This window comes from Tunturibacter gelidoferens (assembly GCF_040358255.1).
Classification (GTDB): domain Bacteria; phylum Acidobacteriota; class Terriglobia; order Terriglobales; family Acidobacteriaceae; genus Edaphobacter; species Edaphobacter gelidiferens.
This window is the reverse complement of the sequence record NZ_CP132938.1, coordinates 3,516,892-3,632,234: the sequence shown is the minus strand read 5'-3', so window position 1 is coordinate 3,632,234 and position 115,343 is coordinate 3,516,892. Positions and strand designations below refer to the sequence as shown.

The following is a 115,343-nucleotide window of genomic DNA, read 5'->3' as shown; positions in this document are numbered from 1 at the left end:
GCGACGGCACTCGGCCGACTACCGTGATCCCGAGAGCCTGACGCCGTTTGGTGATCACGTGCAATCGGTTACGGTCAATGCCGGCGATAAATCCACGTTGAACCTTGATGTCGTGCCGGCGACTGAGTGATTCCATGAGATGGAGTCTTGTTGGGCCTCTGTCGCTGCTCTTTGCCGGAGCTTTGTGCGGAGAGATGGGACGGGCACAAACTCGAGCGCAGACGAAACCGGAGATGAAGCACAGTACAGTCGTTACACATTATGCGATCACCGGTATCGTTGTCAGCAGTATTGATGAGAGCCCAGTTCCTCACTGTAGGCTGACACCGAAGCTCGAGGTGCATGGAAGCTTCGGGAATCGCCGCTTCCCTGCCTCGACTGACAGTTTTGCGGCCGATGACCATGGTCGCTTCTCGATTCCGGTACCTTCGGCGGGAGCGTGGAACCTGATGGCGAGTGCTCGCGGCTACGTTACGCAGTCTTATGAAGAACACGGTGCTTTTTCATCGTCGGTTGTACTGACAGCCGATTCGCCGACGATCGATATACGCTTCACGCTCAGTCCCGAGGCCAGCATCAAAGGCCTCGTTCTGGATGAAGCCGGGGAGGCAGTGAGAGATGCACAGATTTCTCTTTCACTGGTGCCACCGCCAATTCCAGGAGGTCCGCCAGCTAACGGAAGCGCGGGAGCGAACGCTAAAACCGATGATCGTGGCATGTATGAGTTGGCGAATCTGTCGCCGGGAAGCTATCGCCTGATGGTTCGGGCTCATCCTTGGTACGCTGAGGCCACGCAGCAAAGTGGATCATCGCTTGATGACGAGCCGCCGCTCGATCCGTCTTTCGACGTCGCATATCCGCCAACCTGGTTTCCAGGAAGCAGCGACGTTTCGACCTCTGAGACGATTGTTCTCCATGCCGGTGATACACGTCAGGCAGACTTTCATCTGGTTCCGATCCCCTCGATCCATCTGAAGATCATCCCACCGACAGGAACTGTTGGGTCGGGGGCGGTCAACGGTCGCCAAGGACAAGCATTTCCGATGGTGGAAGAGATTACTCCGGGTTCAAACGGCCCACGCGCAATTTCGGTTACGACTCGTCGCGACCCACAAGGAGAATTTGATGTTAGCGGATTAACGCCGGGGCTATACCAGGTGCGGCTTTTGATGCCAGGCGAGGAGGCGCGCTCCACGATGGTCGACGTGAAGGCCAACTCTGTTCGAACACTCGATCTGGGTGCTCCGGCGAGCGATATCGCTAGAATTACGATGCACATCGATGGGTTTACTGGTGGGACTGCCGAAGAGTCAGGCAACCGACGCGGCGGTGGGCTTCGCGTCAACCTGATCGATACTGATACGCAGCGTGGGACGTTCTCTTCCATGGGCAATGAAGGCCGGTTTGCAGGCCGACGCGTCTCGAAAGAACCAACCACAGACCGCACCCTTGAGGTTCCTCCAGGGCGCTACGAAGTTGTTTTGCAGGGAGGACCGAACGTCTACCTGATTGGATTAACCACCAAGGGAGCCGACGTCTCGGGACGGTATGTGACGGTGCCTGCGGGTGAGACGACACTTACGGTGCATGTTGCGAATGGCCGTACTAACCTGAGCGGAATCGCGACGCTTGAAGGAAAACCTGTGATGGGGGCAATGGTCCTGCTGGTTCCTATCACGATTGAAGAGCCTGACTCCATTGGTTTTTTGCGTCAGGACCAGACGAATACAGATGGGAGTTTCGACATCGATAACGTAATCCCGGGCAAATACATTTTGTTAGCCATCGATCGTGGGTGGCAGATCAACTGGGGAGACCGATCTACGCTGCGCCGCTATCTGACGCAAGGCATGCCGATGGAGCTGAAGCCGTCTGCAACCGTAAAACAGAACGTAATTGCCCAGACTCCATAAGGGTAAGTGGAAGTGCCGGGCATCGGAAGCCTTCAAGTTGTGTTAGATTCAAAAAGGCCCGCAATACTGCGGAGAGATGGCCGAGTGGCTGAAGGCGCACGCTTGGAAAGCGTGTATACCGCAAGGTATCCAGGGTTCGAATCCCTGTCTCTCCGCCATAGACTGATCTCATCCAGTCCAAGATGGCCTTGAAGGCTCTCAAAACCCAACACAATCAACGCGATGTAGTCCAGGATAGTCTCGCTAGGTATCATGGAATCTCAGACTCGCTGATGGCGCTCTGATGATTCCTAGAACGAAAGTGATGGCACTCGAGTGGTACAACGGAAAATCACCGTAAGGAAGCATGGACACGGGCATTTCTCGTGCAGGAAGTGTTTGCGCCTTTTGGCGCAAACGCAAAGGCCGCCGAACAGGCCTATGATGCTTCGCACTCAAAAGGATGTTCGCACATAGGGTTCGGTGGTTTCGTCCGATACCATGATGTTCGCGTGTAGCAGGTCTAGAGGTCGGGCTTGCGCGGGCGATTGTCGGCTCATCGCGGTGAGGCTTCCGAGAGTGTGGCAGTCCCCGCGGTGGCGTCCTGGCGGAGTGAGGGAATGGCGCGGAGGCTGAAGCTCGCGATGGCGGCGGGGCCGGAGTTCGGACTCACCTGGAGGGTGCCGAGGGCCTCGATCGCCGAAGGGGTCTGATCGCGGAGTCGGAAGACAAGGACGCCGGGCTGGACCTCCTTGGCAGAGAGGAGGTTGAAGCCGCCGGTTCGCTGCCGGAGCTCGATCTGTGCAGTGGTCGCGGAGACGAGCGCGACATTGGGCAGAGCGTCGCCAAGCGCGGGGTAGCTAGCCTGGTTGAAGGCGGCGAGCCAGCCGTAGAGGAGGCGGCCAGCGGGGGTGTCGGGGATGAGACCCACCTGGTCGCCAAAGCGGGGTAGGTGAACGAGGATGGTGGGGTGAACGTTGCTGACGTGGTCTCCCCGGCGGGCTGGCACAGGAGCATCGGCAGGATCACCGAGGACGATGGTGTCGATCTGGGATGGATCGTCTTTCTCGTCGGCAGCCGAGGCGGCTCCGGATGTGGTGGCGGCGGAACGGGCAGCGCTGGAGCTGCCGGAGATGAAATGTTCATGTTCGGTGTGACCCAGAGCATAGAGGACCGAAGAGAGCGTCGCGACGGCGGCTACGGTAGCGAGCAGAATGGCTCCGGGACGGAGCGGCTGGCGGCCGGTGATATAGAAGTGGGGAGCGGTAAGAGTGGAAACGCCGGTGGGTAGGGGCTGCGGCATGGGTGGGTGGTCCTTGGGTGTTCCGGGGCGGGCCGGGCCGGAGGATGTCCGGCGGGGTTGGCCGCCACTGGTAGTGTAGACGGGTTGACAAAGGAGCCGTGAGCTGACGGTGGGATCGGCAACGGGCGGGAGACAGGTTTTGCTCCCAGGAGGGACAACGATTCGCCTTGTGTGATATGTCCCGACAAACGCGCTTCGCGTCATTAATCGATCACTGACGAGAAGCTGACATATCGGTACTAATCGGTTCTCGCTGAGGGACTCGGCGATGGATCGTTAGTTGAGATTTGCTGCGTCACATACGGTCACAGTCTATCCGGTCTAAGGGGTGCATTGTCCACGTCCGCGTCGACGGTTCCAGCTTCTTCGAACCGCCAATGAAATACCCCCTCCGTCTGATAGTTAAGTTGGAAGACCCGAAAGGAAACGTTGGTTTGGTTGCATGTTCCATCTTAGCCGTGTCTGAAACTGATAGGGAGTTTCAACTGACGCTTAGAGATTCAGTCGATGGAACGGCTTCTCCGCCGGTAATTTTCTGGAGTCTCCCCCGTTGGAGACGGTGCAGAAAGAGATAGATCACTGGTGTCACATATAGGGTTACGGTCTGTGAAAGCAGAAGACCACCGCATACTGCAATTCCAAGCGGGCGGCGGGCTTCACCCCCGATGCCTTGGCCCAATGCGATTGGAGCCGCGCCCAGTAGCGCTGCCATGGTCGTCATCATGATGGGGCGGAAGCGCTGGAGACAACCTCGGTAGACGGCCTGCTCAGGCGTCATACCTAGATTGCGCTCGGCGTCGATGGCGAAATCGACAATCATGATTGCGTTCTTTTTGACAATGCCTATCAGGAGGATGATGCCGAGGAATGAGTAGAGGTTGAGATCCTGGCCGACGAGCAGCAACGTGAGAAGCGCACCAATAGCGGCGGCGGGAAGACCAGAGAGGATCGTGATGGGGTGAATGAAACTCTCATAGAGAACACCGAGGACGAGATAGATGACCATCACCGCGATTATGAGCAGGAGTCCAAGACCTTTCAGGGAGCCCTGGAACTGTGCCGCGGTCCCCTGAAAGGTGAAGTTCATACTGGCGGGAATGCCAAGTTCGGTTGCAGCTCGACGCACCTCGAATGTGGCCTTATCGAGCGAGATGCCGGGCTTGAGATCGAAGTGAAACGTGACGGCTGGAAACTGCCCGAGATGATTGACTGTCAGCGGAGCGACGGTCTGGCTGAGTGTAGTGACGGCCGAGAGAGGAACGAGGCTGCCCGTATTGGATGCGAGATAGATACTACCAATCGTCTCAGGGTCTCGCTGATACTGCTGGGCGACCTCGAGGATGACATCGTACTGCTGCGATGCGACAGTGATGGTGTTGGCGCGGCGGTTTCCGAAGGCATCGTAGAGGGTGTTGGCAATCTTCTCAGGGTCGACGTTGAGAGACATTGCAAGATCTCGGCGGATGTCGACGTTGACGCGCGGCGCGCTCATCTGCAGGTCCGTCGAAACATTAGCAAGTTCGGGAAGAGAGTCCAGCTTGCTCTTGAGGCGAGGGGCCCAGCGGTAAAGCTCGTCAGCGTCGGGGCTCCGAAGTGCAGCCGAGTACTGGGACCGGGATTCAGTCTGTCCGAGGTCGACGAAGTCGGGCTGGCGGAGATAAACCTTGAGCCCGGGTATGCGGTCGAGCTGTTTCTGGAGGTCGGCGATGATGACCTTGACGTTTGGACGTCGGCGGTCCTGACGGAGATTGACCCAGAGCCAGCCTCCATTCTGTGAGAAAACACCCGATAAGTTGCTTTCCATCCATGGAACCGCAGCGAGTGCTTTGTTGACCTGTTCGCCGTAGGAGATCATCTGGGCGAAGGAGCTGTCTTGCGAGGCTTCCATGCTTCCGGAGAATCCACCGGTATCGACAGCAGGCATAAAGCTTTTGGGCACGATTGCGAACAACGCGACGGTGGTTGCTGTCATCACGATGCTGGCGACGATCGTCGCTCGTGGATGGCGCAGAACAAAATCGAGTGAACGCTGATAGCCCCTCTTGAGTGCGGCATGGATACCCTCCGTCCGGCGAAGGAACCAGTTGTCACCATGAACGCGCTCGCTGAGAAACCTGCTGCAGAGCATTGGGGTGAGGGTAAGCGCTGAGAAGCCAGAGAGCAGGATGGAGACCGAGATGGTGACGGCGAACTCACGAAGAAGCCGTCCGAGTACGCCGTTGAGGAAGAGAATCGGAAGAAAGACTGCGACAAGCGAAAGAGTCATCGAGAGGATCGTGAAGCCTACCTCAGCGGCGCCGTTGACCGCGGCATCCAGACGAGACTTACCCATCTCACGATGACGGACGATATTCTCGAGCATCACGATGGCGTCGTCGACGACAAAGCCCACCGAAAGCGTGATGGCCATCATGGAGAACATGTCCACGGTATAGCCAAGTAGATGCATGGCGATGAAGGAGCCGAAGATCGAGACCGGAATGGTGGCGCTGGCGATGAGCGTCGAAGAGAGCGTCCCAAGGAAGGCAAAGATGACCAGCACGACGAGCACGATGGTGAGGACGAGCGTATGGTTGACCTCTGCGATGGAGCCGCGGACGATGTCGGCGTTGTCGGCGACTTTGCCGAACGCTACACCGGGAGGTAAAACGTCGCGCAGAGTCTGGACCGCGGCCTTCACCCGATCCGCGACTTCGATTGTGTTCGCACCGGGTTGTTTGCGTACAGCGAGGATCACACTGCGCTGTCCGTTGATCCAGAAGGTGCGCTTGTCATTGCTGGAGCTGTTCAGGACGTGGGCAATCTGGCTGAGACGCAGCGGAAGCTCATTACGATAAGCGACCACCAGATCCGAGAATTGATCGGCCGTGGTGAGTTGGCTGTTCGCCTGCAGAGAGTAGTCCCTAGCTTTACCGTAGAGCGTGCCTGTGGGAAGACTTGCACTGTTGTTGGTAAGCGCGGTGCGGATTTGCTCGAGATCAAGGCTGTAGGCCGCGAGACGTGCAGGATCGACCTGGACGCGGATCGCTGGGCGCTCGGGTCCGTACACTTCGACCTGCGAAACTCCGTTCACCATGGAGATCTGCTTAGAAACGATCTGTGTGGCATAGCGCGAAAAATCCTCAAACGACATCGTCTGTGAGTGCATTTCGAGCCAGATGATGGGATCATCCGCGGGGTTGACCTTGGAGTAGGAGGGCGGTTCCGGCATGCCCGCAGGGAGGCTGCCCGCGGCGCGGGAGATGGCGGCCTGAACGTCTTGCGCGGCCGCATCGGCACTGCGGCTAAGGGTGAACTGAAGCGTAATGTTCGTTTCGCCGACCAAGCTGCTGGAGGTCATATTCTCAATGCCGGGAATGCGCGAGAACTCGCTCTCGAGCGGCGTCGCGACGGTAGCGGCCATGGAATCCGGGTTGGCGCCGGGCAGTGCCGCTGATACCTGGATCGTCGGGTACTCGACCTCGGGCAGGTTACTGACCGGAAGCGAGAGATAGCTGAGCAAGCCGAAACCTGCGATGGCAGAGATCAGGAGAGTGGTGGTGGTAGCGCGATGGATGAAGAAATCTGAAAAGCGCAAGAGGAACACCTCGCATGTAGATGTGGCGTACGCCCTTCTTGACGGATGAACCTGAAATTACGGGCCAGACGGCGTATCGATAGGAGAAACCCGTGAACCAGGAGTGAGGCGCAGTTGGCCTTCGGTTACGATGACGTCTCCGGGACTAAGACCGCTGCCAAGAACTGCAACTTCGCTGCCCGGCTGCGATGAGGTTGTGGGCCTATAGGTACGGAGCACGGTGACCGGCACCATCGTTGCAAAGCCTGATTGGATCCGCCACGCGTACTTTCCCTCGAGTCCCTGTTGAATGGCGGATTGTGGAACAACGACCTGGCGGGGATCCACCCGTAAACGGAGGCGGACGTTGACGAACTGGCCCGGCCAGAGCGCCTGATCGCTATTGGAAAACGTTGCTTTCATGCGAACGGTGCCGGTAGTGGGATCGACAGTATTGTCAATGAAATCGAGATGGCCCTCGACAAGGCGGTTGTCACCTGTACCAGCCTCCACTTCTAGGGAGCCCGCGGCGCTGAGACGCTGTATTTCCGCGAGCGATTGTTCAGGAACCCCGAACACGACGCGAATAGGAGCGAGCTGAAGAAGCGTGACGAGGGTTGTATCGTTCTCAAGAACCACATTGCCGGCCTTGACCATAGCGGCGCCAGCGCGCCCGGCGATGGGAGCGACAACATCAGCGAAGTTGAGTTGTAACTTTATCTGCGACAGGCGCGCATGGTCGGCCCGAACCGCCCCGGCTGCGGCGGCGATGGCGGCCTGATCGGCCTGAAGGCTGGAACGCGTGGTGTCGCTCGCCGTGATCGCCTGCTTCACCGACTGACCCGAGAGCACGCCGAGGTCGCCCAACTTGACCGCAACATCGGCCTCGGACTGGCTCTGCTTCTGGGAAGCTGCATCTCGCGCCGCAACCGCGACGGCCTGTTGCTCCATAGCGATATCGCGTTCGAGTTCGGCCTGCTGTTGCGCCTGCTGGCGACTCATCGTGTCGCGATCGATGGAGAAAAGAAGCTGGCCTTTGGTAATGTTTTGCCCTTCGGCGAACTCAACGTTTCTGATCTGCCCTGCGATGCGCGGCTTGACGTCAACCCGTTCGCCGGCCTCAACGTTTCCTGCCGCCGCGATCTCAAGTGGAACATCCTGCGACAAGACGCGGGCGACATGAATGGGGACTCCCTCCGGGGCGGCTGTATTGGCGTGGGCCACGACACGCGAACACGACGCAAGAGGGATGCAGAAAAAAATGCACAGAAGCGAGAGCGTTCCATTTGCCTGCATGGCTGTCGTACCTCAGTCTCCAGAATCTCCCCTTCCCCTGCACAGGAAAACTGATATGCAGCCGAAAGCGCAAAAGCTGCAGGGAGAAATGCTGAATCTGCCGCGGAAGAGATCTCTCCATGGTCAACTTTGCCACGGTTAGATCGGTTCGAGGGAGTTCCCTGCCTGGACTAGCGATGCCGGAGAGTGGAATGGATCACGTTTGCCTGCAGAAAAATGGGGGTTGGCTGCAAACATCTTGGTGGTATCGGGCGGATGGTGGATCCTGATTCTTGAATGTTCTGGTGAATGAATGACGGAACGAGGTAGATTGTTCCTAGAAAGAAGCAGCCGTCGCAGGGAGAAAGAAAGGACGCCATGAACGCTTTCACTACCTCCTTGGAATACCAACATGCGCCAGCGATCTCTCAAGAGAAAACAGCGGGCGAAGCTGCTACGCCCGTGAGCAGGCATCTCAACGGTTACGTGATGATCCTATCGCTCGCCGCGATACTGGCGCTCGCTACGGCAGGAGAGTGCGGGTCCATAATGCGTCCGGCCTCACTGATATACGGCACAGTCCTGTGGGGATGGTGGGGCACGATTGCCTGTGTTCTTTGGAAGCTGGCTCCGCGTCTGCCGATTGTGTCTAGCCTTTCAGTGAAGACAATTCTTCTGCACGCGGTTGCTGGATCAGTGCTCGCGCTCGTTCATCTGCTGATGCTGTGGAGTGTCGGCTTTCCGCTTGGGTGGGGTCCGGTGGGGGAACACGAGATGTGGGCGATTCTGTTCAACATAAATCGATTTGGCATCGAGCTTCTGATCTATGGATTCATTATTGGGATCGCTGGAACCGTTCAGTACAAGCTGCGCGCGCAGGAGGATGCTATGCGATCGCTGGAGCTCCAGAAACAGCTCTCGTCCGCCCACCTGCGAGCGCTCCAGATGCAACTGGAGCCTCACTTTCTTTTCAACACTCTCAACGCAATTACGACGCTGGTGGAATTGGGACGACAGAGCGAGGCTGTCGAGATGCTGTCCCATTTAAACCTGATCCTGAAGAGCACGTTGAAGCGGACAACACCTGAGAAGGTCCCCCTCTCGCAGGAATTGGAGATGATCGATAACTACCTCGCAATCGAGCAGATCCGATTTGCAGACCGGCTGCAGGTGCAAATCAAGGTCGACCCCGGAGCACTGGATGGCATGGTGCCGTGTTTTCTCTTACAGCCCATCGTCGAGAATGCGATACGCCATGGGATAGCGCATTGTGTGAGCGAAGGAAAGGTCGAGGCTTCTGCAAGGCTTGATGGAGCAAGTCTGCACCTGAAGGTACGGGATACAGGAGCGGAAGCCGCCGTACCGGCGCAGGACGGACACGGGATCGGGTTAAAAAATACGCGAGAGCGACTTATGCACTTCTACAACGATGAGTTCGCGATGAGGGCGCAGCCGCTTGACGAGGGCGGCTTTGAGGTTGCGATCACCATACCGTACGAGCCCCAGCGAAGATGACACTCAGAGCACTCATTGCCGACGACGAACCACTAGCCCGCGAACGGCTGCGCTTTCTTCTCGCCGGAGACGACGAGATAGAAGTGGTTGGCGAGTGCAGAAACGGCAGCGAGGTGTTGGCTTCGCTGAAGGCACAACAGGTCGATGTTCTGTTTCTCGATATTCAGATGCCAGGCAGGGGAGGCTTCGAAGTGATCGAGCAGATGCGTCCAACCCAAATGCCGGTGACAGTCTTTGTGACAGCCCACAACCAACATGCGCTTCAAGCGTTTGAGGTGCATGCGCTCGACTACCTGACCAAACCTGTAGAGCCTGAACGGCTGAAAGCCACCTTGGCCCGCGCCAAGGAGCGGGTCGCTTCGAACACCGCATTACTGAACCAAGAGCGTCTGAAACAGGTGCTCACCGAAGTGGGAATGCACGGAGTCGGCGGGAAGGAGTATCCGAAGCGCCTGCTCGTACCGAACGGCACAAAAGACATGGTGGTCAATATTCAAGAGATCGAGTGGATCGAGGCCGCAGACTACTACTCTTGCCTGCATGTTGGGACAAAGAGCTTCATGTTGCGGGAGACAGTCAAGCAGTTGGCCAACACACTTGATCCCAATCGGTTCGTGCGGATTCATCGCTCGACGATTGTGAACATGGACTATGTCCGTGAGGTGGCGCGAGAAGGTCGTAGCGAGGGATCGGTGACCCTAACACGTGGACAAAGACTAAAGATGAGCAAGAGCGGATGGCTGAATTTAGTAGCAGCCAACAGGTCATCTTGAATTAGATGCGAGTGAGTCCACACCTGCCGATTGAATGGCGAACCTTTCCCGCTCACAACATAAAGTGCACAGAAAAGCGCATTTACCTGCTAACGTGAATTCCCCGTCTCCCGTCAGATCCATAATCAACAACGTGCAACTCAGACCACCCACACGCCTACAGGTGAATAAAGCATTATCACGTTTTGATCGGTATTTCCTCTTAGAATCTCGAGTGAAGTCTTGCTGTCCGTCTCAAGCTGAGAGTCAGCTCACGCCTTTGCTCGATCCCACCTCTCCCGTCTATAACGGCAGCCGTTGCCGGCTTCGAGCATTCAGTTTGGTTCTCTGTTACTTGCTGCTATGGCGTCTTCGCTCGCGGCCGCGTTTTAGAGCGTGGACGCAATCCAGAAACAGAAGGTGGCTGTTCGCTGGTTACCAATCACTCAATGTTCCGATAGAAGACAGCCCGCAGTGTCTACGAAACGTACACCTTTGCTTCCCAGGCAAAGATTGGCTCGCGACCGGCAAAATTAGCAGGAACGTTTCTCTCCTGTGTGATCTCGCGCCACGACTGCCCGCTTGGCCAATTGGGCACAACATATTCTGCTGAGGAGCCAATGGAAGTATCAGTGTTGAAGTCGGAGAAATTGGCAAGCACAATGACGAGGGAGCCGTCTGAGCCGGGGCCCCGCTGCCACACCACGACGCGCTTGCCGTCGTTGAAGTCTACATGGAGAAAAGATGTGTCGTTGACGCTGAGCGCCAGACTGCTAGTGCGCAAATGCACCAAGCGAGAGACATAAGCCAGAAGGTCCTGACGCAATAACACGACTGCCTGCTGAATTGGGTCGTTGACGTTGTCCAGCAACTCGAAGTGCACTGGAGCCACCTGTTTGCCTCCATCCTGTGAGACATTGCCGTTCACGTCAAAGCGAGTGTGCAGGTCGGCGAATTCTTCGCCTGCCAGAATCATTGGAACGCCCACCGCTGTGAGCAGGCAGGTAAAGGCGAGTTTGATGCGACGGACCGCATCAGCAGGCGCGAAGCCGGCAAATTTGGCGAATGAGGTAAAGAGGCGTTCCCGTCCCGGGCCCTCAACGTCGTGCGAGGTGATGTAATTTACAGCCTGCGTGCCGTCGGTGAACCCGAGGTTTCTGCAATCGATAGCTTTGCGCACCGTCCACTCGAAGGTCGGCTCGCCCTCTGCGGCGGCATTCACGCCACGAACTGCGGCCCGCACCAATACACGGAAGTGATCGTTCCAGAGGCCATCGAGGCGATTCTGCGTTAGCAGGGCGAGAGGCACGGAGAGCTCTTCGCCGACCACGAGGAAGTGAGAGTCTGCACCCGCGCCGAGACGCTGCGTAGCCCAGCGCTGGGCGAAGAGTGCGCGGGCTCGGTCTTTGAAGCCCTGAACGAAGTCCCAGTTAGCTACGTTCTCCACGCTGTCGATGCGAATGCCGTCGACGTGAAAGTCAGTCATCCAGCGGGTGAGTTGGGTGTACATGTGCTGGCGGGCAGGAACCAATGCTGGCTGGTCCACACCAGATTCGGGGTCGTAGAAGGAAGCGGTGAGTGGGCGAGTGTAGCGGAAGAGTGTGCTCCCAAAGCCGTCTCTGATCTGTGGATTTCCGGACGTCGAGCGGGATGTGAGCGCGTCGGGATCGCTTTGATTGTGTGCGGGGTCGTCGATACAAAATTGATCGAACGCGATGTGCTGGTAGGCCTCGTTGCGTGAGAAGGCCATCACCATATCGACGAAGAATCGGATTTGCTGTTGATGACATGCCTTGACGAGGTCAGAAAGGTCTCTGTTTGTGGTCGGCCAGCTGTTGCCATCGGGCTGACCAAGCTCGGAGTCCGCCGCCAGATAATGTGCCGTATCGTAGCCCCACTCTCGCTTGAAGAAACTGTCGGCGGGAGGAAGGAGTTCGAGCGCGTTAATGCCCAGATCGGTGAGATAAGTGTTACCGGCCGCGGTGACGGCGAGATCGCTGAGGTTCTTGCCCGTTGCACCCGCTTCAATGAGCGCACGGACGTCCTGAAAGCTCCCCGTGCCTATGCCAACGCTCCCTGTCGCGGTGCGAGCCCATGCCGTGGGCAACTCGTAGATAACGAGTTGATTGTTCTGCGGGAGGGTGTTCGCGAGCGGATCATCGGAGAGGGTCAACTGCTCACCGCCCGGATCGCTCGGCTGCAGGAGGCCGTCGCGGAATAGCACGACCGCCGCAGGCTGCCGGTCTTCGTCGATGAAGGGGGAAGCGAGCGGCGGCGGAAGGAGCCGCCAGTCAACGGTCCAAGCCGTGGGGTCAGTGCAGGGGATGGGACCGCCGGGACGGTTGGGGTTGGTGCTCTGCACCGCAAACCAGTAGTGGTAGATAGAGCCATCCACGAGCCCGCAAGAAGTGGCGGCGATCTCCCACAGACCGGTGACCCCTGCTGCGGGTGTCATAGGAAAGCGGTTTGCGACCGCCAAGGTAGGGGGATTGCCTTGCTGAAATTGGCCGATGATCAGGACGGGAGCGTTCGCCACTGTCCCGGGACTCCACAGGACAAAATGAGTAGACTTGCGTGAAATCAGATCGAAAGGCATGGCGCTCTCCAAGGTAACTTGAGAATTTCTGGCCCTGTCTTGATAAACGTTAGAGTAGCAGAAGCTCATTACTTTCATATGGAGACCGCACAAAGCAATTTGGCGCAAACGTGCTAGCCTCTCTGCATCTGTCTGGACGCATTTGCGATTGTTACGACTGGTGCCGTTCAGTTTGTTATTTCTAAGCGTTTATATTTTTGTGTTGCTGTGGGCGGCTTGATTCAGACACCGATCAACAGAATTTCGAGAGGTCTTCATGGTCAGGTTGGAAGTCTGTCTTTCCCTAAGCGTCGCCGGTCTGCTTCTTTGTGGAGTAGCGCAAACCCAAACTCCCACATTGCCCGACGATGTGGATCGCGCAGATGCCTTACTGAAACAGATGACAACCGCAGAAAAGATAGGGCAGCTTAATCAGCCCTTCTACATAAAACTTCCAATCCCTGGTGTTAAGACCGATCCAGTGAGCTATGAAGACCGCGTTAGACATGGCGAGGTGGGATCGTTTCTGTTCCTAACCGACCCGAAAGAGATTAATCGTCTGCAGAAGATCTGCGATGACTGAGCAGCGCCTGCACATACCCATCTTGTTTGGCTTCGATGTTATCCACGGATTTGATACGGAGTTCCCAGTACCCCTGGGCATGGCTTCCTCGTGAGACCCTGCCGTGGCTGAGCATGCACAGTCCATTGCCGCGGAGGAGACCACTCGGATAGTGCAACATGAAATCCCCAAAGAAGTTCTTTCAACGGGATCTTCAGCACGTCTAGTTTTGTGACGTGAAACTGCACGCGTCCGTCTGAAGTAGGGTAAGGGTGCCAACCAGTTCTATAGGCATGGAAAGGACCTTGTGTATGGTGCAGTGCAGTTTCAGTCGGTCGCCTTCGAGTTGAATCGAGATGTTCTTGAGGGGAGCGTCGGGCGGAGAGACAAAAGACTCTGGATCATCGAAGGACGGATTAACCTGCCGGCGCGTGCGAACCATCTGTCCAAGAATCCACCGGATGTAAATACGAAAGCCTGGGCCTTTTCCGTAGAAGTAGATTGTGCGCGTAGACCGGACGCTCCTCAGTATGCTCTTATACCTCAGCCAGCTTAAAAACTAATAGTGGAGGTCGTGACTTGGCTTATAGTCCTGACCAAACTTGTTTTCATGACGTGCTAGCGCATCGGCCGTAGTTTGCAGCGTGATATTCCCGAGATTCACCGGTTCGGATAAAACTTGGATGACTTGCTCACCCGCGGTTTGATCCACGGGCTCCCCGTTTTCGCTCCATACGCTTAGACGATAGCCTCCGGGTGGGACGTTGCGGATCGAGACGACTCCGTTTTTTGCCGAGACCCCATAGTAGGGAGTACTTATCGCAAGGATAACTGCTCCCATCTCGGGATGAATATTGCAGAAGATATACGAGACCCCTTCTCGGTCGAAGCGTACAGAACGGGTTGTACCCGATTCATACAAACCAAGGTCGAAACGTTTTCCGTTAAAAAGCGAAAATACATTGTGAAAGAAGGGATCTTCATTAGGAAATTGTACGGAGGTGCCAGTAGGGACAACGAGCAGATGTGGAGCGAACATTTTATCTTTTTGGACCAAACGATATAGAGGTTGACGCGCCGGTGACGGAGGCACCGTTGTTCCAGGCTTCAAGGGTGAAAGCCATAAGACTACGTTCTCAACGCTGGGGGAGTTATGGTTTTTTCTATCATTCGAAGGTGATGACGCACGCAGAAGCACCTTCGCGGAGACCTCGACACCCTGGGCACATAGCTGCGGCGCCGCAATTCCCATCAGAAGGAACCAGCATCGTAGGGTCATCGACCTCGGCAGCCTCAGCACTATCTAATTCTCCTAAAACTGATATCCCGCTGAAAGCGTAAAAATGTCCGCTGTGGAGCCAGAACCATAGATGGGCCAGGTCCAAATTCTTCGGTACTCCGGCGAGAGGATGATATAGGTCTTTGGTCTATAAATCAGGTTGGCAACAAACATCTCGTTGCGAGCGCGAAGTTGCACTGCAGTTGCTGCCGCCGGAAACTGGAGAGCGTGAAAATCGCCCGCAAAGCCATCATCGAGACCCAGACTCGTGTTTACCTCGATCGATCGGTTATAGCGCGTTTTGAATTGGGCCCAGCCGCCGATCGCGTTCAAGCCGCGGTAGGAATCTTGGCCGGTAACAGGATTGATGCCGACGACAATGTCCTTATAGACTCCGCCGCCCAACCCGCCTAACCCGCGGCCGCGATATCCTTCACCGCTGACTTCAAAGTGATTACTTAAGGGCACGCGCCAGTCCGCCGTGACCGCCCAGGTATCCAAGCTCTCTCCGTAGGGATAACTCTGCCTGCTGTAGTATCCACCTAGACCGATCTGAAGAGGATGCTCGCTGGCAGAATTACCGTAGAAGTCCTTCGCAGTCCCATAGGATATCCGCGACTCATAGGCTGGCTGTTTGGAATATTCGCCTGGGCTGGGAGAGCGAAAGAGAAGATTTGTACTGTAACCCGCAGTCTGCGGATCCCATAGTCCAAATTCAAACTGCAGCTGCCTACCAGACTGAAGGGGAGTTTGGTGTGCATAGCGTAGCTGTGGCGACCATGTCCACAAGTTTCCTGCGCCGGACAGACTGGGTTCGGCGACCGTCGCATAAGATGTAGGCGATAGAGGTGAGATCAACGGCCCAACCATTCCCGCCTGAATTGAATCATGCTCCCAATCCAGATTGATACTAGCAGTCCGCATGCGGACGATACCAGCCGAAGTCGCAGAACTGCCATAAGCGAGCCCGCCGAAGAAGTCCAAATTGACGTCAGCGGAGGTTTTTGCCCCGGCGATTCTGGGGCCGAACCCCTGTAAGCCGAGAATGGTCTGACGAAAACCTGCGCCGCCACTGCCATCGCCTGAATCGTTACTCGCGCTCAGAGCAACTTCCGGAAGGTCAATATTGTCAACGATACCCTTGTTGATGAAAGAGTTGAAGAGGATCAGACCAGTGATGCGAACCGGGTACTTCGAATCACTCTCAATTTTGGTCTGCTCATGGAGCTTGACCTGTTCCTCCAGAGTCTGTTGCCTTTCCTGCAGATCTTCGATCGCTGAAGCAGTCGTCTTTGCCACGTCGACATTACTATTATCGGCGCTGGATTGTTCGGAATGGACAGGCTGAGTGGCTGCCAGCTGTTCCTTAATGAGTAAGAGCTCTCGCTGTAGTTGCAGAATCTCCTTCCGAGACTGCTCGAGTTGCTGATGGGCCTCATCAAGGGATGACGATATCGTCTCGATTCTCTGTTCCAGTTTGGCGGAGCGCGCATCAGCAGGCGAAGACAACGACGATGCTGCAGCCGAAACAGGAACGGTCGATTGCGCGTACAACGAGGCGCGCAATCCGGTTAGTATCAGACAAGCGAGAAAGCAGAAACCGGTCTCTCTCATTCCTCAACCTTTTTCATGGACGGGGATATATGTGGGGGAAGTCTTCTTTTCGACCGCGGCACCGAGTGCGAGTAACGACGCTCTTAGTAGATTGATCGTGAACACGGTATCGCCTTCGGCGGTTTCTTCGAGCTCAATCCCGCCGCCGTGCTCTTGCGCAATTTGTTGAGCAAGAGTCAGGCCAAGCCCCGTCCCGCTTTCCCTGCTCTCGCTTACGAATGGTAAGAATATTTTTTGGCGAACAGCGGCCGGCACACCCGGTCCACTATCAACAATTCTGATCTGAATCGACCGCTCGTTTTCGATGAGAGTCAGAGTAACGGTAGGAGGACCTTGGCCACGCTTTGCAGCTTGACAGGCATTCAGGAGCAGATTGTAAACGGCGCGGCCCAGTTTTTTGGCGTCGATCCATGCTTCGAGTGAAGATAGACCGATGAGAGTTATTTTGACGTCTCGACCCGCAGGATGGGAACGGACCATGCTCACCGCTCGCTGGATCATAAGTGCGATTGATTCAAACTCGGGATGGAGTGCTCGGCCGGTTTGAGTGAAGAGGAGCAGCGAGTCAAGAAGATCGGTCATCCCTTGAACGGCCGCTTGCACTTCGAGCATTAACTCTTCACGCTCCGGCTGAGATATATTTACGCCACTCATAAATTCGGCATTGGCATACATCGCCGAAAGATAATGCCTTAGATCATGGGAAATGGAACTCGCCATTCGCCCGATTGTTGCAAGTCTCTCTGCGTCGAGCAGGTCATGTTGGGTGCGACGCAGCTGAATCCGCATACGCTCAAAGGCTCTGCTTAGCTCCCTTATCTCCGCTGCTCCGTCCTCATTGAGTTGATAGTCAAAGTTACCTTGAGCTAGCGCCCGAGTACCCTCTACAAGGGTTTCTATAGGGCGGGTGAGGGTACGTGAGATGGAAACCAACATTCCCGATCCGACAACTAGAGCCACAAGAGCAAGCGCAAGGACCCAGCGGTTCACTCTATTCACCAACTGCGTGGCTTCTTCGAATGACTTCAAGACAACAAGCTGAGGTATCTCCATTGCGCTCTCCTGTCTGGCAGAGGTGGTGAGTCGCTCAGATGCCGCGAGATAGTCCATCTTCCCAAGTTGAATTTTCTTGTTCTGCGTCGGCATCTCCAACAGGTCCCCGCCCCGAGCGACGAGCTCCTGCTGTAACACTGGACTCAATGTGCTGACCACAACTCTACCGTGAACGGAGAAGGCAACCTGCGCCGCAGCTGCTTCGCTAACCTCGCGGGCGACATGTTCATCGATGGGGTATCCCACAGCGACAAATCCGAGGAGAGTTCCGTGCTCCTTTAGCCCAAAGTAGAGTGGCTGTGTCGAGATTTCGTATATGCGGTCGTCTAGGGAAAGCAAGATTGGCTCTCCAGGTTTGTAGCGTTCCATCTCGAGCCCGTGTGCTACCCCTGAATGGTCGAGCGCCGCGCCGCGATTGTAGGAAACGATGAGTCTTCCGTTTTGATCAAGTAGCGCGAAGAAGTCGCATCCACTCACCTGCCAGAACTCAATTCCGCCATCCTCGATGGTTATGGGATCGTAGGTGGTCATTAGAGACTTCAGACTTGGCAGGTCAGCTAGAAGTGCAGACTCTCGCGCTAAGAGTTCACGCTGCTGACGTTGTAGGTTCTGGTAGGTCTTGACTGAGTGTTGGAGGTCAGATGCGAGATCCGTCCGAGTCTGCTGTTGAACGATGGTGCGGATCACCAGAAGACTCAGCAGTGTGCAACCGAACGAGAGAATGAGCAAAGGGATCAGCAGCGTCGTCCTCATCCGCAGCCTGTCCATCAGTTTCGGTCTCCCATGATCGGTGGGGATATCAGCTTCCGCGTACAAATTTGTAGCCAATGCCATGGATAGTGCGGAAGTATACAGGCTTTGCCGGATCCATTTCTAACTTCTGCCGTAACTTCATGATGTGGTTGTCCACCGTGCGCGTCGTCGGGTATGACGTGTAGTTCCAGACATCGTTCAGCAACTCTTCTCGAGTAATTACACGTTCCGCGTGTTCGACAAAATACTGGAGAAGCTTAATCTCGTGTGCGGTGAGAACTACAGTCGCACCATCTTTAAAAACTTCCATGCCAGAGAAATCTGCAGTCACGTTTCCAAAGCTAACGCGAGTGTTCGCTACCGGCTTGCGGGTTCGTCGAATTGCAGCCTGCACCCGCGCCATCAACTCGCGCGGACTAAACGGTTTTGTGACATAATCGTCTGCGCCCAACTCCAATAGCAAAACTTTATCTGCGACCTCAGAAACTGCGCTGAGAACCACAACTGGAGTACTAGCTGACCAGTTCTTGATCCCCTTGCACACCTCCAGGCCTGACATGCTTGGCAGCATCAGATCGAGTACAACACCGGCAGGCCTTAAGCTTTTACAGGTCGCCAAACCCTGCGCGCCGTCGCCGGTCACATGTACGTCGTAACCCTCGGTGGTGAACTGCCGATGAAGCGCCTTTTGAATTCTAGGATCGTCTTCGATTACCAAGATCAAGCTCACTGTTTTCGCTCCTCGAGGAATCTCGGTCGCCCACCGATTCCTGATTCTTATATTCTATCGAGAGACGTCAAGTTTCTCTGACGATCACACACCTAGGTGTTTGATTCGTATAATCAAATGACAAAGCTCTGACAACTTGGAGACATTCAGAGCTCCCAGATTCACTTCCAAACGAGGAACGCATAAATATTGCCTTCTCCGGCAGATTATTTTATGTGGCATAGGACGCCGGGAGCCCGAAAATAACACGCGTGACCAAACTGTCTGTTGCAGACGTTCTGCATGATGTTGACGATCACCATCACCAGAACTCTCGCCGCAGAACAACAAAACGCGGCAAGCGAGAATCCTGTAAAACCGACACATCTAGATTGGCGGCTAACCATAAATGAGAGCCGAAACTGAGAGTTGAATCAAGAACCAGCGGGATGCAGCGCTACGGTTTCACCTCTATTCGTCTCCTCAATCGAGTTTTCTTGGAGTCCAAAATAAACAGTCATAAGGTTTCGAGCGATTTCTTCTAAGGAAAACCTCTCAAGATCTTCTGCTTTACGCTTCGGCTTCGTCAATGCATCACAGATTGCCGTTGCCAACCCAGACGATCCTTTGTCGGAATAAAGATCGAAATAATAGCACGCCTTACCGCCTACCTCACGGAACGTAGGAATATCGGAGCACACGACACGACTTCCGCACAGCAGTCCCTCGACGATCGGTAGACCAAACCCCTCCATAAAAGAAGGAGCTAATAATATGTCACAGCTCTTGTAAAGCCATATCAACTCCTCATCACTTACGCCATCTATTAATTTTACGCTGTCTCCCAGAGCTTCTCGCTCAATGACGGACTTGATCGTAGTAGTCTCAGGGCCATGATTACCTAACAAAAGCAACAGCGTTCGCCTGTCAATTCTTTCTCTTTTCAAGAGTTCCCCAAAAACCCGGAGTGCCATTGTAATATTCTTGTTTGCGCGATGCTGGGCGACCATCAGAAAAAACGGTCGGTCTGTGATGACGGAATAGCTGTGTCTGCTGGATTTAATGTTTACACAGTTGTAAACGACTACTCCTTTTTTCTTCGCAACCGCAGGGAACCTTGTATTCAGTCGCGACAGGGTAGTTTCAGAAACGCAGGTGACTAAGTCAACCTCCCCCAGACATTGTTGAAGAAATACTCTATTAAAATAAACCTTCGGGAATCCAAAATTGTCTGGTTCATCATATGGGTAAAGATCATGTAACGAAACCACCACGGGTCGATTTAGGGTGGCACGTCGGATGGGAACGGGAAACGAAAGATGAATGATATCTGCAGCCACGGCATTTGCAAGTCTTGGCAGCTCACATAGGTACCAAAGATTTCGTGCAAAAGCGTCATTGTGTATATCGACAACTACGACGCTCAGTTTCATGTCTTCCATTTGAAAAGAGTGTTTAAAGTACGATTCTTGCCACTTTCCAACAACCAAGGTGACCTGAGAGATCTCTTTACGGCTAGCCGCACAGCACGCGAGACTGTATGCGTGTCTACAAATACCTGATGGGCCAGTAGATGACGAAACCGCAGTAATCAATATATTCATAGCTTCGCTTTACATTTCTGAATTGGCATTAACGTAGGTCGACCACAACTGTCTCAGATAGGAACCGCGGAGTAGTTTTTCTGCGTATCGTCTTACAGCAGCTAATGGTCGAAATAACAAAAGAACGCAGATCTTAACACACTTTGGTTCAATACTTCGAAGCAATGGCACAGATGTGAAGATTACCTGCTCGTGCTCCCGACGTTGTTTATCTGGATTGCGGCACGTCTTGCTGGCAGGCTGCAACCTGAAATCTGCAAGTATCTCTGAAAGATGTCTAAAACGATATCCATTCGAGGTTAAGCGTATAAAAAACTCGAGGTCCATGACATATTGAAGATTCTCATCAAGCCAGTTATCATCATCAAAAATTCGTCTTCGAAAGAACGTAGCTGTTGTCGGGATATATAACACCCGATGGTAAAAAAGCACAAACTTACTGAACTTGATCTCCGGACGAACTTGAATAAGCCGCCCCGACTCATCTACTACGCGGTAGTCTCCATACAAAACATCAACGTCTGGGTTCTCTTCAAACACCTTCACTACATGCTCAAAGCATCCGAGTCGATAACGGTCATCGGAGTTTAGCCAACCAATGATGTCGCCCTGAGCCCAGCGGAACCCCTTGTTTAGAGCTTCACTCTGTCCGCTATCTTGCTCGGCAACCCAAGTAATGTTGGTGCAATTCTTGTCGCTCGGGAGACTCCGCAATAAGTCGATTGTGCCGTCAGTCGACATTCCATCGATTATTAGATGTTCGCAGACCGGATAATTTTGAAGACGTACGCTTTCCAAAGCTTCTTGAATGAAGCTAACTTGATTAAATGATGGTGTGACAACCGAGATTGACAGGGAACTTTTCATTGATTTGTCACTATGAAAGATATGGTTTCCGATGGTGGCGGATTATCCTTTACTTGACGTCATTAATGTTAGTTGTGTAATTTGTGCTCGGAGATAGAGCTGATTGGCAGCGACCAGATAGTCTCCGCCCGTGAACCAGCGGTCGCCCTGCGTCTCGCACCGATCGCAAATACGACATTCGGAGACGCAGAATTATGCGCCTGTGCTGTCGATACGTTCCCATACCAATCCTCAAGCCCATCCGTTGTGCATCGTCATTCTGATTCGAGCGACCAGCACTCGGCGTGGATCACACTCCTCCAGTTCGAGCCAAAATCGCGTCACCAAGAGGTATATTGCTGTCATGGCAATTGAGAGTGCAGTAGAGCTTAAGACTATGAGGAAGCGATGCGGGCTAGACTTTCGCTCGGGAAGACCGGGAAAATCAATGATTCCGACTGTCGGAATGGATTTGGCTTCGTCGATACGAGCCGTCTCATATTCTTCTGAAAGTAGGTCAAAGACGGTTTCATGAATGCGAACAGTCCTATAAAGATTGGCCCACTGAACACCCAATCGAGGGAGTTCTCGTAGAGCTGGATATGGATGAGTTGAATCAAGATTATCTTCTTCCACTCCCTGAATGCTCCGTCCATTGGTGCGCTGTAGTTCGTGTTGCAGGATTGCATTTCTTGCCTCCGCCGCGCGTACCCGGACATTTTGATCGCCATAAATCTGGCGCAGAGCGCTCAGTTCCGTTTCGCCAGCTATAAGTTGCCCTTCGAGCTTGGCTCCAGCGTCTACGGTGGCTCTGGTCTGTTCTTTCAGATCAATTGTGGTGTTTTTCCTGGAGAAGTCACTCAGTTCCAGCTGTGCGCGCTCTAGTTCAGTTTGGACAGTATTCAGGCGCTGCTCAATAAATTCGCGTTCGCGACGAGCGGCGGAAGTATTAACTCGAGCGACTAATCTATTCAGTTCATCTAGATAAGCGTTAGCCAGGTCTCGCGCACGCTCGCGGTCACCATCTGTTACAACGATTGTGATCACGCCACTTTTCGAATCTTCAGTAATCTTGGTCAGATGTGCTAATCGCTTTGCAGTACTATCTCGATAACGTCTGTGATAGACCCGTTGCAGGTCAAACTTATCGATAAGATGCCCGGATACTGTTCCGCTATGCAACAACGCAACGAACAGGGCGCTGTTGTTTTTTACTCCAATGAGACTGCCAGCTAAACCTGAGAGACTGCTAGCTGAGCTCTTACCCACTAAAGCAGCAAGCATGGCAGCACCATTGCCGCCCTGTTCTGGCGGCATGATTCGTGCTCCGGACTCGTATTGCTTAGGCAGTGAGAACGCGACTAAAATACTAATTGCGAAGGTGGCTCCAGCTGTGCGGAGAAAAATACGCCGGTTATCCCAGAACAGTGACGCGTTTGTCACCCAGGTTTTCTCGACACCATCCGATTGCTGCTTGTTGCGGCTCGGAGAGGGCGCTTGAGACGTGGGCGTTGATAAGCTTGCCTGCATTGCTACCTCGACAGTGATGAGTCTGGACTCCGTGAACCACCAACTGCTTGTCTTAGATAAAGAGTCATATTAAAATACTAGGTGTCGCTCGATAAAATAAAATTTAGTCTATACAAAGACCTGAAACTAGCACTTTTGGACTCACGTCATAATTCCTAGTGAAGCGCCAACGCTGCTGCGAATCCCACCGAAGAGAATACCTGCGCTGAAGCGAACAGATTTCTCCACAAGGCCGACCCACCGAAGACCTTCTGGGGAACAACAACGACGTCGCCCGGATCAAGCTTTGTATCAAGAACCCCTGGCTCATGCCAGTTATTCGAACGTCTCCCTACCACGAGGCCGTTAGCCCGGATGACAAGAATTTCTTTTCGGTTACCGCCTTCGGTGCTACCCCCCGCTCGCTGGAGATACCAGCCCGTGGTCTTCCCCGGAACGAACGTGATTGCAGACGCGTTATAGACCTGACCAGTGACCAAAACGAAACCTGGCCTTTTAGGTATAGTGAGGACGTCTCCATTACGCAGTTCGACATCTGCGGATGTGCCTTCCCAGCTTGAAATATCTCTGTTAATTTTGATTACCAAACGTCCAATTGCTGGTTGGTTGCGCAATCGAGAAACCACTTCTTTTTGTTGCTGGACGAGTAACTGCAATGTCGCCGCATCGTCCTGTGCGGAGAGGCTCGGAGCCAGCCTCGCACCAGCGGATGTTGTCTCAATCTGATGGATCAACTCATTTCGGCTCTTGTCTTCAAGCTCTTTTACCTGAAGTCTGATCAATACTGCCCCTGAGGGGTAAGCCGAAGATCGAAACCCACCTGCGCGTTTCAAAACTGAACTCAATCTTTCCCCCTCTTGCAGACCGTAGGAACCGGGATAAGCAACTTCACCGGACACACTTACTGAAGATCCAATATCGTTCCAGCCTGATATTTGATGGATTGTCAGCACGTCCCCGGCTTTGAGTATTACGTCTGAGGCCGAATCGTAATTGTTGACTGCCGCTCCGATTCGGATTGCCCCTCTACGGCTTATAACCTGTCGTCCATCTTTCACGTCATAACTAGCAAGATCGGCGGCATCAAGTAGTGCACTCCGCTTGAAGCCGCCTGCCATCCGAACGAGTTGTGCGGCGGTCATTCCCTGAGAAAGCGCATACTCTCCGGGGTGGATTACCTCTCCGTGTACCTGAACTTTGGGAGCGTCTGCTTCATAGCGACCTGCGATCCGGATTGTGTCGAAAGGTCTTAAGTCAAGTTCTTCGTTCCCGACAAAAACGTCGGGCACGCTAAATGAAATAGCTTCAACACGCAAATCAGGTGGCATCAGACGAACAATTTCCCCGCGATCCGCGGGTTCTGGAAGGAGGTCTTGGTACGACCGAAGAACATCATTCAACTTCATTCCATCGTGGTAGGGAAACTTTCCAGGTCTGACAACATGTCCCTCAACGTAGATCGCCTTTTCGCTATAAGGCAGTATCGGGTTGATGTTAACGCGATCGCCGTCTAGAACGGCAAACTGCTCGATCCTTATCTGCGACGCCTCTCTCGTACTTCCTTCCGGTATATCCAGGTTCAGCGTCGCCCGGTGCCCTTGCTCGTCAATTCTTTCGATTGTTATGCGGCTCATCGCAGCAGCCACCAGCAAACCACCGGCTTCGTCCAACACTTCAGATAGTTCTCTCTCGCCTCTTAGTTCATAGATCGCGGGGCGCTTAACCATCCCTGCTACTGCAACCTGTCGTCCGACGGGCGGTATCAAAATCGTGTCGCCCGCTTCCAGTCTTTCCCCGTCCGGCCGAACACCGTGAAGTAAAAAGTCATAGAGATCTACCTCGCGCACCAATTCTTTTCCGCGATATTGGCGAGCTATACGTAATGAGCCAAGGTTGGTTGGTCCACCGGCTGCATATAGCGCGTTGAGCGGAGTCGCTAGCGAGCTAAGGTCGTATGCTCCAGGACGTTGAACATCACCAACTATGTACACTCGTATGGTTCTTAAACGCGAAAGAGTTACCGAAACCTTCGCGTCTCTGAATTGCTTCCCCAATTCCTGCTGAATTAACTCCTGAGCGCGGCCGAGAGGCAGTCCCGCGACTAGGACGGCCCCGACGTCGGGCAGTACAATTGTCCCCTCACGATCAATGTTCCTTGGAAAGGTCTGTGACACTCCTCCCCAAAGACTAATGATCAGTCCATCGCCTGCCCCCAGAATATATTCCGGGCCGACCGGCACATCAATTGACATCTGTTTGGCAGTCAATCCCCTCTCAAGAAACATATCCGACCCGAAGCGTCTGAGCTTCGAAGTCTGCTCCGGAATTTGGGAGTATAAATCGCGAAGCGACTGAAGGTTGTAAGGAGTTGTCTGATGAATTACCTCAGTCGAATTACCACTGTTGCGATCAGACTTGATCGGTGGCGAGAGATCTCCCCGTTCCGAAGAACCTGATCCACCTTTTTTCCGGACAACATCGGAACTAACATTATCCGGCCGGTCGAAACCAGGAGAATTTGCATCTTTTACACCGCCCCTCAAAGAATCAGGACCTCCAGAACCGAGTGAGGTCGTTGGGTTGAGAGACTCGTCGAACTCTTGCATATCTGAACTCTGTCTATCTAAATCTGAACCGGACAAGTAGCCACGCGCCCTCAGCCATACTGTAATTACGGCGCGTAGTCCCGTATCTGTGGATATGCCCTTGTACAGCATGTCATCTGTAATAGCATCTGACTGCGTTGTAGTTCCCTGCTGTTGCAGATAGTCGGCCATTACCTCTTTGATGTCCACTATCAATTCTGGTCGAGACTGCAAGACTTTGAGGACTTGATCTGTGGTCAGGACGCCGTTTGTTCCCTGACTTGTATTATCCCCTTCGGCACTCAATCTTGTGCGGCCTGCACTGTCATCATCGGTTGGGTTGGAATTGGGAGTCCTTGGAGATGGTGACAACGAAGGCGAACCAGATGGCAGGCCGGCCGGCAAAGTCGGGGCCTGTAATTGCTGTGACCAGACGGACGTTGATGAAAGCAAACAGCAAAAGAAGATAGCGAACCACCGTCTCCTACCCAGCTCAAAAAAGCTCATATAAAAGACTTGTAGCCTTCCTTCCTGCACTCGAATACGTCGCCGATCAGTTCCGGCTACGTGCTTCACAGGTTTTCTACAAAATTTGGAGTCAAAGCCACCATCTTCTACATTCATTTTCATAATGGCCCCGACAGACAGAACGATTAGTGGCCACGACACAAACTACGTAAACACTATCCAGATAAAAATGCGACCAAGGTCTACAACTCCCTACCTGAATCGCTCTATCACGATTGTTCTAAATAGATTAGCAGTGGGTATATCGCCAAGCGGCGATGACGGCGAGCTGAAGCCTATCTTTCCGAAGACGTGTTGCTCTTCCTCCAACGAGCTGCTTCGATTAAGTAACAGCAACCCTGTTCCAGGTGAAAGCGCAACCGAAAAAAAAATATCCAATTTCATCTAGTGCTCCACGCAACCGAAGCGATAATCTTGTCTCCCTGTTGGTGACCGTAATCTTAGCGGGTCGACGCAGAGGAAACAGTTTATCGCTAACTTCGCAGAGCTCCCCACGCCCCGCGTGTGACAAAGCTCTGCAGAGCAAAAGATAGAGCTTCGTTCCTGGAAATTTTGCTAACACTATTCTTTTTCCGTACCGTTCGATCCATAGACTGACGGGCCGAGGTAATTGACTGATTGCCCACGTTAACACCTCCGGCAGGCAGGGCATGGCAAAATTCTCGCGCGAAACGAGTGTCGCAACTCCCACTGCAAGGGCAATCTCTTCGCTCTTCGATACATGTCTTTGTACTTCAATCCATAAGGTATGGTTTTCCTGATTAAACTTAACAAAATTCACGAATTCGAGAATCCACGCAGCTCGTGTCCATTCTCCCTTCAGATGCTTAAAAAGATGGACTGCCTGCGCGATAAATTTGTCAGAATCAGAAAGAATTGGTAATTCCAGATCTCGCCAACGCCGAGAGCTCAGCCTGAATAGTCGGTCATCCTGAAAATGGATACAGTCCCAACCACGGTCGTCGGCAAAATGTATTTCTACACAACGCTGCGGTTTCACCTTATAGAGATTTCTCAAACATGGCATACCTTCACCGCCTGCTTTGAACTCCCTTACATTACTCCCGATACCAGTTAATAAATACCCGTGTCGTCGCATTATCTGCTCGCAACGAGAGATGTCGTGATTAGCTATCAAAAAATCGAGATCAAGCTGACAACGCAGCGCAGCCTCCGAAAACGCATCGGGAGCCAAAGTGAAACCTTTAAGGTTGGCGTAGGATATCCCTGCATTTTTGAAATCCCTATTAATCTTCAGAAACTCCTCGAACAAGCGATTCGTCTTTTCCTGGTTATCCGCAGCATTTTTTTTGAGACGGAGCAACACGCGCGGAGGGATCGCATCGTTCATGTGCAGGACATGGAGCCGGTCTAAAAAATAAATTGCCAGACCACTAGCATCCAACCAGGGATAAGTTCCCTTCCAAGCCCGATAACTAAATTTGGAAATGCGCTCGCCAAGCATCCGCGAATCCTCGGTTTGGAACGTCGCAATCACGGCCTGTGCCAATCGGTAATTCATTCGCGGCATAACCTTCCTATTTGCGTTTATTCTGTGATTACAGCTAGAGAGGCTAACACTTTTACTAGGGCTGTCTTTTGCATCGTCATTCTGTCACATGAAGAGTTAAGGTCATCGAGCCGTGCCCGGACCCGCAAAACACTGAACAGTGGCCTACAAAATCTCCGGTCTGGGTTGGCGTGAAAGCGAGCTCCGCAGTTTTCCCTTTGTCAATCCTGGTGGTAAGGTTCAATTCTTTGAATTTGACACCATGAGCGACGTCCTGAGTTTTTAGTTCGATGATGACCGGCTCGCCCTTTCTCAAGGTGATCTCTGACGGCTCATACGCATACCGCTTTACTGAAACAATAACTGTCTTTGGTGCATCCGAGGCTGCGGTGAATCCAGACAGTGCTAAAGCGCCAAGAGTGAATATGCCAACCATGAACACTTTTGCCGAGACCGGTAGTTCCATTTACACCACGACCTTTCGAGGCTGGAGGCAAGGGTTAACAATCCGCTTACACAAAGCTCGCGCCGACTCGCAGACGACCGCGTTATCCATAGGTTAGTAGAGCTATGTGAATCAGTTGTCATTGTGCAATGTGTTGTTTGTCACTTGTTTGTAAAAGCCCGAAAGATATTCTTCTGGCTCTCTCTAGGGCTCCAACAGCAAGGGAATTAGTGATGAAGTTAGTTGCTGGACCGTGATGTTTGCACAGATGAACCCAAAAAACTCTGCCCTTTCGAGGTCAAAAAGCAGAATTGTTCCTGTACCTATCATCAATGTCCGCAGTTTCTTATCGTGGAGAATGGATATCTCTGCGAGGCTATCGGGGGGCACTATGTCTCGAAGAATCTTCCAGGAGACGACGGCCGGTCTATTTCCATGGGTTTCATTAATCCAGAGACGTCGAATGGCTATGGCGATCTCTAAGTCATTCGATTGGACAGAAAGTCGATCGGGACCGGTGCCATTTGTGAACAGATATGGCGTGGCGACGAAACGTCGTAGAAGATCAGGAGGGCGGCTTTGATTTCTCATCAAACGAGCACTTTCTCCCTGCGATTGGCTACAAACGCCCGGAGATGCCTCGCGGCGAACCTGGGAGTTCCTCCATATCGAAATAGCCAGCACGGCAACCGTGAGACGGCTTCGACAGTAAGGTCACGCATCGCCGAGGCTTCGAACAGCTGAACAGGCAATCTTTCCATGCTCGAATCAAGGTAGCTATGGGCTTTGCACGATGTCACCGTGGTGAACTTCGCTCCAGACTGTCGCGTTCTTTCTAAAAAGATCAGCCACCGCGGCTCACAAGCTCTCTCGATCCGCGTACCAAATGTCTCGGCGATGTTTATTTCGTAAGCTAACTCGCCATTCATTGATGTCTGCAGCTTATATCTTGTCAGGCCTGGAAAATGACTGACAGCATCGGGCAATAGCTTTACTGGAGCTGATGTGCCGTGTGCAACCAGCGAACTGCGGAACTGTGAGATATAAGTCCAATCATCAGAGACATAACTGAAGCCTTCTTGTGAGAGTGCGACAGATAACGTGGACTTCCCAGCCCCTGAGAGGCCGGCGATTAGTAACCCGTCACCATCGGACTCCAGACATGCGCAGTGCATGGGAACCATTCCCATGGCGGCACCTAGAACGCCAAGAGAAATTGGGACCAGCTTCTCCTTCCAGAATCGGGAGTTTCTAGCCGCTACCGTCGAGATACTGGCGTTAACCGTTCGACGTAAGATATCGAAGACAAAAATGTTGTCACTGCCGAACGAAGCTGTTACCACATGATGTAAACCCCGGAAGTGCGGCTCTCCCATTGGTTTTGGTGAAGACTCGTTGACCAAAACTCGCATGCTGAATCGGCTCGTGAGGATGGGATTGGTGGGAATCGAAATATTACTCAACAAACTCAGTAGTTCACATGAGTTTGTGTGCAGATCGCAACTCGCACCTGCGAAATTAAGCTCCTTGCTATGGGGTAAAACTGTTTCATCTGTTGAAAATGAAGTCATCGGAACACCTGTCGGATCTCACTTTATCTCAATGGACGGAAGAATTCCGGCCTCTCTTAGAAACTTTACAAATTGCTGACAGGGATGTGACAACTGCATCGATCGCAAGTCATATCGTCCAAAATAAGCGAGGAGATTGCATTGCCTAAGGCCCGCAAAATTGTCTTCTTTTTCCCATCTTTCGCTAGTTCTGACGCGACCGCACCTCTAGGCATCCTCGCCGTAGCCACTCCATTGATCCGAGCCGGCTATCAGGTCGTTCTGATCGACTCTACTATCACCCCAAATTATAAGCAGCGCGTGTTGGAAGAGGTGCGTGACTCTATCTGTCTCGGAATCTCTTTAGTGACCGGGCCGATGATCCGTGAGACCGTTGAAATTGCCAAAGCTATTAAGGCTCGAGACCCCGAGTTCCCGATTGTCCTTGGGGGGTGGCACCCTTCTCTTTTGCCAAAACAGACGCTGCAATCGTGGTACATCGACTACGTAGTGTGTGGACAGGGAGAAGAATCCTTCCTCGAATTGGTTGGCCACATTGAGAACCAGTCCTCTCCAGACTTTGTCTCCGGCATCGGTTTCAAGCGAGATAATAAACTTATATTTACCCCCGAGCGCGCGCTAAGGCCTATTGTGGAACAACCTCCAAAGTCTTATCAGATTGCGGACTTTGATGCCTATGAGCGAATGTGTGGAAGGCGCTGGGCAATGTACACCTCCAGCCTTGCCTGCCCCTTCGATTGCGCCTATTGCACCAACGGTGCGGTTTATAAGCGTAAATGGAACGCTCTTCCGGCGGAGCAATTCGTTGAAGAAACTGTTGACCTAAGCCGTAGGTACAACCTCAGTATGCTTTGGATTGTGGACGATAACTTTTTAGTTGACTTGGATCGTGCGCGAGCCATCAGCGAGGGCCTAGTGCAGGCCGAGGCAGAGTTTCAGTGGAGTATCCAAGCAACTACAAATCTGACCTCTAGGCTTTCGCTGGAGGATTTGAAATTGCTGCGTCGCAGCGGCTTGCATCAAATTTGCCAAGGTGTCGACTCCGGATCTCCAAAGATCCTGAAGGCCATGAACAAAACCTTTCAAAACTTCGAAGATATCTACGAAAGCGCGGCGCGGTGCTTAGCCGCAGGAATGCGTCCCTCTTTCAACATTATCTTTGCCTACCCTGGAGAGGGAGCAAAAGAGCGTCGAGAGACCATGAATTTCATTATGGATGTATGCCGACGCTTTCCGGGCACGGAATTCTGGACTAATATCTTTACTCCCTATCCAGCCACCAATGTAATGAACAACGCTACCGAGCTTGGTATTGAGGTTCCTGACTCGCTTGAAAAATGGGCCGAGTTCTTTCCGCGTTACACCAAACTCCCTTGGCTGAACGGACATGATCACGAAGAGTTACAGGTTATGCGCGATTACCTACGTATTGCCTTCGATCGCATTCCGATCGGAATTGACCGTCGGACTCGCATGACTCGCCTTGCTCAGAAGTGCATATCTTTTCCAGCTCGCTTCCGACTTGATTATGGCCTATATCGATTCCCCGTCGAGCTTTGGCTCAATGACAAGCTCAAGGAGCGGACGGCGGGTTTCAAGCCAGTTGTGGATGCTCGCCGACTAGAACCGAACCCAGAACCGGGAGAGGTTACATGCTGAGTCAGGGCAAAGTCGTATTGTTTTATCCGCCATATGACGGGCCTCCGCTTGGTGCACCGCTTTGCCTACTCACTCTTGCAGCCAGTCTGCGTGAAGCAAACTTCGATGTCGTCATGATTGATGCCGCTATCGAACCGAATTACTTAACCCGTATAGAGTGCGAGAGCGTGGATGCTCTTTGCGTTGGGATCTCCGTTCTGACCGGCCCAATGATTCGCGGCGCTATAGAAGTGGCAAGCATAGTCAAAAGCCACGCGCCGTGGCTTCCAGTCATCTTTGGGGGATGGCACCCGTCGCTGCTTCCCGATGAAACCTTGGGTGAAAGCTTTGTAGATATGGTTGTCCGCGGTCAGGGTGAAATAACACTTGTCGAAACCGCCCAAGCCCTGGCTAATAAGAAATCTCTTCGTAACATTGCAGGGCTTTCTTGGAAGAGCAACGGGCAACATACTCACAACGTTGATCGGAAGATTGAATCTCTAGACTCGCTTCCGCTCCCCGCATTCGACCTTACTAATTTTGATGCTTACGAAGAAATCGCCGGCATTCGCAAACTCGCGTATGCGACCAGCGTTGGTTGCCCCTATGCGTGCAATTACTGTACAGACATGGTCTTTTACAAACGGAGATTTAATGCTCTCTCCGCCGATCGGACAGTAGCGGAAATGATCGAGCTCGTCACTCGCTACCGCATTGAAGAAGTGGCACTGCTTGACTCTAACTTTCCTGTTCAGTTGCCGCGAGCTCTTCAGATCGCCCGCGGCATCATTGATTCCGGAGTGAAGTTTAAGTGGACGTTTCAGGCCTCTACCGACTTTCTCTGTCGCATGAGTGAGGATGAAGTTCGGTTGCTCGGCGCCAGCGGCGTCTCACACATGGGCTTTGGCACAGAATCAACTTCAGACTCCGTGCTCAAGCTCATGAATAAGCGTCATCAACGTGTCGACGAGATGTATGAAACTGCGCGCAAGGCACAACTGGGTGGAATTCGCGTAACTTTCAACTTAATCTTCGGGTATCCGGGCGAGACAGAAGCAGATCGAATCATGACCTTTCAGACCATGAGCGACATCGGTCGTCAGTTTGCCAATGTTAGTTTCTCGCCAAATATCTTTACCCCCTATCCAGGAATTCCTATCTGGCCCCAGTTGCGCGAACTGGGTGTCCCTGAGCCGAAAAATCTTCATGAATGGATGGAGATGCCTTTGGGTGCAAACATGCTGCCTTGGCTTAAGGGCAACGAACTCGCCCGACTGCAACGTATGCTCAAGTACTTCTTACTCAATAATCAGATCGATCGTCAGCAAAAAAACTATTCCCGGCTGCGGTACGCCGTGCGGTTCATCGTTCAGACGCCAATCCGTTGGCGGCTCCGTTCAAGCAACTACTCATTTCCATGGGAACTCTGGCTTTCTAATCTCTCTGAACGCATCGTACTTCGCCGTTCGCTGGTGACTGGTCAGGAACTCCCTAAGGAGACCGTCAATGCGTGCTAATCAGACAAAGGGAGGAGGTAATCTGTGGCTGATGTTCTATTAACCCATTCTTATCACCTTCCTTATGATCCCAAGCAGGTAAGAAAGATGCAGCCGTATCCTCCCCTCGGTACGCTATACGCTGCGTCTGCACTGAGAGCTGGGAACATTTCTGTTGCCGTGTTCGACACGATGCTCGGGGACCCCGACCTTGGCTTCTCAACGGCCTTACTGCAACATCGTCCCAAGATTGTGGTGATCTACGAAGACGACTTCAATTTTCTCTCAAAGATGTGCCTAACGCGTATGCGCGAACTGGCTTGGCAACTCGCTCGACTGGCAAAGGAGGCAGGATCCGTTGTCATTGCACATGGCTCTGACATGACCGACCAAGGCGAGTCGTACCTCCGCAACGAGGTTGATTTCATTCTGCTGGGAGAAGCCGAAGAGACACTCGTAACGCTATGTTCCGCCGTTCTTTCTGCACGGCCGTACTCGGACATACCTGGTCTCCTATATCTCGACGCCGCAGGGAAACTTCACAAAAGTTCGAGAGAAGTCCCGAAGAACGCATCCTGGAGTGCTCTGCCAAGACCGGCCCGCGAACTTATTGATCTAGCCCCCTACCGTCAAGCTTGGACCACCGCGCATGGTCGCTTTTCAACCAATATCGTCGCCAGTCGCGGATGTCCTTATAGGTGCAACTGGTGTGCGAAGCCAATCTCAGGAAACAAATTCCAGATCCGCTCCGCCAAATCTGTGGCAGCGGAGATCCGCGAACTAAAGGAAGTATACGGAGTCGAGCACATCTGGTTCGGTGATGACGTTTTCGCCCTGAATCATCAGTGGGTGCAGGATTTCGCAGACGAAATTGAAGCAATGAAGTGCGCTCTCCCCTTCAAAATTCAGTCTCGTGCTGATCTGATGACTCCTAAGACTGTTGCGGGACTCAAGCGAGCAGGATGTACGGAAATCTGGATGGGCGTCGAATCTGGCTCACAGAAGGTGCTCGATGCAATGGATAAGGGGCTACGCGTAACCGATATCATCACCGCGCGGTCTCTCCTCGCCAACGAAGCGCTTCGTGCGTGCTTTTTCCTGCAATTCGGCTATCCAGGAGAGACATGGGAAGACATTCAACAGACCATCGAACTCGTACGCAGCACACGTCCAGATGATATCGGCATCTCTTTCTCTTACCCCCTGCCTGGAACAGGTTTCTTCGAGCGCGTTCAGGAGCAGATTGGAACCAAACGAAATTGGACTGATAGCGACGACCTGTGCGTTATGTTCTTCGCAGCCTATAAGAACGATTTTTACGTAGCACTAAGAAACGCGCTCCATGCGGAGGTCGACTCCTGGAACAGCGCAAACAAGCTCGGGAGTCAGATTGATCCGGTCTCTCTTTGGCAACATGTTTTTGAACTTGAAGTTGTCAGCAGAAATTCTAAGCTCACAGCATTCCTCGCCGACGAAATCACCAGTCGTTCCGACAAAAGAAAGTTTGTTCCTCTGCAGAACATTATTCCGGCTGAGAGGCAGGTTTAGATGGTAGAGCTTCTACTTACTCACGGCTATTTTTTATATGAAGATCCCAAAGAGCTTCATATCTTGAAGCCCTACGCTCCGCTCGGTATCTTGTACCTGTGCTCTCATCTACGGAAACAAGGTTTTAAAGTAGATGTTTTCGACACCACGTTTTCGAGTCGCGAAGCCCTCTTCAAACATCTGCGTACTGAGACGCCCTCGGTCGTTGGCATCTATGCCAATCTTATGACACGTGGTAATGTCGTCGAAATCTTGAAAGTGGCCCGCGAGGCCGGTTGGAAGACCATCGTCGGTGGCCCGGAGCCTGGCGCGTACGCCCTCGAATATCTCCAGGCAGGGGCACACTATGTAGTCTTTGGTGAGGGCGAACTCACCACACAGGATTTGCTCGAAGCCTTTCGAGCTACCGATACAGCCGCATGCACCCGCATCCCTGGGCTCGCCTATCTTGATGCGGCTGGCAATATGCATGAAACGGCGCAGCGCAATCAGATCGCCGATCTCGACAGTCAACCATGGCCAGCCCGCCATGCTATTGATGTCGGTCGCTACGTCAAGACCTGGCGAGACGCGCATGGTAAAGGTTCGGTCAACTTCATCACGGCGCGCGGATGCCCTTACAAGTGTCGCTGGTGTAGTCATCAGGTCTTCGGCCAAACCCACCGCCGTCGCGATCCGCTGCTTGTCGTCGATGAAGTTGAATGGCTACTCCACACCTACTCCCCGGACATGGTCTGGATATCTGACGACGTTTTCACGATCAATCATCAGTGGCTTCGCGTCTACGTTGGCGAGATGCGTCGTCGTCATCTCCGTATCCCGTTCGAATGCATCTCTCGGGCGGATCGTTTGAATCCGGAGATGCTCGATCTCCTCGCTGAGCTTGGATGTTTTCGGATCTGGATCGGCTCTGAAAGCGGGTCGCAACGCATCCTCGATTCCATGGATCGCGGTGTAACAATCGAGCAGGTACAACGGGCCGTCGCTATGAGCCGCGAAAGAGGGATAGAAAGCGGAATGTTCCTTATGTGGGGCTATGAAGGCGAAGAGCTAGAGGACATCGAAGCCACGATCAAGCATGTCAGCATAACGAAGCCCGACATTTTTTTTACAACTGTGTCTTATCCCATCAAGGGAACACCCTACTACAAGAAGATCGCCGACCGTCTAGTCCAACTAAAGCCATGGGGTGTTAGTTCCGACCGTGACATCAAGATCAAGGGGCGCCACTCTCAAAAGTTCTACAAGTATGCGGATAAACTCCTTCAAGACGAGGTCCAACTCGCACGCATAGCCGACACATCGGAGGCTGAATCCGACCGAGCGGCCAGTCTGCGTCGTGACATCATGGCCGCTCGCGCTGGTTTGCTTTCCACTTCTATGGAGGTGGAAGCATGACTAACATGGCTACCGTCCAGCCTCAAGCCATACTTGCCTTCGACCATTTAGCCGAAAGATACGACGATCTATTCACCAAGTCTCTTATTGGCCGCGCTCAACGAGACATCGTGTGGAATGTATTGAGTCAGACGTTCCGACCTGGAGATTATGTTCTCGAGTTGAATTGTGGCACGGGGGAAGATGCGATGTTCCTCGCCCGCAACGGAATCTCAGTGGCCGCCTTTGATGCCTCCGAACAAATGATACGGATCGCAAGTCAACGTCTTCGCCCTGAGGCTCCGAATCCTCTCGTGCGATTCAGTCAACTGCCAATTGAACTGATACATCAGATCCGACCGGAAAGACAATTTGACGGAGCCTTCTCAAATTTCTCCGGCCTTAACTGTGTCGTCGATCTAAACCATACAGCAGAGGACCTGGCAGCTCTTATGCCTCCGGGTGCTCCACTTATTGTCTGCCTTTCCACCCGCTTTTGCATCTCAGAGATGATCTGGTTTTCGCTTCGCGGGAAGCTCAGTAAAGCGTTTCGAAGATGCTCGGGTCGAACAGTAGCCAAGGTCGACGAGTTTGCCGTCAACGTCTACTACCCGACTTTACGCCAGTTGCGAAGATCATTTTCACCTGCATTCATAATGCGTTCCTGTGTGGGTATCGGCATCACAGTTCCACCGTCTTACGTTGAACCATGGATCCGCAAATATCCAAAATCACTAAATATCCTACAGGCGATCGATAAAGTTCTCTCAAGCCGTCCAGGGTTTCGCGTACTTGGCGATCACATGCTCATTCGCTTCGAAAGAGCCCAGGCATGATGGTGACGACTCATCTTAGATCGATCTCTTGCAGTGCTACCGAAGACGGCGAGATTCGCCTTCAATGCCCGCGCTGTCACGGACAGATAGGAGTTCTTCCGCATACGAGTAAAGGTGACATGATGTTGGTATGCTCGGATTGTTGCCTGAAGCTATCGAGGGAGCAAGGCATCTGGAGAGCTTTACTTCCTGAACGGGTCTCTCATTTCTCCCGCTTCATCAAAGACTATGAGTTCATTCGTTCTGCAGAAGGCCGTGGCAGCATAAGTGCGGACTACTATCTTGCGCTTCCCTATCGCGACTTGTCTGGGAACAACAGTCAGCAATGGACCATGCGAGCCAGAACGTTTCATTACATCGAACAGAATATTCTTCATAATTTACGGATCGAGAACCAAAGACCGCTTCAAATTCTCGACCTCGGCGCAGGTAATGGATGGATGAGCTATCGCCTGGCTCTTGCAGGTCATGCGCCTGTCGCGGTAGATCTGCTTACTAATGATCGCGATGGCGTAGGCGCCGCAATTCACTATCGGAAACAGCTTGCTGCACTCTTCCCTCGTCTTCAGGCAGAGCTTGACGTCCTCCCTTTTACGGACGATTCGTTTGACCTTGTTATTTATAACGCATCATTTCACTATTCCGAAGACTACGAGAAGACCATAGCCGAAGCCTTACGTTGTACTCGCACCGGGGGAACGATTCTCATCGCTGATACCCCGTGGTATAGCAACGAAGCGAGCGGTCGACAGATGGTCATTGAACGTCGTAGGACCTTCACTCAACGCTACGGTTTTCCGTCCGACGGCCTCGGAAGTCTTGAATTCCTTACAGACGAACGTCTGCGAAGAATAGAGACCTGCTTTAGTCTTCGCTGGCAAGCACACACCCCCAATTACGGAATGCGCTGGCTTATGCGGCCGCTACTTGCGAACATGCTCGGCAGACGCGAACCGTCTCAATTCCGAATCTATACCGCTAGAGTCAAGAAATGATCATCCTTTTCAATCCACGTGCCACAAAACCACGCAACCGCCGCCTTCCTCTCGCTGTGTTGGCTATTGCCGCAGTTCTTGAGGGACGAGAAGAATATGAGATTATCGACGGCAATGTAGACGACAACCCGACAGCAGCCGTATTGCGGCTAATTGAACAACACGACGTCGAACTTCTCGGCGTCTCTGTGATGCCAGGGCCACAGATGGTTGCCGCGATGGAAACGTCACGGGATGTTCGCCGCGCTTATCCTCACGTGAAGATCGTGTGGGGAGGCTATTTCCCTTCCGTCTATCCAGACGCTGCACTCAATGCAAAGTACGTAGACTACATTGTTAGGGGTCAGGGCGAAGATACACTGCTGGAACTCCTGGATGCACTGCGCGGGAAACGCACACTGGAGTCCATTCTCGGCTTATCCTACAAAGACATCTTTGGCCTACCTAGAAACAACGCCGAGCGGCCCATGAAGGGGCCCGATGAGTTCCCTTGGTCGCCCTTTCACAAATTGCCCGTCAACAAATATCTTCGGCCTTCTTTTTTTGGCAAGCGCACTGCTGTCCATCACGCCAGTATTGGTTGTCCTTTTAACTGCAGCTTTTGTGGAGTTCACGCTGCTTATGGGAACAAAGAACGCATGGAGTCGCCAGAACGCACGGCTGCCATTCTCTCGCATCTCGTAACAGAGTACGGAGCCGATTCCGTTCAGTTTTACGATATGAACTTTTTCCTGAGGGAGGATCACGCCCTGGAGCTTGCGAAGCGAATTGAACACCTCAACCTTCGCTGGTGGTGCGAGGCCCGAGTCGATGTCATGTCACGTTACACCGACGAAACCTTCGCGGCGCTAAAACGGGCAGGATGCACCATGATTTTTTTTGGTGCTGAGTCAGGCTCCGACTGGGCTCTCAAAGAGATGAAAAAAGGCATAACAACAGAGCAGACAATAACGATTGCAGAGCGGATAAAACAGTTTGGTATCATTCCCGAGTTCTCCTTCGTCATCGGAAATCCGGGAGACCCGGAACGAGACACCCGTGAGACCCTTGCCTTCATACGTAAACTGAAGAAGATTAATCCCGACTCTGAGATCATCATCTATCACTACACGCCGGTGCCTCAACCTGACAATATGTACGGTAATATTGACGGCCAGATCGCGTGGCCGTCTACTCCCGCAGAGTGGGCTTCGAAGCGGTGGATGGACTTTACTCTACGCATTGACACGCAAGCTCCGTGGCTTAAACGTAAGACCAAAAACCTCATCGACAACTTCGAGATCGTTGTCGGCTCACGATGGCCGACTGTACAGGATATCCGTGCGCCGAGGTGGAGTCGCTTTCTCTTGAAGAGTCTCAGCTCATGGCGATATGCACTTCGCTTCTATCACTTCCCAATTGAACTTCATTGGGCCAACGAATTCATCAGCCTCCGCAAGCCAAAGCGAGAAAGTTTGTGACTGCGACAGCCTATTCTTCGTCTGATGTATTCGATACCTGGGCGCAGGTCTATGACGAGCAGCCCAATCCGCTGCTCATGCTGGAGCAACGTTTTCTCAGTCAGATACTCCCGGATGTCAGCGGCCTTGATGTGTTGGACGCTGGATGCGGCACGGGCAGATGGCTTCAACTCTTGGCATCTCGTGGACCCGCGAGTCTAACTGGGGTTGACTCCTCTCACAAAATGCTGCACCGTGCTGCAACTAAGCTTGGGGCAGCGTGTTCCTTACGACTCGGAAGCTGTGTCGCTCTACCTATACCAACCGCCGCGATGGACCTCGTGGTGTCATCATTCGTTTTGAGCTACCTGGAAAGCCTGCAGAACTTCGCTCGGGAACTGCACCGAGTTACCCGGCCTGGTGCCACTGTCTTTTTGACGGACATGCATCCAGAGACGGCAGCTTTATGTGACTGGAAAAGATCTTTTACTCACGAGGATTCGACTGAAACCGTCCCTGCCCACAGATACTCACTCCAGGAGATTACTGACATATTTCAGGCGTACGGGTTCGAGTTACTTACGAATATCCAGCCGGATTTTGATTCAGAGGAGAAAAAGGTCTTCGAAGATAACGGAAGACCGGAGTTGTACGAAGCTTGTGCGAAGCTCCCTGCCATTTATATTTTACAGCTGCAAAAAAAAGTGCTCCTGCAGAAAGCTCCAAGCGGGAATTTTGGAACTCTACGTCTTATAGCGGGAAGATGTACTTTCGGGCCTTGCGCAGCAACCGGAGCTCTGATTGAGATCGAACGCGGACAAATATCCTTCGTCTCGCACAAGATGCCACGTCGCACAGGGATGTCATCTAGTTCGAGCGAAACAATCGACCTATCTAACTATTTACTGCTCCCAGGCCTCATCAACGCACATGATCATCTTGAGTTCAGCCTCTTCCCGAACCTGGGAACAGGACCGTATTTGAACTCGATCGAGTGGGCAAGAGAGATCCATCGGACTTACGCTTCAGTCATCGCCTGTCATCGCAAGGTCCCAAAGCCGACTCGGCTAGTGTGGGGAGCCATCCGCAATCTGCTCTGCGGTGTGACCACTGTCTGCCATCACAACCCACTCTCGCGCGAATTAGTCGCAGCCGACTTTCCAGTTCGTGTGTTGTCCAGATTTGGCTGGGCTCATTCCCTTACGATGGATCCCAACCTCTTGCACAACTTCGATCACACACCGCCACATCTACCTTTCCTGCTTCATGCCGCCGAAGGAGTCGACGCAAAGAGTGCCCAAGAGATCTTTGATCTCGATCGACTGGCAGTTCTCGACGAGCGAACAGTTCTTGTGCATGGCCTCGCTCTAAATAAGAAGGCGGTCTCGCTTATCAATCAACGTCGTTCAGCTCTCGTCGTCTGTCCCACTTCAAATCAGTTCCTCTTTTCCTCCGCGCCTTCCGCGACGTTGATCAAGTCTCTCAACGCGGTGGTCCTTGGCAGCGATTCTCCGCTTACCTCGGCCGGCGATCTGCTCGATGAAATAAGTTTTGCGCGTCGCGAGATTGGCCTCGATGACCAGTCTCTCTTTGAAATGGTTACTACAAGATCAGCCAGTGTTTTGCGTCTGCGCAACGGAGAAGGGCGGCTCCGTCCAGGCTCTGTAGGCGACGTCATCGCCGTGCGCGATAAAGGTCTTACTCCGGCACAGACTGTTTCGCAGCTTACCTTCGACCAGATCGAACTTGTCATCCTTGGGGGGCGAATCCAACTTGCGAGCGATGCTCTTTACGCCTGCCTTGCCAAACCACTTCAGGCCGGCCTGTGTCCCCTGCTCATCGAGGGTCACAAGCGGTGGCTCCGGGCACCGATTGATGAACTTTTAAGTAGTGCAAGAAAAACGCTCGGAAACGACATCCGAGTCGGCGGAAAGAGGGTGGAGCGTGTCAGTGCTGCATGAGGTGTCAACTCCGCAATCTATTACTTCGCTCGTATCGGCAATCACAAACATGCCGATCCTGATCCTGAATGTGCACAGCCTGTGCAACTGCCGCTGCGTCATGTGTGACATCTGGAAGCGTGATACCAGGGAGCAGATCCAAGTGGAGAATTTGGAACGCCACCGACTCTCGCTGCAGAATCTTGGAGTTAGACAAGTGGTTCTCACCGGCGGCGAGCCGCTGCTTCATAACGATCTCGCGGCGCTGTGCACATTTTTTCGAGATCAAGGAATTCGCTTAACTCTTCTAACCACAGGTCTACTTTTGTTCAAACGCGCGAACGAGGTTGCCAATCTATTTGATGACATCATCATCTCCCTCGATGGCCCAAGACAAGTTCACGACAACATCCGCAAAGTCGGCGGAGCTTTCGACCTCATCGATAAAGGCATAGCCGCTGTTCGCCAATACAACCCATATCTCCCGATAACCTGCCGAACCACTGTGCAGAAAGCCAACCATAATCATTTACGCGAGACAGTCAATGCAGCTAAGGCTATGGGGCTAAACTCAATCTCCTTTTTAGCAGCCGATCTCACTTCCGAAGCGTTCAATCGCCCACTAGTATGGCCTATTGAGAGACAGAGCCAGATCGGTCTGAGCGCGGACGAGATAACGGTTCTCGAAGTTGAAATCGAACATCTGATCCTCGAATATAGAGTAGACTTCGACCAAAGATTCATAGTCGAGTCGGCCGCAAAGCTGCGAAAAATCTCGCGACGTTTCCGCGAGCACCTAGGACAACTCTCTCCTAAAGCTCCCGTATGTAACGCCCCCTGGGTCTCGGCCGTGCTTGAAATCGATGGTGCCGTCCGCCCCTGCTTCTTTCATAACTCAATAGGAAATATGACTCACTCTGCACTGGAAGACGTAGTTAACGGGAAAGTGGCCAAAGAGTTCCGAGCATCGCTCAACGTAGAAACCAACCCAATCTGTCAGCGATGCGTATGTTCATTGAATTACAGTACAGTCAGTGATAACCCAACCAACTGAAGGCCTTCTATACGTCGAGTGTAACGGGATATTTTAATAGCCCATCCATATGAATCAATTGTGTTGGCTTTATCTACTTCTGGCCAATGCTTCGGTCATCAGAGGTTGCTTTGGGTCCGCCTCTTTCCATAGATTCAAAGATTTCCGATAAGCCTCGACACTTTCCGGTTGATTACGGCTGTTCTTGTAGCCCCGCGCTACTCCTATCCCCGCCATCGGATATAGATCTCCTTCCTGCATCGATGCTTCGCCGCGCCGAGCCAATACTGTCTGAAAAGCGAGGATGGCCTGAGACGTCTGACCTAATGCTGCGTGAGCCATGCCACGCAAATATGCCGCGAACACCGTCTCCTCGTACTGTGCGGCAATATCCAGTCTCGGGATGGCTTTCCCAGGTTCATTGATTCCAATCTCGGCTGCAGCTTTCAACTCAGGTGCGTAGTTTTGGACCACTGCGGTATTTCGCGGAAAATGCTGCTGCAGTATGCCGGCAGTCTTCACCGCATACGGCTGATCTCCACAGAGAGCCGCAGCCATTCCTGCGTTGAAGCTTGCAACTGGTCCCTTCGGCAAGCTTCTCACTTCCTCAACCATCGCGAGTGCAGCGGAGCAACTCTCTGCCAGAGCCTGATCAAGCGCGCCTTGCGCCAACAAAGATGCCTGGGTGCCAGATAGCTCGGCGTCGTCACCAGCTTTTGCAGCCGCCGTCCGCCACAGATCCAAAGCCGCGCCCTTCTTTCCTGTGTTATCCAGGTAAAGGCCGTAATTATTCAAGTCTGCGTACGTCACCTGCGCGCGACTGCCAATCGTTGGTCCGGCGAGCGCATCCTGCAATTCTTTTACCTGCTCTGTCACAAGATCTTCCCTCCCGTCCAGATATGCCGCGGTCAGGACGTTGGTACTACTCGCAACCCCGATGTGACCAGCCTGTGACGCCACTTCAAGGACGCTTCCGTATCGATCCATCCCGACCAGGTCGCGTTCTGCCTCGACATAAGGCTCCGCATCGAACGGATTCTCCTCATATCCCTGCTGCGCAGCCTGCAAAGCCTCCGGGAATAGCCTCTGCATTCGCAACACCAGCGCCAGCCCTCTTCTCCCGTCAACGCTGAGCGGATATCGCAACACATACTCGCGGATCGTTCTGGTAGCCTGAACCAAATCCCCACTCCCATTCATTTCAAAGCAGAACTTCGCCAGCAACTTGACCGCCTCGCTGGCGTGAACTGCGGCATCGCGTGCAAACCCGGCGGCCTTCGCGGATGCCACTTCAGCCTTTTCCTCACGATAAAGCCACGCAAGCCGCATCTGCACCTGAACAAACTTCGGATCGAAATTTACCGCTTCTTGATACGCCTCTAACGCCTCGGGGATTCGGCCATTCCGCTCTGCTGTCGCCCCTACAAAATAAGCATGCAACGCATCCAGATTTCCTGACGCCTCATCGGCAAACGGAATTGTTCTTCGCATGTCGGCTTTACTGTCTTCACTCACTTCTCTCCGCACGGCCAACGCTAGTCGGCCGATCGCCGCGGGAATCTCTTCCCTGCTCCCAGCAATCTCATCGAGGCTGGCCACTTTGTCGTTCGAATCAGCCCTCAACACGTCGACGCTGATCGTATAGGGAGCCTCCGATCCACTGATCTCACCATACAAATAAGCCCTGGCGCCAATCTTCTGCGCGACACTCTGCACAGGGACTGTCATCATCGCTACAGCGCTCTCCGGATTGATCTGCATTAGGCCCGCGCGATACGCTTGACCACCCAGAACATTCAAAGTCTTCGATTGATGCAGCGCGATCTCAAGCCCCTCCATCACCGTTCCGTCGAGTGTCTTGTCTCCAGTCTTGTTCTGAACAAGAGTTAGCAGCAAACGATCAGTGGGCTTTAGCACCATCGGTCGAAAGAGGCTTCTGCCAATCAATAGAGAGATTGCCATCGCGACGCCGAGCGTTAGGGTCACTGCGGCCGCCATTCGCACCCAGGCTTTTTTTCTCTGCTCCACCATCAACTCTGCTAAAGAATCGTCTTCAGATACCAGCCATTCCGGTACATCCCGCTCAGCCATGTCATCGCGATCTTCTTCAAAACGCGTCAACCCCCGTCGAGATCTTATCGATTCTGGTTGAGAAGGTAATATCTTCACTCCCGTCAACGGGCTATGACCAACCTGTTGGACAGTTGCATCTTGAGCGTTACTTTGCACCACATCATATACAGAGCGCCGAAACCGCTGAGAGCCCTCGCTCTCAAATGCCAAGGCGCCCGCTTGTACAAGATGCGAGCGCTTTGGAGCGCGACCAAAATCGCCCCCCGGACCGACCGCGGGGCGGGTCAGCTTTTTGCTATCAAGTGACCCTCTGGCCTGGAGCCTTGGCACCCTCCCACCCGGCGTATTCCCCTGGCTTGAATCAGATTTGCGTTTCGGTCCCTTATGCAGAGCGACTGGATCATAAGCACGAACGAGAGGAACTGCTGACAATGATCCCTTGTGTAGCCATCCTCCTCGACCCAGCTTTCCCCCGACCTTAGTTAAGGCCTCCTGCAACTCCTGCGTGCTCTGGAATCGCTCAGTCCGATTCTTCGCCATCAGTTTGAGGATGATCCGCTCCAAGTCACGCGGAATCGATTCGTTCCAGTTACGGACAGAGTCCGGCGTATGACTGAGAAGCTGCACAAACATCAGCGCACTCGTCGTTCCTTCGAACGGCACACGTCGCGTCGCCATCTCATACAGCACAACCCCCAGCGAGAACAGATCCGATCGTGTGTCCAGTGACTCGCCCCGCGCCTGCTCCGGCGACATATACGCCACCGTCCCAACGGTCGCCCCCGATAGCGTCATATCAAGCGTTCGCGACTCCCACCCTCCGCGCACTTCGAGTCCGATCTTCGCCAGGCCAAAGTCCAGCACCTTCGCCTGGCTCTTTCCACTCGGCATCTTCACCAGGAAGATATTTGCCGGCTTGATATCTCGATGCACAATCCCTTTGGTATGCGCGGCTGCCAACGCGTCAGATATCTCGAGCGCATAGCGAACAATCTCGTCCGGAGAGAGCGCGCCGTGTTCGATTCGGGACCTTACGGTTTCGCCCTCCAGCAGTTCCATCACTAGATAAGGCGTGCCATTCTGTTCGCCGATGTCGAACACCATGCAGATATTTGGGTGATTCAGTGCAGAAGCAGCCCGCGCCTCTTGCAGGAAACGCTCTCGCATCCCGGGCATCTTGTAGCTCTCATGCAGCAGCTTCACCGCAACCTCGCGATGCAGCCGCTCATCCCAGGCTCGAAAGACGAGGCCCATACCTCCGCCGCCCAGTCTACCCAGGATCTCGTACGGACCGAACCTCTGGCCAGCCTCTGGAATCATGCCTCGGTTGCCTTCTATTCTCCCAGCGTCGATCGGAACCAATATCTTCGCTTTGCGATCATCCTCGTAACCGGAGTCGCGAGCGTAAGGCCTTGTGCGAGTTGATCATAATGTCCATCACCACTTGATCGCAGAACCACCTCGAAAGGGTTCCATACTCGATAAACAAATCTGCTGACGACGGGACAAGCCTCGTGCAACCTCTCCAACCCGGCGCTAGACCAGGACTCGTGATCGCTTCCAACTCTCGCATAGCCAGTTCGAGGAATACATCCCCCAAGCGTGGCATGTCGTTCATGACCCATCTTCCACACATCCAGCGCTGTCGGGAGCACTTTATAATCAGTGTGTGAACCCTCCTACCCGAATCGTCCGCCATCCTGTTAACCAGACCCTGCTGATTGATGCCGACGACACTCTCTGGGAGAACAACATCTACTTTGAGCGTGCCATCACCAGCTTCATCTCCTACCTTGATCACCGAATTCACACCGCGGAAGAGGTCCGCGGCCACCTCAACCGAGTCGAACACGACACTATCCGCGCCCACGGTTACGGGCTTCACAGCTTCCGCAGGTCGCTGGTCGCCTGCTTCGAACAGCTCAGCGACGTCCCCATGACAGACGAAAAGCACCGTCGCATTGAAAGCTTCGCCCAGTCCATCGCCGAGCAGGAGATCGAGCTTCTCCCCAACGTTGGCCCCACGCTCAGCGAACTCGCCACGCGTCACCGCCTCATTCTCGTCACCAAGGGAGACCAGGACGAGCAAACCGACAAGCTGCATCGCTCCGGCCTCGCTCCTCATTTCGCTGCTGTCGAGGTACTGCCTGAAAAACACCACCAGGCCTACCTCTCGCTTGCCTCTCACCACGGTTGCGAGGCATGCAATACCTGGATGGTCGGCAACAGTCCCCGTTCGGACGTCAACCCAGCGCTCTCAGCCGGATTAAACGCCATCTTCATTCCGCACGATTTCACCTGGGTCCTCGAGCATGAGGTCGTGAACCAGCCTCCTGCAGGGCAGCAGTTACTCGAACTTGCGAGCTTCGCCGACCTCACCCGTCATTTCTAGATCAGCCCGTATCTCAGGAATACGAGGCATCGCGACACTATTACTCATCTAATACCCTTACCTTCTCTAGCAGGGCATGGGATTCGATGCGCTCTCACGTCCTATTGTCTGTGAACAGTCTGTTGGACTGTAATTTGCGCCTTCCTCATCCGTCAGCAGTAGTGTTCGGAGCAAAACGCCCGATCAAAGGAGAATCACATGACAACTTGCCTTATATGCCCGTGCTGCCCGGAGTGCGAATGCACACCCCCCTGCCCCTGCGATTCCAGCTGCACATGTCCCGCATCCAAATGACTAAGACGTGGTGCGGTACAAAGCTCCGCACCACGTCCCTTTAACAGTCCCCATGCAAATTCAAGCTATCGCACAACTCGTCCTCAACCGGCAACAATTCCTGCAGTTCGTGCAGAGGCGCGTCGCCTCTGCAGCAGCCGCTGAAGACATCGTTCAGAACGCCTATATCCGAGCTATCGAAAATGTCTCGATGTTACGGCAACAGGAGTCTGCCGCCGCATGGTTTTACCGTGTCCTCCGTAACGCCATAATTGACTACTATCGCCACCGTTCCGCCGAAGACCGCGCCTTGGAACGCTTGGCTCGTGACTCCACAGATATGCAGCCCTCCAAAGTCAGAGGAGATCGAGTGTGAGTGCATCAATCAGGTACTCCCCGTTCTGAAGCCCTCCTACAGCGAGATTCTCAGCGAAGTTGACCTGGCCGGAGCCAGTTTGGAGGCTTTCGCAGAGAAGATTGGTATTACGGCCGGCAACGCCGCTGTCCGCATACACCGCGCCCGTCAGGCACTGAAGAAGCAATTGATCCTGGTCTGCAAACTCTGCGCTCGCTACGGCTGCGTCAACTGCACCTGCGCCTGACCTATCCTCATCTGCCTAACAATTTGCCCAACATTCACACGCGATAAACACCCCGCAAAACTTCCCTGTAACATCTAAGAGGATTAACACAAGAAGTGAGAGGTGTATGAGCGAAGGTCGTTGGGTTTTATTGATTGCGAGTGAAGTTGGTGGCACGGATTCGGTATCAGACCGCGCTATGGAGCGGCTCGTCGAAGCGATTCGTCTCGAAGGCTATGAGGTCGTCCGCACCTCTACCCCGGAAGACGGTCTGTCTCTGGTCACATCCGACCCGTCGTACAGCACCATCCTTCTGGACTGGGACCTCGAAGGCGAGAACCAGTTCGCCGAAGGAGCGGCGCTTGCGATCCTCCGTGCCGTACGCCGTCGCAACAAGAAAATTCCGATCTTCCTCATCGCCGACCGTACTCTCGTCAGCGAACTCCCCCTCGAAGTGGTCAAGCAGGTCCACGAGTACATCCACCTCTTCGGCGACACCCCCGCCTTCATCGCCAACCGTGTCGACTTCGCCGTCGAGCGTTACCACGAGCAACTCCTCCCTCCCTACTTCCGCGAACTCAAGAAGTACAACGATCAGGGCGCCTACTCCTGGGATGCTCCCGGCCACATGGGCGGCGTCGCTTTTCTCAAGCATCCCGTAGGCATGGAGTTTCACAAGTTCTTCGGCGAAAACATCATGCGTTCCGACCTCGGCATCTCTACCTCGCCGCTCGGTTCCTGGCTCGATCACCTCGGACCTCCTGGCGAATCCGAGCGCAACGCCGCCCGCATCTTCGGAGCCGACTGGACCTTCTACGTCCTCGGCGGCTCCAGCACCTCCAACCAGATCGTCGGCCACGGCGTCATCGCGCAGGACGACATCGTCCTCGCCGACGCGAACTGCCACAAGTCCATCTGCCACTCCCTCACCGTCACCGGCGCCCGCCCGGTCTATATGAAGCCCACGCGCAACGGCTACGGCATGATCGGCCTCGTCCCTCTCAAGCGCTTCAGCCCCGAGTTCATCCGTGGCATCATCGACAAGAGTCCGCTCACGACCGGCGTCGCCAATCAGAACCCCACCTACGCAGTCGTCACCAACTCCACCTACGACGGTCTCTGCTACGACGTCAACCGCGTCGTCACGGAGCTCTCGAAGTCCGTCCCACGCATTCACTTCGATGAGGCCTGGTACGCCTACGCCAAGTTCCACGAGATCTACCAGGGTCGCTTCGCCATGGGCGTTCCCGACGACATGCCCGATCGCCCCACCATCTTCGCCGTGCAATCCACACACAAGATGCTCGCAGCCTTCTCGATGGGCTCCATGATCCACGTCAAGCTAAGCCCTCGCGCCAACCTCGACTTCGATCAGTTCAACGAGTCCTTTATGATGCATGGCACCACCTCGCCCTTCTACCCGCTCATCGCCTCGCTCGACGTGGCCGCCGCAATGATGGACGAGCCAGCTGGTCCCACCCTAATGAGCGAGACCCTGCAAGATGCGATCAGCTTCCGCAAGGCCATGTCCTCGATCGGTCACCGTCTCCGCGAAGCCGAACAAGGCTGGTTCTTCCGCCTCTATCAACCCGAGTACGTCTTCGATCCCCTCGACAAAAAGACGTACCTCCTAGAAGAAGCCGCAGACGGCCTCCTTACCAATCGCTCCAGCGCCTGGACCCTAAAGCCCGGCGAAGAGTGGCACGGCTTCCAGGATGAAGACATCTCCGACGACTACTGCATGCTCGACCCCACCAAGGTCACCATCCTTGCCCCCGGCGTCAACGCTCAGGGAAAAGTCAGCGACTGGGGCATACCCGCAGCCATCGTCACCGAGTTCCTCGACGGACGCCGCGTCGAGATTGCTCGCACCGGCGACTACACCGTCCTGGTTCTCTTCTCCGTCGGCACCTCTAAAGGTAAGTGGGGTGCCCTCCTCGAAAACCTCTTCGAGTTCAAACGCCTTTACGACTCCGAAGCTCCCCTCGAAGAGGCCCTCCCTGAACTCGTCTCCCGCTATCCTCATCGCTATCGCAACGTCACCCTCAAAGAGCTCTCCGACGAGATGCACGCCGCAATGGTTCAGCTCAACCTCTCCGGCCTCGTCAATGATGCCTGCGATGAAGACTTCGACCCCATCCTCACTCCCGCTCAGACTTACCAGAAGCTCCTCCGCCACGAAACGGAGAAGATCCGCTTCTCGGAGATGGCCGGCCGAATCGCCGCCGTCATGCTCGTTCCCTACCCTCCAGGCATCCCCATGTCGATGCCCGGCGAACGTCTCGGCAGCGCCGAAAGCCCTGTCATCAAGCTCATCCTCGCCATGGAAGAGTTCGGCAAGCGCTTCCCAGGCTTCGAACGCGAGGTCCACGGCATCGAGGCCGACGCCGAAGGAAATTATTGGATGCGCGCCGTTGTCGAAACTCCCGGGAAGAAGAAGAACGGCAATGGCCACGGGAAGCAACGCCCACCAAACGCAGCGCCACCAGTCCAGAAGAAAAAGCGCACTCCAGCGACCGCACCCGTCGTCCCTGGAAACGGCCTTTCCTCCGAAAGGTGATTCACAAAGCTCTTCTAAGTCAACTCGAATGGCCTTTTTCTATTGACAGAATAGGCCGTTCCCTTTAACTTGCCACCATAGTCGTTCGCGATTGATCTCTGTCTCCTGTCCCCGTATCTCTCACTCTCCTCTGCATCACGGCCTGGTATTTCGATAGTTTCACCGGTTGAATCTGGCCACTCCTTGCGAACAGAGAAACGCCAAAGCGGCAACCGGCACTAAATCAGAAAAAACCAAGAAAGGTTCAATGATGAAAAAAGAACTTCTACTCGCTCTGGTGTGCATTGGGGCTACCTTACCGGCTGTTGCGCAAAACAAGATTGATGATCGCCTTGGAACTTCAGCCGAGGTATTAAGACAGTTTCTCGCCAGACCCGACGGCATACCGAAACACCTCTTCAATAAATCCGCATGCGTGCTCGTCTTCCCGTCCGTCAAGAAGGTTGGAATCGGCCTCGGCGTGACCTATGGACGAGGCGTGATCGCCTGCCGCTCCGGCGCCGACTTTAGCGGCCCGTGGTCGGCTCCCGCTATGTACAAGTTGGACGTCGGCAGCCTCGGCGTGCAGCTCGGCAGCTCTTCCACAGACTATGTGCTGGTGGTCGAAACCAACGTAGGCGCCTCGAAGATCCTCTCCGGCAAACTGAAGCTGGGTGCGGACGCGACTGCCGTTGCTGGTCCTACCGGAGCGAAGGCCGTGGGAGCAAACGATCCAAACGTCGATGTCCTGACCTACTCGAGAGCCAAGGGTGGATTGTTTGCCGGCGCCTCTCTGGCCAGCGCATCCATGGATACCGACGATGATGCCAATAAGGCCGTGTATGGCAAGGACGTCACCGCCTCTCAGATCGTCCGAGATGGTGCCGTTACCATAACCCCTTCAGGAAAAGCCCTGGACGGCGTCCTCAACAAGGCATCACCGAAGCGCGATATGTAATCGGCACGGAAACCAACCAGCAAACTGCCTCTTCTTAACAAACTGCCTCTTCTCAATCGGAAGAGGCAGTTTTGTTGAGACCCGTCCGACTTCGCTCCGACGGTATGACTCTCGGCGCGCTTCAAATCCACACTCCCAATCCCCGCCCCCGAATGCTATACTTACCTTCGGATTGCTTACCGCACCTCGCGCTCACCAGCGTCGAGATAAGGCGCGGAGGTGGCGAAATTGGCAGACGCACTAGCTTGAGGTGCTAGCGCCGCAAGGCATAGGGGTTCAAGTCCCCTCCTCCGCACCAATCCAAAGAATCAATCAGATACGAGAGGGCCAGCCCTAACCGGCTGGCCTTATTTCTTGTCACTGTCACGGTTGCAAAAAAAAGACAATCACCTAGGGCGCTAGTCATGCTGACTAAAGATGAGTCTGCGATCCTGATTTTCCCGCCGTAACAGATAGCCTCTCACCTTAGGAGATTACCGGTCTCCTCGGATGCCTCCGCCTCGGTACGTTATAAACCTCTCCCCACTTCGCCAGGGGATCCAGGAGTTCATACGTTGCCAATTTAGAGGACTCGGCCAAATCATATCCGACGTGCCGAACTTGGCGGCTCATATCCGTCCTAACAACCAGCCCAGCCGATTCGAGGTTTCTGAGGCTTTCCGTCAAAACCTCTTTAGAGGCCGACGGAATCAGCCATCCGAGTTGACCGAGACGAACAGGCCCTTCCCTCATTACGCAGAGGATTTGTATCCTCCACTTTTCGTGAATGCCAATCTCATCGAAGGCGTAAAGAAGCGTCGTAAGGAGAGGATGATCCTTTCGGTCTGCAATTAGCGAAAATCTCCAAGAAATTGTCCTTCGGTTGGCCCCAACGCTCATCTTTCCGATTTCAATAGTGGACTTATCAGTCTCTGTGTGAGCGCTAGGCGCTGGCCCGCTCCCAACTGGGTTATGTTTGAATCCATGGTGGAGCTCGATACCCGGCGGCTTTCGGGACGCGCAGGCCATTCGCTGCGCTGGGTGCTGGATCCGATGTGTGGCCCGCGAGACATGCTTGTAGCCCGGTGGCTGTTTATCCGCGCGATCGCCGGCATCTATTTCTCAGCGTTTTTCGCACTACTTTTTCAAGTGAAAGGGTTGGTTGGGCCGAACGGTATTCTTCCTGCCGGATCTTATCTGAAACAGATCGCTGAGATGACCGGGGCGCGCAGATTCTGGTTTGCGCCTACCCTGCTTTGGCTGGCTCCAGAGTCACATCTGCTGATCGCTCTGATGTGGCTTGGTCTTGTAGCGTCTGTTCTTGCGCTCCTCAACCTCTGGCCGCGACTGAACCTGTTTGTCTGTTTTTGGTGTTTCTTGAGTTTTGTGGTCGCTGCGCAGGATTTCTCGGCTTATCAGTCCGATGGCATGCTGCTGGAAGCGGGTTTTCTCTCGCTCTTTTTTGCTCCTCCTGGTCTGTTCCCCGGTTGGGGAGCCGAACGACCTACCTCACGGCTGAGCTTGTGGCTGCTGCAATGGGAATGGTTCCGCATCTACTTCGAGTCAGGCCTGGCGAAGTGGCTCTCCGGTGACCCGGGGTGGCACAACGGCACAGCCATGTACGAGTACTATCAGAACAGCCCGCTACCCTCCTGGGTAGGATGGTACCTGGGACACGCGCCGCGCTGGTTTCAGATTGCCACCACAGACGGCACTCTGGTGATGGAGTTTGTAGTGGTATTTCTGCTGTTTGCGGGGCGACGCGCACGGCTGATCTGCTTCTTCATTGTGACGCCCTGGCAGGTTGGCGTTATTCTCACCGGCAACTATGCCTTCTTAAATTACATCGTGCTTTCACTTGGATTTCTTCTGCTGTCTGACTTCGAACTGCTGCGCCTGGTGGCTCGCCGTTGGCATCCGCAGAGCCTGGATGAGGCAAAGGAGGAACAGGGTTTTGTGCCATTGCCAGCGCGACTCTCAGCCCTGCGCTATCTCAAGCTCGTTATTGCGACCCCTTGCCTGCTGCTGGTCGGCTATGTCACGACAGTCGAACTTATTGTTATGGTTGCTCCGCGCAATCCGCTCCCACAAAGCCCCGTAGCGATTCTGGAGCCGTTTCGCATTGCAAACCAATATGGACTGTTCGCCGTGATGACGCACGGCCGGTACGAGATCGAGTTTCAGGGTTCGGAGAATGGTGTTCACTGGAAGCCGTATGCCTTCCAATACAAGCCACAGGCTTTGGCTGAGCGCCCGCGCATCTACGCGCCGTACCAGCCACGCTTTGACTGGAACCTTTGGTTCGCATCATTGGGAAATTGGAAGCAGAACTCTTTTGTTCCTCTAACACAGGAACGCTTGCTCGAGGGGGACAGCGATGTGCTGGGACTGTTTGCCGGCAATCCGTTTCCACAGGGTGCACCGCGCTTTGTGCGCACTGTCCTGTGGCAGTATTGGTTTACGTCAATAGAACAGAAGCGTAGCACGGGCGAGTGGTGGCGGCGCACTCTGCTCGGCCAGTACTCACCCACGCTTACCCTTGCACCGGATGGCCGGCTGGAGATCGTGGAAGAGGCTGATAGTCTGCCGCCGCACAATTGATCGCGCTACAGCATAGGCGAAGAAAAAACTTGTTATCCGATGCTCCGTTTCGTTCTCACGAACTGTCGGACGGCGACCCTTGTCCAATTGTGCATTATGATTCCATACACACTGGCTTTGTGTCTGCAAGGAAAACGACGAACGCTCCTTTGTGATTAGTACGGTCCTATGTGCTGCCGAGTAAATACTGTGCCACCCTTCCATCCGCACTCGATGTGAGCGTTTGATCGCTCGGTGCAAGTTGGGTGTTCTCGATTCAGCCGGTGCTGCCACCTGTTCACCTGTTATTGCGACCTTTTCACTCGATCTCGCAGATGATCAATCTCTAGACAGCACCAGATCCACGAAACACTGCGGGGATCGTCTGAAAAAGAATTTTGATATCAAGCCACACCGACCACTGATCGATGTATCGCATATCCAAAGCCATCCATTCATCGAATCCAATCGAACTCCGGCCCATAATCTGCCACAAGCAAGTAATTCCAGGCTTGACGCTGAATCGTCGTCTGTGCCAGTCCTGCGAAAATCCCTCGTAGTCGCGAAGCGGAAGCGGCCGCGGCCCCACAAGGCTCATATCTCCGACCAGCACATTCAGTAGCTGCGGGATCTCGTCCAGACTCGTCTTACGAAGAAACCTTCCCGCCGGAGTAATCCGCGGATCATTCTTCAACTTGAACGTGGGCCCCTGGGTTTCGTTCAGATGTTCGACCTGCGACATAAGACGCTCCGCATCTTGAACCATCGTCCGAAACTTCAAAATCTCGAAAGGCCGCTTGCCGTATCCCATCCTGACCTGCTTGAAGAAGACCGGGCCGGAAGATGTCAGCTTGATCAACAACGCGATCAGCAGAAAAAGCGGAGCCAGCCCCACAAGCAACAGCATGGAAACTATGACATCGGTCGCACGTTTGATCATGAACGCCCACGCATTCCAGGATTCATCATGCAGAGTAATGGTGCCAATGGTTCCGCGCAAAAAAGCGGTCCGCTTGGACTCGTCCTGATCGAAAAAAGTACCAAGAAAGCGGACAGCGATCCCGTGATCGCGACATGAGGAGATGATGCTCGCAATCTGTTGGTAGAACGACGCCAGAGGCAGAGCGACAATTACCTCATCCACCGGCAGCGTTCTCAGTAGTTCTGGAACGGAATCCAGGCCACCAACTAAAGCTCCTAGTTGGGAGTCAGCCGTTTGCTTACTCCACCATTGATCATCCACAAAACCCTGTACGCAGTATCCCCATTCAGGGTGGCTGGCCAACTCTAGGACAAAGCTGTTGGCTCGGCGATTGGTGCCCACGATCAGGACATGTCGGCGATTGTGTCCCCGGGCCCGAAACGCCTGCATCGTCGCTCGAGCGACGAGACGCGTTGTAAGAAATGCCGCGAAGCTCATAATGCCGAAGAGAGCTGCGACAACGGCCATATCTACCGAGCTGCGTATGGAGCGCGAGCCGATCAGCCATAGCCAGACGCAACTCAACAACGCGCAGAGCGAACTGGCTGTGCAGACATCCAGTATTTCTCGAAGAGAGCCGTTCAATCGACGTGAACGATAAAACCCATTGGACCGGAGTGCCACATGCCATCCTCCGGCCAGCGCGAGCGTCGCCACAAAAACCTGAATGGGATAGTGGGTCTCCAACGAATTGAAGACATCAAATACTCGCTGGTGAACCGCTGTGACATAAGAGAGGCCGAGACAGCAGAACAACAGCCCGATATCGCCGATTGGAGCAAGCTTTAAAATGGTTGTTCTGTTGGAAGGTGTCATTGGGGAAGCCCCTTCTGAGAGTGCCTTCTCGCAAAGTTGGTGGAACTGGTGAGCAGCAAGTTGAGCCCGAATGTGCTAGGCCCCAGAGTAACCTGTCTCGACACCTGCAGGCAATGATGAAAAATACCCGAGAAGTATTTCTCACGCGAGAGGATACGATTGCAAAACTGTAAATTCTCACCGTTAACCGGAGTGTCGTCATCTCGCTCGACAGTCAGACATTCGTCGAATACCCGACGTTGGGTCCCTCAACTTGTTCGTGAACAAGGTACCGAGTACAAAATAAAAATAGCGTCCACACTGCAACCTGCGGTATAAGGAGACTTGACGGTTTTTCTGCAGCAGAGCGATATCAAACATGAGAAAAATTCTCATTCGGCGACAAACATCCGTGCTGGAGGGCTCATGGATAGACTCAACGATAGACTCAACAATGAAAATGGCTCCTGCAGGTGCCATCCCCCTCCTCACCCCGAATCTCGACCTGCCGTGGTCGTCGTACCACGATTCCGAGGACACAACGCGAAGCCCTTCCCGATATCTAAGATATCTCAGTGATCCAGCCAACTCCTCCACGTTTTCCATCGTCCTACACATGGCAGAAGCCTGTACGGACCAAGTTCATACACAGAAAAAGAATAGAGGCGAGCAGCATCGCCAAGCTCGATTTTGCGCATAAAAAATAGATCCTGGGAGACCCTATGAGTGATTCGATTCACATTGCAGTCGTCGGTTCCGGCTACGTCGGATTAGTAGCTGCTGTTTGTTTTGCCGAAATGGGTCACAGCGTGGTTTGCGTGGATAATGACCAGCAAAAAGTGTCCGCATTGCAAGACGGAGAGAGTCTAATTCACGAGAAGCACCTGCCTGAACTTCTCCAGCGATATCGCAATGCCAGGGTACGTTTCACCACCGACCTGTCTGCTGCCACACGTGAAGCACAAGCAATCTTCATCGCGGTAGGAACACCCCAGAGCGAAACAGGAGATGCGGACCTGTCCTACGTCGAGGCCGTCGCCAGTGAAATAGCGCGCTCGATCACAACTTATAAGGTGATAGCGGAAAAAAGCACAGTTCCCGTCTATACGAATGAGTGGATTCGCAGGGTGATGGAACGCAACGGCGTCTCGCGAGAGATGTTTGACGTCGTCTCGAACCCCGAGTTTTTACGCGAAGGAACGGCCGTCTCAGACTTCCTCCATCCCGATCGAATCGTCGTAGGAACTGATAGTGACCGTGCCGCCGACATCATGTCCAGGATCTACGAACCCCTGACCACAGGCAGGTACTACGCAAAGGCAGGAGCGATCGACGGTGCCTGCAATCACGACACGCCACCGCCTCTGCTACGTACCTCCACCAAGAGCGCCGAGATCATCAAGCACGCCTCAAACGCCTTCCTCGCTCTCAAAATCTCCTTCATCAACGCTGTCTCCAATCTTTGCGAGGCCGCAGACGCCGACGTCGAACAGGTTGCTCAGGGCATGGGGCTCGATAGTCGCATCGGTCCAAGATTCCTGCGGCCCGGCATCGGTTACGGGGGATCCTGCTTTCCGAAAGACGTAGCCGCCTTCCGCTCCGTCGCCGAGCAGCTCGGAGTCAATTTTGCGCTCCTCACCGAAGTCGAAAACATCAATGCAGACCAGAAGCGGCGATTCCTCAACAAGGTTCGTTCAGCGCTTTGGACCCTCCGCGGCAAAAAACTTGGCGTCCTCGGTCTTGCCTTTAAGGGCGGAACTGATGATATACGCGACTCTCCTGCTATCGAGCTGGTCCGAATGTTGATCGAGGAAGGATGCTCTATTCGCGCCTTCGACCCCGCCGCAATGCCGCGTGCTGAGCAGATACTCCCCCCAAGTCCCGAGATTCAATACGCGTCTGACCCCTACGACGCTTCCAACGATGTAGATGCTCTTTTAATCCTCACAGATTGGGCGGAGTTTGCACGTCTCGATCTTCAACGTCTCAGCGCAGCAATGCGTTTTCCGATCATCCTGGATGGCCGCAATCTATATGATCCCGAACTGATGTTGGAAAATGAGATTACTTATTTCAGCGTAGGTAGACCCACTCGACATCACACTCAGGAGCTCGCAACCGTCGCATCTCGCTCCCGATAGCCGATCCTTACTCAAGTCGTTTCTTCGATCCACTGAACATTTTTGCGCGAGCCGGTTGGGTTTCCCTAAGATAAGCCCGACTGAATCTCGCATCCGAGGGAGATATGAACGCCAAAAGAATTCTTGTAACAGGAGCGGCAGGCTTTCTCGGTTCGCACTTGTGCGATTCCCTGCTGGACGCCGGAAACAGTGTGATCGGCGTTGACAACCTGAGCACGGGCAATGAAGCAAACCTGGCTCACCTGCGCAACGAGCCCCGCTTCGACTTTGATCGCCTCGATATCTGCCAGTCCTTCGACCCTGGTAAAGTCGACTTCGTCTTCAACTTTGCTTCACCCGCAAGCCCTGTGGACTATGCCCGGCTCGGCGTAGAAACCCTGCTCGTCGGGTCGGCCGGAACCATCAACACACTGGAAATCGCGAAGAAGTACCACGCCGGGTACCTGCACGCCTCTACCTCCGAGTGCTACGGAGACCCCGAGGTTCATCCCCAGACGGAAACGTACTGGGGACATGTCAATCCAATCGGACCGCGTTCCGTCTACGACGAAGCCAAACGATTTTCGGAAGCCGCGGTCATGGCCTACCACCGCTATCATCGAGTCAACACTCACCTGGTGCGAATCTTCAACACGTACGGACCAAGGTTACAAATCAACGATGGCCGAGTCATCTCCAACCTCATGTCGCAGGCCCTTCGCGGCGAGCCCCTCACCATCTACGGGGACGGTATGCAGACCCGAAGCTTCTGCTACGTCTCGGATCTGATCGCCGGCATCCTCGCACTCGCAGACTCGGACGAGCATCTTCCCGTCAACATAGGCAATCCGGAGGAGTGGACCATTCTGAGCTGTGCCGAAGAGATTCTCAAGCTCATCGGATCGGACAAAAAAGTCGTCTTCAAGCCGCTTCCCCAGGACGATCCCACCCGTCGCAGGCCAGACATCAGCAAAGCGACCCGTCTTCTCGGATGGACCCCCAAGATTCAATTGCGTCAGGGACTCGAGATGTCGTTAGCCTACTTTCAGGCGCACGCGGAAACTGGATTGGTTCAAAACTCGTAAGAATGAGAGGTTCTTCTCATAGCAAATTTAGTAAATAGGTCTCTGCGCAAAACAAAGAACTTAGATTTGCGACAGCAGTAGACTCCAACGATTCCAATGTTAATTTTCCGAGTAATTGAGTTGCCGTAAGCAACGCTTGATGAGCACTTACCTCAAAATTGAATGTAGCGAATCATGTAACTTTTTCGTTTGGAGATCATCTCTGATAGTGAGAAGATATTCTCAATTGAGCGACCAACCTCGTGCTGGAGAGACTCATGAAGCGAGTTACTGAAAGCAATACCTCCCCTGATGTCATTAAAGTCATTGTGGCGAACCTGCCCGTAATGCTTTGCGAGCTTTTGCAGGGTGCCTTTGAAGCGGTTCGCGATATCGAGATCGTTACCCCGATTAATGACGTCCAGCATCTCCTCAGTGCGACCAGGCCCATCCCAGCCGACGTCATCCTCATCGGCTCCTCAAGAATGGACAACACGCCAGGAGCCGTCTCCATTCTTCAATCCCTCCCCGATTTTTACAAAAGTGCACGCGTAGTCGTTCTCACGCAGGATCCCGACTACGCCGAAGTCATCTCCTTATTCCGTGCTGGAGCGAAAGGAATCTTTGGCAGCGCCGATCTGCGCTTCGAACTCCTCTGCAAGTGCATCCGATGCGTCCACCAGGGGCAGATATGGGCAAAAAACGAGCTGCTCGCCCACCTCGTGTCTTCCCTCTCTCATCCCAGATCTACCAATGTCATAGACCGCCACGGCAAGCCGCTGCTCACCACCCGCGAGCAACAGGTCCTGCATCTTCTATCGGACGGCCTCAGCAACTCCGAGTTGGCAACCGTGCTGAAGCTCAGCGAACACACCATAAAGAATCACCTTTTCCGCATCTACGACAAGCTGGGCGTCTCCAATCGCATGGAAGCGGTCTTGTATGCACTCACCCCTCGCGACACGCATCCGATACAACATCGACCCACCCACCCGCCAGCCTCCAACAAAATCGCAATCATCAAAACCGCCTAGTCCGTATCATGCCCCTGCTGTCACCTGCCCTGATCTTCTCAAAGGAGAAGACCCCGACGACCTGACTCAAGCCCGCATCACGCCCTTGCTGTCATCCTGACCCTGAGCCTGTCGAAGGGGAAGGATCCCCGATGAACTCCATCCTGCCCAAACCGCTCGTCCCTTTCCGACCCACTCTCTTCATGCCGTTGCCTGTTCCTTATCGTCCGGCAAGATTCTGCTGCCACCGACCCCATTCGGTCTGTTGTGAACTTTCGATTCAGAACACCACCCCCGTATCAACCCATTTCCGCCAGAAGCCGCCGTCTTATAGGTCAGGACGCACACAAAATCCGTTAAAAAGCCAGCGCCCCAAGGCCAGCGCCAGCTGGGCTTTCCTCAATACCCGGTGATACACTAGGTCTTAGGTTTAGGTGCGACGCCGCAAGGCGCGCGGGGCTCATCTCCTGCTCCGCACCGATCCCGAACATTCTCCGGACATCAACTCTCCGGGCCTCAAGAGGTAGCAAGCAGCTCCGATGGTTATTCTTCTCGTCATCATCCACGTTATCGTCTGTCTCTTTCTCATTGGCGTAGTCCTCCTGCAGCAGGGCAAGTCCGCCGACCTCGCGGGAGCCTTCGGCGGCCAGGGATCGCAGACCGCCTTCGGTCCTCGCGGCGCAGCCAACCTTCTCACCAAGCTCACCACCTACTCGGCGATCGTCTTCATGCTGACCTCCATCGGCCTTACCATCCTGCTCTCGCGCGCCAGTGGCGACCACTCCGTCCTCTCCGGCACCGCTCACCCCACCAGCCAGACGACGCCCGCCAAGAAGTAGCTCATAAATCTTCAGAGATGCGCAGGCCTCGGCTTGCGCATTTTTCATTCCCAAAAACTCCCCATGAAGGCTCAAACCCGCCATGATCCACGAGATTCTCGCCGTCGGCCCGCTGCAATGCAACTGCTCCATCCTGGGAGATGAAACGTCTCACGAAGCCATCGTCGTAGACCCCGGCGACGACATCCCACGAATCATGGCCGTCTTAGCCAACCACAACCTGACCGTCAAAAAAATCGTCATCACCCACGCCCACATCGACCACATCGCCGGAGCCCATCGCCTCAAGCAGCTAACAGGCGCTCCCATCCTCTACAACCAGCAAGACCTCCCCTTGGTCAAAATGATGGACATCCAGGCAGGCTGGCTCGGAATCCCAACCCCCACCGTTCCAACCCCCGACGACACACTTGAAGACGGCAAGCTCATCGCCATCACCGGTCTCGCCGGCTCCATCATCCACACTCCAGGCCACACAGAAGGCAGCGTCTGCCTCTACCTTCCAGCCCAAACCCTCCTCCTCGCCGGAGACACCCTCTTCGCCGGCACCGTAGGCCGCACAGACCTACCCGGCGGCGACATGCGCAAGCTCATCGCCTCCATCCACGACCGCCTCCTCACCCTGCCCGACGACGTCACTGTCATTCCCGGCCACGGCTCCAGAACAACGATCGGCGTGGAAAAGGATTCTAACCCGTTCCTTCAAACCTAATAAAAACAATGAATTATAGACAGCAATGAAATTACAGCTTTACATGCATCACATGAACTAGTAACTACCGTGGTTCTACCTAGTTACCCTTTTGATCCTCGAAACACCCTCCGCAAACTCGCCCACAGGCCCTAGCAAACTCACTACTATCCGGCCGGCTTCTGCAATCCCATAAAAGCTCCCCGGATGCACCACCACCCCCGCCTCCCGTAGCAACAGCCCCGCAACATCTTCTTCGCCGAGACGCTGGGGCAACCGCAGAATCGCACTCCACCCAGCCTCCACCCTAAGCACCTCAACCAAACCCCCAACCGCAATCTTCAGATTCCCACTTACCCGATCCAGAATCTGTCCCTGAATCCCCCGCCTTCTCGCCAACCACACCGGCAGTGCCCTCTGCATCGGCGCGTTCATCGACAAGAAGGTATCCGCAACGACCTCCAGCCTCCCCATCGCCTGACCTCGATCCCCCTCCGGCCCGAACCCCACAATCCAACCAACCTTCATCTGCGGCAGCCCTGCAATCTTGCTCATCCCGCTCAACACAAACGTCAGCACCGGGTGCGGACCCGCAGCAAAGCTCGTTAGCCTCGCACCCTCCTCCAGCGGATAATCCAGAAACACCTCATCCACAAGCAGCGCCAACCCAAACCGCGCACAGATCTCCTCCAGCCGTCCCCGCTCCCCTGCCCCCGTAGCGTGCCCCGTCGGATTGTTCGGATGCACTACAACAATTGCCTTTGTCCTCGGCCCAATCCGACGCTCCAGCTCCGCAAAATCGATCCACCATCCGTAGTCATAGAACAGTGGGTAAGGCTTCAGCCGCACATCCTCCAGGTCCGCCAGAAAATCGAACAGCGGATAACTCGGCTGCGCCACCAGCACCTCATCGCCCGCATCGCACAACAGCCGAAACAGAAACCCATACCCTTCACTCGTACTTGTCGTCAGCACGACGCTATCAGGATCAACCGCCGCACCATGATCCCCGTAGTACCCCGCCACCGCCTCCCGCGCAAAGCGCATCCCTCGCGGATCAGGATCGTACGTCATGGCCTCCCTGCTCGCCAGCGGAGCAAGAACAGCCTCGGCGTCATAGTCAAACCCGCAAATCGTAGGGTTCGACACCGTCAGATCCACCAACTCCCGCCCCGCCGCCCGCGCCTCGCGAATCGCAGCCGCGAACCCACTCTCCCCCACATCCCAACCCGTCCGCGCCGAGAACCGATAGCTCACCCTCCCATGCTAAATCGGTCAGCGAACCCAGCTCGCTGTCCGTCCACCATCAGCCACCAACTTCAAGGCCGTGTGTAATAATCTGGCGTGATCTGGCTGGGTGACAGACGAGGAAATCTAAGCGACTGGGTGACTCAGCGATGGGTCCAGATCGCTGGCCGCCGTCTCCTCCTCAAAGATCATCTCTGGCTCGACGGCCCCATAGGCAACACTCGCCTGATCGGCAAAGACTTCTTCCTCAACTACGCCCGGCAACACAACCTCCAAGTAGTTCAAACCGGAGGCCGAGGCCTGGTCGACGATCTAACTCTTCTCTCCGGAAGCTCTGCCGATATCACCCAAGTCGAAGCGCCAGTTCGCAACTTCTACGAACGCACATCCGAGTACACGATCGATGCCTGGTCTCAGTGGCACGGACTCTTCAAACCTTTCGGAGAAGCTCTCGGAATTATCTTCAGCCGTCGTCTGCAACAGATGAACATCCCCTTATCCCCGCTCGACAGCGCCAGGGGAATGACCAGCAACGTCATCCAGTTGCGCGACACGCCGACCGGCGACCTCCTTCAAACCGCATGGGTTCGCGAACTGAATGCCACCCGCAATGTCATCTACGCCGGCACCTACTCCATCTGCGCCATCCCCGGTCATCCCACTCCGTGTATCAAGGTTGTCTTCCCTCTGCCCAACGGCAACGCAGTCGTCGTCATGCGACCTGAGGTACGCCCTGACGGATCATTCTTCCTCACCTCGGCCGGAAACACATTCGGCGACCCTGGTTTCTACTTCGTCGTTCACGCAGGGGACGGAACCATCTGGACGAAATACCTCAAAAGCATGCAGGAGACAATTCACGTCTACGCCGCAGAGCACGGTGCCTCACGCGCCGACCATGTCCTTCACCTCTGGGGCAAGGAGTTTCTTCGCCTGCACTACTACATGCGCGCTAAAGATGCCCAACCCAGCCAGGTAGACGTGAAGGAAGCCGTCCAATCCTGATCGGCGCAAAAAAACGCTCCCTTACCCATAGACAAAAGCCTTTTCATCTATGAATGAAGTAACGCCCCTCTCCATCAATCGAGTCCAAGCTACTGCATAGGCGCGCAAACAAAAGGGGGCGACGCAATCGCATCGCCCGCCTATGCTTTCTCCAAACTGCGTTAGAAGAGGATTCGTCCTCCCACTTGTATCACTCGCATCCCTGAACCCTGTGGAGTGGTCGCCTGAGCGGAGATGACACCGAAATTGCTCGGACTGCTCAGCACCGCGCCGGGAGTACCCAGATTGACGAAGTTGAAAACGTTGGTCGCCTCGCCACGAAACTGGAACTTCACGCGTTCGTAGATGGCAAAGTCCCGGAAGATCGCCGCGTCGATGTCCTTGTACCCAGGGCCGCTCAGTGAGTTCGGGCTCACGGTGCCATCGACGTTGCCTGCTCCGGTACCGGCAGAGCATCCTGCGGAACCCACTCTGCAGTACGCGCTCGTATCGAACCACTGCTTCTTCTCAAGCACGCGAGACCCGCCAAAACTGTTCACCCGCTCTATCTTTCCAGGCACAACGTTAGGGCGATCGTTGTTGTTTCCATCCATATTGTCATCGGTTCCGCTGGTGATGTTGAACGGAACCCCGCTTCGCATCGTGACAATGGTCGAGATCGACCATCCATTCAGCAGGTTCTGAACCACCCGGTTGGATTTGCCAAAGTAATCCGGCTTCCACACAGCAGCAATCACAGCCTGATGGCGCTGGTCGCTGTCCGTGCGCTGTCTTTCAAGCCCAAGATTGTAGTAATCCTCTGGCTCGGTTGGTCCACTGTTGCCAATGTTGCCCGTCGTCTGAAGCGAAGCACTCGACAATGCCTTGCTGAACACATAAAAGCCATTGACGCTGATGTGCTGGCTCAGACGTTTTTCCACCGTGACCTGCAGGCCATGGTAGTTCGTGTTTTGTCCATCCTCGATCACATACGCATTACTGATGTACTTCGAGCCCACCGCAGGATTCGCGCAGGATGTTCCCTTCCCGAACGGAAGTGCGTCGAAAGGACGACGACAGTTATAGTTAGTCGCCGTGTTCATCGCGGGATTCGCAGTGTTGTAGATCGGCGCATTCGCATCGATGTACAGAGGCAGCTTCCGGCTGAAGGCTCCTACGTAATTGATGCTGACGGCAAGATCCTTGGTGAACTGCTGCTGCACCCCAAAGTTGGCCTGGACGTTGTAAGGCCAACGCATCGCCTGCTGCAGGAACACCAGCGACGCAGGAGACACGTACCGTGGATTCACCTTGTCGTAGAGGTATGGAAACGGCGAAGTGCAACCCTGGAAGTCCTGGCAGTCGGTCGAGTAGATATTCTGCAAGCTGGTTACATGACTGAACGCCGCTGTCTCTCTCACCGCGAACGGCTGAAAGTTCTGCGAAAGCATCCACTCGTTTCCGCCGATAGTGTCGAAGAACAATCCAGCGCCGCCATGGAAGACGGTCTTGCCGTCACGATACGGGTCAAACGCAAAACCAACACGCGGCGAAACGTGGTTGTAGTTCGTATCGACACCGCCTTGCGGTACTCCTGGATCTCCAGGAAACAACTGCCCTAGAATCGCATTCGGCGAAACGGTAGATTGCACACCAGGTTTGAAGACGGCATACCGACGCTGCGTATCGGTAGGAGCCGTCTGCACGTCATAGCGCAACCCAAGATTGAGTATCAGCTTCGGGGTGATACGCCAATCGTCCTGCCCGAAGAACCCATAGTTCCAATAATTCGCATTCGCATCGTCCGGCGAATCCTGACCCATCGTATTCGGGTGACCGATCAGAAAATCAGCTATCGCCGCTCCAGTCTTCACATAAGTAGCCTGCCCGGATGCCGTATTTGGAACCGTAGAGTTTGCGAAGCTGAAGGTGCCATAGTTATTCAGCAGCGTCTCAAGCCGGTCCTTCTCCAGATAAATCTCGGCGCCCACAAAGATCGAGTGCTTTCCGCGAGTGGTATTGAAGACGTCCCGCAACCCGTACACGTTATCCCCGGCAACCGGGCCGCTGATCGCATTGGCAAGATGGAAGAAGTTAGCCACGCTGATATCCGGCAACGAAGGCGTCCCCTGCACATTCAGGTCCGACCCATAAGCCGCCAGCGAAGTTCCCGGCGTGCTGTCACGGCCGGCATTCATCCGCGTATAGCTCAGCCACACCTGGTTCACCGACCGCGCCGAAACCGTCCAGACATCGCTCACATTAGCCGTCTGCTGTCTGTACACATAATTGTTCACCGCCCATCCAGGCAGGTTCGATCCCGAAGGAAGGTTGCTCTGCGCTCCATTCGATTGAAAGTAGTCGAGCGTCAATCGATGCGCCGCAGTCAGCTGCTGATCGCCTTTGATCAGAAACTCATCCGTCTGATTCGGCAGCCCTTCATTTCCGATAAACCTGTTGTCTGTCCTACCTGGCGTAGGCAGCGGAACATTCTTCGCCAGCACCGCCGCAGCAACGGGATCAGGATGATAGTTCGGGTCCAGATCGAGACGATTGCCCGGTACAGGCTGATGCGTCACGGGGTCGCAGACGATAAACCTTCCGCCATAAGCCGTAACCGATTTATCCGCGGCCGACAGTGCCGTCGCACACGCACCCAGCCCCTTCGCGATCGTCGTGGACGTAGGAAGGTTCTCAGAGAAGTTGCCGGCTCGCTGGAGAGCATCAGGTACAACCGTATTGAATTCAATCGGACTAACCTGTCTCAACCCGGCATAGCTGCCAAACAAGAACGTCTTGTCCTTGATGATCGGGCCGCCCAGAGTAGCGCCAAAGCGATTGATGTGCAGCGGCGTCCTCGTCGTCTGCAGCCACGCGTTAGAGTTGAAGTTCGTCTCCTGATGAAATTCGAAGACCGAACCATGTACCTGATTCGTCCCCGACTTCGTCAGTACCGAAACCACGCCCGCACCCGTGCGCCCATACTCCGCGCTGAAGTTGCTCGTCTGTACCGCAAACTGATCGATCGCATCCGGATTCGGCAGAACGTTGCCGGTATTACGCACCCCGGTCATATTCAGGCCGCCGTCGAGATAATACGTAACCTGCCCGACCATATTGTCAGAAGAGCCATTGATAATCACGTGCTGTCCGGGAAAGCCGATCGTATTCTCCGTCTGGCTGTTCTGAATTCCTGGAGTCAGGCTAAGCAGTTGATAAACGTTGCGCCCTACAATCGGCAGATTGTCGACCTCACGGTTATCAACCGTGCGTCCAAGCACCGAGTTCCCAACGTTCACCAGTGGAATCTCCGTGGTCACCTCCACAATCGTGCTCTCGCCGCCAATATCAAGCGCGTAGTTCACCGCGGCCTGCTGCGTCGCCGTCAAGACAATGCCGTTCTGGACAATCTCCTTGAATCCGCTTGCGCTCACCTTGGTCGTATATTGTCCCACCGGTAGAAACTCAGCGCGGTACTGGCCCTGGTCATTGGTCTTCGTAACGCGAACGAAGTTCGTCTGCGTCTGGGTCAACGTAACCGTGGCACCGGGAACGATTGCCCCCGTCGAATCTGTGACGATACCAAACATCGTCGCAGTACTCAGTTGTGCGGAAGCATTCGGCCCGGTAAATCCAGCCAGGATCGTCGCGATCAATAGTGCGAAGAGCGAACTCTTTTGCAACACTCTGCTTTTCATGGAACGGCTCTCCTAAAAAATACGGCGTCTGTCTTTGTGTATGGCCAGCTCTCGAGGGCGGTTTTCCTACTTCCCAAGACCACCTCCCTGGTTCTGCAAGGCGGCTCGCAAGAAGCGCTATCCCTTGGGCGATCGAGCTTATACGTTTGAAACTCAGTTATAAGACCGCATAGCAAGAAGCACTGTCAAGACATTTGTTTGAAGTCCATCTTTATTCTGTATAGACACCTATTTCCTATCGAAATCACGCGCTTCGAACACGCTCGAAGAGATCTCTCGGACGCTCCAAATGGCCCTACCACTTCAACCTCATCCTCCCATCCCATCACCAGGCGGATGTGCCGATGTTCAAACCACTGCCTTACAATGGCCTCTCATGGCATCAGTAAAAGCAATCCTCTTCGACTACGGCATGGTCCTCTCCGGCGAGCCTGATCCCAATGCCTGGACCCGCCTGCGCACCATCACTGGCCTCAGTGAAGAGGTGCTCCACCGCGAGTACTGGGCTCACCGCCACGCCTACGACCGCGGCGACCTCAACGCCGAATCCTTCTGGCACAAAGCCGCCGCAGGCGCTGGCATCGTCATCACGCCCACGCAACTCGCCCAACTCATCGCCGCCGACACCGACCTCTGGTCCACCCTCAATCCGCCTATGCTCGACTGGGTCGACCAACTCCAGCGCGCCGGCATCCGCACCGGCATCCTCTCCAACATGCCCGACGCCATGGAGACCGGCCTCCGCGCCCGCCACGCATGGATCGAATCCTTCGACCACCACACCTGGTCCCACGCCGTCAATCGCGCAAAGCCCGAGCCCGAAATCTACCAGCACGCCGCCGAGGGCCTCCAGACCCAGCCCGAAAATATCCTCTTCATCGACGACAAATCAGAGAACATCGCCGCTGCTATCGCCACCGGCATGCAGGCCATCCAGTACTCCACACACCCCGCATTCGAGCAGGAGATGCGAGCCCGCGGACTCAACTACCTCCTACAACTTGAGCGGCATACGGACTCCCAAAACGGGAAGCTATAGTACTTCCGTAACGTCTTCGATAAATTCCTCCATCACAACAGTTCCGCCACAAGGAATATTTAAGGTCAGGCTGCACCAGCGTACCGCCCGCAGCTAACAAAACATGAAGACACCGCTCTCTCTCCGACGTGTACTTGCCGGTCTCTGCGGCGTCACCGCTCTACTCTTTGTCGCCTCCCCGCCCCTGGCCGCACAGGCCACTGGCCCGCAGCAGCTACTCTTCGCCGGGCTGCTTGGCTCATCGAACCCCGATCCCGCAAACTCGCACCACGCGCAGTTCAACGCCATCCAATCTGACTCCGCCGGCAACCTCTACCTCCTGCTCGACCAGGGCGACGGCATCCGCCTCCTCAAAACCGATCCGACCGCGACCAACATCCTCGCACAAACTCATCTAGGCTCCAGCGGCGACATCGGCCTGGCCATGACGCTTGACCCCGCAGGCAACCTCTACATCACCGGGACCACAACCTCCGGCACCCTCTCCACAACCGCCGGCGCAGCCTTTCCCAACGCGGCGGATACGTCTATTAATTCGTACATCGGCAAATTCGATCAAAACTTGAATGCGCTCTTCGTCACCTACGCCGGAAGCCCGCGCACCGCAGCCGCCGCCATCGCCGCCACAGCCGACGCCGTCTTCCTCACCGGCAGCATCTTCAGCTCCGCGCTCCCCGTCACCCCCTCCGGCATCATCCAGTCCCCCGCCTCCGGCTCTCTGCAAAACGGCTTCGTAGAAAAATTCAGCACCACCGGAACCACCCTCCTCTACGCCACCTACCTCAGCGGCCAAAACGGCAACACCGCCCCCGCCGCCATCGCCGCCGACACATCCGACAACGCCTACATCGCCGGCTACACCACCTCCAGCGGCTATCCCACCCTCTCGGCCATCATCCCCGACCTCCTCACCGCCACCTCCGGCTTCCTCACCAAACTCACCCCCGCCGGCGACGGCATCGTCTTCTCCACCTTCATCCCCGGCCCGGGCATCTCCTCGCTCGTCATCGCTCCTTCACCGCAAGACCCCGCCACCCAGACCCTCCTCCTCACCGGCTCCATCGCCCCTGGCCAGTTCCCCATCGCCACCGTCTCCTCCCCGCTGGTCAACACCAACTATCAAACCCTCCTCCGCCTCTCCCTCGACGGCAGCACCCTCCTCACCTCCGACCTCCTCGCACCCGGCACACAATCCGCCGTCGCACCCGGACCCTCCGGCGCCGCATGGGTCGCAGGCACCCTTACCGGCGAACTCACAGCCAACCCCGCATGGCTGCTCCCTCTCACCGCGCTCTCCAACATCGGCAACAGCTACGCCCTCCGCGTGACTCAGCAGAACACAATCGACCAGACCATCCGCCTCGGCGGCCTTCCCACCACCAACCTCCCCTTCGCCAGCGCACCCGTCACACTCACCGGCCTCACCGTCGACTCCCTCGGCCAACCCACCTTCGCCGGCAGCGCATCTCCCACCGCCAGCGCAAGCCTGCTCGCCACCGAAACCTACGATCTCCCGCTCACCAACACTCCCACCTCTGCTCTCCCATCGACCCTGCGCTCCGCCGCACTCCCCGCTGCCTCCTGCACCGGCAGCCTCTGCGCCGGATCCGCCGCCTACCTCGCAAAACTAAACCCCAACACCGCCGCCCCCAGCCTTGCCCTCTCCACCGACGACGCCCCCAACCTCACCCTGCGTAACCTCGGCAGCATCGCCGCCACCAACCTCCAGCTCACCGCCACCAACTTCACCCTAGCCAGCGACTGCCCCACCACCCTAGCCCCCGGCGCAGGCTGCAGCATCGCCCTCACCAGCACCAGCAGCAATCCCGGTACCGTCACCGCGCAAGCATCCAACGCCATCACGCAGACCGTGAATCTTCCCGCCACAGCTTCCTCCCCCAACCCCATTGTCGTCTCTCCCAAAGAGCTGGACTTCGGCATTCAAACCGCCACCAGTCCTGCCACCACACGAACCATCACCATCAGTAATCTCAGCCAGCTCCCCCAGACCTTCTACGCAGGCGACGCCACCCTGCAACCCGTTCCCCCGCAGTACGACTTCAGCGTGCAATCCACTGACTGTCCGGCCTCCACCACTCCCGGCGACGACGTCCTTCCTCCAGGCGGAGTCTGTCACCTCACCCTTGCCCTTACCGCCCCGGCCACGGCGACCGGCAGCTTCGTCACGGCCTATCGCATCATCGGCACCGACGCGGTCCTCCTCACCGCCTACACCCAACCCACCGACCTCAACCTCTCCGCCACCGAGATTGACTTCGGCACCCAGTTCGGGACGCCCTCCGGCGTCGGAGGCAGCCCCAGCCGACGCCTCCCCCGCTACCTCTATCTCTCGAACAACTCCGCCAACGCCGTCACCCACACCCCCGTCACCCTGCAGACTCCCTTCACCCTCACCGACCGCTGCCCCACCACGCTCAACCCCCACACCGTCTGCCAGCTCGAGATCGACTACCAGTCCCCCGTCGCCCCCTCAGCCGACTCCACCACCCTCACCCTCGACGAAGGCCTCACCGTCCTCATCACCGGCACCCCAAACCCCAACCCACCGGCATCGGACAATCCGCCAACCCCAACCTCACCGTCACCCCCGCCACCATCAGCTTTCCCAACGCGGTCCTCGTCACCAGCACCTCCTCGACCACCCAGACCGTCACCATCGGCAACATCGGCCCCGTCGCCTTCCCTCTAGCCCTCGCCCTCACCGGCGACTTCACCGACGCCACCGACTGCCCCGCCACCCTCGCCGGCAACGCGACCTGCACCGTAGTCCTCACCTTCGCGCCCTCGCAACCCGGAACCCGTCAGGGCCTCCTCTCCGTCACGGCCGGAAACTCTACTCCCGCGTACGTCACCCTCAGCGGCACCGGCTCCCCCATCGTCACCGCCCCCAACAACACCCTTGCCTTCGGAAGCGTCCTCGTCGGCCAGCCCGATGTGCAGTGGTACAAGATCACCTCCCCCTTCAGCACCCTCACTGCCACCACCTCCGCCCCGGACTTCAAAACCATCCTCATCGAAGACATCGGCTTCGGCCACGGCCAGCCACCCACCTCCGCCTTCGTCTCCACCTTTACCGGCTCCTGCACCAACTGCTGGCTCGGAGTGCAGTTCACCCCCTCCACACCCGGCGCCCAAACCGCCTCTCTCACCCTTACCTCCTCCTCTTCCGGTACCCCATCGCCACTCACGCTCACCGGAACCGGCATAGCCCTCTCCGGCCTCATCCTCAGCCCCACCACGCAGGATTTCGGCACCGTCCCCGTCAACAGCACCAGCCCTCCAACGCTCTTCACCCTAACCAACCTCACCCCCAACCCCGTCACCCTCACCGCCCCCACCCTCACCGGAGACTTCGCCCTGAGCACCGCCCCCACCGGCGGCTCCGCCTGCAACGGCCCTCTCGCCCCCAACGCCTCCTGCTTCTTCAACGTCGCCTTCGCCCCCACCACGACCGGCTCCCGCGCCAGCACCCTCACCCTCCAGGCCTCCACCGGCCCCATCACCGCCGCCCTCACCGGCTTCGCCGCCCCTGACCCCGGCCTGTCCCTCAACCCCACCGCCCTCATCTTCAACAACGTCCCCGGCCCCACCGCCACCCAACAAAACATCGTCCTCACCAACACCGGCACCGCCGTCCTCCAGATCGGAACCCCCACCAACACCACCGCCAGCTTCTCCTCCACCAACAACTGCACCACCCTTGCCCCCGCCGCAGCCTGCAGCATCACAGTCAACTTCATCCCCACCACCGCCACCGTCACCGACGCCCTCCAAATCCCCGTCACCAGCTCCGCCACCGGCACCACCAACTACGCCGTCCCGCTCACCGGCGCCTACACCACCGAGAGCGCCGGCCTCCAGATCCTCCCGAACGAGGCCAACTACGGCTCCGCCCCCACCAGCACCCTCGGCGGAACCCGCCAGTTCACCATCACCAACCTCACCGCCAAATCTCTCGCCCTCAACATCGCCCTCCCTCGCCAGTTCGTCCTCAACGGGCCCGCCTGCGCCGCCCTCGCCCCCAACGCCTCCTGCAACTTCAACGTCACCTTCCTCCCCCTCACCAATGGCGACATCACCGGCACCCTCTTCGCCCAGGCCACCCCCACCGACGGCTCCGCCACACTCAACGGCCTCGCCTACGTTGAAGGCTTCGGCGTCGGCGCCGCCACCCTCACCATCTCCGGCAACATCATTCCCGGCCAGACCGTCCTCGACTTCGGACAGGTCTCCTCCGGCCAAACCGCCACCCAAACCGTAACCCTCACCAACACCGGCACCACCACCCTCACCATCCGCCGCCTCACCAGCCAGTGGCCCTTCCTCATCACCGCCACCAACTGCGGCAACACCCTCGCCGCCAACAGAAGCTGCACCGCCACTCTCACCTACACCCCAATCAACCAGACCAGCACCACCCCCGGCCCCGCCACACCCGACTCCGGCACCCTCATCATCGAAAGCGACGCCCTCACCGGCCCCGACCTCCTCACCCTCACCGGCCGAGCCGCCCCCATCACCGTCGCCGCCCCCAGCAACGCCGCCCCGCTGGTCTCCTACGCCCTCTCCCAAAGCTCCCTCACCTTCCCCGCCACCCAGGTAGGCGACCAGAGCGACACCCAATCCATCACCCTCGCCAACACCGGCACCACCACCATCCACATCACCCGCATCCTGCCCACCCCCGACTTCACCGTTCAAACCACCTGCCTCGGCGCCCTCGTCCCCTCCGCCAGCTGCGTCATCAACATCAGCTTCACCCCGCAACCCATCTTCCCCAACTCCATCTCCAACCGCATCTCCGCACTCGAGATCACCTCCGACTCCAGCACCGCCCTCGAGTTCATCTCCCTCTTCGGCGTCGCCAATCCATCCCCACTCAGTTTCTCCCCCTTCACGCTCAACTTCGGCAGCGTCCAGGTCGGCACCACCGCCACCCTCCCCGTCCAGATCACCAACATCACCACCGTCCCCATCGCCATCCAATCCATCTCCCCCATCGGCCCCTACACGGCCACCGGCGACTGCCCCACCGAAGGCAACACCCTCGCCCCCTCCACCAGTTGCACCGAGCAAGTCACCTTCACCCCCACCACCGCAGCGACCATCAACGGATTACTTTCCATCCGCTCCTCCGCCTTAACCCTGCCCATCGAATACCCCGTCACCGGCACCGGCATCCAGTCCCACCTCCAAACCGCCCCCTCCACCCTCAACTTCGGCAGCATCGCCCTCGGAGCCTCCGCCGCCCAGACCATCACCCTCACCAACACCGGCACCGCCCCCATCACCAACCTCGCCCTCACCATCACCGGCGACTACAACATCACCGTCCCCTGCACCTCCACCACCCTCGCCCCCGGCAACAGCTGCCAGATCACCGTCACGTTCGCGCCCACCGCCCTCGGCCCGCGCAACGGCACCATCACCTCCACCGACCCCAACACCGGCCTCCAGAACCTCAACATCCCCCTCACCGGAACCGGCGTCTCCGGCGGCACCTTCACCCTCACCGTCAACGGAGGCTCCTCCGCCACCCTCACCATCCCCAGCGAGCAGGCCGCCGACTACACCCTCCAGCTCACCCCGCAGTCCGGCTTCTCCGGCACAGTCATCCTCAACTGCACCCCCATCAACCCCGGCGCCTACGCCACCTGCTCTCTCCTGCCCTCCAGCATCGCCCTCAACAGCGGCGCACAAAACTCCATCGCCAACCTCAACACCGTAGCCGAGTCCGTCCCACCCACTACCTCCCAAGACACTCACAACACGCGCAACCGCACCCTGCTCTGCCTCCTCCCTCTCTCGCTCCTCTTCTTCTGGAAATCAACATCCCGCAGCCCGCAAAAATCCCACCCCATCCGCCTGCTCTTATTCGCCATCCTCCTCACCCTGCCCGCTCTCTGGCTCTCCGGCTGCGGCAGCGGCGCCACCGACCCCCACCTCCGCTTCACCCCACCCGGCACCTACCAATATCAAGTCACCGCCACCTCCACCACCGGCGTCGAACTCAGCCAGACCGTAACCCTCAACCTCGTCGTCACCGCCCGCCACTAAGCAGTCACGCGACAAGACTCGCTTTTTGTTCATTTGCTTTTGCTGTTGCCGTGCCTTTCTTGTTGTCATCCCCACGGGGGATCTGCGGTTGCTTCTTCCGCATCCTCAGCAAGAGTGCATACCATCTCACGAGCGTAGCTTCGGCGCGCCCGCCGCCACCAGCAACACCGCTCCACCAAACAGCAGCGTATCCCAGACGTAGTTCGCCCCTTCCAACACCGCCGGCACCCCAGACGCCATCAGCAGAATCGGCAGATACAGAACCACCGTAAGCAGCGTCATCACCAAACCCACCGCCGTCGCCCCGTCGCGGCAATATCGCCGAATCAATATCCCCACCCCGCCCCCAATACAAACCAGCCCCGTCAAAAGCGCCCACACATGAGGCCCCGGCACCCACGATGGCGTCAACTTACTCAGCGGAACCCCCGGCGCAAACTGCGGATACAGAATTAGCTCCACGCCATACACCATCAGCACAACAGCAACAATCCCTCGCCCAATCCACACCGCTACATTCTCACCGAACTTCCGCGACCCACTCCCCAAAGATCCCGCAAGCACCAGCGCTCCCGCACCAAAACTCAGATCCCGCAACGCCACGTTCCAGATAACTCTGTCGTGCACCTGCGCCACCACATTCGGCACATGAATCATCAGCACAAAAAGAAAAAACATGACAGCCAGCAGCGTCGCAGTCAACCGAACGCGTATCCCAGGCGCCAGACTCAGAGCCGCAGCAATCAACGCAATGCCAACGAAGTACACCCAGAACAAACGCGCCGGCATCCACACAGGAACAGCCCCAATGATCACCTGACCGAGCACCAGATGCTCCGCCCCAAAGGCCGCCAGCGGCGCCGCAAACAGCACTCTTCCAACGGCAACAAGTTTGTCCAGCCCCGCCGCCGCCTGCAACTCTCTTCTCGCGGCAACAAACCCGACAACAAGAACAACCACTCCCGCAGCACATATCCAGACATTAGAGCTCGGCGGCACAAACACCTCTTCCCTATCCAAAATTCAGAGCACTATCGAATCTTCTTCCAAAGCAGATCTTCGTTATTCCTGCGATCGATCATCATGTCCACATGCCCCGAAGCATCGCGATGAAACAGCCGCCGCCCCTCAACTCCCGCACGAAAAAACAGATCCGGAGACTCCGGCAGAAGCTGGTACGGTTTACCCGAGTTACGCTGCGCATACAGCTCACTACCCTGCCGCGTAACCGTGACGACGTTTCCGGCAGCAAGCTCATACGCACCTGCATAGTCGTTCAGCATCGCATCTGAAACCGCACCCGCAGCCGGGTCTTCGTAGTACCGCAACGTCTGGCTCGCAACAATCTGCCATGCCTGATTCCGATACAACCACGTATCCGTCGTGTGATAGCGAGCATGCAGCTCCCGCCCAAACACCGTCTCCACCTCATCGCAGTCGTAACTCAGAACAGCAACATTCGTCGCAAACCGGGACTTCGCCCGCATCACGCGAATCGTACCGGAGTACCCGGCAGGCAGTGGCTGCAGATCTTCCAGCAGCGCAGCCTTGTCCATCGACCTGCCCTTCTCATCGAAGAACATCGCATCCTCTGCCACATACATCTTCCACGGCGCTTGATTGCCAGGAGCCACAGCATCGAACAGCTCCTGGGTCCGCTGCACCAGCTTCGACTCCGTTATCTTCGGGGTGTCGGCGCCGCGTGCCGTCGAGCATACGGCTAGGACGATGACGAACGCAGCAACCAGACCTCTTTTCACCTCTTCCTCCTGAAGACGAAGACCGATCCAATGCCCGAGTTCGTAGATACGCCGTCCAGCAGCTCAGAGTTCCGCGTTCTCTCAGCGCGCTCTGTCGGCCAAAGCACATAGGAGTAAGATACAGATACCATCTGTCCGCGAGCTCCAGTCCGTCGCGAGCTCCTGGAGGGAAGAACGATGGCACCTGCAAAGCTCTTACTAGTCGACGACGACGAGACGATACGTTTAACCCTCGGCATCATTCTCAGAAAACACGGCTTCAACGTCACGGTCGCTGCAACGGTAACCGAAGCTCTCAAACACATCAGTTCGGAGGCCTTCGACGTCCTCCTGAGCGACCTTCACATGCCCGGTGCAGGAGACGGCCTCACGGTCGTCAGCGCCATGCGTCATGCCAACCCAAAAGCCGTCACCATACTGCTCAGTTCGTTTCCCCATATGGACGCCGCCGCTCAGGCGATCCTGCTGCAGACTGACGAAATTCTCGTCAAGCCAATGGACGTAACCATGTTGGTGGAGGCCATCAAACAGCGGCTCGCCGCAGGCCCCACTCGTGCCCGCCTCGTTGAGAGTGTCGCAGCCATCCTCGAACGTTCCTCAGACAGCACCATCAACGATTGGTACGAACTTGTCGAAAAAGAAGAGACCTTGATGGCAATTCCCATGACCTTCCAACAACGTTCCGGCCATCTCCCCCAGGTCATCCGGGACCTCGTCCTCCGCCTCCGTTCTTCAAAGAGTCTTGGCAGCAAAGAGTTATTCTCGGCAGCCGCCACAGAGCACGGCACCGTCCGCCGCAAGCAAGGCTACAGCGCCGCCATGATGGTCGAGGAGTCGCGCATCCTTCAGGTCAGCGTCTTCAACACCCTCCAGAAAAACCTGGCGAACATAGACTTCAGCGTAGTGCTCATCGGAGTGATGACCATCGCCGACGAAGTCGATTCACAGCTCAGCCAGGCGATGAAGAGCTACCTTGCAGAGTCGATCGTCGATGCGCTTCCGGCATAGCCACAAGAGGCGAAAGCGGAGGCGAATAGCATTGAGCAACGCCGCAGTTGGTGTAGAGTCGATTTCGCTTTTTTGTTTGTCATTCCCGAAGGGAATCTGCGTTTTGCAGTCAATACACCATCAGGCAAATCGCCATAAGCCTTTGCCGTCATCCTGAGCGCAGCGAAGGATCCCGAAGAACTCAGACCTACCCGAACCGCCCGTCCCTTCAACCCCCCCTCTCCAGCCGTTGTCTGTTTTCTATCTCCCCGAAAAACCGTCAGAAATCGTCCTCTCCTCAGACACTCACTCACTCCTGACGATTCGCCGCCGTCGGCAATACCAATATTCGAGCCGCCAGAACAGATAGTCTCTTGATCGGTTCTGCCAACTCCTCCGCCAGCGTCTTCGCATCCCCAGCAAACCCACCCACACCCGCCAGATACACAATGTTCGTAATGCTCTGTAGCGGATTATTGATCCGGTGCGCCAGCTCATTGGCCATCCCGGACGCGGCGCCCACCATCGCCTGCTCCATCAGCAACTTCTGCTGTCGCTGCTGTCTCACGCCCATCGCAGCGAAGTTCGCCAGAACCAGCATCATACGAAGATCGTTCCCATCAAACGCCTCTCCGCGTCCATGCGCCATGATCCAGATCGTGCCCCGCGTCTCCCCTACCTCCCACGGCAGCAGAATGCCATCGGTCACCGTCGGAGCTTCAATCCTCATCAGATCGAAGAACCGCTGCGTGACGCGAAACAGCTGAGGTCGGCCCCTCTCCAGACACACCCCACACGCGCTGGGACTCCGTGGCAGCGTCGCATTCAGGAAACCCGCATACTCGCCCGCCGTTGCCACCCACTCATAGAACTCCGCGTCACTCTTATTCTCCCGCTCAATGCTGATGCCTGCACTGTCGGCGCCGCACAGGTCAACCGCTGAATTCACCAACTCCTGCAAAATCGTGTCAGGGCTCTCCACGAACGCGCGCGCCAACCGATGCATCCCCTCCATCTGCATCGCGACATCGCGATCATGCAGCCGTCTGCCCGCAAATGACGCATCCTCGAAAAGGTCGACCACCTCCAAACCGGTGTCAGCTACCATCGAAGTAAGCGCGCTCATCTCAAATCCTTCCCTGTCCCGTTGCTCCCGTGCCAAATCCCCGACATGACGTCAGCCACATCGAACCGGTTCTCAACAGATCCGGGATCATCAATCATAACGTTCAGGGAGGTACAGTCGATAATAATCCACGTCCCCCAAAAAACTCACGAAATCTTCTTCAACCGTGGCGTATTTTTTTGCCCCCAAAATCACGCGGCCTAATCACCACGCCAGCCACACATTCCACCACACTTTCACCACCAAAACACCACAACCAAAACAGCCTTTTCGCAAAATACCCCTCAAAAACGCCCATAATGCGGAGCTCTCCCCATCGCCGCCACACCAGCATTTTTTTCTGAAAAAATCTACCGCCGAACCGGCTCGATCGATACCGGAACCTGCTCCACAATCTCGATCCCGAACCCCTGCAGCGCCGGCACATGCGTCGGTGTATTGGTCAGCAGCCGAATCTTGTGAATCCCCAAATCCGACAGAATCTGCCCACCCAGACCCACTTGCCGCAGCGTCCTATGCGCCCGATCATCGCTTCCCTCCCGAGCCCGCTGCTCCCGGTGCAGCACAATCCGCGCTGGCGTAACGCCTCGATCCACGCCAAAACCCGCGCTGCCATTATGCAGATACACCAGTGCGCCCTTGCCCGCCTCCGCAATCATCTTCAGCGACTGCTCCACCACCGCCCTGCAATCACACAGCGTCGTAGAAAAAACATCTCCCGCGAGGCAATGCGTATGCACCCGTACCGGCACCGGCTCCGAGCCGCTCACATCCCCAAAGACCAGCGCAATATGCGACTCCCCACCATCCACCTCGCTCTCATAAGCGATCATGCGAAACTCCCCATGCGCCGTAGGCATCAGCGACTCCGCCACCCGATGAATGTACCGCTCATGCTGCAGCCGATAGCGAATCAGATCCGCCACCGTCACCATCAACAGCCCATGCTCCGCGCAGAACTTCACCAGGTCCGGCACCCGCGCCATCGTGCCATCATCGTTCATAATCTCGCAGATCACGCCCGCCGTCACCAGCCCCGCCATCCGCGCCAGATCCACCGAAGCCTCCGTCTGCCCGGCCCTCACCAGCACGCCACCTTTGCGCGCGCGTAGCGGAAACACATGCCCCGGCCGTGCCAGATCATGCGCCGTAGACCGCGGATCGATCGCCACCTTGATAGTGTGCGCCCGGTCCGCCGCCGAGATCCCGGTCGTCACGCCCTCCCGAGCCTCAATGCTCTCCGTAAACGCAGTCCCGAACCGCGACGTATTTTCCTGCGTCATCGGCCCCAGCCGCAGATAATCCGCACGCTCCTCCGTCAGCGTTAAGCAGATCAACCCGCGCCCATACTTGGCCATAAAGTTGATCGCCTCCGGCGTGACAAACTCCGCAGCCAGCGTCAGGTCGCCCTCATTCTCGCGGTCCTCGTCATCCACGACGACCACCATCCGACCCGCTTTGATCTCCGCAACTGCCTCTGTCACGTCAGCAAACATAATCCCGCCTCCTACATGCATCTCTTTCGACGCATCCCATCTTACGTCCGTCGCAAAAAAGAAACGCCACCCGCAAGGGGCAGCGCTCTCTTTTTACAACCGAATTACAAAATTCAAATCAAACACTTACAGTGTGGATTCGATCTCGAATCCCCACGCCTCAAGCAGCGCCTCAGGAATGTACTTCGAGTTCTTATTTCTACGGGCCCACTCACGAAGTCTTGTGGAGCGAATGTACTGGTCGGGCGTGAGCTTGAACTCCTTCACAACCTGCTCGAACGATGTTACCGTCGGAACAACCGGCCCGATCGGCTCAGGCTTGCCCCAATTGGGATTTCCACGACGCTTTGCCATATCTTTATCAGTACCTCTTCAAAATTTGATTTCCGCACTTCGCGTTATGCACTCTGGGAAATAAACGCAACCTTCATTCTAAGGCATTTAGGCAGCAAAAGCAAGGGCGTGTTCAGCCCTGCGCTCACCAGGCGTAGGCTATTCAGCGCTGTTGAGCCAAAGCGTAGAACTTCGCCACATCCGCCTTCATCTCCTTCAAGGCATCCACATTCAGATAGACCATGTGTCCCGCCGGATAGTAGCCAAACTGCACATTGTTCACCAGTTTTTCCGGCAAATCCATATGACTCAGGTCGTACTCCGTTGAAAAGAATGGGGTAGCCAGATCAAAGTATCCATTGGCCGAGAACACCCGCAGCTTCGGATTCTTGCGAATCGCATCCGCCAGATCTACCGCCACATCCGGCGCCGTCTGCTCCCCAGCCCTCCCCGGCCCGCCGCCCGGAGCTTTATGCTTAAAGTCCCAATTCTCGTTCAGCCCAGGACCCGAGGTGTAGTACGGTTCCTGGCTCAAATACTTCAGCTCCCTCTGAACGTAGTCGTGAAATGCCCCAACATACACTCCACTGATCCCCGTATCCGATGGGTCATAACCCGGATTCTCCCCCGCTGAATCCACATCCCATCCCATGAACCGCGCATCATACCGACCCAAAGTCCGCTCATCCCCACGCAGCAGCTCCTTGCGAAACCGCGTCGCCGAAATCCGCAGTTTCGCCTCCTTCACATACTCCACGCTCAACCCCGTAATCGCCGCGACCTTTGCCGCCATCGTGTCGAACTCAGCCACGGACAATTTATCTCCCTGCTGCAGAGCCTCCGCATAGGGTCCGCGAGCAAAGACTCTCGCCTGCTCCACCCACTCAGCCAGACTCCCATTCGTCTTCACCTTGTGATAGTGGTACGCGATCGCAGCGAACGAAGGCATGTACCCGATCGCTTCATAGTCCAGCCCGGGACTCCGTCGGTTGTAGTTCAAAATCGACGACAGCAACGTCACGCCATTGAACTCAATCCCATCGTTCTGCAGAGCGTTCACCAGCCCGGCCGACCGCGTCGTTCCATACGACTCACCAAACAGAAACTTCGGAGAGTTCCACCGCTGATTCGCCGTAATGTAACGCACAATAAACTTTTCGAATGCCTTGATGTCCTGATCGGTCCCAGCAAAGTCTTTGACCGTACCCTTACCCACCGCGCGCGAGTAGCCCGTCAACGGCGCATCGATAAACACCAGGTCGCTCTTATCCAGCAGGCTGTACTGATTCTGCACCCACTCAAACGGCGCGGGCCCCGTGGCCTCTGGACTCTGCGTCACCACGCGCACCGGCCCGAACGATCCCATGTGCAGCCAGATAGTCGCCGCACCCGGCCCACCGTTATAGAAGAAGGTCACCGGCCGGCTCTTCGCCTCAACTCCATCTTCCGTGTAAGCCACATAGAAGATGCTCCCATTCGCCTTATCCTGATCGTCCCGTATCAGCAGATTCCCAGCGGTCGCCGTGTAGTGCACCAACCGGCCCCCGGCGGCCCACTCATGCCTGGTCACTGAACTCGTCTCTGCGGGAATTGGAACTGTCGTCTCGTCTTTCTTCGCCTCCGCATCCCCCGCCGCTCGCGCCTGCGGTAGCGCGGGCATCACCATCACAACCAAAGCAAGCGTAGCAATCAAACCTGGTATGCGAGATACCAATAAACCCTTCGAAACTTCGAGATGAATCAATTCGTTTCTCCCGTACCGTCGTCTAAACCCGACGCCGTGTAAATTACTTTACGGCTTTGTGGACGCGATCATCATACCTTTTCGATCACCCCTGACCACACGCCATCTGCGTGCATCTTTTTTCCAAGCCTTCACGTCTACGTCTACTGGTGCACCGCGTCAAACAACCACGCATCGCCAACCACACTGAGGCCCTCCATGAGTTTTCCTCCCTGCACCGAAAAAGAAGACGACATCCAGGAACACGATCAGCACACGCTCTCCGAGCAGTCCTCTGACGTCGAACTCTCCCGCCGAACCTTCGTGAAAGCCGCCGGCATCTTCGGAGCCGGCGTAGCAGCAGGCATCCCGCGTATCGCGGCGGCTGCAGAAGAGGCTCACGCCGCAGCCGCCACTACGCCCCACACGATGGATCTCACCCTCAAGGTGAACGGCACCTCGCAGTCGCTCTCCCTCGACACTCGCACCTCCCTCCTCGACGCGCTTCGCGAACATCTCGCCCTCACCGGCAGCAAGAAGGGCTGCGACCACGGCCAATGCGGAGCCTGCACCGTCCTCCTCAACGGCCGCCGCGTCAACTCCTGCCTCACCCTCGCAGTCACCGCCGACGGAGCCGACATCATCACCATCGAAGGTCTCGCCGACGGAGACAACCTTCATCCCGTACAAGCCTCCTTCCTCGAGCATGATGGTTTTCAATGCGGCTACTGCACCCCAGGCCAGATCTGCTCCGCCGTCGCTCTTCTCGAGGAACACAAACACGGCACTCTCAGTGCGGTCTCTTTCGAGCAACGCCTCAGTGCCTGCAGCGACCGTCCAAGCCTTAATGATCAGGAGATTCGCGAGCGCATGAGCGGCAACATCTGCCGGTGCGGAGCTTACCCCAACATCGTTGCCGCAGTCCGCGCTCTCGTTCCTGATGAAGGCTGCGGTCCTTCGGTATCGGAGCTCGAAATAAAACCATCGACCAGCTTCGGAGCCCGCTCATGAATCCCTTCAACTATCAGCGCGCCGCCTCTCCTGAAGAAGCCGTTCACGCGCTCTCCGCGCGAGGCACGAAGTTCCTCGGCGGTGGCACCAACCTCGTCGATCTGATGAAGTACAACGTCGAGCACCCGTCCACTCTCGTCGACGTCACCCATCTCGACTTCTCCCAGATCACCACATCTGGAGACGCCACCTCAATCGGAGCATGCGTCCGCAACAGCGACCTCGCCAATCATCCGATCATCCGCAGCCACTATCCTTTGCTCTCGCAAGCCCTTCTCAGTGGTGCCTCCCCGCAACTGCGCAACATGGCCACAACAGGCGGCAACCTCATGCAGCGCACCCGCTGCTACTACTTCATGGACACCGCCTTCTCCGAGTGCAACAAACGCACTCCAGGCAGCGGCTGTGCTGCAATGAAAGGCTTCAACCGCATCCACGCCATCCTTGGCGCAAGCAGCGGCAGCAGTCGAAGTGCAGAGTGCATCGCCACCAACCCATCCGACATGAACGTCGCTCTCGCCGCCCTCAACGCCACCATCCACGCGCAAGGACCGAAGGGCAAACGAACAATCCCCATCGCTGACTTCCATCGCCTTCCCGGCAACACCCCACATCTCGACACCAACCTCAAGCCCGACGAGCTCATCATCGCAGTCGAGCTCCCGGCACCGAAGTTCGCGAAGAACTCCTGGTACCTCAAAGTCCGCGACCGTCAGAGCTATGCCTTCGCCCTTGTCTCCGTCGCCGCTGGTCTCGAGTTGGAAGGCGGCACCATCAAATCGGCTGGCCTCGCGCTCGGCGGAGTCGCCCACAAGCCATGGCGATCCGTCGAAGCTGAAAGATCTCTCATCGGCGCGACCACAGGCCCAGAGTCCTTCAAAAAAGCTGCGGACCTCGCCCTTGCCGGAGCCATACCGTACGAACACAACGCCTTCAAGATCGAACTCGCCAAACAAAGCATCGTGCGCGCCCTCACCCTCGCTGCACAAGGAGCACAAGCATGACGGCCCCCGCTCTCTTTCAAGACGAAGCCCCCAAGACCCCGCAGCGCCAGCTCAAAAACCGCTACGATGGCCGCGATAAGGTCACCGGCAAAGCGAAATACTCCGCCGAGTTTCCGGTCAGCGACGTCACCTACGCCTACATCGTTCAAAGCACGATTCCTAAGGGCACCCTCGTCTCCATCGACCAAACCGCAGCCGGCAAAGCATCAGGCGTCCTCGCCGTACTCACTCCATTTAACGCACCGAAACTCCCCATAGCCTCTCCTCAGCCTCCAACACGTCGCCACATCACCGTCCTGCAGGAGAAGGACATCTTCTACAACGGCCAGCCCATCGCCGTCGTCGTCGCGCACTCGCTCCCAGAGGCGATGCACGCTGCGACCCTGCTCAAGATCACCTATAAGAGCCAATCTGCACAACTCGAATTCAAAGGTCGCCTCGCCGAAGCCCGCCCCCCCAAACAACCCGGCCGCGAACCCGCCGACAGCAAACGCGGCGACATCGCCACCTCGCTCTCAAACTCCGCCGTCACCATCGACGTCGTTTACACCACACCCATTCAGAACCACAATCCCATGGAACCCCACGCCACCATCGCCTGGTGGGACGGCCCCAAGCTCAACGTCTACGACGCCACTCAGTACATCACCGGCGACCGCCAGACTCTCGCCCGCACCTTCGGTATCCCCGTCGATGACGTACGTGTGCAATGCCCCTTCGTCGGCGGAGGCTTCGGCAGCAAAGGCTCCACCTGGAGTCACGTCGTGCTCGCCGCGATGGCGGCAAAGGTCGTAGGCAAACCCGTCAAGCTCGCTCTCGAACGCGGACAGATGTTCGGCCCGGTCGGCTCCCGCCCTACCACCGCACAAAACGTGAAACTAGGCGCCACCGCCGACGGCAAGCTGCTCGCCATTCAGCACGACGTCATCGTCCATACCTCGCTTATGGAGGACTTCCTTGAGCCCTCTGCGATGCAGACTCGGCTCCTCTACAACAGCGAGTCCAACGTCACCAGTCACCGCATGGTCGAGATGAACCTCGGTGTCGGTACCTACCAGCGAGCGCCGGGCGAGGCCACCGGCACCATCGCCCTAGAGTGCGCCATGGATGAGCTCGCCCACAAACTCAACATCGACCCTGTCCAGTTGCGTCTTATCAACTACGCGGAAAAAGATCCCAGCAAAGATCGTCCATGGACCGAGAAGAGCCTTCATCAGTGCTACACCGACGCCGCCGAGCGCTTCGGCTGGTCCAAACGCAATCCACAGCCAGGACAACTACGCCAGGAAAATAATCTCATCGGCTACGGCATGGCGACCGCAACCTACGGCGCCAACCGTTCTGCTGCTTCCGCCATTGTGCGTATCCTCCCGAACGGCCGAGCTTACATCGGATGCGGCACGCAGGATCTGGGCACCGGCGCTTACACCGTCCTCGCGCAGGCTTGCGCGCAAGGCCTCGGCATCGATCCCGCGCTAGTCGATGTTCAACTCGGCGACTCCAATCTCCCGAAGGCCCCCGTCTCCGGCGGCTCACAGTCCACCGCAAGCATCGGCCCCGCCGCCGCAGCAGCAGCAACACAGGCCAAACTCAAGCTCTTCGAACTCGCCGTCAACGACTCGCAGTCGCCCCTTCACGGCCTCCAGGCCGGAAGTCTCGACACACAAGACGGAAAAGTCTTCGCTAAATCGTCACCCAATAAGTCGGACACCTTCACCGCTATCCTGCAGCGCGCAGGCGGCCAGCCCATCGAAGCCACCGCCAGCGCTGAACCCGGCGAAGACAGAACCGCCTACACCGCGCAGTCGTTCGGTGCAGTCTTTGCGGAGGTCGCCGTCGACATCGACACTCACATGGTCCAGGTCCGACGCATCGTCGCCACCTACGACATCGGAACCCTGGTCAATCAAAAAACCGGAATCAACCAACTCCAGGGCGGCATCGTCTGGGGTGTAAGCTCCGCTCTCCACGAAGAGGCGCACATTGACCCCACCCACGGCCGCACAGTCAACGAGACCCTCGCCGAATACCACGTCCCCGTCAACGCCGACATCGGCACCATCGATGTCACCGTCACCGGCATTCCCGATACAAAATTCAATCCTCTAGGCGCACGTGGCATCGGAGAAATCGGCATCACCGGCGCAGCCGCAGCCATCGGTAACGCCATCTACAACGCCACCGGCAAACGCATCCGCGACTATCCCATCACCATAGACAAGATCATGCAGGCATAGCCGTGATCATCCTCCCGACCGAGAGAGGTTTTAAGGTAGACAAGTCACGAAGTGACCGCACTCCGCGCAGGAGGCCCGTCCGGCAGGACCCCTCAAGCCGTATCAAGATGAAACGGAGTGGTGTATCTCTCCACCGGGTACCCCTTTGCCTTCCAGGCATCCAAGCCGCCCTTCAAAAATTTGATCTTCGTAAAATTCAACGCCAGCGCCCTCTCCAGGATCATCCGGCTGGTGCTCTGGCTCACGCAGGTGCAGTAGATCACTGAATCTTTCTCCTTCGGAATCAGCGAAGCCTGCTCCAGGACCTCCTTCGGTGGAATCCTCTTCGCACCGGGAATAATCTCCGAATGTGCCAGCAGATCCAGCGGCTGGCGAACATCGAACAGCAGAATCTCTCGATTCTTCTCGAGCAGTTCATAAAGCGCGTCTGCTTCGATACTGTGCTCCTCTAGCTCACGCCTCCACCGCAGCTGCCTGATCCTCAACAACCCAAACAGCAACACAAGGAACCCAACCACACAAATCGCAATCAGATACATACAGCCTCCTCCATGCATCTCCGTTTTATCTGATCATTCCGTTGCATCGAAAGATGCTGGAAATTACAGCTACACCACCTGCCCAACACCCCTCATATCCAGCGACACCGCCTCCGCCGGGCTCAGGTAGACAGCTTATCCTTCACCAGAGAGAGCGCCCGGCTGGCAGCCGCGGCGAAAGCGCCCGCCGTAGCAGGGTCGGCCACATCCTTTGCCTCCCAGTTGATCGTCAGGCAGAAGTATACCCACCGCCCGTCAAACAGCATCGCTCCCGGCGCACACAGCGCATGAAATCCCGGAACATCGATGCTCCCGCCCTTCACGAACGCGCTCACTCCCAGCGGTAGCGGAAGCAGCCAGATCGCATCCCCAAGCGAAAGAACTCGGCGAAACTCATTGAGCGTCTCCTTAGCCTTGAAGAAACCTCCTTGCAGCGCTCGCGAATAGTACGACACAAGGTCATCGGCAGAACAAGCCATCGTCTGCACGTTATTCATCGGCACGTTCACCATCGTCTGATTCGCTGCCGCCCCCAAATCCTCCCAGCTAAAAGTCCTATAGTCCTTCGCTCCCAGCAAATAACCAAAGAGTGACCGCGTGCTTTCGGGAATCATGCAGCTCTTCAATCCTGCCGAAGTAACAAACTCCCGAACCTTCTCGGGGCCAACATGTTTCAAACAGATATCCGTCCCCGTGTTGTCGCTATGCATGATCATGGCCTCCAGCGCAGTTCTCTCCGAAACCTTACCAATCAGGTTTGGCGGGTTGAACATCGCGCTATCCAACGACCACACACTAGCGTCAAGGCTCAGTTGCTGAGCCTTCAGCCTCTGAACCACATCCGTCGCATCCGCCTGCCGCAACGCCTCGCACAAGATGAAAGTCTTAATCGCGCTTCCCACAAACATCGTCTTAGCCGAGTTCAACTCCACCAGAAACTCGGGCTTGCCATTCACCGCCGGCGCATAGATCTTCACTGCGACATCTCCGGGAAGCCCCTTGAACAGGGACAAAATCGCATCGGGTGTCGCCTTATCCTCAACAGCCATCGCAGGCCGCGCCACTTGCATCGTCCCGACCGCCGCTGCACTCTTCACCAAAAACTCCCGCCGCGAATTCAACATACTCTTCCTTCCCACTCGCACCGCGAGTGTCACCTAGAGCTGAAATTTGAAAACATTTGGATTCGCGATACATGCTACTCTCTCTCTGATTTCGGACAACAAATCATGACCGTACCAAGCTCAGCGTCATAACCGTCGTCGTAGGACTCATGACTCCAACCGTCCTGGCGAATCCAACTTTGGCTCTCTCGCAACAAGCTCCACCCGCCGCATCGTCCGCGGAGAGCAAGAAACCGGACCCACAAGCAAATCCCAAACAGTCGCTTCCCAATCCAGACTTCTTCGGCATCTATCACGCTGGAGACGGAGTTACGCCTCCGAAGCTCATCTACTCGGTAGAGCCAGAATTTTCCGAAAAGGCGAGAAAGAAAAAGATTGGAGGCAACTGCCTCGTCTCTTTCATCGTTCGCATCGACGGCACCACTACCGACATACACGTTGCGAAGTCGATCGCTGATACCCTTGTCCAAGAAGGAACGAGAGCAGCTCTCACCCTCGACGAAAATGCTGTCAAAGTCGTAGCACAGTATCGGTTCACTCCCGCAACCTACCGCGGCACACCTGTTCCGTATCGGACGACAGTCGAAGTGAACTACCAGATCTTCTAGCTCTTTTCACTAACCCGCAACTCCATTTCAGGACTCAAACTGTCCACCTCGAGTTCCTCACAAGCCACTTCGCCCTCACGCGAACAATATGCGAAACTCGAAGCTAGCAGAATGAACCTCGAAACTCTCCTCCATCAAACCTTCGGCTTCGCAGAGTTCCGCGCCAACCAGGAGGCCGTCTGCCGCGCCGCCACCGACGGCCGCGACGTCCTGCTCGTCATGCCCACCGGAGCAGGAAAATCCCTCTGCTACCAGCTCCCCGCCATCGCCCGCGGCGGTACCGCACTCGTCATCTCCCCCCTCATCGCCCTCATGGACGACCAGGCCACCAAGCTCACCGCCGCCGGCCTCCGCGTCGCCCGCATTCACTCCGGTCTCTCCCGCGACGAAGCCCGTCAAGCCTGCCGCGACTACCTCGACGGCACCCTCCAGTTCCTCTTCATCGCACCCGAGCGCATGCGCGTCCCCAACTTCCCCGAGATGCTCGCAAAGAAGAAGCCGTCTCTCATCGCCATCGACGAGGCCCACTGCATCTCCGCCTGGGGCCACGACTTTCGCCCCGACTACCGCACCCTCGGCGACTTCCTCCCTGCCCTGCGCCCCGCCCCCGTCATCGCCCTCACCGCCACCGCCACGCCAACCGTCCAACGCGACATCATCACCCAACTCAAGCTCACCCAACCTGAGCTCTTCATCCACGGCTTCCGCCGCCACAACCTCGCCATCGAGGTCGTCGAGCTCTCTAAACCCCGCCGCAACGAGTTCACCGCCAATCTCCTCAAAGAAAAATCCAACCGCCCCGCGATCGTCTACGCGCCCTCGCGCAAGTCCGCCGAAGAACTCGCCTCCTCACTAGGCGGATCTGCCGCCGCCTACCACGCTGGCCTCGACCCCGCCACCCGCGAACGCGTCCAGCGCCACTTCCTCACCGGCAGACTAGAAGTAGTAGTCGCCACCATCGCCTTCGGCATGGGCATCGACAAAGCCGACGTCCGCACCGTAGTTCATACTGCGCTCCCCGGCTCCGTCGAGCAGTACTACCAGGAGATTGGCCGCGCCGGACGCGACGGTCAGCCCTCCCGCACCGTCCTCCTCCACTCCTTCGCCGACCGCAAGATGCACGACTTCTTCCTCGAGCGCGACTACCCCGCCATCACCGACCTCACCCGCGTTGCCGCTCTCCTCTCCGACGACTACCAGATGCCCGACCTCCTCCGCCAGCGCCTCAAGATGGATGCTGAGACCTTCGACAAAGCCGTCGAAAAACTCATCGCCCAGGGCGCAGCCAACATCGACATGGCCGGCAACGTCCGCGCCGCCGAAGACGCCCCTCGCAGCGCAGCCTGGCGCAAAGGCTACGACGATCAGATCAACTTCCGCCGCTCCCAGATCGACCGCATGGTCCAGTTCGCCGAGTCCGCACAGTGCCGCATGGCCGCTCTCATTCAGCACTTCGGCGACACCGCCGACGGCCTCCGCCCCTGCGGCCACTGCGACTTCTGCGCCCCGCAAAACGCAACGGCACAAACCTTCCGCCCACCCACCACAGAAGAAGACCGCCAACTTCGCGCCATCCTCCGCGCACTAGACGGACAAACCCGCGCCACCGGCAAACTCCACACCGAACTCTCCACCGGCCCCTTGCGCAACACTCCCGCCGCCGACCGCAAAGTCTTCGACACCCTCCTCGACGCCCTCACCCGCTCCGGCCTCATCGCGCTCAACACCGACCAGTGGACCAACCCCGAAGGCAACCTAGTCACCTACAAAAAAGCCTCGCTCACCCACGAAGGCCGCACCCTCACGGGCCCCCTCCCACCCGACCTCCTCCTCAAAGACACCACCGCTTCCACCGCCACTGGAACACGAAAACGCACAGGTTCTCGAGCATCTGGAACTAATCCGCGCGCATTAGGCACAAATCCTCGCGCGCTCCAACGAAAGGCAGAGCGTATCGATAGTGAGCTCACTGCGGCCCAGAAGGTACTCCAATCCAATTTGATCGAGTGGCGAAAAAAGGAGGCCGCCAAAGCGCACGTACCAGACTTCTTCGTACTTTCAGCGTCTGTCCTCCACGCTATCGTTGTCGCTCGGCCTACAACCATACCCTCCCTCATGGCAATCTCCGGCATAGGCCCAGAAAAAGCCGATCGCTACGGAGCCGATATCGTCGCCCTCTGCCGTGCCGAAGCTCCCTCCTCGTCCTCAATCCCGGACAGAAAAGAATCGTCATCTCGACCGGAGCGCAGCGAAGTGGAGAGACCCCCACATTTTGCCCGAGTCACCCACAATGCACCCTCTATTTCAGGCCTTGCATCGAGGTCACTCCACTCTTCAACCCTCACTCTCTCAACCAGCGAAGAGAGTGGTGGACCAAACTCTCATCCCACCGAAACCTTCACCCGCCAACGCGCCATCACCAGCGAAACCGCCGACTCCCTCACGCCCGAACAACAAGCCCTCGACGAGCGCCTCCGCGAATGGCGCAAATCCGAGTCCGAGCGCCTAGGCCTCCCGCTCTTCTTCGTCCTCGCCTCCACCACGCTCCGCAACATAGTCCTCGCCCGACCACAAAACCTCACCCAGCTCAAATCCATTCAGGGCCTCGGCCTCGACAAGATCGAAAAATTCGGCCCAGGCATTCTTGCTGTCTGCACCGCTTGAAAAAAATCAAAAGATAAGGACGGAACTCCCACCAACCGCGACGTTCCATGGCACCATGTCTTCATTCGCCAAATCCTCCTCACGGAGCCGTCGATGTCACCTGCAACCACCGCAAAACGCATCAGCCCCATGCTCGCCGTCGCCGACATGGATGAGACTCTCGCGTTCTACCGCGACGTCCTCGGCTTCACCCTCACCATGCACTCCCCTGACTACTCCATCGTCGAGCGTGACGGCCAAACCATTCACTTCCAAAAGGCAGCCTCCGAGAAGGTCATGCAATGCGTTCGCGGCCACACCGAGATCTATCTGGAGGTCTCCAACATCCACCCGCTATGGGAGCATGTAAAGACCCTCAAAGACCGCTACCGCATCCGAGACCTCTTCGACCGCGACTACGGCATGACCGAGTTTCATATCTCCGACCCGAACGACTGCCTCGTCTTCGTCGGCGAACCCTCCTCCAGGTAACCCCCCGGCTCGACGTCACACCAGACACAACGTCCACTGGCACCGTGTTTCTAGGTAGCCCAATGCTTTAGCTTTGGGTCTCCCCTGCGGTACGCTCTCATTCCACCAAACCGACTCAGGCTCACCGTAAAACTGAATCGCTATTCATTTCACCCCTCATTGTGCTAACGTCCGAAGCACAGGCGACTCATGAGCGAACACCAGCCCACACCCGACACCGCCCGCCACACCCCCGCCTCGATGGACGGCAACCCCACCATCGACGAGCGCGCCAACCATTGCTTCGGCTGCGGCCCCGCCAACCCCCAGGGCCTCCATCTGTCCTTCACCACCGACACCTCAAACCCCGAAGCCATCACCACCACCTGCAACTTCCAGCTCGACCGCATGCACGAAGGCCCCCCGGGCCACATCCACGGCGGCATCGTCGCCGCTTTGCTCGACGAAGCCATGAGCAAGCTCAACCGCCCCCTCAACGTCCTCGCGATGACACGCCACATGGAGATCGACTATCTCCGCCCCGTCCCGCTCTACCAGCCTCTCGTTCTCATAGGCCGCCACCTCAACCGCCCCGACAAAGCCGACGGCAAACCCGGCCGCAAGCTCTTCCATCAAGCCGAAATTCAACACCCCGACGGCACAGTCCTCGCCCGCAGCAAAGGCCTCTTCATCGCCATCGACGAAAAACTCCTCTTCGCCGCCGGCATCACCCCATAGTTCCCGGCCGAAGGCCGGACCCAAGCCGCCGAACCTACCGAGTCCGGTATACTCGCCACGAAGTGGCCGCCCCACGCGCAGTGGGCCCGTCCGGCAGGACAACTCTACCCAGCCTCACCCCAATAGTCCTGGTCCTCGAGAAAATACTCCTCATCCCAGGTATGCACCATGGTCTTGAAGAACATCCAAACCATGCGCCAGTGCCCCAGCTTCTGGAATCGTCGGTTCGTCGTCAGCACCCGACCGCGCACGATACGAAACCGCTGCCGCGCCACGCCCTTCGACAGCAGATAGTCCTCTGCAAACAAAGCCCGCTCATTAAACCCACCCAGCGCCCAGAAGACCTCGCTGTCAAACAACATAAACATCCCCGTAGCGAACGGCTTGGTAAACGATCCAATTCTCTGCATCAAATTATTTCCTGCATACAGCAGATCATCAAAAAAGCTACCCTGCCGGCACGCAATGTTCGTCGTCGCCAGATGAAGCTCCCGCCGCTCCATCCGCCACAGCGCTCGCCGCAACAGTGTAGGTTCCGGCAGCTCCACATCCGCATCCAGAAACAACACATACTTCGTAGTTGCCAGCTTAGCCCCCGCATTGCGCCCCACCGAAGGCAACCCACCCGGCACTACCTCCACTGCCAGCCGGTCGCGAAAGCCCAGCGCCGCCTCCACCGTTCCGTCAGTCGAACCCGCATCCGCCACCAGCACCCGCGTCTGCGCCATCCCCGAATAGTCCTGCCTGCAAAGAGATTCCAGCAGTCTAGGCAGCATCGCCACTTCGTTCTTGGCAGGAATCACGATCGTCAGTTCACCAACCATTCAGACCCCTCCGTCGAGGCCCACACACCGCCCCGTAAGCGCAGCTTGAGGCCGCAGGGCCGTATTCCGAATAAACCCCAGTTGAATTTTCAGCCAAAATGCCTCGCCCTGAACCAACCTGGCTAACTTACTTCTCCCTTGCACCCGAAGAGGAATGATCGTCAGCCAATCTCTGCGCGAATACGCACCAGTTCGACTGCATGGCTGCGAAACACAAGGTCGGCAACACGGCAGCCAATACCTCACGTCACCACCGCTCAAAACTGCTAAACTTAAAAGTCTCGCGGACACCCACGCATCACAGTGCGCCCACCGCCGCGCATAAGGAGCCCCATGTCAGACCACACCCAAAACGGAAACTTCGGCACCCCGTCCCTCCGCCTCAAGCTCGGCCTCGCCGAGATGCTCAAAGGCGGCGTCATCATGGACGTCATGAACGTCGAGCAGGCCCGCATCGCCGAAGAGGCCGGTGCCATCTCCGTCATGGCCCTCGAGCGCGTCCCCGCCATGATCCGCGCCGAAGGCGGAGTCGCCCGCATGGCCAGCCCCAAGCTCATCAAGCAGATCATCGGCGCCGTCTCCATCCCCGTCATGGCCAAGGCCCGCATCGGCCACTTCGCCGAAGCCCAGGTCCTCCAGCACCTCGGCGTCGACTTCATCGACGAGTCCGAAGTCCTCACCCCCGCCGACGAGACCTACCACATCGACAAGCACGCCTTCACCACGCCCTTCGTCTGCGGCGCACGCAACCTCGGCGAAGCTCTCCGCCGCATCGCCGAAGGCGCAGCCATGATCCGCACCAAAGGCGAGCCCGGTACCGGCGACGTCGTCCACGCCGTCCAGCACATGCGTCAGATCGTCCGCGAGATTAAAGCACTCACCGTCCTCGGCGACGAGGAGCTCTACAACGCCGCCAAAGTCCATGGCGCGCCCTACGAGCTCGTACGCATGGTAGCCAAAGCTGGCAAACTCCCCGTCCCCAACTTCTCCGCAGGCGGCATCGCCACCCCCGCCGACGCGGCGTTGATGATGCAGCTGGGCGCCGAGACCGTCTTCGTAGGCTCCGGCATCTTCATGAAGGAACGCGCCACCCCGCTCGATGTCGAGAACGATCCGAAGGAGCGCGAAGAAGCCGTCAGCCGTGCCCGCGCCATCGTCATCGCCACCACGCACTTCAACGACCCCAAGATCGTCGCCGAAGCCAGCGAAGCCGTCATCGGTTCCATGAAGGGTCTCGCCGCAGCAGCCATCGAAGAGCAAGACCTCATGCAAACCCGCGGCTGGTAGAGCCGCCACTTGCCGACCAACGGGAGGGGTACACGAGTCACGAAGTGACCGCCTCCCGCGCAGGGAGCCGTCCGGCAGGACGAGTCTTTCCATGTCATTTACGGAAAGTTACTGAAAGTTTTTAAGCGGCTCCCACGGCAGCACCACAATCGTCTTCCCCTGCCAGTACCCCACTACCCCGCGCGACATAATCCTGCCACTGGTCTCCGTCTCGACGGAAAAGCGATGTTCCGTCATGAACTGATTCGCTCCCGCCTCAGTCGCAAATACGACGAACTCTTCAGGATGCTCCGCAACATCTCGCCGCAGACTCTCCTGCATCGCGGCCGCATCGTCCACGGGCGCTGCAACGACTATCCTTCTCGAAGCAACCACGTCAGGCCGGAGCAACGGCACAACCGACGCCTCGGCATATAACCCGGTCAGCAAAGGCATTGCGCACAAATAAACTCTGGCCCGATGAACTCGCACCCTTTTACCTATAGCTGAGCTGCGCCTCTGCGGCCATCCCCCAAACGATGCATACCGGGTTGATCTCGTGAAGTTCCCCGCCGTGTCCGAGATCACGCGACCTGCGTTGCCTCGCCCCTGCAATTTTCCGCAAATTTATCTTCAACAGGCTCGCTTGCCAAATCATTTCCTGCACAACTTAGCCCATTACATACGCATCGCACTACAGACGCTGAAACAACGAGCGATATAAAACCAGCGGTACAAAGGGAGAGATGATGATGATACGAAAGTTTGTTCAAACACTCTGCACCACTGCGGCCCTGACCATGTCTATGACCATCGCCGCCTCCGCGGCTGACACGCAAAAGCTCGATGAACGCATCGAAGCGGCGCACGCGGTCCTGCACGATCTCATGGCCACCCCGGACAAGGGCATACCAAACGACATCGCCGCCAAGGCCACCTGCATTGCCGTCATACCCGGATTCAAAAAAGGAGCATTTATCGTAGGCGGCCAGTACGGCCAGGGCGTAGTCAGCTGCCGCACCGGCCATGGCTGGAGCGCTCCAGCTTTCATCCAACTCACCGGCGCTAGCTTCGGCCTTCAGGCAGGGGGCCAATCCACTGATCTCGTCCTCGTCGGCACCACTCACGACTCCTTCGAGCGCCTTCTCCACGACAAGATCAAGCTCGGCGGCGACGCCTCAGTAGCCGCCGGACCCGTCGGACGCGACTCTCAGGCCTCCACGACCGAGACCGCAAACGCCGCCTTCCTCACCTACTCCCGCAACAAGGGCATCTTCGCCGGCATCGACCTTACCGGCGATGTAGTCCACCAGAACACCGAAGACACCACCGCTTACTACGGCAGCGATGTCACCTACGAGTCCATCCTGTCGGGCAGCGTAAAACCCAAGCCTGACTCCCTGAACTTCATCCGTACCGTCAACCAGATGTTCCACGCGAGCGGTGCCCACTAAGCTCCGCGCATAGCTCCCTCGCGCTCGGAAGCCCCGAGCAGACATGAGGGGAAGGAGGCCTTGCCAAATCGCCTCCTTCCTCTCCCTGGATTTGTTCCCTCCGCAGTTACACAATAAAATTTAGTAACTATCAACCGATCGCCCTTGCGTGACTTGCGTGACTTGTGTGAACCGATAGTCCTTCGATGGCTCACTGCAGAGGAAGACGAGATCGTTGGCGAATACGATCGGACCAGTAGCTGCGTCTTATCTCCGCTTGTGTCTCATCGTCTCTTCCCAAAGTCCGCAGCATTCGGTGAGACAGTATCAATCGCTTTACGGGCAGAACTTCCACACGGAACAGAAAACCGCAAAAGCAAGAATCGCTTTTACCCACAGTCGTACAGGAGAACCCGCAACGCCGCTGGTTTCCATATCACTCCGACAATCCGCCTCACTTCTTTAAAATATCCGAAGCGGTCATCAGAAGTCGGCCTGCTAATCCGTACATATCGACGTTTTGCGGCGATGCGTTCTCCGAGAGGCGCAGACCGTCCAGGACCTCAGGTTCTATCAAAAGCCTTTGTCGCGGCATGCACTCCCAATGCGATGATGATGCCCATAGTCAGCAATCCCAGCACGGCTGTGAGAATGGCTATAAGCTTTGATCGTCTCTTGGTTGGACGGAAGTCACCGTAACCGACTGTCGTTGCTGTGACGAATGCCCAATAGAAGCTGTCGAAGCGCGACCAGCCCTCCTGCTTACCGGCAAGGTATCCAAGCAGCATGATTACCAGCATCAAGGTCAACAACAGAGGCGAGAACAGCCAAAGGCCGACCGCCAGATGCTTCAAGAACCTGATGGTCAGCCCCCAAGGAATCACAATGTTCTCCTGCTTTTCCAATTGGTACGAACAACCGATTCCAGAGATACCGGACTGACTCGTGAAGTCCCGAAGACGTTTGATAAGGATAATCCCACCATCCACCATATAGACAAAGCCATTCTGAATGTCGCGGGCTCACGCAGGTTCTCGAGTGATCGAACGATCGGAGAGTACGCCGCCGACATTTGGAACGCCATACGTGCCCAGTGGTCTGAACCTGGAAAGAAACGACGACATTCGCCAAGCGGCCAAAGATGCAGAAAATGACTGAATTGCGCATACGCACGGCGGAGTCATTCGCCTCATAAAACTACTCCGTAGGGTCTTCTATACTTGAGATAGCCGCGTTCCGACGGCGGCCGAAGACCAAAAACAACAACTTTGGTCGACTGTCTGAATCATATAAATAGAAGCCGCTTCTAGAAGGCTTTGCCGGTTCAGTCATCCGTAATTCATTCATAACAGAGGCGAGATCCAAAGAGTACATGACGGAACAATCATCGCCACAACACCGACCGCCAGCCATCGGCATCCTCGCCCTTCAGGGAGCCTACGAGGCCCATGCGAAGATCCTGGCAACGTTGGAAGTCACCACCCGACTCATCCGCACCCCAGACCAGCTCTTCACCCCCGACCACCGCCCCAGCATCGACGGCCTCATCATTCCAGGCGGCGAATCCACCACCATGCTCAAATTCCTCGAGCGCAACGGCTTCCTCGACTCCCTCACCACCTTCGTCCGCACCGTCCCCACCTTCGGCACCTGCGCCGGAGCCATTCTCCTCGCCAATGACGTCCAAAATCCCCCTCAGATCTCCCTCGCCGCCCTCGACATCACCATTGAACGCAACGCCTACGGCCGCCAGTTGGACTCCACCATCCTTACCGCCCCCACCAAACTGCCCGGCGCTCCCCTTGAGATGGTCTTCATCCGCGCACCCCGCATCACCCGCGTGGGCCCGGAGGTCGAAACCCTTGCCACCCGCGACGATTTCCCCGTCCTCGTCCGCCAGGGCAACCTCCTCGCCGCCACCTTTCACCCGGAACTCGGCCACGACCCCCGCGTCCACCAGCTCTTCCTCCAACTCGTTCAAAATCAACTCAGCGCAGACTCCCTAAGGACATAGGTCCTTAAAACCCACGCCGCCCACCTGTTCCACGGCCGAATCTTTATGACTTATTTATGCCTTCGTAACTAACATTTCCACATATGAGTTCCAGGCCCATCCAAACGGATACTCTCGAGTCAGGAAGATCCGAAGCGCAATTCCTCCTCTTCAAAGGCAACAGGAAGCAGCTCGACGGCGCAGCCAACACAATCGACATCAATATGCTCGCCCCTCTTCTCGTCGGAGTGGTCGCGGCCATTCTCGTCGTCGTCCTCTACGCCTTCCTCCTGGGAAAGCTAGGCTGAGGCACCCCTCTCCTCTCACCTCGCGGACACGCTATCCTGCATAGGTGATCTGCTCCCGCCTTACGAGCGCCTGTCTTCCCAGCCTCTGGATCGATCGCGCCGCAATCCACAGTCCATGGCTGTTGCCTGCAGACGCCAGTGCCCACGGCCCCGCACTTGATCACCACCTCCTCCTGAACCTCTGGGTCGCCCTCGCGCTCCTGACTCTCGCCCACCTGATCCTCCTCATCGGCCTGTTCGCCCGACGCCACTCCGAACCAACGCGCCTCTGGCGCATCGAGTACCTCCCGCTCACCGTCCTCGCCCTCCTCTTCGCCTCCCTCACCCTCAAGGCCGAGCGCCTCTGGGCTGCCTCCCGCTACACCGGAGCATCCCCCACAGCCCTCCAGGTCGAGGTCACCGGAGTCCAGTTCGCCTGGTACTTCCGCTACCCCGGTCCCGACGCCACCTTCGGCATCACCCGCCCCAGCCTGGTAGCCCCCGGCGAAGGCAATCCCCTCGGCCTCGACCCATCCGATCCTCACTCCGCCGACGACCAGGTCACGTCCCAACTCGTCCTTCCCGCCAACCGAGAGGTCGACCTCCGCCTCCGCGCCCAGGACGTCATCCACGGCTTCTCCATCCCCGAGATGCGACTCAAGCAGAACGCAGTCCCCGGCCAGACCATCCACCTCCACTTCACCCCCACCACCCCCGGCACCTACGCCATCCTCTGCACGCAGCTTTGCGGACTCGGCCACTACCGCATGAACGCCACACTCCTCATCCTCCCACCCAACCAATTCGCAACCTGGCTGGCCGCAAAACAAAAGGCGGCCCCATGACTCCCCCCTTCAACACCCCACCAGCGCATCCGCATCCCACGACCGTCAACATCCGAACTCTCCGCGCCGTCGTCTTCACGACCGATCACCGCGTCATCGGCATTCAATACCTCGTCCTAGCGCTCATCTCGGTAGTCATCGGCACGCTCCTCTCCCTCCTGATGCGCATCCACCTCGTCTGGCCCAACTGGCCCCTCCCTCTCCACGGTCCAATCCTCCCCGAAGACTACCTCGCCCTGGTCACCATCCACGGCACGATCATGCTCTTCTTCGTCCTCACCACCGCGCCTCAATCCGGCTTCGGCAACCTCATCCTGCCCGCCCAGATCGGCGCTCGCACCATGGCCTTCCCTGCCCTCAACGCCGCCAGCTTCTGGCTCACCGCCGCCGCCCTCGTCGTACTCCTAGGCTCCACCTTCGTCCCCGGCGGAGCCGCCATCTCCGGCTGGACCGCCTACCCACCCCTCAGCGCAATCACCAGCGCCGGCCCAGGCCAGGCTCTCGGGATGGACCTCTGGCTCACCAGCATCGCCCTCTTCGCCATAGCCTCCACGGCAAGCTCCATCAACACCCTCACCACCATCATCCGCAACCGCTGCACCGGTATGACCTGGGAGCGTCTCCCACTCACCGTCTGGGGATGGTTCACCGCAGCCCTCCTCAGCATCATCGCCTTCTCTGTCCTGCTCGCCGCCATCTTGCTCCTCCTCTGCGACCGCCACGCCGGCACCAGCTTCTTCCTCCCCAACGGCGACCTCGTCAACGGCATCCTGCACAAAGGCGGCAACGGCAGCCCTCTCCTCTGGCTCCACCTCTTCTGGTTCTTCGGACACCCCGAGGTCTACATCGCCATCCTCCCCGGCATGGGCCTCACCTCCATGCTCCTTGCGAACTTCAGCCACCGCCGCGTCTTCACCTACCGCACCATGATCGCTACCACACTCCTCATCGGCTTCCTGGGCATCCTCCTCTGGGGACATCACATGTTCGTCGCCGGCCTCAACCCCTTCGCCAGCTCCGCCTTCTCCATCTCCACCATGGCCATCGCTCTTCCCGCCGCCGCCAAGGTCCTCAGCTGGCTCGCCACCACCTGGCGCTCCCGCCCGTCCTACAAAACCCCGATGCTCTTCGCCCTCGGCTTCGTCAGCCTCTTCATCACCGGAGGACTCACCGGCCCCATCCTCGCCCAGCCCATTCTGGACGAGTACCTCCACAACACCTTCTTCGTCGTCGCCCACTTCCACCTCATCATGGCGATGGCGGGCGTCTTCGGCCTCTACGCCGCCACCTACTACTGGTTCCCCCTCCTTACCGCAACCCGTAACCACCCTGGCCGGCTCCTCTCCGAACCTCTCGGCCACCTCCACTTCTGGTGCACCCTGCTCGGAGCCTACGCGGTCTTCCTCCCCATGCACCTCACCGGCCTCGCCGGCGAACCCCGCCACTACGCCCAGCTCACCGGAATCCCCGGCCCAGGCGGCTCCCTCAGCCCCGCCGGAGCTCTCCTCTCCCACACCCTCCCGCTCAACCAGTTCATCACCTACGCCGCCATCTTCCTCGCCACCGCCCAGCTTGTCTTTCTCTTCAATCTCACCCACAGCCTGCGCAAAGGAAAGTTTGCGTCGTCTAACCCATGGCGAGCCACGACACTCGAATGGCACCCCACCATGAATCCTTTCACCCTACTAACCGCATCCGATACTCCAGAGATGTCAGTTCATCGCGCTCCATGCCACTATCAATCAAATAAGTCCGAAGTTTCGTTCCTGCCGCAATGGGAGCCCATCCCACTCGCGCAAGATGAAATCGAAGACGCCACAGACACAAAACCGGAGTAAGCTGTCCATTACGCGAGCACCCAGAGGGGCAACTTCATGCCGGCAACCATCACTCCCAATAAAACCGAGCAAGAACGAAAACGCCGCGTAGAAGATCACGACAACGGCTCTGGCCGACGTCCGCCAACCGACAAACGCACTGGCGGTGGCGGAGACAACGACAACTGGAACGATCGCCCCAACGGTCGCCGCGGCCCCTACGAGCGCCTCCATCGCTATCGCATGGGCATCTTCTTCGCCCTCGCCAGCGACCTCATGTTCTTCGTCGCCATCGTCAGCACCTTCTTCGTCAACCAGTCCACCGGCCACTTCGACGCCTACAACCGCTACGTCAACGAGTGGCTCCCCACCACCATCCCTCCCATCCTCTGGCTCAACACCGCCGTCCTCCTCCTCAGCTCCGCCTCCATAGAGTTCGCCCGTCGCAACATGTTCCGCGAAACCGACGTTATGGACGAGTGGCTTGGCCTCGGTAAACCAATTACTCGCCGCGCCCTTCCCTGGCTCGCCGCCACCATCGCGCTCGGCGCCCTCTTCCTCACCGGCCAGTGGATAGCCTGGCGTCAACTCGCCCTCCAGCACATCTTCTTCAAGACCAATCAGAGCAGCCACTTCTTCTTTCTCATCACCGGCGTTCACGCGATCCATCTCTTCTTCGGCATCGCAGCCCTCATCACCGCCTTCACCGGCCTCTACGTCTCCCGTCAGCTCGAAACCCGCCAGATCCTGGTCGACGGTGCCGCTTGGTACTGGCACGCCATGGGCATCCTATGGCTCTTCCTCTTCACCCTGCTCGTCTTCTTCCAATGAAGTTGTCCCACCTGTCGCAGCTCACTGTAATCGCAGCCATCCTGACCTTCACGCCGCCAGCTCACGCGCAAGGCTGCACCCAGTGTCAGGACAACACCGCGGCTACACCAACCGGGACCCAGGCCGCCTATCGCCATGCGATCATCCTGATGACTCTCACCGCTGGCGGCCTCTTCGTAGGTACTCTCGTTCTCTTCAAACGCCATCGCTAACCTTTGGATAAAATTGTTTTGCTACGGAGACTCCGAGAATGACTCGCGAGCAGAGATACAAAGCGTTTCAAGCACTCCATGCGCGCTCGGGTGCCTTCGTGATTCCCAATCCATGGAATGCGGGAACCGCAAAGATCCTCTCCGCATTAGGCTTTGAAGCCCTCGCCACCACCAGCGCCGGCTACGCCTTCTCCGCCGGATATCCTGACTCCACGATCGAAGTCACGCGCGATAAAATTCTGCAAAACGCAAAGGAGATCGTCGAAGCCACCGAACTCCCCGTCTCAGCCGATCTCCAGAACGGATTCGGCCATTCTCCTGATAGCTGCGCCGAGACCATTCGATTCGCTGCCGCATCCGGACTTGTCGGAGGATCGATCGAAGATGCAACAGGCGATCCGGCCGATCCTATCTACGACCTGCAACTGGCTATAGAGCGGATCGCAGCAGCATCCGAGGCCGCCAGCCACCATCAATTCTTCCTCACCGCACGAGCCGAAAACTTTCTTCACGGTCTACCGGATCTTGGCGACACGATCCGCCGCCTGCAGGCCTTCGCCGACGCCGGTGCCGATGTTCTCTACGCACCGGGCCTGCCCAGCCTCGAAGCGATCCGAGAGGTCTGCGCCGCTGTCTCCAGGCCAGTTAACGTCGTGATGGGTCTCAAAGGCGCAACCTTCTCCGTAGAACAGCTCGCAGCCGCAGGAGTCAGGCGAATCAGCGTAGGAGGCGCCTTCGCCCGCGCTGCCCTGGGAGCATTTCTGCGAGCGGCACGCGAAGTAAAAGATCACGGAACTTTCAACTTCGCAGCCGACGCTATCCCGACCTCCGAGGTCACCAGTTACATGACCAGCCAAAAGAGATAGTCGACATCGAACCTCACGAATCCGTCCAAGTCTCCTGGCGCATCATTGGAGATCGACCGCGAAAAAAGGCGACGGATTAAATCTGAAAATTTCGCCTGGACACTAATCCGGGACACCCTTCGCCCGCTCCGCCTTCATCGCCCGCATATACCACTCAAACTCATCAAAAAACTTCCCACTCTTCTCCGCCAGCTCCTGCGTCAGCGCAACTCCATCTGCGCTCAGAGCACTTCCAATCGAGGGAATCGGTTGCAGCGAAGGAATCGACGGCATCCCAACCTCAGGAAGCAACGCCCTCAGCTGCATCGCCGCGCGCACTCCACCATATTGGCTGGCCGAATAGCACACAATCGCAGAAGGCCGGAAGTAATACTCCTCCAGAAAATGATCGATCAGATTGGTGATTCCCGGCGGAACGGAGTGGTTATACTCCGCACTCACGATGCAAAAACCATCGGCCCGCGCATACAGCTTCGCCAACGGAGCCAGCTTCTCCCGCAACTTCTCATACTTCGCCGGAGGATCCTTCTTAACTTCCTTCCACATCTTGTCCAGCAAAGGCAGCTTCAACTCCGCAGCATCGACCAGCACGGCCTCATGCCCTCGCTTCTCCAACTCCCTGATAACCCACTTCGCGGCACGATCGCCCATTCGATCACGACGCACCGATCCCAGCAACACCGCAACCACCATGAAAACCACCTCGACCCCGTGAGATGCGTCCACACGTTACGAAGAGCTAACAGTGATCAAAATTTCGAGATCAAACTCTGGCCGAACCCACATGCCTCTGCCTTCCCCATAGCTTGTCGCTCCGAGCCTGCCGCTCCTCTTGCGTCCCGCCGCAACCGTTCATCGCCCCACGTCTCTGCCGGCGCAACGTCCCGTGCCGCGGCAGATCATCGTCCACGCAGTGGTCCGGCGATTGCCACACGCCACGGCCGCCATTGTCAACGCTCTCCGCTGTCATCCTGAGCGCAGCGAAGGATCCCGAAGGTCCCCACCCGGTCACAACACTCCGAACCTTTCCGCCTAAGACTCCCGAACCTTCCACACCGCGGCAGGTCATCGTCCCATGCCTCGCCTGTCATCGTTCCGCTCTCTGCTGTCATCCTGAGCGCAGCGAAGGATCCCGAAGGTCCCCACCCATCACAACCCTCCGACCATTTCCGCCAAAAGGTCTCCGAACCTCCGTCTAAAGAAGATTCAGCATAGATGTATCCACAGGACCAGAAACCCGTTACCGGCGTTTCTTCGGAGCCACCTTCACTGCCTTCTTCGCCGGAGCATGCTTCACCGCACTCTTCTTCGCCGGAGCAGCCTTCGCCGCCACCTTCTTCGCAGCTGCTGGCTTTTTGGCAGGCGCAGTCTTCTTGGCAGGACTCTTCGCTGCTGCCTTCTTCACCGGCTTCGCGGGAGCTTTCTTAGCCGCGGCCTTTACTGGAGCCTTCTTTGCCACAGCCTTGACGGCCTTCTTCGCCGGAGTCTTGCTCGCCGTCTTCGCGGGTGCCTTCTTCGCCGAAGCTTTCGCAACGACGCCCTTGGCCGCAACCTTCACCGGCGCCTTGGCAACAGCCTTGCCCTTCGCCGGAGCAGCAGCCGCCTTCGTGACGGGAGTCTTCTTCGGCTCTTCAACCTTCTTCGCAACTGCCTTCACTGGCGCGGCAACCTTCCCTGCAGCTCCGCTCTTCGCAGCAACACTCTTCGCAGGCACGGGAGCGATCGCCTGAACCTCACTCGTATCCGAAGCGGCCAACGCCTCCGCACTCTCACCGCCTTCTTCACCGGCAGCGGCTTTCTTGCGGCTCTTGGCAGGTTTCGCATCCTTCTTCGCCACCCGCGGTCTGCGCAGATGAACCGGAGGCGGCGGAGCCGGCGGAGAGTACGGCTCGAGGTAAGCCTTCATCTCCTCAACCGTTCCCAGCTTGCCATCCATCAGCTCGAAGAAGAGTTTGTCCAACAGTTCGCCATACCCCGGTAGATCAGGAACAATCCGCATCTCCTGCATCAACGCGTAAGGCAGCTTCTGCTTTGCCTGCGACCACTCTGTAAAGAACCCCTTGAACTTATTTTGAACTCCGGCATTCTTCGAGGTGTGCGCCACCCACAAGATCGACTCCGGCTTAGCCGAGTGCAGCAGCTTCCACGCCTGCGAAGGCGTAGCCGCGCCCTTGCCCGAGAACTCCGCTGCAAACGCCTTCGCCTCGTCCTCCAGCGCCTCGATCTCATGCACGAACCCCTGCCGCGCAAAGCTCTTCTTCAGAGCCGCCACTTCCTTCGGAGCCATCTTCGCCGTCAGGTACGGAAAGTTCGCGACCGCCGCCTCAGGCTGTATGCCCTGCATCTGCAACTGCGACTGCACATCCCGCAGCTTCTCCAACTCCGTCACATTCGCCTTGGCCGACGACAGCGCCGGGAACAGATCCTTCATCCAGCCCTCAGCCTCAAGCTTGCGCAACACCCGCAGCGGATCCTCTTCGTGGAAGATCTCCTCGGTCTCATACCCGCGATGAAACTCCCCCATCGCCGAGATGTACCCCTCCTGCTTGCCCGTCTCGTAACGCGCCTGGGTCTTCTCATCCATCTGCCAGCCCAGCCGCGCCATCAACCTTGCCGCCCGGATCATCCTGACCGGATCTTCGATGAACCCGTAGTTGCTCACCAGCCGCAACTCACGATTCTCGATGTCCGCCACCCCATTCAAAGGATCCATCAACAAGCCATACGATCCGTCATTCAGCGAAAGCGCCATCGCATTGGCCGTGAAGTCGCGCCGCCGCAGGTCGTCCAAGATCGTTGCAGCCTTGACCACCGCCTTACCCGGCTTCGGATAAGTCACCGTCAAAGTGCTGCCAATCTCCATCCTCACACCACCGGGAAACCGCACAAACAGCGCCTGTCCGGCTTCATTCTCGCCAGTGATCACGCCATGCGCTTTCTCTATATCTTTCTTCAGCTTGAGAGCGTTTCCCTGAACCACTACATCCAGATCCCGTACCGGCGATCCGCTGGTCATATCCCGCACCGCGCCACCCACCAGAAACACGGTAAGTCCTTTGGCGCGAGCCACTTCACGCACTGCCAGCAGCGAGTCACGCTGCGCTTGAGAGAGACGATTTTCGAGCAGGTAGATGTAGTCGGCCATAACTGGTACTTTTACTCCAAGCCGGTTCAAACCGGACCGCCGCAACCCATCGAAGCCCCTCCAACTCCAGGCTAAGCTCCGACGAATCAAGCGTTTATAATGGTGAGCACAGGTAAACGCAAAAGGCCAATGTAACACAGCATTAGCGAATTGACTACTCCGGTTGCACCTTTTTCGTTGCTCTAACCCCTGGTATGCGACAATCCGCGAGTCCTTATGTCCTCCGCGCACAAGAAGGTCATCGTCCGCCGCTTCACAGGAGATACTCTCCCCGGCTATCTGCCGCTCTCCGGCTTCGCGCGTAACCGCGCCATCGATCTCCTCGACCTCAGCGGTCGTGTCATCTCCCTCGCCATCAACGACATAAAGCACATCTGCTACGTCCGCGACTACAACCTCAACGACACGGCCAACCCCGAACGCCTCACCCGCCGCACCTTCCTCGCAAAGCCTCGCACCGAAGGCCTTTGGCTCCGCCTCACCTTCCGCTCCGGCGACCTCCTCGAGGGCCTCGCTCCCATCGACCTCACCCTCGCCGACGACCTCATCAACGACACCGGCCTCCAGCTCACCCCACCCGACGTCCGCTCCAACACACAGCGCATCTTCGTCCCCCGCACCTCCATCACCGACCTCCAGCTTCTTGCCGTCATCACCAGCCCGTCGCGCCGCAAACCCCTCCCTGCCTCTTCAGTCCCCAGCCTGCAGGAAGACCTCTTTACCAACCTCATCCCACCCAACAGCCGCCCCAACTAGCTCCCTCACAGACCCTTCGTTGTCTCGTCCATTACAATCCACCCCATGCAATCCAGTCCGAAATCGGTAACTCTCGCCGCCCTGGCCGATCATCTCGGCGCCACCCTGCACGGCGATCCTGCCGCCCGAATCACCCAGGTAGCCGGCATCGAGACCGCCACTCCCGGTGCCCTCGCCTTCGTCGCCAACCCGAAGTACGCCTCTCTCGCCCACACCACCAAGGCCACCGCCGTCCTCGTCGAACCCGACTTCCCCGAGCTCTCCGCCGCCACCCTCCGCCTCAAAAATCCCTACCTGGCCTTCGCGCGCGCCATCGAACTCTTCTATCAAGCCCCTACCTACGCCCCCGGCATCCACCCCACCGCAGCCATCGCGCCCACCGCACAGATCGGCGCCAACGCCCACATCGGCGCCTACGCCGTCATCGGCGATCACGTCACCATTGGTGACAACGCCATCATCCTCCCCCACGTCGTCCTCTACCCCCACGCCGGCATCGGCGACAACTTCTTCGCCCACGCCCACGCCATCGTTCGCGAACACTGCCAGCTAGGCGACAACGTCACCCTCCAGAACGGTGCCATCGTAGGGGCCGACGGCTTCGGCTTCGCCCGCCAATCCGACGGCAGCTGGTACAAGATCCTCCAATCCGGCCCCGCCATCCTCGAAGACAACGTCGAAGTCCAGGCCAACGCCTGCATCGACCGCGCCTCCATCGGCGAAACCCGCGTCCACGCCGGAGCCAAGATCGACAATCTCGTCCAGGTTGGCCATGGCTCAACCGTAGGCGAAGACACTCTCCTCTGCGCCCAGGTTGGCCTCGCCGGTTCCACCATCATCGGCAAAAACGTCATCCTCGCCGGCCAGGTCGGCGTCGCCGGACACTGCACCATCGGCGACGGAGCCATCGCGACAGCCCAAAGCGGAATTCCCAGCGACGTCGCCCCCGGAAAGGTCGTCAGCGGCTACCCCGCCATCGACAACCGGCAGTGGCTTCGTTCCGTCGCGCTCTTCAATCGACTTCCCGAACTCCTACGCGACATAAAGTCGAAACTAAAATAACCATTCATGTGGTGACCCTCGTCGTATATAACTCATAGAGGTACTTGGGGGTAGGACATGATGGAACCTCCTGAAAGTCTCCGCAACGGCTCCACCGAGATGCAAAGCACCACAGCCCAACCCGTTCGCGTCCTTTTGCTCGATGACGAGCCCACCAATCTCCATCTCCGCTCCGCCATACTGCGCCAACACGGCTACGAGTGCGTCCCGGCCTCCACCATCGAAGAGGCCACCGACCTCTTCAACAACATCGACATCGCCGTCCTCGACTATCATCTCGGAGCAGGCCAGTTCGGCACCGAGGTAGCAGCTCTCCTCCGCCGCCGCCGCCCCCACGTTCCCATCATCATTCTCTCGGCCACCATCGACCGCTACTTCGGCGGCGTCGAAGACATGCATCTCCTCAAGGGCCACAGCTCCGTCGAAGACCTCCTCGACGCCCTCAGCTCTCTGGAGGCGAAGCGCCGCGGCGCGCCCGTCGTCGTCGACGCCCGCGACTTCTTCTACTCCCGCATCGCCATGGCCATCGGCTCCGACGTCCTCGTTCAGATCTTCGACGAAAAAGGCGTCTGGCAGTACTGCAACGACAGCGTCGCCGAGTATCTCGGCCAACCCCGCGAGTGGTTCATCGGCCGCAGCGTCTTTCAGGAGATGCGTCCCTTCATGCGCGACTGGAGCGACGTCCTCCAGACCGTATGCCTTACCCGCGAGACCTACATCGACCGCACCCATCGCGGCCTGCTCGCTGTGCCCCGCCCACAGGAGCCGCAGCTCACCTGGAGCGTCCTCGCCTTCCCCATCACCCTCCACGACAACCGCTCCGGAGCCGTCCTCACCGCCCGCATCCTCGACAAGCCTCCGACCCGAACCTCCGAGCTCCTACCCTTCCTCTAAAACAGTTTTGCTTGTCTTTGCCTCGGCAGTTGTCCGTTTTCTTTTTGTTGTCATCCCGTAGGGATCTGCTGTTGCCTGACGACTCGTCATCTCGACCGAAGTCGCGCAGTCTCATCGCGCGACGCAGTGGATTGCGGCCACAGCTCTCAGTTGCAGCGAACCGATTCATACTGCGGTACCCGTCAAGACCCCCGCATTTCGCCTTTGCCTTTGCAGTTGTCCGTTCATTTGTTGTCATCCCGCAGGGATCTGCTTTTGCATCGTTCGTTCTCCCCACCAAAACAATCGGCGCCCCTAAGCACACTTGGTCAACCCGCGTGACGCGTCATCTCGACCAAAGTCGCGCAGTCTCATCGCGCGACGCAGTGGATTGCAGCCATAGCTCTAAGTTGCAGCGAACCGATTCATGCCGCGGTATCCGTCAAAACCCCCGTATTTCGCCTTTGCCTCAGCGGTTTTGCATTCTCCTGCTTTTTCCGTTGTCATTCTGAGCCTCTTCACGTTGTACAGAACGAGAGAAAAACGACAGTGTTCTTGAATCCGCGTCCTTCAACGCTGCTCCCGAGAATCCATGACCCTGATCAGGATAGATATGGCTTTCGCACTGAAACTGTTTTATTCCACAGAGCTTTATAAGTTGCTGGGCGTTCTCAACGGGAATGTTAGAGTCGCGCTCGCCATGAAGGATTAGAAGTGGTGGCATCCCCTGCAGATGGTAAAAGAAATCATCCGGAAGGCTCCCGTACCATTCAGCAATCGCATCTACTGGTACCTCTTCAGAGCCCGCCGCCAGGGCGACCGATGCACCAAGAGAATAGCCAACCAATACTGATTTTCTGTGAGCGGATCCGGTAGGTGCTCTCTGCTCGCTGAGCAGCGTCTTCACTACGTTCACCCAGGCATGATAATTGTCCATTGTCGGATCGCTGGACTTTGTCGCATCAAAATAATGAGGTAGAAAGACGGTATAGCCGTTGCTCGAGAAATACTCGGCTTGCTCGCGATAGAACCCCACACTTGGCCCGCTCGCGCCATGAAGAAGAATCAATAGCGGCTTCCCAGGGTCATCTTTTCCAAAGATCTCATACTTGAATCTTCCATCTCTACTCGTCGCTACTGACACTGGAGCAGACTGTGAGAGAGAAGATTTGCAAACGCTTAAATACAAAACCGCCAACCCAAAGACGGTGCAGAAAGGTAGTTTCCGTTTGCTATTCATGAGTTTCTGGAATCTCCATCTGCCAAAAGGATAACCACCTTTTTTGCAGAATCAGATTTTTGCAGAATCAGAGTTGGTGCAAAACGGCGGTCCCCATCCACCCTGATACCCTTGAACCTTATGCGTTCCCTGCTTGCGCTCGCCCTTCTCGCCAGCCTCACCGCCACCGGCTGCCACTCCCCTTACGTCGAGACCACAGTCAGCAATCACACCGGCCAGCCCATCGAGCTCCTCGAAATCGACTATCCCAGCGCCAGCTTCGGCACGCAAAACCTCGCCCCCGGCGCAGACTTCCACTATCGCTTCAAGGTCCTCGGCTCCGGCCCCACCAAGCTCCTCTACACCGACAGCGCCCACCAGGAACACAAGTCCGACGGCCCCTTCCTCAAAGAAGGAGCAGAAGGCTCTCTGGCCATCGCCATTACGACCATCGGGGTCACCTGGCAACCCGCGCCCACCGTCACCAGCGCCAGGTAGATCCCATCATCCGTTCGAGCCCGGCAGGCTCACTTCACTCCGTGTGTCCCACTCCCGGCCTTCAAAGATCCGCGATGAAACTGGCGACCGTGAGACCGAATCATCAGAGTAATCACCAAACCCAATGCCAGAAGCACAAACACCATTGCAAAAATCACGACCATCATCATACGTCGGGGCCCTCTGCTGCACTCACTTTCCGCAGCGCGCAACATCATAGGCTTTCCCAATCAGCACTGGCAAGAACTCGCACAGCCACTTTGCTGCTAGTCCAGCCCCGATGCCCGTCCTTGCGTAATCTCTCCGGCTCTAACAGTACCGCTCTGTCCTTTGCGCTTCTGATCCTTAGCCATAAAAGCAAACACCCCTCCCACTGCTAAGAGTGGGACGACCGCGACAAGAAAAATAACGATAAGCATCTCAACCTCGCCGCTTACGGGGCAGGCGCGCAACAGCCGCAGCGTTCTCTTACCCGCCGCACCTGCCTTCTCGCTAAGATTCCATCTTCCTCATCTGCGGTAAGCTGAAGACCATGCCCCGCGGATATTTCATCACCTTCGAGGGCCTCGACGGCTCCGGAAAGACCACCCAGCTCCGCCGCCTCGCTACCTCACTTGAGTCCGAAGGCCACACCGTCATCACCCTCCGCCAGCCCGGAGGCACCGCCCTCGGCGACCGCATCCGCAGCATCCTGCTCGACTCCCGCTCCGAAGCCGCACTCGGCCCCATCGCCCCCGCAGCCGAGATGGCCCTCATGTTCGCCGACCGCGCCCAGTCCATCGCAGAGGTCATCCTCCCTGCCCTCGCCGCCGGCTCCATCGTCCTCTGCGACCGCTACACCGACTCCTCCGAGGCCTATCAGGGCGGAGGCCGTCAGCTCGGCAGCGAACGCATCCTCGCCATGCACGCCGCCGCCTGCGACAACCTCCAGCCCGACCTCACCCTCCTCCTCCTCCCATCATTGGAATCCTCCCTTCGCCGCGCCCGCCGCCGCAATCAGCGCCACGTCGAAAAGCAAGGCACCGACGAAAACCGCTTCGAACGCGAACCCGACGATTTTTATCGCCGCATCTACAACAAGTACGAAGAGATCGCCGCCCGCGAACCTCAACGCGTCGCCACCATCCGCGAAGACTCCTCCATCGACCACATCGAAGAGATCATTCGCAACATCGTCCTCTCCCGACTCGACGCCACCGAAGCCTGATCCCGCTTCTTTCCACCGCGTCAACGCCGCCCACCGCGCCCTCCCGAAGTATGTTCTCCTCGTCTAAGAAGCTGTCCTGCCGGACAGGCCCGCTACGCGCGGAGCGGTCACTTCGTGACGCGTATATCGTGTCTTGGTAGGTTATCGGCGCCGGTCCTCCCGTTGGTCGGAATCAACTTCTCCTCCGACCAACGGGAGGACCGGGCGAAGCAGTAAAAAGGCGTGCGAACGCCCGCCCTCCGCGTAGGAGGCCCGTCCGGCAGGACAGTTTCTAAGGCAGTTAAGGCAAAGCCACCTAAGACGACACCATGACCACCCCTCCCCCCACCCTCGAAGCTCCCCCAGAACCCGCCCCATCCGTCGCATCTTCAGTCAGCAACACGGGTCGCATGCCCCCAGGCCTCAAGCACTCCCTTCCCTTCTACGCCTTCAAGCCCTGGGTCAAACTCGGCAGCCCCATCCTCCTCTTCGAGCACCTCCTCAAGACTTACGGCAACATAGCCTGCTATCGCTTCCTGGGCACACCCATCGTCTTCATCAACGACCCCGAATACATCCGCGAGATCCTCGTCACCCAGGCCACCAGCTTCGTCAAAGAGCGAACCGTTCGCCGCATGAAACTCCTCCTCGGCGAAGGCCTCATCACCTCCGACGATCCCATCCACATGCGTCAGCGCAAGATCGCCGCACCCGCCTTCCATCGCCAGCGCATCGCTGCATACGGCGACCAGATCGTGGCCTGTGCCGCCCACCAGCGCCAAACTTGGCAGAGAGAAATGCCCTCCGGCCAACCGATCGACATCGCCGCCGCCAGCATGAAGCTCTCACTCGAGATCGTCGCCCGCACCCTCTTCAACACCGAGGTCACCGCCGACATCCGCAGCATCAACGACGAAGTCAACACCATCATGGACCTCTACAACTTCATCGTCGCCTTCCCCAAAATAGAGTCCTTCATCCACCTCCCCATCCCCGGCATCACGAAGTTCCGCCGCTCCAAAGCTCGTCTCGACGCCGTAGTCGACCGCCTCATTCGCGAGCATCGCGAAGCCGCAGCCCACGCCGAAGCCGGCGACGCAGAAAAGACAGGCGGCGATCTCCTCTCCATGCTGCTAGCCAGCAAATACGAGTCCGACGACCCCACCCAACAAACCGGCATGTCCGACGAGCAGGTCCGTGACGAAGTCCTCACCATCTTCCTCGCCGGCTACGAAACCGTAGCCAACGGCCTCGCCTGGACGTGGTACCTCCTCAGCCAGAACCCCGCCATCGAAGCCAAACTCCACGCCGAACTGGACGCCGTCCTGGGCACCGGCCCCGCCCAACGCCTCCCCACACTAGCCGACTACCCTGCCCTCCGTTACACCGAACAGGTCTTCGCCGAATCCATGCGCCTCTATCCGCCCGCCTGGGCGATGGGCCGCATGTCCACCAAACCCGTCACCCTCGGCCCCTACACCATCCCCTCCGGCGCGCACTTCTTCTTCAGCCAATACATCATGGGCCGCGACCCGCAATACTTCCCCGACCCACTCCGCTTCGACCCCGACCGCTTCACCCCGGAGAATAAAGCCGTTCGCGCAAAGTTCGCCTACTTCCCCTTCGGCGGAGGCAGTCGCCAATGCATCGGCGAGAGCTTCGCCTGGATGGAGGGCGTCTTCAGCATCGCCACTCTCGCCCAGCGCTGGCGCATGACCTACCTCGGCTCCGCGCCACCCGAAGTCCAGGCAAAGATCACCCTGCGCCCCCGCGACCCCCTCATGATGCAGCTAATCCCCCGCTAACACCCAACCCTCACCCAACCCAGACCGGTACAAAAGTCACGAAGTGACCGCCTGAACCGGGGTCCCCACAAACAGGTCTTCGTTTGTGGGGTGGCCGAGCGCAGGGAGCCCGTCCGGCAGGGACAAGCAATCAGTCCACCGCCAAAATCACACTAGAAGCCTTGAACGCAGCACAGACCTTCTCGCCTAAATGTAACTCTAAACGATGCACACTCCCATCAGTAATCACGCCCGTCAACTTCTCTCCGCCCGGTAGCCTGATCGAAACCTCATCATTCACGCTGCCCTCATGAATGCTCTCCACCACACCACGCAGAATATTCCGCGTGCTGATCTTCCCCTTATCCAAATCCTTCCCCAGAATGATCCAGCTCGCCTTCACCAGCGCATAAGCCTTCATCCCCTCTTTCAACCCCATGGCATCCACGCTGCCATTCGTAATGATCGCGGCTATCTCATCGCCACCCACAGTCGCCAGCAAAACCTCGGAGTTCACCGCACCCTTCGTGATCCGGCTGATCGTTCCCGCCAGAGTATTCCGCGCACTTGTCTTCATGTACATTCTCCTCATCACTATCGTACTCAACTGAGAAAGCCCGGCGCACGCAGCCAACTTTCCCAACACCAGGGGTTCCAACAAACACATGCAAAAAGCAAGCCACGCACGAAGTCTCTTCCTCCTCTCTGCTCTGTCCCTCGCAGCATCTGCCGCTATCGCTCAAACCCTCCCCTCCCGCGCCGAGCAGACTATCCTCCAACTGACCAATCAGACTCGCGCCGCTCACAATCTTCCTCCCCTCCACTGGGACAGCGACCTCGCCCACGCCGCCAGAGTCCACGCTCAGCGAGTCGTGCACGAGCAAGGCGAGTTACAACATCAGTACCCAGGCGAGCCCGACATGACCACGCGCGGCGCTCAGGCCGGAGCGCATTTCACCACCATCGCCGAAAACATCGGCCGCGGCCCCGACCCCGCCACCCTCCATCAAACCTGGATGAGCACCCCCACCCACCGCGCCAACATCCTCGACCCCAACCTCAACGCATTAGGAATCGCTGTCATCGCCGACAATGGCCTCCTCACAGCCGTCGAGGAGTTCTCCCACAGCACTCCCGTCCAGTCCTACGACGGCCTCGAAAAACGCGTATCTCAGACCCTCCAATCCCACGGCATCGCCCCCGCTCCCTCCAACGCCGACGCGCGCCAGACCTGCACCATGCCACGCGGCGCCGCAGGCTCTCCAAAACTAGTAGTCCAATGGGATGGCCCCGACCCGACCATCCTGCCCGAAGCGCTCCTCCGCGTAATCGCCACCGGCCAATACACCTCAGCCGAAGTAGGAGTCTGTGCCAGCAAACAACCCAACCCTCAATTCACCACCTACAACGTAGCCGTGCTCCTCTACTAAGTCACTCGAATCGCGACCAACGGGAGCGCCAACCGAAGGGGTATACGAGTCACGAAGTGACCGCCGCCCGCGCAGGGCGCACTAAGTATCTAAAAAATAATCCGCATCCTCGCATTCAACAACACACTCGTATAACTCTTCGCTGCATACATCGGATGGATCGACACCTGCACATCCGGCCCGATCTCCATGCTCTTCGTCATACGAATCCGGTAAAAAGTCTCGAAGATACTCTCATGCCGCTTCCCCGTACGAGTCGGTTGGATGTAGTTGTACGCCGCGCCAAACATATCCCCAGTCCGCCCAAACGGTCGAACGTTCGTCAGTCCCAGCGTATCGGTCTGTCTGATCGCCGTGCCCGTCTCGGTCGAGAACCCATAGCGTCCGAACGGTGTCCAGCCGTTCGAAAACTCACGATCGAAGCCAATGCCGACACCATGCCCGCTTCCCAGATTCTTCGTATCGTCACGCCACGCACCAACCCGCATGTGAAAATAGCGGCTACCGGGCGCACCAGCAAACCAGCCGAACTCCACCGCCTCCAGATATTTTTTGTCTGCAAGCGTTCCAATCCCCGTGTACTGCGAACCGATGGTGTCGATCGCCAAAGCATGCACGTAGAGATGGTGTGTCACCTGAAAATCAACCGCTCCCCCGCCCGCATAGGTCCCATCCGAAGCGACTGCAAGGTTGCCGTCGTTCTCTCCATTCAAAAACTGTGTTCTCTCATCGTTGTTATAAAAGCTCAGGCTGATGAACTGATTCGGATGCAGCTTGCCCGCATAAAACGACAGCCTCTTATGTATGAAATCCTGCCGCCAATAGAGGACGTTCAACGTAATCGGCCGCTGCGCCCCGCCCCCCTGCAGGCAATTCAGGAAAATCCCCGAACCCATCTGGTCGCTCAGGTTGAACTGTTGACTCATCCCGATATTTGTTCCCGAACGCACCAGCAGCGCAATCGAGCCACCAGTGCTCTTGCTTCCATACACCGCCCAGTTTCCCGTAAAGTCCAGCCGTCCACTCAACTGGTCATGTCGCGTGGCCGTATCCGGCACCACCGTCGCATATTGATTGAGAAACGTATACGTCGCTCCGAATCGAAGGCGCGCACTGCTCTCCAGCCAACTTCCACCCATGTCCGCCGCCTTGGTAACGAACCGGAAAGGATCGGTCTGAAAGAGCGGATCTGCCGGCACCGTCCCCAGCGCCGCCGATGCGGAGTCTAGCTCCTGTGCGTACCTCGGCAGTGGTTCGTCGATCGCAGGCTCCGCCTGTGGCTGGTTCTGACTCGTCTCAGACGTTGCACCCGGCCTGAATGTTTTGGTGGTTTGCCCCAAAAGAGTGGTGGACGCTCCCATCAGAGTCAACGCGATTGTCCTACGTACGTGCTTCCTGAGGTTCACACAACTCCTTGCCGAACTTCCCTTTGTCCTTAACTAGAAAACTGATGCCCGATCAACATCTTTGGCGTCATGAATGTTCGTGCTGACAACCTCGCCCACCGCCAGGAGCCTCCGAACGTAATGTT

The 115,343-nt window shown here is 56.7% G+C and carries 91 protein-coding genes and 2 tRNA genes (1 of these 93 running past the window's edge); 56 read left to right on the top strand and 37 right to left on the bottom strand.

Translation table 11 applies throughout. From position 1 onward, the window contains the following. The 3 genes from RBB81_RS15935 to RBB81_RS15925 form a co-directional block, all read left to right on the top strand. Positions 1-130 carry the 3' end of a carboxypeptidase-like regulatory domain-containing protein gene (locus tag RBB81_RS15935; RefSeq protein WP_353071335.1) on the top strand. The gene continues 1,493 nt to the left of window position 1, outside the view, so only the last 130 of its 1,623 coding nucleotides appear in the window; the start codon falls outside the window, past its left edge; it ends in the stop codon at positions 128-130. A 103-nt stretch (positions 131-233) separates the two neighbouring features. After that, complete coding sequence (locus RBB81_RS15930) at positions 234-1,913, top strand: carboxypeptidase-like regulatory domain-containing protein (protein WP_353071334.1); 1,680 nt, start codon at positions 234-236, stop codon at positions 1,911-1,913. 70 nt (positions 1,914-1,983) lie between these two features. Beyond that, positions 1,984-2,071: transfer RNA gene (locus RBB81_RS15925), tRNA-Ser, on the top strand. Between the two features lie 377 nt (positions 2,072-2,448). Here the strand turns inward: RBB81_RS15925 and RBB81_RS15920 are convergent. From RBB81_RS15920 to RBB81_RS15910, 3 genes are all read right to left on the bottom strand, one after another. Next, positions 2,449-3,195 (bottom strand): hypothetical protein, encoded by a 747-nt coding sequence (locus RBB81_RS15920; protein WP_353071333.1) that lies wholly within the window; start codon positions 3,193-3,195, stop codon positions 2,449-2,451. Positions 3,196-3,676: 481 nt separating this feature from the next. Continuing rightward, positions 3,677-6,772 carry an efflux RND transporter permease subunit gene (locus tag RBB81_RS15915; protein ID WP_353071332.1) on the bottom strand — a complete coding sequence of 1,032 codons (3,096 nt, stop codon included), beginning with the start codon at positions 6,770-6,772 and terminating at the stop codon, positions 3,677-3,679. Positions 6,773-6,829: 57 nt separating this feature from the next. After that, complete coding sequence (locus RBB81_RS15910; protein WP_353071331.1) at positions 6,830-7,975, bottom strand: efflux RND transporter periplasmic adaptor subunit; 1,146 nt, start codon at positions 7,973-7,975, stop codon at positions 6,830-6,832. 429 nt (positions 7,976-8,404) lie between these two features. Between RBB81_RS15910 and RBB81_RS15905 the strand changes: the two genes are divergently transcribed. Together RBB81_RS15905 and RBB81_RS15900 are read left to right on the top strand one after the other, a co-directional pair. Beyond that, complete coding sequence (locus RBB81_RS15905; RefSeq protein ID WP_353071330.1) at positions 8,405-9,541, top strand: sensor histidine kinase; 1,137 nt, start codon at positions 8,405-8,407, stop codon at positions 9,539-9,541. Then, the gene (locus RBB81_RS15900) at positions 9,538-10,314 is read left to right on the top strand and encodes a LytR/AlgR family response regulator transcription factor (RefSeq protein ID WP_353071329.1); all 777 of its coding nucleotides are present in this window, start codon (positions 9,538-9,540) and stop codon (positions 10,312-10,314) included. The genes RBB81_RS15905 and RBB81_RS15900 overlap by 4 nt, the downstream gene beginning before the upstream one ends. Positions 10,315-10,771: 457 nt before the next feature. On the opposite strand, the gene RBB81_RS15895 is transcribed toward RBB81_RS15900, so the two are convergent. Next, positions 10,772-12,889 carry an alpha-amylase family glycosyl hydrolase gene (locus RBB81_RS15895; RefSeq protein WP_353071328.1) on the bottom strand — a complete coding sequence of 706 codons (2,118 nt, stop codon included), beginning with the start codon at positions 12,887-12,889 and terminating at the stop codon, positions 10,772-10,774. A gap of 256 nt (positions 12,890-13,145) precedes the next feature. Here RBB81_RS15895 and RBB81_RS15890 point away from each other — a divergent pair, with 256 nt between their 5' ends. After that, positions 13,146-13,451 carry a hypothetical protein gene (locus RBB81_RS15890; protein ID WP_183788220.1) on the top strand — a complete coding sequence of 102 codons (306 nt, stop codon included), beginning with the start codon at positions 13,146-13,148 and terminating at the stop codon, positions 13,449-13,451. Between the two features lie 538 nt (positions 13,452-13,989). On the opposite strand, the gene RBB81_RS15885 is transcribed toward RBB81_RS15890, so the two are convergent. The 11 genes from RBB81_RS15885 to RBB81_RS15835 all read right to left on the bottom strand — a co-directional run bounded on the left by RBB81_RS15885 (position 13,990) and on the right by RBB81_RS15835 (position 29,457). Beyond that, positions 13,990-14,469 (bottom strand): cupredoxin domain-containing protein, encoded by a 480-nt coding sequence (locus tag RBB81_RS15885; RefSeq protein ID WP_353071327.1) that lies wholly within the window; start codon positions 14,467-14,469, stop codon positions 13,990-13,992. A 273-nt stretch (positions 14,470-14,742) separates the two neighbouring features. Further along, positions 14,743-16,323, bottom strand: coding sequence for a hypothetical protein (locus RBB81_RS15880; RefSeq protein WP_353071326.1), 1,581 nt, complete (start codon positions 16,321-16,323; stop codon positions 14,743-14,745). A 3-nt stretch (positions 16,324-16,326) separates the two neighbouring features. Next, the gene (locus RBB81_RS15875; protein WP_353071325.1) at positions 16,327-18,129 is read right to left on the bottom strand and encodes a sensor histidine kinase; all 1,803 of its coding nucleotides are present in this window, start codon (positions 18,127-18,129) and stop codon (positions 16,327-16,329) included. 46 nt (positions 18,130-18,175) lie between these two features. Further along, positions 18,176-18,859: a response regulator gene (locus RBB81_RS15870; RefSeq protein ID WP_179583090.1), complete on the bottom strand. Its 684-nt coding sequence runs from the start codon at positions 18,857-18,859 to the stop codon at positions 18,176-18,178. Between the two features lie 413 nt (positions 18,860-19,272). Continuing rightward, complete coding sequence (locus tag RBB81_RS15865; RefSeq protein WP_353071324.1) at positions 19,273-20,442, bottom strand: glycosyltransferase family 4 protein; 1,170 nt, start codon at positions 20,440-20,442, stop codon at positions 19,273-19,275. Positions 20,443-20,451: 9 nt separating this feature from the next. After that, positions 20,452-21,309: a glycosyltransferase family 2 protein gene (locus RBB81_RS15860; RefSeq protein WP_353071323.1), complete on the bottom strand. Its 858-nt coding sequence runs from the start codon at positions 21,307-21,309 to the stop codon at positions 20,452-20,454. A 231-nt stretch (positions 21,310-21,540) separates the two neighbouring features. Continuing rightward, positions 21,541-22,605, bottom strand: a complete 1,065-nt coding sequence (locus RBB81_RS15855; protein WP_353071322.1) for a lipopolysaccharide biosynthesis protein — start codon at positions 22,603-22,605, stop codon at positions 21,541-21,543. A 368-nt stretch (positions 22,606-22,973) separates the two neighbouring features. Further along, positions 22,974-26,033 (bottom strand): SLBB domain-containing protein, encoded by a 3,060-nt coding sequence (locus RBB81_RS15850; protein ID WP_257025525.1) that lies wholly within the window; start codon positions 26,031-26,033, stop codon positions 22,974-22,976. Positions 26,034-26,253: 220 nt separating this feature from the next. Next, a complete protein-coding gene (locus RBB81_RS15845; RefSeq protein ID WP_353071321.1) occupies positions 26,254-27,453 on the bottom strand; it encodes a nucleotidyltransferase family protein in 1,200 nt (399 codons plus the stop codon). A gap of 85 nt (positions 27,454-27,538) precedes the next feature. Further along, a complete protein-coding gene (locus tag RBB81_RS15840) occupies positions 27,539-27,907 on the bottom strand; it encodes a cupredoxin domain-containing protein (RefSeq protein ID WP_179583080.1) in 369 nt (122 codons plus the stop codon). Between the two features lie 569 nt (positions 27,908-28,476). After that, a complete protein-coding gene (locus RBB81_RS15835; RefSeq protein WP_353071320.1) occupies positions 28,477-29,457 on the bottom strand; it encodes a hypothetical protein in 981 nt (326 codons plus the stop codon). Positions 29,458-29,598: 141 nt separating this feature from the next. On the opposite strand from RBB81_RS15835, the gene RBB81_RS15830 reads away from it, so the two are divergent. The 9 genes from RBB81_RS15830 to RBB81_RS15790 are packed head-to-tail and all read left to right on the top strand — an operon-like array spanning position 29,599 to position 41,780. Further along, a complete protein-coding gene (locus tag RBB81_RS15830) occupies positions 29,599-31,116 on the top strand; it encodes a B12-binding domain-containing radical SAM protein (protein WP_353071319.1) in 1,518 nt (505 codons plus the stop codon). After that, a complete protein-coding gene (locus RBB81_RS15825; RefSeq protein ID WP_353071318.1) occupies positions 31,110-32,612 on the top strand; it encodes a B12-binding domain-containing radical SAM protein in 1,503 nt (500 codons plus the stop codon). Before RBB81_RS15830 ends, RBB81_RS15825 begins: the two co-directional genes overlap by 7 nt. A gap of 24 nt (positions 32,613-32,636) precedes the next feature. Continuing rightward, the gene (locus RBB81_RS15820) at positions 32,637-34,139 is read left to right on the top strand and encodes a B12-binding domain-containing radical SAM protein (protein ID WP_353071317.1); all 1,503 of its coding nucleotides are present in this window, start codon (positions 32,637-32,639) and stop codon (positions 34,137-34,139) included. Next, positions 34,140-35,537, top strand: coding sequence for a B12-binding domain-containing radical SAM protein (locus RBB81_RS15815; RefSeq protein ID WP_353071316.1), 1,398 nt, complete (start codon positions 34,140-34,142; stop codon positions 35,535-35,537). After that, positions 35,534-36,352 (top strand): class I SAM-dependent methyltransferase, encoded by an 819-nt coding sequence (locus tag RBB81_RS15810; protein ID WP_183788239.1) that lies wholly within the window; start codon positions 35,534-35,536, stop codon positions 36,350-36,352. The genes RBB81_RS15815 and RBB81_RS15810 overlap by 4 nt, the downstream gene beginning before the upstream one ends. Continuing rightward, positions 36,349-37,347, top strand: a complete 999-nt coding sequence (locus RBB81_RS15805; RefSeq protein WP_179583068.1) for a class I SAM-dependent methyltransferase — start codon at positions 36,349-36,351, stop codon at positions 37,345-37,347. The genes RBB81_RS15810 and RBB81_RS15805 overlap by 4 nt, the downstream gene beginning before the upstream one ends. After that, complete coding sequence (locus tag RBB81_RS15800) at positions 37,344-38,807, top strand: B12-binding domain-containing radical SAM protein (RefSeq protein WP_183788243.1); 1,464 nt, start codon at positions 37,344-37,346, stop codon at positions 38,805-38,807. The genes RBB81_RS15805 and RBB81_RS15800 overlap by 4 nt, the downstream gene beginning before the upstream one ends. After that, on the top strand, positions 38,804-40,747 hold the full coding sequence (locus RBB81_RS15795; RefSeq protein ID WP_353071315.1) for a methyltransferase domain-containing protein: 1,944 nt from the start codon (positions 38,804-38,806) through the stop codon (positions 40,745-40,747). Before RBB81_RS15800 ends, RBB81_RS15795 begins: the two co-directional genes overlap by 4 nt. Continuing rightward, on the top strand, positions 40,731-41,780 hold the full coding sequence (locus RBB81_RS15790; RefSeq protein WP_353071314.1) for a radical SAM protein: 1,050 nt from the start codon (positions 40,731-40,733) through the stop codon (positions 41,778-41,780). Before RBB81_RS15795 ends, RBB81_RS15790 begins: the two co-directional genes overlap by 17 nt. A 69-nt stretch (positions 41,781-41,849) precedes the next feature. Here the strand turns inward: RBB81_RS15790 and RBB81_RS15785 are convergent, their stop codons facing one another. Continuing rightward, positions 41,850-45,152 carry a serine/threonine-protein kinase gene (locus tag RBB81_RS15785; RefSeq protein WP_353071313.1) on the bottom strand — a complete coding sequence of 1,101 codons (3,303 nt, stop codon included), beginning with the start codon at positions 45,150-45,152 and terminating at the stop codon, positions 41,850-41,852. 349 nt (positions 45,153-45,501) lie between these two features. Here RBB81_RS15785 and RBB81_RS15780 point away from each other — a divergent pair, with 349 nt between their 5' ends. The 6 genes from RBB81_RS15780 (at position 45,502) to RBB81_RS15755 (ending at position 50,873) form a co-directional block, all read left to right on the top strand. Continuing rightward, on the top strand, positions 45,502-46,224 hold the full coding sequence (locus RBB81_RS15780) for an HAD family hydrolase (protein WP_348641535.1): 723 nt from the start codon (positions 45,502-45,504) through the stop codon (positions 46,222-46,224). Positions 46,225-46,570: 346 nt separating this feature from the next. Continuing rightward, positions 46,571-46,873 carry a sigma-70 family RNA polymerase sigma factor gene (locus RBB81_RS15775; protein WP_353071312.1) on the top strand — a complete coding sequence of 101 codons (303 nt, stop codon included), beginning with the start codon at positions 46,571-46,573 and terminating at the stop codon, positions 46,871-46,873. Then, positions 46,824-47,099 (top strand): RNA polymerase sigma factor, encoded by a 276-nt coding sequence (locus tag RBB81_RS15770; RefSeq protein WP_353071311.1) that lies wholly within the window; start codon positions 46,824-46,826, stop codon positions 47,097-47,099. The genes RBB81_RS15775 and RBB81_RS15770 overlap by 50 nt, the downstream gene beginning before the upstream one ends. A 106-nt stretch (positions 47,100-47,205) precedes the next feature. Further along, positions 47,206-49,638, top strand: a complete 2,433-nt coding sequence (locus tag RBB81_RS15765; RefSeq protein WP_353071310.1) for an Orn/Lys/Arg decarboxylase N-terminal domain-containing protein — start codon at positions 47,206-47,208, stop codon at positions 49,636-49,638. A 247-nt stretch (positions 49,639-49,885) separates the two neighbouring features. After that, positions 49,886-50,575: a lipid-binding SYLF domain-containing protein gene (locus RBB81_RS15760; RefSeq protein WP_179583061.1), complete on the top strand. Its 690-nt coding sequence runs from the start codon at positions 49,886-49,888 to the stop codon at positions 50,573-50,575. Positions 50,576-50,788: 213 nt separating this feature from the next. Then, a tRNA-Leu gene (locus RBB81_RS15755) sits at positions 50,789-50,873 on the top strand. A 167-nt stretch (positions 50,874-51,040) separates the two neighbouring features. On the opposite strand, the gene RBB81_RS23505 is transcribed toward RBB81_RS15755, so the two are convergent. Further along, positions 51,041-51,307 (bottom strand): winged helix-turn-helix transcriptional regulator, encoded by a 267-nt coding sequence (locus RBB81_RS23505; RefSeq protein WP_423248088.1) that lies wholly within the window; start codon positions 51,305-51,307, stop codon positions 51,041-51,043. Between the two features lie 231 nt (positions 51,308-51,538). Between RBB81_RS23505 and RBB81_RS15745 the strand changes: the two genes are divergently transcribed. Next, positions 51,539-53,155, top strand: coding sequence for a lipase maturation factor family protein (locus RBB81_RS15745; protein ID WP_353071308.1), 1,617 nt, complete (start codon positions 51,539-51,541; stop codon positions 53,153-53,155). 325 nt (positions 53,156-53,480) lie between these two features. On the opposite strand, the gene RBB81_RS15740 is transcribed toward RBB81_RS15745, so the two are convergent. Then, positions 53,481-54,932, bottom strand: coding sequence for a sugar transferase (locus RBB81_RS15740; RefSeq protein ID WP_353071307.1), 1,452 nt, complete (start codon positions 54,930-54,932; stop codon positions 53,481-53,483). A 701-nt stretch (positions 54,933-55,633) separates the two neighbouring features. Here RBB81_RS15740 and RBB81_RS15735 point away from each other — a divergent pair. The 5 genes from RBB81_RS15735 to RBB81_RS15715 all read left to right on the top strand — a co-directional run bounded on the left by RBB81_RS15735 (position 55,634) and on the right by RBB81_RS15715 (position 60,659). After that, positions 55,634-57,052 carry a UDP-glucose dehydrogenase family protein gene (locus RBB81_RS15735; protein WP_179583057.1) on the top strand — a complete coding sequence of 473 codons (1,419 nt, stop codon included), beginning with the start codon at positions 55,634-55,636 and terminating at the stop codon, positions 57,050-57,052. 104 nt (positions 57,053-57,156) lie between these two features. After that, positions 57,157-58,116 (top strand): UDP-glucuronic acid decarboxylase family protein, encoded by a 960-nt coding sequence (locus tag RBB81_RS15730; protein ID WP_353071306.1) that lies wholly within the window; start codon positions 57,157-57,159, stop codon positions 58,114-58,116. Positions 58,117-58,373: 257 nt separating this feature from the next. Continuing rightward, a complete protein-coding gene (locus RBB81_RS15725) occupies positions 58,374-59,129 on the top strand; it encodes a response regulator transcription factor (RefSeq protein ID WP_179583054.1) in 756 nt (251 codons plus the stop codon). A 518-nt stretch (positions 59,130-59,647) separates the two neighbouring features. Then, positions 59,648-59,947, top strand: coding sequence for a preprotein translocase subunit SecG (secG, locus tag RBB81_RS15720; protein ID WP_179583052.1), 300 nt, complete (start codon positions 59,648-59,650; stop codon positions 59,945-59,947). 82 nt (positions 59,948-60,029) lie between these two features. Continuing rightward, positions 60,030-60,659 (top strand): MBL fold metallo-hydrolase, encoded by a 630-nt coding sequence (locus tag RBB81_RS15715; RefSeq protein WP_353071305.1) that lies wholly within the window; start codon positions 60,030-60,032, stop codon positions 60,657-60,659. A 75-nt stretch (positions 60,660-60,734) separates the two neighbouring features. On the opposite strand, the gene RBB81_RS15710 is transcribed toward RBB81_RS15715, so the two are convergent. Next, complete coding sequence (locus RBB81_RS15710) at positions 60,735-61,895, bottom strand: pyridoxal phosphate-dependent aminotransferase (protein WP_353071304.1); 1,161 nt, start codon at positions 61,893-61,895, stop codon at positions 60,735-60,737. A gap of 129 nt (positions 61,896-62,024) precedes the next feature. Here RBB81_RS15710 and RBB81_RS15705 point away from each other — a divergent pair, with 129 nt between their 5' ends. Beyond that, positions 62,025-62,891: a hypothetical protein gene (locus tag RBB81_RS15705; protein ID WP_353071303.1), complete on the top strand. Its 867-nt coding sequence runs from the start codon at positions 62,025-62,027 to the stop codon at positions 62,889-62,891. 161 nt (positions 62,892-63,052) lie between these two features. On the opposite strand, the gene RBB81_RS15700 is transcribed toward RBB81_RS15705, so the two are convergent. Further along, positions 63,053-66,568, bottom strand: a complete 3,516-nt coding sequence (locus RBB81_RS15700) for a TonB-dependent receptor (RefSeq protein WP_353071302.1) — start codon at positions 66,566-66,568, stop codon at positions 63,053-63,055. Between the two features lie 376 nt (positions 66,569-66,944). Between RBB81_RS15700 and RBB81_RS15695 the strand changes: the two genes are divergently transcribed. The 3 genes from RBB81_RS15695 to RBB81_RS15685 all read left to right on the top strand — a co-directional run bounded on the left by RBB81_RS15695 (position 66,945) and on the right by RBB81_RS15685 (position 73,685). Continuing rightward, positions 66,945-67,607: an HAD family hydrolase gene (locus RBB81_RS15695; RefSeq protein ID WP_183788272.1), complete on the top strand. Its 663-nt coding sequence runs from the start codon at positions 66,945-66,947 to the stop codon at positions 67,605-67,607. Positions 67,608-67,710: 103 nt separating this feature from the next. Then, positions 67,711-70,317, top strand: a complete 2,607-nt coding sequence (locus RBB81_RS15690; protein WP_353071301.1) for an SBBP repeat-containing protein — start codon at positions 67,711-67,713, stop codon at positions 70,315-70,317. Continuing rightward, positions 70,224-73,685 (top strand): choice-of-anchor D domain-containing protein, encoded by a 3,462-nt coding sequence (locus RBB81_RS15685; RefSeq protein ID WP_353073944.1) that lies wholly within the window; start codon positions 70,224-70,226, stop codon positions 73,683-73,685. The genes RBB81_RS15690 and RBB81_RS15685 overlap by 94 nt, the downstream gene beginning before the upstream one ends. 126 nt (positions 73,686-73,811) lie before the next feature. On the opposite strand, the gene RBB81_RS15680 is transcribed toward RBB81_RS15685, so the two are convergent. Together RBB81_RS15680 and RBB81_RS15675 are read right to left on the bottom strand one after the other, a co-directional pair. Beyond that, a complete protein-coding gene (locus RBB81_RS15680; protein ID WP_353071300.1) occupies positions 73,812-74,684 on the bottom strand; it encodes a hypothetical protein in 873 nt (290 codons plus the stop codon). Between the two features lie 32 nt (positions 74,685-74,716). Next, positions 74,717-75,445: a DUF4440 domain-containing protein gene (locus RBB81_RS15675; RefSeq protein WP_183788278.1), complete on the bottom strand. Its 729-nt coding sequence runs from the start codon at positions 75,443-75,445 to the stop codon at positions 74,717-74,719. A 177-nt stretch (positions 75,446-75,622) separates the two neighbouring features. Here RBB81_RS15675 and RBB81_RS15670 point away from each other — a divergent pair, with 177 nt between their 5' ends. Then, positions 75,623-76,453 (top strand): response regulator, encoded by an 831-nt coding sequence (locus RBB81_RS15670; protein WP_183788280.1) that lies wholly within the window; start codon positions 75,623-75,625, stop codon positions 76,451-76,453. Positions 76,454-76,742: 289 nt separating this feature from the next. Here RBB81_RS15670 and RBB81_RS15665 read toward each other — a convergent pair whose 3' ends face one another. The 4 genes from RBB81_RS15665 to RBB81_RS15650 all read right to left on the bottom strand — a co-directional run bounded on the left by RBB81_RS15665 (position 76,743) and on the right by RBB81_RS15650 (position 81,131). Continuing rightward, positions 76,743-77,558, bottom strand: a complete 816-nt coding sequence (locus RBB81_RS15665; protein ID WP_179583039.1) for a GAF domain-containing protein — start codon at positions 77,556-77,558, stop codon at positions 76,743-76,745. A 350-nt stretch (positions 77,559-77,908) separates the two neighbouring features. Then, positions 77,909-79,054, bottom strand: a complete 1,146-nt coding sequence (gene ribB / locus RBB81_RS15660; RefSeq protein ID WP_179583037.1) for a 3,4-dihydroxy-2-butanone-4-phosphate synthase — start codon at positions 79,052-79,054, stop codon at positions 77,909-77,911. Positions 79,055-79,180: 126 nt separating this feature from the next. Next, a complete protein-coding gene (locus RBB81_RS15655) occupies positions 79,181-79,408 on the bottom strand; it encodes a hypothetical protein (protein WP_020713518.1) in 228 nt (75 codons plus the stop codon). A gap of 142 nt (positions 79,409-79,550) precedes the next feature. Next, the gene (locus RBB81_RS15650; RefSeq protein ID WP_353071299.1) at positions 79,551-81,131 is read right to left on the bottom strand and encodes a S10 family peptidase; all 1,581 of its coding nucleotides are present in this window, start codon (positions 81,129-81,131) and stop codon (positions 79,551-79,553) included. 198 nt (positions 81,132-81,329) lie between these two features. On the opposite strand from RBB81_RS15650, the gene RBB81_RS15645 reads away from it, so the two are divergent. From RBB81_RS15645 to RBB81_RS15635, 3 genes are read left to right on the top strand one after another with little or no spacing between them, the layout of a single operon-like run. Then, the gene (locus tag RBB81_RS15645) at positions 81,330-82,121 is read left to right on the top strand and encodes a 2Fe-2S iron-sulfur cluster-binding protein (RefSeq protein ID WP_353071298.1); all 792 of its coding nucleotides are present in this window, start codon (positions 81,330-81,332) and stop codon (positions 82,119-82,121) included. After that, a complete protein-coding gene (locus RBB81_RS15640; protein WP_353071297.1) occupies positions 82,118-83,125 on the top strand; it encodes an FAD binding domain-containing protein in 1,008 nt (335 codons plus the stop codon). Before RBB81_RS15645 ends, RBB81_RS15640 begins: the two co-directional genes overlap by 4 nt. After that, positions 83,122-85,362: a xanthine dehydrogenase family protein molybdopterin-binding subunit gene (locus tag RBB81_RS15635; RefSeq protein WP_353071296.1), complete on the top strand. Its 2,241-nt coding sequence runs from the start codon at positions 83,122-83,124 to the stop codon at positions 85,360-85,362. Before RBB81_RS15640 ends, RBB81_RS15635 begins: the two co-directional genes overlap by 4 nt. Before the next feature lie 92 nt (positions 85,363-85,454). Here the strand turns inward: RBB81_RS15635 and RBB81_RS15630 are convergent, their stop codons facing one another. Both RBB81_RS15630 and RBB81_RS15625 read right to left on the bottom strand, forming a co-directional pair. Then, positions 85,455-85,901: a rhodanese-like domain-containing protein gene (locus RBB81_RS15630; protein ID WP_353071295.1), complete on the bottom strand. Its 447-nt coding sequence runs from the start codon at positions 85,899-85,901 to the stop codon at positions 85,455-85,457. Between the two features lie 122 nt (positions 85,902-86,023). Further along, positions 86,024-87,025: a serine hydrolase gene (locus RBB81_RS15625; RefSeq protein ID WP_353071294.1), complete on the bottom strand. Its 1,002-nt coding sequence runs from the start codon at positions 87,023-87,025 to the stop codon at positions 86,024-86,026. 149 nt (positions 87,026-87,174) lie between these two features. On the opposite strand from RBB81_RS15625, the gene RBB81_RS15620 reads away from it, so the two are divergent. The 4 genes from RBB81_RS15620 to RBB81_RS15605 all read left to right on the top strand — a co-directional run bounded on the left by RBB81_RS15620 (position 87,175) and on the right by RBB81_RS15605 (position 91,485). Further along, complete coding sequence (locus tag RBB81_RS15620; protein ID WP_353071293.1) at positions 87,175-87,633, top strand: energy transducer TonB; 459 nt, start codon at positions 87,175-87,177, stop codon at positions 87,631-87,633. Between the two features lie 111 nt (positions 87,634-87,744). After that, the gene (locus RBB81_RS15615) at positions 87,745-90,297 is read left to right on the top strand and encodes a RecQ family ATP-dependent DNA helicase (protein WP_353071292.1); all 2,553 of its coding nucleotides are present in this window, start codon (positions 87,745-87,747) and stop codon (positions 90,295-90,297) included. Between the two features lie 93 nt (positions 90,298-90,390). Then, positions 90,391-90,768, top strand: a complete 378-nt coding sequence (locus tag RBB81_RS15610; protein ID WP_353071291.1) for a VOC family protein — start codon at positions 90,391-90,393, stop codon at positions 90,766-90,768. A gap of 189 nt (positions 90,769-90,957) precedes the next feature. Beyond that, complete coding sequence (locus tag RBB81_RS15605; protein ID WP_353071290.1) at positions 90,958-91,485, top strand: PaaI family thioesterase; 528 nt, start codon at positions 90,958-90,960, stop codon at positions 91,483-91,485. A 104-nt stretch (positions 91,486-91,589) separates the two neighbouring features. On the opposite strand, the gene RBB81_RS15600 is transcribed toward RBB81_RS15605, so the two are convergent. After that, positions 91,590-92,309 (bottom strand): glycosyltransferase, encoded by a 720-nt coding sequence (locus tag RBB81_RS15600; RefSeq protein ID WP_353071289.1) that lies wholly within the window; start codon positions 92,307-92,309, stop codon positions 91,590-91,592. Between the two features lie 333 nt (positions 92,310-92,642). Between RBB81_RS15600 and pdxS the strand changes: the two genes are divergently transcribed. Then, positions 92,643-93,596: a pyridoxal 5'-phosphate synthase lyase subunit PdxS gene (pdxS, locus tag RBB81_RS15595; RefSeq protein ID WP_183788304.1), complete on the top strand. Its 954-nt coding sequence runs from the start codon at positions 92,643-92,645 to the stop codon at positions 93,594-93,596. Between the two features lie 108 nt (positions 93,597-93,704). Here the strand turns inward: pdxS and RBB81_RS15590 are convergent, their stop codons facing one another. Further along, positions 93,705-94,031, bottom strand: coding sequence for a hypothetical protein (locus tag RBB81_RS15590; protein WP_353071288.1), 327 nt, complete (start codon positions 94,029-94,031; stop codon positions 93,705-93,707). A 290-nt stretch (positions 94,032-94,321) separates the two neighbouring features. Between RBB81_RS15590 and RBB81_RS15585 the strand changes: the two genes are divergently transcribed. Then, positions 94,322-95,029, top strand: a complete 708-nt coding sequence (locus tag RBB81_RS15585; protein ID WP_246373449.1) for a lipid-binding SYLF domain-containing protein — start codon at positions 94,322-94,324, stop codon at positions 95,027-95,029. A gap of 542 nt (positions 95,030-95,571) precedes the next feature. Here RBB81_RS15585 and RBB81_RS15580 read toward each other — a convergent pair. Beyond that, a complete protein-coding gene (locus tag RBB81_RS15580; RefSeq protein ID WP_353071287.1) occupies positions 95,572-96,000 on the bottom strand; it encodes a potassium channel family protein in 429 nt (142 codons plus the stop codon). On the opposite strand from RBB81_RS15580, the gene RBB81_RS15575 reads away from it, so the two are divergent. The 8 genes from RBB81_RS15575 to RBB81_RS15540 all read left to right on the top strand — a co-directional run bounded on the left by RBB81_RS15575 (position 95,914) and on the right by RBB81_RS15540 (position 101,859). Then, on the top strand, positions 95,914-96,162 hold the full coding sequence (locus RBB81_RS15575) for a glycogen/starch/alpha-glucan phosphorylase (protein ID WP_353071286.1): 249 nt from the start codon (positions 95,914-95,916) through the stop codon (positions 96,160-96,162). The two genes, RBB81_RS15580 and RBB81_RS15575, sit on opposite strands and share 87 nt — an antisense overlap. A 218-nt stretch (positions 96,163-96,380) precedes the next feature. Beyond that, positions 96,381-97,022 (top strand): pyridoxal 5'-phosphate synthase glutaminase subunit PdxT, encoded by a 642-nt coding sequence (gene pdxT / locus RBB81_RS15570; RefSeq protein WP_353071285.1) that lies wholly within the window; start codon positions 96,381-96,383, stop codon positions 97,020-97,022. Positions 97,023-97,105: 83 nt separating this feature from the next. Further along, positions 97,106-97,309 (top strand): hypothetical protein, encoded by a 204-nt coding sequence (locus RBB81_RS15565; RefSeq protein ID WP_183788310.1) that lies wholly within the window; start codon positions 97,106-97,108, stop codon positions 97,307-97,309. A 44-nt stretch (positions 97,310-97,353) separates the two neighbouring features. After that, a complete protein-coding gene (locus RBB81_RS15560; protein WP_353071284.1) occupies positions 97,354-98,133 on the top strand; it encodes a cupredoxin domain-containing protein in 780 nt (259 codons plus the stop codon). After that, positions 98,130-99,971, top strand: coding sequence for a cytochrome c oxidase subunit I (locus RBB81_RS15555; protein ID WP_353071283.1), 1,842 nt, complete (start codon positions 98,130-98,132; stop codon positions 99,969-99,971). Before RBB81_RS15560 ends, RBB81_RS15555 begins: the two co-directional genes overlap by 4 nt. Positions 99,972-100,007: 36 nt before the next feature. After that, positions 100,008-100,781: a cytochrome c oxidase subunit 3 gene (locus RBB81_RS15550; RefSeq protein ID WP_183788313.1), complete on the top strand. Its 774-nt coding sequence runs from the start codon at positions 100,008-100,010 to the stop codon at positions 100,779-100,781. Beyond that, positions 100,778-100,993, top strand: a complete 216-nt coding sequence (locus tag RBB81_RS15545) for a copper resistance protein CopC (RefSeq protein WP_183788315.1) — start codon at positions 100,778-100,780, stop codon at positions 100,991-100,993. The genes RBB81_RS15550 and RBB81_RS15545 overlap by 4 nt, the downstream gene beginning before the upstream one ends. Positions 100,994-101,031: 38 nt before the next feature. Continuing rightward, positions 101,032-101,859 (top strand): isocitrate lyase/PEP mutase family protein, encoded by an 828-nt coding sequence (locus RBB81_RS15540; protein ID WP_353071282.1) that lies wholly within the window; start codon positions 101,032-101,034, stop codon positions 101,857-101,859. A 102-nt stretch (positions 101,860-101,961) separates the two neighbouring features. On the opposite strand, the gene RBB81_RS15535 is transcribed toward RBB81_RS15540, so the two are convergent. Together RBB81_RS15535 and RBB81_RS15530 are read right to left on the bottom strand one after the other, a co-directional pair. After that, positions 101,962-102,552: an NADPH-dependent FMN reductase gene (locus RBB81_RS15535; RefSeq protein WP_179583006.1), complete on the bottom strand. Its 591-nt coding sequence runs from the start codon at positions 102,550-102,552 to the stop codon at positions 101,962-101,964. Positions 102,553-103,099: 547 nt separating this feature from the next. Continuing rightward, positions 103,100-105,004 carry a CCA tRNA nucleotidyltransferase gene (locus RBB81_RS15530; protein WP_353071281.1) on the bottom strand — a complete coding sequence of 635 codons (1,905 nt, stop codon included), beginning with the start codon at positions 105,002-105,004 and terminating at the stop codon, positions 103,100-103,102. Positions 105,005-105,220: 216 nt separating this feature from the next. Here RBB81_RS15530 and RBB81_RS15525 point away from each other — a divergent pair, with 216 nt between their 5' ends. The 3 genes from RBB81_RS15525 to RBB81_RS15515 are packed head-to-tail and all read left to right on the top strand — an operon-like array spanning position 105,221 to position 107,716. Further along, positions 105,221-105,760 carry a DUF6982 domain-containing protein gene (locus RBB81_RS15525; protein ID WP_353071280.1) on the top strand — a complete coding sequence of 180 codons (540 nt, stop codon included), beginning with the start codon at positions 105,221-105,223 and terminating at the stop codon, positions 105,758-105,760. Between the two features lie 45 nt (positions 105,761-105,805). Then, the gene (lpxD, locus tag RBB81_RS15520; protein ID WP_353071279.1) at positions 105,806-106,822 is read left to right on the top strand and encodes a UDP-3-O-(3-hydroxymyristoyl)glucosamine N-acyltransferase; all 1,017 of its coding nucleotides are present in this window, start codon (positions 105,806-105,808) and stop codon (positions 106,820-106,822) included. 57 nt (positions 106,823-106,879) lie between these two features. Further along, the gene (locus RBB81_RS15515; RefSeq protein ID WP_353071278.1) at positions 106,880-107,716 is read left to right on the top strand and encodes a hybrid sensor histidine kinase/response regulator; all 837 of its coding nucleotides are present in this window, start codon (positions 106,880-106,882) and stop codon (positions 107,714-107,716) included. A 448-nt stretch (positions 107,717-108,164) separates the two neighbouring features. On the opposite strand, the gene RBB81_RS15510 is transcribed toward RBB81_RS15515, so the two are convergent. Continuing rightward, the gene (locus tag RBB81_RS15510; protein WP_423248025.1) at positions 108,165-108,764 is read right to left on the bottom strand and encodes a dienelactone hydrolase family protein; all 600 of its coding nucleotides are present in this window, start codon (positions 108,762-108,764) and stop codon (positions 108,165-108,167) included. Between the two features lie 291 nt (positions 108,765-109,055). On the opposite strand from RBB81_RS15510, the gene RBB81_RS15505 reads away from it, so the two are divergent. Beyond that, complete coding sequence (locus tag RBB81_RS15505; protein ID WP_353071276.1) at positions 109,056-109,412, top strand: hypothetical protein; 357 nt, start codon at positions 109,056-109,058, stop codon at positions 109,410-109,412. 266 nt (positions 109,413-109,678) lie between these two features. Here the strand turns inward: RBB81_RS15505 and RBB81_RS15500 are convergent, their stop codons facing one another. Next, a complete protein-coding gene (locus tag RBB81_RS15500) occupies positions 109,679-109,831 on the bottom strand; it encodes a hypothetical protein (RefSeq protein WP_179582993.1) in 153 nt (50 codons plus the stop codon). A 113-nt stretch (positions 109,832-109,944) separates the two neighbouring features. Here RBB81_RS15500 and tmk point away from each other — a divergent pair, with 113 nt between their 5' ends. Together tmk and RBB81_RS15490 are read left to right on the top strand one after the other, a co-directional pair. After that, complete coding sequence (gene tmk / locus RBB81_RS15495; protein WP_183788332.1) at positions 109,945-110,619, top strand: dTMP kinase; 675 nt, start codon at positions 109,945-109,947, stop codon at positions 110,617-110,619. A gap of 308 nt (positions 110,620-110,927) precedes the next feature. Further along, positions 110,928-112,403 carry a cytochrome P450 gene (locus tag RBB81_RS15490; protein WP_353071275.1) on the top strand — a complete coding sequence of 492 codons (1,476 nt, stop codon included), beginning with the start codon at positions 110,928-110,930 and terminating at the stop codon, positions 112,401-112,403. Positions 112,404-112,533: 130 nt separating this feature from the next. Here the strand turns inward: RBB81_RS15490 and RBB81_RS15485 are convergent, their stop codons facing one another. Further along, the gene (locus RBB81_RS15485) at positions 112,534-112,959 is read right to left on the bottom strand and encodes a TOBE domain-containing protein (protein WP_183788335.1); all 426 of its coding nucleotides are present in this window, start codon (positions 112,957-112,959) and stop codon (positions 112,534-112,536) included. Between the two features lie 88 nt (positions 112,960-113,047). On the opposite strand from RBB81_RS15485, the gene RBB81_RS15480 reads away from it, so the two are divergent. Beyond that, positions 113,048-113,812 (top strand): CAP domain-containing protein, encoded by a 765-nt coding sequence (locus RBB81_RS15480; RefSeq protein WP_353071274.1) that lies wholly within the window; start codon positions 113,048-113,050, stop codon positions 113,810-113,812. Between the two features lie 89 nt (positions 113,813-113,901). On the opposite strand, the gene RBB81_RS15475 is transcribed toward RBB81_RS15480, so the two are convergent. After that, positions 113,902-115,218 carry a carbohydrate porin gene (locus tag RBB81_RS15475; RefSeq protein WP_353071273.1) on the bottom strand — a complete coding sequence of 439 codons (1,317 nt, stop codon included), beginning with the start codon at positions 115,216-115,218 and terminating at the stop codon, positions 113,902-113,904. Positions 115,219-115,343: the final 125 nt, after the last annotated feature.

What these genes read in the sequence shown, in the direction of transcription:
- RBB81_RS15835 (WP_353071320.1), bottom strand. Translation starts at nt 29,457, where the DNA reads ATGACTTCATTTTCAACAGATGAAACAGTTTTACCCCATAGCAAGGAG.
- RBB81_RS15515 (WP_353071278.1), top strand. Translation starts at nt 106,880, where the DNA reads ATGATGGAACCTCCTGAAAGTCTCCGCAACGGCTCCACCGAGATGCAA.
- RBB81_RS15585 (WP_246373449.1), top strand. Translation starts at nt 94,322, where the DNA reads ATGATGATGATACGAAAGTTTGTTCAAACACTCTGCACCACTGCGGCC.
- pdxT (WP_353071285.1), top strand. Translation starts at nt 96,381, where the DNA reads ATGACGGAACAATCATCGCCACAACACCGACCGCCAGCCATCGGCATC.
- RBB81_RS15875 (WP_353071325.1), bottom strand. Translation starts at nt 18,129, where the DNA reads ATGAGGACGACGCTGCTGATCCCTTTGCTCATTCTCTCGTTCGGTTGC.
- RBB81_RS15805 (WP_179583068.1), top strand. Translation starts at nt 36,349, where the DNA reads ATGATGGTGACGACTCATCTTAGATCGATCTCTTGCAGTGCTACCGAA.
- RBB81_RS15735 (WP_179583057.1), top strand. Translation starts at nt 55,634, where the DNA reads ATGAGTGATTCGATTCACATTGCAGTCGTCGGTTCCGGCTACGTCGGA.
- RBB81_RS15700 (WP_353071302.1), bottom strand. Translation starts at nt 66,568, where the DNA reads ATGAAAAGCAGAGTGTTGCAAAAGAGTTCGCTCTTCGCACTATTGATC.
- RBB81_RS15760 (WP_179583061.1), top strand. Translation starts at nt 49,886, where the DNA reads ATGATGAAAAAAGAACTTCTACTCGCTCTGGTGTGCATTGGGGCTACC.
- RBB81_RS15885 (WP_353071327.1), bottom strand. Translation starts at nt 14,469, where the DNA reads ATGTTCGCTCCACATCTGCTCGTTGTCCCTACTGGCACCTCCGTACAA.
- RBB81_RS15480 (WP_353071274.1), top strand. Translation starts at nt 113,048, where the DNA reads ATGCAAAAAGCAAGCCACGCACGAAGTCTCTTCCTCCTCTCTGCTCTG.
- RBB81_RS15690 (WP_353071301.1), top strand. Translation starts at nt 67,711, where the DNA reads ATGAAGACACCGCTCTCTCTCCGACGTGTACTTGCCGGTCTCTGCGGC.
- RBB81_RS15890 (WP_183788220.1), top strand. Translation starts at nt 13,146, where the DNA reads ATGGTCAGGTTGGAAGTCTGTCTTTCCCTAAGCGTCGCCGGTCTGCTT.
- RBB81_RS15580 (WP_353071287.1), bottom strand. Translation starts at nt 96,000, where the DNA reads ATGGTGGATGGTGGGATTATCCTTATCAAACGTCTTCGGGACTTCACG.
- RBB81_RS15645 (WP_353071298.1), top strand. Translation starts at nt 81,330, where the DNA reads ATGAGTTTTCCTCCCTGCACCGAAAAAGAAGACGACATCCAGGAACAC.
- RBB81_RS15850 (WP_257025525.1), bottom strand. Translation starts at nt 26,033, where the DNA reads ATGAAAATGAATGTAGAAGATGGTGGCTTTGACTCCAAATTTTGTAGA.
- RBB81_RS15670 (WP_183788280.1), top strand. Translation starts at nt 75,623, where the DNA reads ATGGCACCTGCAAAGCTCTTACTAGTCGACGACGACGAGACGATACGT.
- RBB81_RS15860 (WP_353071323.1), bottom strand. Translation starts at nt 21,309, where the DNA reads ATGAAAAGTTCCCTGTCAATCTCGGTTGTCACACCATCATTTAATCAA.
- RBB81_RS15555 (WP_353071283.1), top strand. Translation starts at nt 98,130, where the DNA reads ATGACTCCCCCCTTCAACACCCCACCAGCGCATCCGCATCCCACGACC.
- RBB81_RS15600 (WP_353071289.1), bottom strand. Translation starts at nt 92,309, where the DNA reads ATGGTTGGTGAACTGACGATCGTGATTCCTGCCAAGAACGAAGTGGCG.
- RBB81_RS15590 (WP_353071288.1), bottom strand. Translation starts at nt 94,031, where the DNA reads ATGCCTTTGCTGACCGGGTTATATGCCGAGGCGTCGGTTGTGCCGTTG.
- RBB81_RS15485 (WP_183788335.1), bottom strand. Translation starts at nt 112,959, where the DNA reads ATGAAGACAAGTGCGCGGAATACTCTGGCGGGAACGATCAGCCGGATC.
- RBB81_RS15815 (WP_353071316.1), top strand. Translation starts at nt 34,140, where the DNA reads ATGGTAGAGCTTCTACTTACTCACGGCTATTTTTTATATGAAGATCCC.
- RBB81_RS15545 (WP_183788315.1), top strand. Translation starts at nt 100,778, where the DNA reads ATGAAGTTGTCCCACCTGTCGCAGCTCACTGTAATCGCAGCCATCCTG.
- RBB81_RS15765 (WP_353071310.1), top strand. Translation starts at nt 47,206, where the DNA reads ATGAGCGAAGGTCGTTGGGTTTTATTGATTGCGAGTGAAGTTGGTGGC.
- RBB81_RS23505 (WP_423248088.1), bottom strand. Translation starts at nt 51,307, where the DNA reads ATGAGGGAAGGGCCTGTTCGTCTCGGTCAACTCGGATGGCTGATTCCG.
- RBB81_RS15895 (WP_353071328.1), bottom strand. Translation starts at nt 12,889, where the DNA reads ATGCCTTTCGATCTGATTTCACGCAAGTCTACTCATTTTGTCCTGTGG.
- RBB81_RS15800 (WP_183788243.1), top strand. Translation starts at nt 37,344, where the DNA reads ATGATCATCCTTTTCAATCCACGTGCCACAAAACCACGCAACCGCCGC.
- RBB81_RS15610 (WP_353071291.1), top strand. Translation starts at nt 90,391, where the DNA reads ATGTCACCTGCAACCACCGCAAAACGCATCAGCCCCATGCTCGCCGTC.
- RBB81_RS15550 (WP_183788313.1), top strand. Translation starts at nt 100,008, where the DNA reads ATGCCGGCAACCATCACTCCCAATAAAACCGAGCAAGAACGAAAACGC.
- RBB81_RS15605 (WP_353071290.1), top strand. Translation starts at nt 90,958, where the DNA reads ATGAGCGAACACCAGCCCACACCCGACACCGCCCGCCACACCCCCGCC.
- secG (WP_179583052.1), top strand. Translation starts at nt 59,648, where the DNA reads ATGGTTATTCTTCTCGTCATCATCCACGTTATCGTCTGTCTCTTTCTC.
- RBB81_RS15565 (WP_183788310.1), top strand. Translation starts at nt 97,106, where the DNA reads ATGAGTTCCAGGCCCATCCAAACGGATACTCTCGAGTCAGGAAGATCC.
- tmk (WP_183788332.1), top strand. Translation starts at nt 109,945, where the DNA reads ATGCCCCGCGGATATTTCATCACCTTCGAGGGCCTCGACGGCTCCGGA.
- RBB81_RS15785 (WP_353071313.1), bottom strand. Translation starts at nt 45,152, where the DNA reads ATGATTCCAGAGGCTGGCCAGAGGTTCGGTCCGTACGAGATCCTGGGT.
- RBB81_RS15505 (WP_353071276.1), top strand. Translation starts at nt 109,056, where the DNA reads ATGCGTTCCCTGCTTGCGCTCGCCCTTCTCGCCAGCCTCACCGCCACC.
- ribB (WP_179583037.1), bottom strand. Translation starts at nt 79,054, where the DNA reads ATGTTTGCTGACGTGACAGAGGCAGTTGCGGAGATCAAAGCGGGTCGG.
- pdxS (WP_183788304.1), top strand. Translation starts at nt 92,643, where the DNA reads ATGTCAGACCACACCCAAAACGGAAACTTCGGCACCCCGTCCCTCCGC.
- RBB81_RS15810 (WP_183788239.1), top strand. Translation starts at nt 35,534, where the DNA reads ATGACTAACATGGCTACCGTCCAGCCTCAAGCCATACTTGCCTTCGAC.
- RBB81_RS15900 (WP_353071329.1), top strand. Translation starts at nt 9,538, where the DNA reads ATGACACTCAGAGCACTCATTGCCGACGACGAACCACTAGCCCGCGAA.
- RBB81_RS15525 (WP_353071280.1), top strand. Translation starts at nt 105,221, where the DNA reads ATGTCCTCCGCGCACAAGAAGGTCATCGTCCGCCGCTTCACAGGAGAT.
- RBB81_RS15740 (WP_353071307.1), bottom strand. Translation starts at nt 54,932, where the DNA reads ATGACACCTTCCAACAGAACAACCATTTTAAAGCTTGCTCCAATCGGC.
- lpxD (WP_353071279.1), top strand. Translation starts at nt 105,806, where the DNA reads ATGCAATCCAGTCCGAAATCGGTAACTCTCGCCGCCCTGGCCGATCAT.
- RBB81_RS15530 (WP_353071281.1), bottom strand. Translation starts at nt 105,004, where the DNA reads ATGGCCGACTACATCTACCTGCTCGAAAATCGTCTCTCTCAAGCGCAG.
- RBB81_RS15535 (WP_179583006.1), bottom strand. Translation starts at nt 102,552, where the DNA reads ATGGTGGTTGCGGTGTTGCTGGGATCGGTGCGTCGTGATCGAATGGGC.
- RBB81_RS15500 (WP_179582993.1), bottom strand. Translation starts at nt 109,831, where the DNA reads ATGCTTATCGTTATTTTTCTTGTCGCGGTCGTCCCACTCTTAGCAGTG.
- RBB81_RS15865 (WP_353071324.1), bottom strand. Translation starts at nt 20,442, where the DNA reads ATGAATATATTGATTACTGCGGTTTCGTCATCTACTGGCCCATCAGGT.
- RBB81_RS15665 (WP_179583039.1), bottom strand. Translation starts at nt 77,558, where the DNA reads ATGAGCGCGCTTACTTCGATGGTAGCTGACACCGGTTTGGAGGTGGTC.
- RBB81_RS15855 (WP_353071322.1), bottom strand. Translation starts at nt 22,605, where the DNA reads ATGCCGCCAGAACAGGGCGGCAATGGTGCTGCCATGCTTGCTGCTTTA.
- RBB81_RS15730 (WP_353071306.1), top strand. Translation starts at nt 57,157, where the DNA reads ATGAACGCCAAAAGAATTCTTGTAACAGGAGCGGCAGGCTTTCTCGGT.
- RBB81_RS15840 (WP_179583080.1), bottom strand. Translation starts at nt 27,907, where the DNA reads ATGGAACTACCGGTCTCGGCAAAAGTGTTCATGGTTGGCATATTCACT.
- RBB81_RS15745 (WP_353071308.1), top strand. Translation starts at nt 51,539, where the DNA reads ATGGTGGAGCTCGATACCCGGCGGCTTTCGGGACGCGCAGGCCATTCG.
- RBB81_RS15635 (WP_353071296.1), top strand. Translation starts at nt 83,122, where the DNA reads ATGACGGCCCCCGCTCTCTTTCAAGACGAAGCCCCCAAGACCCCGCAG.
- RBB81_RS15775 (WP_353071312.1), top strand. Translation starts at nt 46,571, where the DNA reads ATGCAAATTCAAGCTATCGCACAACTCGTCCTCAACCGGCAACAATTC.
- RBB81_RS15625 (WP_353071294.1), bottom strand. Translation starts at nt 87,025, where the DNA reads ATGTTGAATTCGCGGCGGGAGTTTTTGGTGAAGAGTGCAGCGGCGGTC.
- RBB81_RS15825 (WP_353071318.1), top strand. Translation starts at nt 31,110, where the DNA reads ATGCTGAGTCAGGGCAAAGTCGTATTGTTTTATCCGCCATATGACGGG.
- RBB81_RS15920 (WP_353071333.1), bottom strand. Translation starts at nt 3,195, where the DNA reads ATGCCGCAGCCCCTACCCACCGGCGTTTCCACTCTTACCGCTCCCCAC.
- RBB81_RS15640 (WP_353071297.1), top strand. Translation starts at nt 82,118, where the DNA reads ATGAATCCCTTCAACTATCAGCGCGCCGCCTCTCCTGAAGAAGCCGTT.
- RBB81_RS15655 (WP_020713518.1), bottom strand. Translation starts at nt 79,408, where the DNA reads ATGGCAAAGCGTCGTGGAAATCCCAATTGGGGCAAGCCTGAGCCGATC.
- RBB81_RS15620 (WP_353071293.1), top strand. Translation starts at nt 87,175, where the DNA reads ATGACTCCAACCGTCCTGGCGAATCCAACTTTGGCTCTCTCGCAACAA.
- RBB81_RS15905 (WP_353071330.1), top strand. Translation starts at nt 8,405, where the DNA reads ATGAACGCTTTCACTACCTCCTTGGAATACCAACATGCGCCAGCGATC.
- RBB81_RS15725 (WP_179583054.1), top strand. Translation starts at nt 58,374, where the DNA reads ATGAAGCGAGTTACTGAAAGCAATACCTCCCCTGATGTCATTAAAGTC.
- RBB81_RS15695 (WP_183788272.1), top strand. Translation starts at nt 66,945, where the DNA reads ATGGCATCAGTAAAAGCAATCCTCTTCGACTACGGCATGGTCCTCTCC.
- RBB81_RS15615 (WP_353071292.1), top strand. Translation starts at nt 87,745, where the DNA reads ATGAACCTCGAAACTCTCCTCCATCAAACCTTCGGCTTCGCAGAGTTC.
- RBB81_RS15630 (WP_353071295.1), bottom strand. Translation starts at nt 85,901, where the DNA reads ATGTATCTGATTGCGATTTGTGTGGTTGGGTTCCTTGTGTTGCTGTTT.
- RBB81_RS15845 (WP_353071321.1), bottom strand. Translation starts at nt 27,453, where the DNA reads ATGAATTACCGATTGGCACAGGCCGTGATTGCGACGTTCCAAACCGAG.
- RBB81_RS15490 (WP_353071275.1), top strand. Translation starts at nt 110,928, where the DNA reads ATGACCACCCCTCCCCCCACCCTCGAAGCTCCCCCAGAACCCGCCCCA.
- RBB81_RS15880 (WP_353071326.1), bottom strand. Translation starts at nt 16,323, where the DNA reads ATGAGAGAGACCGGTTTCTGCTTTCTCGCTTGTCTGATACTAACCGGA.
- RBB81_RS15930 (WP_353071334.1), top strand. Translation starts at nt 234, where the DNA reads ATGAAGCACAGTACAGTCGTTACACATTATGCGATCACCGGTATCGTT.
- RBB81_RS15715 (WP_353071305.1), top strand. Translation starts at nt 60,030, where the DNA reads ATGATCCACGAGATTCTCGCCGTCGGCCCGCTGCAATGCAACTGCTCC.
- RBB81_RS15540 (WP_353071282.1), top strand. Translation starts at nt 101,032, where the DNA reads ATGACTCGCGAGCAGAGATACAAAGCGTTTCAAGCACTCCATGCGCGC.